The organism is Allobosea sp. LC85 (genome assembly GCF_000735605.1).
GTDB lineage: Bacteria > Pseudomonadota > Alphaproteobacteria > Rhizobiales > Beijerinckiaceae > Allobosea.
In genome coordinates this window covers 56687-161138 of record NZ_JPKG01000058.1, presented here as the reverse complement: position 1 = coordinate 161138, position 104452 = coordinate 56687, and the positions used below count along the sequence as shown (strand labels likewise).

Here is a 104452-nt window from a genome sequence, read left to right as displayed (position 1 = left end):
CCGAGTCCAGGCCCGACAGCGTATAGGCATCAGTGTGGCAGATGCCGGTCGCCATCACCTCGACAAGGACCTCACCCGCCTTCGGCCCGCCGATCTCGACCGTTTCGATCGTCAGCGGCTTCTGGGCCTCCCAGGCGACGGCTGCGCGTGTCTTCATGACCCGGGCCCTCCAAGGCGATCCCGATCAGGATTTCAGAACCCCGGACGCCTTCGCGATATGGGTGGAGATGAAATCCATCAGGGGGGGAGAGAGGCAATCATAGGGTTCGAGGCGAAGCTCGCGAAGCCGTGCACGAACTGCGCCCTGATTGGCCGGATCGGCCCCCGACTCGATGATCGAGGAGACGAAGGCGGCAAATTCCGGGGGCGACCAGCCGGTTTCCGGCGACAATTCGGTGTGAACGAAATCAAGGCCATAGAACGGGTGGCTCGCCTTCTCGATCCGCCCATACATATGGACGCCGCATCCCGTGCAGGCGTGCCGCTGGATGGTGGCGGACGGATCGACGATCTGCAGCTTGTCGCCGTTATCGAGGACCGTCACCTTGCTGCGCGGCGCCACCGCGACCATCGCAAACAACGCGCCCTTGGGCTTCCAGCATTTCGTGCAGCCGCAGGCGTGATTATGGGCCGATTGCGAGTCGACGCGGACCTTTACGGGGCGGTCCGTGCATTTGCAGACAAGCGTTCCGCCCTTGAAATCGGCTGAAGCCGGCGGGAGGCCGCGATCGATCGAGGGATGGATGGCAACGGTCTGCGTCATGATCTCGTCCTCCCTGTCGCCGGTATGAGCACGCGCCTGGAACGACTTCGATCCCGCGCCTGGAAATCCGGTGCTCGTCTACATGCGCCTGATGGCGCCTGTCCGGCGTGCAATGTGGAATTTTTCTCGCCTTGGCGCTTGCCCTGAAGGGAAGGGTCCCTTGTCTGCCCGCGAAGACGCGGCCCCTGCGGGCCCCGCCGAAAGTCGTTCCTTGCAAGGGGGCAGCGATGTAGAGTTGCATGGTCGAAGCGGAATGCGCGACAATGACCCACTCGATCGTATCCCTGAGCACCGCCACGACATCGGCTTCGCTGCGGTCCGAGTATTGGGCTCAGGCGCTGGGCACGCTATGCGGCCGGCTTCGCGTCGATCCATTCGGTGCCGGCACGATCGACGGGCATATCGATTATGCGACGATCCGGCAGCTGCGCCTCTGTCAGATCGAGGTCAGTCAACATCGGATTGCACACCCGGCGTCATGTCCCGAACCGGGCCGTCCCGTAAAGGTGCTGTTTCAGACCTGCGGGACCTCGCTGTTCGGACAGGATGGCCGACATCTCGTCATCGCTCCCGGAGACTGTCTCATCTACGACGTCTCCAGGCCCCATGTGATCACGAGCTCGGCGTTGACGAAGCATCACGTCGTCATCATTCCCAGGCAACTGGTGGAGCAACGTGGCGTCCCGCTCGACCCGCTTCTGGCCCAACAGGTTTCGGCTCGTGAAGGCGCGGGCCGCCTGGCCCATGATTTTGTCCTGTCCGCCTTCAGGGAGGCTCCGGCACTGGCGGCGGGCTGTGAATTGCAGGTGGCCGACACCTTGCTCGACCTCGTGCTGATGCCCTTCTTTTCAGAGACGCCCTTCAGGGGCTCGGGACGCGCGGCTCTTTCATCCCGGATCAAGGCCTTCATTCGCGAGAATTTGAGCGATCCGGATCTGGGCATCGAGCAACTTTCGGCGGCATTGGATTGCACAAAGCGCTATCTCCACATGTCCTTTGCCGATGAAGGGACGACGATCACCAGCTACATCTGGCAAAAGCGTCTCGAGAAATGCCTGGAGGAGCTCGAGTTTGGTCCAAGGCCGGGGATGACCCTGACCGATATCGCCTTTTCCTGGGGGTTCAGCAGCTCGTCGCATTTCACCCATCTGTTCAAGAAGCGCTACGGCATGCCGCCTTCGGCCATCCAAAGGCATGCTGGCGCTCCCGCGCGCTTCGGCCTCGCCCGGCCTGCTGACCCGGGCAGGGTCGCGAACGGCCCCGACGCTGATCGCAAGCGCGATCCGCTATCGGCGGCTTAGATCATCGGACCGTGTCCGGTCCGATGATCTAAGCTTCTTGTGCTTGCATCGGCTTTCCCGAAAACCGCAAGCCACTTTTCGGGCCGATGGCTTAGCTCATCGGTCCGGATATCGTACCCGGTCCGATGATCTAAGCTTCTGTGCTTGCATCGGCTTCCCCAGCCGATGGCTTAGGCAGATGCCCCTGGCGCTGCTTTCTCCCCTGCGGGCCGCCCCGTTGGTCTTCGCATTGCCCGGCAAAGGCCTGTAGGATGATGCCTCCAACGACGCTGGCGCGCGTTTTGCGGCGTCGTGGGACGGGCTGGACCACGGAACAGTTGGGAAGAGTGGATGCTTGCGATCGTCATTTCCGTTTGTCTCGTCACGGACCCCGCGATTTGCCGGAACGAGCGCATTCCGCTGGCCATCAATGTGTCGCCGAACCGATGCGCGATGAGCGCCGCCCCCTATGTTGCGCGTTGGACTGGCGAACATCCGGACTGGCGCGTCGTCCGCTGGCGCTGCGCTGGCGCGGATGAGAAGGACATTTGACGCAGGGATCAGGTACGGCCGCGTCAAACGCCCTGATAGCTCCGGTAGATGAAATCGCTGCGCTCGGATGCGGCTTCCGCCTCCGCCAGTGCGACAATCTCCCGGTGCAGCGGCGACAATGAGCAGGCGGGGTCTGTCGCGGACGCGTCGCCGGCCAGCGCCATGGCCTGGCAGCGGCAGCCACCGAAGTCCAGCTCCTTGCGCGCGCAACTGCGGCAGGGCTCCTGCATCCAGTCTGTGCCGCGGAAGGCATTGAACGCGGCGCCGCGATACCAGATCTCCGACAGGCTGGCGTCGCGCACATTGTCGAAGACCAGTCCGGCGATCGTCTCGGCCGCATGGCAGGGCAGGGCGCGCCCTGTCGGCGTGATGTTCATCAACCGCGCTCCCCAGCCGCCCATGCAGGCCTTCGGGTAACGGGCATAGTAGTCCGGCAGCACGCAATCGATGACGAGGCGCCCGGCCGTGCGGCTCCTTGCCGCTTCGACATCCGCCATCGCTGTTTCGACCTGCCGGCGCGTCGGCATCAGCCTGGCGCGGTTGACCAGGCCCCAGCCGTAATACTGCACATGCGCGATCTCGATGCGCGCCGCGCCCCACTCTTCCGCAAGCTCTACGAAAGCGGGAATCTGGTCGACGTTTTCCCGATGCACGACGGCATTGACGGTGAGGCGCAGCCCAAGGCGGGCGACGGCCGCGGCGGCTTCATGCTTGCGCTCCCACGCGCCTGCGTAACCGGCAACGCGATCGCAGGTCCCGGCGTCGACGGCCTGCATGGACAGCTGGATATGGTCGAGGCCGGCCTCGGTGACGGCGTCCAGCACGGCCGGCTGGAAGCCGACACCGGATGTGATCATGTTGGTATAGAGCCCGGCATCGTGGGCATGCGCCACCAGTTCGGCGATGTCGCGCCGCAGCATCGGCTCGCCGCCGGAAAAATAGATATGCAGCACGCCGAGTGCGGCGGCCTCATTGATCAACCGCTTCCAGTCGGCGGTCACGAGCTCGGCCGAGCGCCGGTCGAGTTCGAGCGGATTGGAGCAATAGGGGCAACGCAGGGAGCAGCGATGCGTCAGCTCCGCCAGCAGACCCATGGGCGGCGGCAATCCGAGCCGCGCCGGGGTGGTCTGCGAAAGCGTCTCGACATCGCTCACAGGTCGATCATCCTCTGATCGGCAAGGCCGCGCAGAAACGCCATGACGTCAGCGGCGATCTCGTCCCGGTCCGCTTCGAAGGTCATCGCCAGATCCTGGACGATGGCTTCGACGCTGCGCACGCCATCGATGCGCTGCAGGATCTCGACCGCCATCTCATCGGGCTCGAACACGCGCTCGGGACCAAGCAGGAACCATTGCCGGCGGCTTTCATCAAAGTGCAGGCGAACGCCACGGGGCAGGACGGGGACGATGCCTGCGACGTCGGTGGTCGTAATGCCAGCGGTCATGGGCCAGCGCCTCGCTCAGCTTCGTCAAGCGGATCGGCGCCAGGGCGACGATGGCGGGATCGACATCATGCCTCTAAGCCTCGCCTCAACGCCTCGCGCCGCGCCTCGACCCGTCACACTCCATGCGAACCCGCGCCACCACACCACTTGCCGTGCAACGATGGGCGCGTGGCGTGGCCGCGTCGCCTGCGAACACAAGAAGTCTCCCGCCCACGCCGTGGGCGGGACAGCAACAATCACGCTACAGTACCCATCCCACGCAGCCGAACCGGGCACGTGCACCCGCAGCTGCGCCTAGTGATAGCCTGTTTCTCAAAAACGGACGCTTCAGAACTGTGCGGGCGCGTAAGACGTCACTTCGCAGCCGACCGTCACTTCAATGATCGCGGGTTTTTTCCACTTGCGCATGATCGGTTTCTCCAGATCGTCGCCAGCCTTCTCAAGAGAAAGCGCCGGGAGCCTACACCCGCCGGCAGACTGTTGCAAACAGGGCCAGCTCCCCGGCCATGTCGGAAAATCTCATTGGCGAGGGCGCATCACGGCTGTCCATGCATGGTCAGCTGAGGGGGCGGCTGGGGCGGACCGGCTGGCAACCCGCTGATTTCCGTTATGAATTTCTGCCGGAAGGCCCGGCCGAAATCCTCGAACCCCTGGGCCGGCAGAACGAAGGCGCCGGGCCCGCCAACGGCGTTCTCGCCATACCAGCCCGCGAGCGTCGCAGCCTCGCTCCCTTCCAGGATCGGCAGCCCGTTGATGGTCAGGCCGATCGCAACCAGTTCATCGCGAAGCTCCGCCGGGGCGGCCTCGGGGTTGCAGTTCTCTCGTCCGTCACCGGACACGTCCAGGACGATGCGGGCCGCCCGCATCGGCATTTGCGCCGTGACCTTGTCAGCGACGAAGCGCATCATCTGCGCCATGCAGGTGAACTCGCCGCCCTGCCGCGCCAGCCGGCGCACTTTGCCTGCCAGTGCCATCGCATCGGCCGCGCTGGCGATCCTGACCCACGGAATCGAGAAGCGCGGCCGGTCGGCCCACAGGATGATGCCGATCGCAATCGCCTGGCGCGGCCCGCCGAGAATGGCCGCCTGCACGGAGGGGGCATCGAGTGCGTCCGCGATGCCGTCGATCTGCAGCCGATAGCGGCGCGCATCGACGGAATTCGAAACATCGATCGCTAGAATGAGCGCGGTATCGACGCTTCGCGGGGTTTGAGCGCTGCCGTCCCGGGCGCCAGGCTGCATCAGCAGCGCAGTCGCGATGGCGACAAGCAAAGGGCGAACAGATCGCTCGATCAACAGCACCGGCCTGTGCCTCGCAACGCGTTCGACCAAGTCACCTTACCGCCTTGTCGAGATTGCGCGCCAGTGCAAGGCCCCTGGCGGCCTCCAGGCCCTTCACCCCGATCAGGATCGCGCCGTCGAAATCGACGCCGGTCAGATCGGTATCCCTCAGATCCGCGCCGGTGAGGTCGGCTTTGGACAGATCGACATTGACCAGCACAGCCCCGGTCAGATCGGCATGCCGCAATTTGGCAAAGCGCAGGACGATGCCTGTCAGGTCGGCGTGATGCAGGATCGCGCCCGTCAGGTCGCAGCCGAAGAGCTCGGTGCGCAGCGTGGTCATCAGCGTTCCCCGCATATCCGCGTGGTTGAAGACGGCTGCGGTCAAATCGGCACCGCTCAAATCGGCGCCGCTCAGATGGGCCACGATGACGGCACGCGCGAGATTGGCGCGCCGGAACCGAGGCGCCTCGCTTGCATCATAGGTCAGGCTCGAAACGGCGCTCGGCAGCAGGAGGGTCGCGCCGGAGAGATCGGCGTCGCTGAAATCGGTGCCGATGATCACGGCCCGGTCGAGCCGGGCGCCGTGCAGATCGGTTCCCGAAAGATCGGCGCGAACGAGATCGGCGCCGAAGAGGTCGCTGCCGGCGAGCCGCGCCCGCCGGAAATCGAGGCCGCTCAGATCGAGGCGGCGCAAATCCTGTCCGCCGAGATCGGCGCGCGCGCCCGGCGCAAGCTGGAACAATCTCTGCGCAACCTCGCGAACGGTGAGCTTGGCATCGGCGACCGCCGGCATGCGCGTGCACAACAGGCCGAGCGCGACAAGTGCGGCTGTCCTGCTGGCCCGTCTGGCTGGGTTATCGGACTGCGTGATCAGCTTTCCTTTCCACTTTTCACCGGCCAGCTGCCGCGCAGCACGCGGCCGTCCGTATCCTTCGCGACTGCGCTGAGAACATCGCCCGGACCTGTCGACCGGAAGGTGAAGCGGATATTGGGATCCGCACTGAGCGAGATGCCGCCCTCCATGCGGAAGACGAGCGCATCGCCGCGCTTCACTTCGACATCGGTGATGAATTTCGCCGGGATGTAATATCCCGTCAGCTGGTTCATCTGCAGCCCGGAATAATTCGGGTGCCGGATCATCAGTTGCGCCTCGCGCGACGTCGAGGCCGGGAGGCCTCCCTCGAACTGCCGCAACTGCATCTTGCCGAGCTCGGCATCGGCCAGCTCGGCATCCTTCAGCGCCGGCGCCGAGCAGCCGCCGGATGCCTTTACATATTTGGTGGTCATGGACAGCGCTCCAGCGCTGGTTTCGACCACGGCGCGCACATTCGAATAGGCGTCGATCCGCACGCGCGTCGACAGCACGATCTCGCCCGAACCCTCGCCAAAGAAGAAGGTGGCGGCAACCGGAGCCGGATTCTTGTCGATCAGCAAGGTCAGGGTGAGCGGGGCCGACAGCTTGTCACGGTCGACCTTCACGGTCAGCGGAACCAGGGCCGCATCTTCGGCTCGGATGGGCGCTTCCAGCGTCACCAGTCCGTCCTCCTCGCTGATCGGCCGGTTCCTGAACACGTCCTGGTGGAGGCCGGGCCAGGGATCGTCCTCGGCCCGCGCCAGCGTAACCGGCAGGCCCGTGATTGCGGCGCCGACGAGATAAAGGACGCTGCGGCGTGCGATGAGCTCGGTCATGGCATCCTCCGGAACAGGCCGCCGAGCGCCGCGATCACTCCCATTCAAGCTCGGCAAACGCGGCTGTGACATTGCGGGCGTTGAACTCGTCGAACAGGAGCCAGGCCTCCCTTTCGGAGAGCCCGGCGGTCGCGGCAGCCTCGGCAATCGATCGTCCTTCTTTTATCATGCGCCGGACATCCGCGGAAATTCTTTGCAGGTACTGCTTCTGCGGTTGCACCGCCTCGGGCCAGGCCGCTACCGGCGGCCCGTGGCCGGGCACGACACGCTTTGCTGCGACCTGTTCGAGGCGGCTGATCAGCGCCAGCCAGCCGCGGATCGATCCATCCAGGACCGGGACATGCCGCATGAACAGCAGGTCGCCGAGAAAAAGCGTTCCCGAGGCGGTGTCATGAACGGTCAGGTCGTTGTCCGTATGCGCCGTCGGTTGCGCTTCGAGGACGAGTTCGCGCGCGCCGAGGTCGATGACCGATCGATCTTCGACGGCACGCGTCGGCGCGATCAGGCGGGTGCCGGCAAACGCGTCCGGACCGAGCAGCGCCGCGTTGATCGCCAGAAAGCGCTCGGCCCGCACGGCCAATGCGCGGGCCAGCCGGTGATGGGCGATGAATTCGGGCTGATCTTCGGCGAAGGCGGCGTTTCCGAACAGATGGTCGGGATGCATATGCGTGTTGATGACATAGCGAATGGGCCTGTCGGTCACGGCCCGGATTGCGGCACGCAGCGCCTGACCGATCGCCAGGCTGCCGCCGGTGTCGATCACCGCAACGGCATCGCGACCGATCACGAAGGACAGATTGGCGATGTCGCCCCGATTGGAGGGCGCGACGAGCGCGTCGGCGCCCTGATGCACGAAAACGCCAGGCGCGATCTCCGTGACGCTCAGAGGCAGGACCGACGGACCGGCCTGGGCCGCAGCCGGTGGCGCGAGTCCGCTTCCGCCGCCAGGCACCAACAGTGCGAGACAGAGCATCGCGCCGAACACGACCCGGATAGATCGCGGGATACATCGGCACCGCTTTGCAGATGCCTGCTCGTTCAGCACGCACAGCGACGAGCGCAGGTCCGGGCGCGATGGCAGGGTGGCGGCGGCCATCCGCCTTTGTAGCATGCGGAAGAAACCGTTGCCATTTCGCGCTCAGATCTTGCCGTCGCTCAAGTTGATTGGCTCTTCGATTGAATTGTGCGGCGCAGCAATTATTGCGATTGCCCCCAAGGAGGTCAGTAATCGGGGCGTGGGGCCACATCTGGATCGAATTCTGGCCGAATTCAGTCAAAAAATAGCGGTGGAATCTTGGCGCTATCTTGTCCGTCGTCGAAAAAAGGCCTACACATGCGCCGGTAGAAACCGGCTTCTACGACTGACGCCCGGTTGGCGTTGATGCAGTCGTAGCCTGAACACATGCCCAGGCGCGTGGACGCTTCGGCAGTGCAGCCGTGACACGCTATGGAGCGCTATCGAAACAGACAAGAAACGCCGGGAGGCACGTCATGCGCAAGCTTATACAATCGGCTGCTTTGTTGACGACCGTGGCTTTTCCAGTACAGGCGTTGGCGAATCCCGATGTGATCAAGCAAACATCGAACCCAGATCAATGGGCCATCCAGACTGGCGACTACGCGAATACACGATATTCCAAGCTGGACCAGATCAATCGTGACAACGTCAAGAACCTGAAGGTGGCGTGGACCTTCTCGACCGGTGTGCTGCGCGGCCATGAAGGCGCGCCGCTGGTAATCGGCAACACGATGTATGTCCATACGCCGTTTCCAAACATCGTCTATGCGCTCGACCTGAATCAGGACGGCAAGATCCTCTGGAAATACGAGCCCAAGCAGGACCCGTCGGTCATTCCGGTGATGTGCTGCGATACCGTCCACCGCGGCGTCGCCTATGCGGACGGCATGATCTTCCTGCATCAGGCCGACACCACCGTTGTGGCGCTCGACGCCAAGACCGGCAAGGAAATCTGGAAAGCCGTCAACGGCGATCCGAAGAAGGGCGAGACCAATACGGCCACTGTCCTGCCGGTGAAGGACAAGGTCATCGTCGGCATTTCCGGCGCGGAATTCGGTGTGCGTGGGCATGTCACCGCCTACGACATGAAGACAGGCAAGCAGCTCTGGCGCGCCTTTTCGACCGGCCCGGACAGCGAAATGATGATCGATCCGGAGAAGACCATGTCGCTCGGCAAGCCGGTCGGCAAGGATTCCTCGCTGAAGACCTGGACGGGCGATCAGTGGAAGATCGGCGGCGGCTCGAGCTGGGGCTGGTATTCCTACGATCCGGAAACCAACCTGTTCTTCTACGGCACCGCCAATCCCTCGACCTGGAACCCGGTGCAACGGGCCAGCGCCGACGGCAAGCCGATCGACCAGAAATGGACCATGTCGATCTTTGCCCGTGATGCCGACACCGGCGTCGCGAAATGGGCTTACCAGATGACGCCGTTCGATGAGTGGGATTATGACGGCGTCAACGAGATGATCCTCGCGGATATCCCGGTTGGCGGCCAGCCCCGCAAGGCGCTGGTTCATTTCGACCGCAACGGGCTTGGCTACACGCTCGATCGCGTGACCGGCGAATTGCTCGTCGCCCAGAAATACGACCCGAAGGTCAACTGGACCACCGGGGTCGTGATGGACAAGAACAGCCCGCAATATGGCCGTCCGCAGGTCGTGCCGGCGATGTCGACATTCCAGACCGGCCAGGACAAGAACACGAAGGGCGTCTGCCCGGCGGCGCTTGGCGCCAAGGACCAGCAACCGGCCGCGTATTCGCCGCGCACCGGCCTGTTTTACGTGCCGACGAACCATGTCTGCATGGATTACGAGCCGTTCCGTGTGTCCTATACGGCCGGCCAGCCCTATGTCGGCGCAACGCTCTCGATGTATCCCGCACCGGGCAGCCATGGCGGCATGGGCAATTTCATTGCCTGGGATGCCGGGCAGGGCAAGATCGCCTGGTCGGTTCCGGAGCAGTTTTCGGTCTGGTCGGGTGCGCTCGCGACGGCAGGCGGCGTGGTCTTCTATGGCACGCTGGAAGGGTATCTGAAGGCGGTTGACGAAAAGGACGGCAAGGAACTGTTCAAGTTCAAGACGCCCTCCGGCATCATCGGCAACGTCATGACCTACACCCACAATGGCAAGCAGCAGGTCGCGGTGCTGTCCGGGATCGGTGGCTGGGCCGGCATCGGTCTCGCTGCTGGCCTGACCAATCCAACCGATGGTCTCGGCGCGGTCGGCGGCTATGCCGGCTTGCGCGACTACACCGCGCTCGGTGGCGTGTTGACGGTCTTCACCCTGCCATGATCGGCGCGTGACGGCCGGCCGGCGCGGCTGAGCAAGTTGCGCCGGCCTTTTTGATGTCCGCGCCGTGATCACGAGCGGCGGCTACCGGAGAGGCTGAAAGTGAAACATTTCGGCATCGGCTTCGCACTTGCAACCTTCGCTCTGTTGGCGGCACTTCCGTTGACGACCAGTGGGTCGTCGCAGGACAAGCCGGCGAAGACCGAAGAAGACGGAAAATGGGCGGAGGCAGACGGCACGCCGACCTACAACATCACGGCTGATGGCAAGGTCGACTGGTACACATATTCTGGCTTCCGGCGTTATCATTCCGAATGCCATGTCTGTCACGGGCCGGAGGGTGAGGGCTCCACTTATGCGCCGGGCTTGATCGGGTCCATGAAGACAATGAAGTACATGGAATTCATGGAAGTTGTGGCTGGTGGACGCACGATCACGCGTCCCGACAAGACGAGCGTCATGCCGGCGCTTGGCGATAACGCCAATGTCATGTGCTATCTCGACGACATCTACGTCTATCTCAAGGCACGCACCGATGGCGCGCTGCCGCGCGGCTCGCGCCCGGAACGCGCCGTCGAAAAGCCGGAGACGGCCATCCAGCATGAGAAGACCTGCATCGGCTCCTAGAGCGAAGCCGGGACAAATGCACAGCGGCCATTTGTCCGGCCTTGCGACCACCCGGCCACCGGCGGAGCGCCCCCCGGCGGAGGCTTCGCGATCCGCCCGTGTCCTTCGCGGGCTGATCTGCGGCGCGATCATGCTCTTCGCGGCGGGTGGTGGCAGCCAGGCCGCCGAGACCGGCCGTGCCGATCTGGTCAATCACGAAGTCCTCCGGGTCTGCAGCGATCCCGCCAATCTGCCCTTCTCCAACGAGGCGGGGCAGGGCTTTGAGAACAAGATCGCTGAACTCGTCGCCGATGAGCTGAAGCTTCCGCTCGAATATACTTGGTTTCCGCAGGCGACAGGCTTCGTGCGTCAGACGCTGTTCGCCAAGCGCTGCGACCTGATCATCGGCTTCGCGCAGGGCGACGATCTCGTCCTCAACAGCAACCATTACTACCGCTCGAGCTATGTTCTGGTTCATCGGACAGGGCAGGGGCTCGATGGCGTCAACACGCTTGCCGATGACCGGTTGAAGGACAGGCGCGTCGGTATCGTCGCCGGCACACCGCCGGGAAACATCATGGCGATGCTTGGGCTGATGCAAAAGGCAAAGCCCTATCCCCTGACGGTCGATCGGCGCTTCGAGTCCCCCGCAGAGCAGATGATCGCCGATATCCGCTCCGGTGAGATCGATGCCGGGATTCTGTGGGGGCCGATCGGAGGCAATTTCGCCAAAAGCGGCGGCGAAGCACTGACCGTGACGCCGCTGCTCAGGGAAACGGTCGGGCCGCGCATGGCCTACCGGATCACGTTCGGCGTGCGCAATCAGGAAGATGACTGGAAACGAAAGCTGAACGAGGTCATCGCCAAGAGGCAGGGCGATATCGATGCGGTCCTGCTTGATTTTGGCGTACCGCTGCTGGACGAGGAGACGGCGCCGATCACATCGCCGCGGCGCTGATCATGCGGCGCGGGATTGCTGTCCTGGCTCTCTGTCTGGCGACGGGGTTTGCGGCCGACGGCGTGGCGGGGGACACCCCGGACGAACCCGCGGATTATCGCACCGAGAATTATCGCATGCCGGTTCCCGCGACGCTCCAGGGCGCCCGCGTCATCGACACACAGGCTGCAGAGGTTCTGTGGCGTGGGAAATCGGCGGTTTTCATCGATGTCCTGCCGCGCCCCGTGAAACCCGACAACCTGCCGGCGAACACGGTCTGGCGCGAGGCGTCGCATCGCAGCATTCCAGGTGCGGTCTGGCTGGCCAATGTCGGCTATGGCGTCGTTCCCGAACCGTTGCTGCAGGCTTTTCAGATGCACCTTGCGACGCTCACCGGCGGCGACAAGGCGAAAATACTGGTCTTCTTCTGCCTGAGGGATTGCTGGATGTCCTGGAACGCAGCCAGGCGCGCCGTCTCGTGGGGCTACGGCAATGTCATCTGGTTTCCGGAGGGCACGGATGGCTGGAGCGAGGCGCTGCTTCCGCTCGTCGAGATTGCGCCGGTTCTATGAAGCCCGCCCCGGACGGGAAGCGCCGCTGCCGCGGCTTAAAGCATCGGCCCGAAAAGTGGATTGTGGCTTTCGGGGCAAAGCCGATGCAGGCACAAAAAGCTTAGATCATCGGACCGGATACGATATCCGGTCCGATGATCGAGTCGCGTCAATCCTTCATCAGCGCCCGAATTTCGCGGGCGAGGTCGAAAGCGCGCTGCTCGATCTGCACGGGTATCTCGCAGGCGAGAGGCAGCGATTCCTGCCTCTCGGCGAAGAACCGCGTGTCCCAATTGTAGCGATCTTCCGCCGCCGTCAGTTCCGCCTTGGCCTTCTCGTCCAGCGCGGCCCTGGCGCGCAACCCACCCAGCGCCGCTCCCTGCCCCTGGATCCTCTCGGCGAGCTGCCTCTGCCGGTGCTGAAATCGCTCGATCCCTGCGAGGACCACGGCGCGATCGTCATTGATGGTCTTCAACACGCCGGCGAAGAGCGTCTTCAGCTTCTCGTCCCGCGCTGATTCCGGCTGGGCCCGGGCCCATTGCGCCAGGCTCTCCGTCGCGTTCTCCATCGGGTTGGCGCGGCTGACGAGCACCTTGATCAGGCGCTCCATCTCCGCGTCGTCCTGCCAGCTAGTGAGCGCCGCGACATCGGGGCCATCCCACATTTGTGCCGCCGTCAGCGTCGCGACCCTTCGCTGCACGCAGGGCCATTCCGGTTGGTCCGGGCGCGCCGGCAAGGCTGCGAACATGGCTACGCCGCAGGCGATCCAGAGCGCCGTGCGAATCAGGCGCTGGCCCGGGACAAAACCTCTCGGTAACGTCATGCCGTGCCTCCGGGAGCACCACGCCGACCCAGCAATCCCTTGGAGGGATTATAGGCGTAAATCGCGGCAGCGAGAAAGACGGCGGTAAAGGCCAGCACGGCCGCGAGCGAGGCAGGATCAAGCCGCGCATACAGGGCAAAGCGGATCAGTTCGACGGCGTGGGTGAAGGGATTGAAGCGGCAGATTTCATAGAGCAGCGGACTCGATTCCCGGATGCGCCACAGCGGATAGAGCGCAGACGAGGCAAAGAACATCGGGAAGATCACGAAGTTCATGACACCGGCGAAATTCTCCAGCTGCTTGATGACCGACGACATGAACAGGGCCAGCGCCCCGAGCATCAGGCTCGAGAGAAACAAGGCCGGCAGCACCGTGAGATAGCCGAGCAGGGGCGGCTCGATCTCCCAGGCATGGGCGATCAGCAGAAAGACATAGACCTGCAGCAGCGCCACCGTGCCGCCGCCGATCAGCTTCGATGTCAGCAGGAACCAGCGCGGAAACGGGCTGACGAGCAGGGTTCGCATCGCACCCGTTTCACGGTCATAGACCATCGAGAGCGAGGACTGCATGGCATTGAAGAGCAGGATCATGCCGATCAGGCCCGGCGTCACGAAGACCTCGTAGAGGACATAGGTTTCATAAGGCGGGATGATCGAGACGCCGAGAACCTGACGAAAGCCGGCGGCGAAGATGAAGAGCCAGACGAGCGGCCGCACCAGCGCGGAGAGGAAGCGTTCGCGCTGATGCACGAAGCGCAGCATCTCGCGCCAGACAATGCCGTTGAAGCAAGCGAGATAGCCGGAGAAGCCCGAGCGCGCCCGGGAAGCCGCCAGTGTCGATGGAGCCTGATCCAGTGGGATGATCTTCATGCCGCCACCGTGCTGGCAGGATTTGCATCGGCTCCGCCAGTCATCGTCGTGAACGCCTCGCGTATCGTTCCCGTGCCGGTCATGGCGAGCAGCGTGTCGTGGTCGCCGGCAAACAGGACCTGGCCCTTGTGTAAGATGACGATGCGATCGCTCGGCGCGATCTCGTCGATCAGATGCGTCGCCCACAGGACGCCAAGCCCCTGGCGCGCGACGAGCCCGCGCACCAGGGCAATAATGCTGTCGCGCGCTCCGATATCGAGGCCGACCGTGGCTTCGTCGAGCAGAAGGCAGCGCGGATCGTGCAGCAAGGCGCGCGCGATCTCGACACGGCGCGCCTGCCCGCCGGACAAGGCGCGCACCTTGTCGCGGGCCTTGTCGGCCAACCCGATGATCTCGAGCAGTTCGATCGCGCGCGCCCGCGCCGCTGCGCGACCGAACCCATGCAGTGCTGCATGGTAGGCGAGGTTTTGCAGCAGGCTCAGATCGGCGTCGAGCGTGCGGCTCTGGAACACCACGCCGATCTGCCGCAACGCCGCCGACGGGGCACGGCGCACATCATCGCCGAAGACACGGATTTCACCGCTCACATTGTCATAGAGCCGGGTGATCAGCGCAAACAGCGTCGATTTCCCCGCGCCGTTGAGACCGAGCAGCACGGTGAACGAGCCGGCCGGGACCTCCAGCGACACATCGACGAGCGCGCGCCTCTCGCCGAACGCATGGCTCACCCCGGCGACCGAGAGCGCCATGCAGTCCCGCCGATTGTCGAATTCCGCGTTCACGTGACGATGAACCGCGCCACGTTCACCAGCGATGAAGCAAGGATGCGGGCCTTCATGGCTCTCCTCCGAATGAAACGGCCGGCCTTCTGCGTGCCGGCGCCCGGATTGATCAAAATGGCGCGATGGCGACGCCCCAGGGATAGCGCCCGACCTTTACCGACTTGGTGACGCGCAGTTTTTCGACATCGATGATCGAGACATCGTTCGATGTGCCATTCGTCGTGAAGAGCTGCTTCTCGTCCGGCGTGAACGCAAGCTGCCAGACGCGCTGCCCGACCAGGAGATAGCGCTCCACCTTCAGGGTGGCGGTATCGACGACGGCGACGCGGTTGGCCGGCCCTAGCGCGACGAAGGCCGTCTTGCCGTCCTTCGTGATCTGCACGCCCACGGGCTGAATGGCGTCGGCGTTGACGCCATTGATCTGGAACGACACCTTGCCGACGGGCTTGCGGGTCTTGACGTCGATGACGCTGACCGTGCCGCCGATCTCCGAGCTGACCCAGACCTGCGATCCGTCCGGCGTGAACTCCGCATAGCGCGGGCGGGCGTCGACCAGGACATGATCGACCGTCTTGTTGCTCTGCGTGTCGATGAAATGCGCCATGTTCGTCGTCTCGGAGGTGTTGACGAGAATGGTCCCGTCCGGGCTGATGCCCATGCCCTCGGGCTCGACGCCGACGGGGATCTCCGTCACGACCGAGCCCTTCTCGATATCGACCACGGTGACGATATTGTCGTCCTCGTTGGCGATATAGAGCGGATTGCCCTTCGGATGCAGGACGAACAACTCCGGGTCGGGGCCGGATGGCAGGTTCTTGACGAAGTCCAGGGTCCTGGCATCGTAGACCTGCACGACATTGTCGTCGCTCGCGCAGATCAGCAGCCATTCGCCGTTCCGGGCAAGCGCAAGCCCGCGCGGACGCTGACCGACCTTGATGGTCTTGGTCACTTCCAGCGACGTGCTGTCGATGACGCTGACGGTGTTGTCCTTCTCATTGGAGACGAACACCGTGTAGGCGTCGGCGGTGGATGCGAACAGTAGAAGCGCACCCGTCGAAAGAAAGGAATTGAGCCGCATGGTGCTCCGTTTCCGATGATGATTTTCGAAAAACCAGGACGCGATTGGCTTCAGGCTCTGACGTCCGCTCCTATAACCTGCATTTCGTTTCCGGCCGGTCGATCCCGAGCGTATCCAGCACCGAGAACTGGTGCAAAAAACCCGGCTGCGGCGAAACCGAGACCGGGAGCTTCGGCGTCGCGATCAGGATCGGTTGGCGAAGCTGGCCATTCCAGTCCCTGAATGTCAGCCTCTGGCCCTTGAAGCCCGCGAGTTCGAACTCTACGGAGCGCAGATGCGCCGAGATCTCGGCGAATGCCGTCGAGCGGCGACGCGTCGCCGCCTCGCCGATACTGCGCACCGCGAGCCAGGTATCGTAGTCGAGCGGGCGCATCGTGCGGTTCGCCGATCGCCTGAAGCGGTTCTGGAATTGTGTCCCGCCCCATTGTTCCAGCGCGGGATGCCAGCTTGTCGCCGTCAGCCCCTGTGTCCCGACCACCGGTCGTGCCTCCCAGGTGCGAAACGGGAAGTACTCGCCAAACAATTCGGACTCGTCGGCGACGACCACGACATCATGCGCCGCCGCATTCTGGGTGAAAAGCGGGATCTGCTGCTGAACCTGCTCGTGACCGCCGTCAGTGCGTCGCGAACCGCTTTCGGTGGAGAAGGTCCGCTCCTCGACAATGCGGGCGCCGAAGCGTTTCGCCGCGCGTCGCATGGCCTCGGCGAAGGCTTGGTCCTCTGGCCGCGTTCCGAGAACCAGGAACCAGCGCCGCCATTGCTTCCAGGCGAGATACTGCGCCAGCGCATCGGCGAGCATCGCGCGCGACGGGCTCGTATGCAGGACATTGGCGCGGCAATCCGCCTCGCGAAGGTTCTCGTCCGGCGCGCCGGCGTTGAACAGCAGCACATCCCTTGTCTTCAGCGCGTCGGCAAGCATCAGAACGGTTTGAGGCCGAACGTCGAGCACGAGAAAATGCTGCCCGGCGGCGACTCGGGCTTGGACTTCGGCAAGCAGTTCGTCGGCCTTGGCGCTCTCGATGATGTCGAGGCGAAACTCCTGGCCGAGAAATCGCCCGGTATTGTTGTTGTCGGCGATGGCGAGCCGCGCGCCGGCGACACCGTCGTCGCCTGGCGGGATGTCGAGCAGCGACAGCGGGGCAGGGCGATCCTGGGACTCTCGCACCAGCAGGATGCGGATCGTCCTGGTCTCGGCCGGCGGCGCTGCAGATTGCGCGAGCGCCTTGATCGGTGCGCCGACAAGCAGCATCGCGGCGGAAAACAGAATGACGGCCGCAAGGCGCAGCATCCCGGCCTTCAGGCGAAGGTCATGGCGATGGGCCTCGCAATCCTCCATGCGCGGGCACTCCCCGGCGAATGAGCGCCGGCAACGGCCGTGAGCGTCGCCCATTCCCCGCAAAGCTGCGCCCAGCCGCAAATCGCGTCAACCGGGCGCGCTGCCGGCAAGCGGACGTCCGGAAGTTCCGCAACAGGCACGCTGCGATCCAATGGCCGGTACGAGCGGGAGTAACGTGAAAATGCTCCGGCTCGGGCGCCCCCTAATCGCACCCAATGTACTCTCCAAAGTAGAATGGGCCGCCGAAGGCGGCCCATTGCGTTATCAGCATCGCTATTGCGATCGTGTGTCGGCTAGTAGTCCATTCCACCCATTCCACCCATGCCACCGCCCGGCATCGCCGGCGCGTCTTTCTTCGGCGCTTCAGTAATCATGGCTTCGGTCGTGATCAGAAGGCCAGCGATCGAAGCCGCATCCTGCAGGGCAATGCGGACAACCTTGGCCGGGTCGACGATGCCGGCCTTGAGCATGTCCACATACTCTTCCGTCTGCGCGTTGAATCCGTAGGTCTGGGACTTGTTGTCCGTGATCCGGCCGACCACGATCGAGCCCTCAACACCCGAGTTTTCCGCGATCTGGCGGATGGGAGCTTCCAGCGCCCTGAGCACGATGCTGATGCCGGCTTGAACATCGGGGTTACGACCGGTCAGCTTTCCGACGGCGCCTTTCGCGCGCAGCAATGTCACGCCGCCGCCCGGCACGATACCTTCTTCGACAGCAGCGCGGGTGGCGTGCATGGCGTCGTCGACACGGTCCTTTTTCTCCTTGACCTCGACCTCAGTCGAGCCGCCGACCCGGATCACCGCGACGCCGCCGGCGAGCTTGGCCAGGCGCTCCTGGAGCTTCTCGCGGTCGTAGTCCGAAGTGGTCTCCTCGATCTGGGCCTTGATCTGGGTGATACGGGCCTCGATCGCGGTCTTGTCGCCCGCCCCGTCGATGATCGTGGTGTTCTCCTTCTCGATAAGCACCCGCTTGGCGCGGCCCAGCATGTCGAGCGTCACCTTTTCGAGTTTGATACCGAGATCTTCCGAAATCGTTTGGCCAGCGGTCAAGACGGTGATGTCCTCGAGCATGGCCTTGCGGCGATCGCCGAAGCCAGGCGCCTTGACGGCTGCCACCTTCAGGCCGCCACGGAGCTTGTTGACGACGAGCGTGGCGAGAGCCTCGCCTTCGATGTCCTCGGCGATGATGAGCAGCGGCTTGCCGGACTGGACTACCGCCTCGAGGATCGGCAGCAGCGCCTGGAGCGACGACAGCTTCTTCTCGTGGACGAGGATGTAGGGGTCTTCCAGCTCGGCGACCATCTTCTCGGCATTGGTGATGAAGTACGGGGAGAGGTAGCCGCGGTCGAACTGCATGCCCTCGACGACGTCGAGCTCGGTCTCGGCGGTCTTGGCCTCCTCGACGGTGATCACGCCCTCGTTGCCGACCTTCTGCATCGCCCGGGCGATCATGTCGCCAATGGCCTTGTCGCCGTTGGACGCAATTGTGCCGACCTGACTGACTTCCTCGGAGGAACCCACCTTCTTCGCCCTGGCCGCGATGTCTTTCACGACCGCGGCTACGGCGATATCGATGCCGCGTTTCAGGTCCATCGGGTTCATGCCGGCCGCGACCAGCTTGAGACCCTCTTTCATGATCGCGGTGGCAAGCACCGTCGCGGTCGTGGTGCCGTCTCCAGCGAGATCGTTTGTCTTCGAGGCGACTTCGCGCACCATCTGGGCGCCCATGTTCTCGAACTTGTCGGCGAGCTCGATCTCCTTGGCGACGGCGACGCCGTCCTTGGTGACGCGCGGCGCGCCGTAGGACCTGTCGATGACCACGTTGCGGCCCTTCGGACCGAGCGTGACCTTGACCGCGTTATTGAGCATTTCGACGCCCCGCAGCATCCTGTCGCGTGCATCGGTCGAGAATCTGACGTCTTTGGCAGCCATGACTTGGAACTCCGGTGGGGGGCGCGGCTCAGGCCGCCTTCTTCTTGAGTGCGGCGGCGCCCTCGATCACGCCCATGATGTCGGCCTCCTTCATGATCAGGAGGTCTTCGCCGTCGATCTTGACCTCAGTGCCCGACCATTTGCCGAACAGGACGCGATCGCCCTTCTTGACATCGAGCGGCGTCAGCTTGCCGGCTTCGTCGCGGCCGCCCGGGCCGACGGCGATGATTTCGCCCTCCTGGGGCTTTTCCTTGGCGGTATCGGGGATGATGATGCCACCCTTGGTCTTCTCTTCGCCTTCAAGGCGCCGGACCACGACGCGATCATGCAGCGGACGGAATTTCATGAGTTCCTCCATGTCGACAATTTGTACGAGGTGGCGGGCTCTCGACCGGAGCCTCTGCGGCCGACGATCCGGCGCCCCATCCGCTTCACGTCGGACGGTTCAGCATCGAACACAAAAGCATTGTTAGCACTCTTGCCGTGTGAGTGCCACGGAATTGATGGCGCGCGATTGGCCGCTACGCCGCCTCCACCACCTCGTCGTCCCGATGGGAGGCGCTTACGCATAGTGTGTCGGGCTATTTCTAATGCTGGATTGATAAATCTGGATTTCATTCCGGATTTTCGTGAATTTTATTACGTAAAGAAATATCATTCAAAAATAAAAAGATAGAGCATTTCTGCGGAATGCACGCTATACAGCCGGTTGATCAACTCGCGTGATACTCCATCAAGCGGGCTCATGATTGAGATTATTTCTCGGCCGCAGAGATTTGTTCTCATTGCGGAATCGCCATTATTCTTGCGGCGGCGCACCCAGAGCGCGCTTGCCGCTTAGGGCGACATCAGGTGCAATGCCGGGAAGGATCTGTGCGCGCCCCAGACTCTATGCTTCGGGACTTGTGTCACGGAGCGGCGTCGGTCGTGCATCTTTGCCGAATGAAGGCATGCGCCTTCGACGCGACGCGCGATGGATGACGACACCCGTCCGCGCTGCACGGTTGTGAACAGCCGAGCCGCATTGGCCGGTCCCAGCCCGAGCGTCGCGCAGGTCATCCCATGACGCGGATCACCTGATCCACGGAGGACCGCGCAACGCGCGATCATCCCGTTATCCGGGCCGCAGTCCTGCTCCAGCGATGGAGCGGTATCTGGCCCGTTCGATGCGCTCAACCAGCGCACGATGCCGCTCGCGATGGGGCCCGCCCCCTCAAGACCTGCGCCATTGAAGCCGTCGCCGACCATTGCCGCATCGATCGACAGCCGTCGATCGATCACTGGCGATGCGAACCAGGAGACCGATATGGCGCTCGAACAGGCCTGCGTGCAGGTGATGGCCAAACCCTGGGGGACGACCGATCTCCGGCCCTGGAGCGAGGTCGAGCATGACGGCGTCGCGATCGGCGAGCTCTGGTTTCAACGCCGCGACGTGCACGCGGCGGAGCCCGCGTTGCTGCTCAAATTGTTGTTCACGCAGGAGGCCTTGTCGATCCAGGTGCATCCGGACGACGCCTTCGCGCAAGCGATGGGACTGGCTCACGGCAAGACCGAAGCCTGGTACATCCTCTCCGCCACGCCGGATGCCACGATCGGCGTTGGGCTGAAATCGGCCCACACGGACGCAGAACTGCGAGCTGCCGTCACGGATGGGTCGATCACCGACCTCGTCCAATGGCGCAAGGCCTGCGAGGGCGACGTCATCTTCGTGCCCGCCGGAACGATCCACGCAATCGGCCCTGGTCTCGTCCTCGCGGAAATCCAGCAGCGAAGCGACACGACGTTCCGCCTGTTCGACCATGGCCGCCAGCGCGAGCTTCACATCGAGCGCGGCGTTGCAGCCGCCCATGCCGGGCCGGCCGCTGTCCAAGCGCCGGCGCGGCGCCTCAGCGATGCCAGGACCCTGCTCGTCGCGAGCCCGTATTTCGTCCTCGAACGGTTCGATCTGGCTTCAGGATCGGCCTGGGACCTGCGTGCAACGCGTGAAACCTGGCTGGTCGTCATCGCTGGCGCCGCCAGGCTCGGCACGTTGCAGGCGGGCGTCGGCGAGGGCTGCTTCATCGAGGCCGAGAGCATGCGCATCGAGGCAGGTCGCAACGGCCTGACCTGTCTGGTGGCCTACGACGCTGCAAGCCCCTGTCCCGACCTTCTGCATGACGTCCCCGGAAGCGATGCGAATGCGCCAGGCGACGTCGTTTCTCAGCCGCCCCTGCCGCTCCCGGCGCTGGCGGGTCCGTCCAACCCCTTCCCGGAGGCCCGCCCATGAGCCCACTCCAGCGCATTGCCTTCATCGGCAACTCACTTCCGCGTCGCTGCGGAATCGCGACCTTCACGACGGACCTGCAACAGGCGATCGCCTCGTCCGACACGGATCTGGAAACCGCGATCGTGGCCATGAACGACCATGGTCATGCCTACGATTATCCCCCCTCCGTCCGGTGCCAGATCGGCGACGACCGGCTGGAGGATTATGCAGGGGCCGCCGACTTCCTGAATGACGGCCGGTTCGACGTCGTCTCGCTCCAGCATGAATTCGGCATCTTCGGCGGTGAAGCCGGGGGGCACATCATGGCGCTGCTGTCGCGCCTGAAAATGCCGGTCGTCACCACGCTCCACACCGTCCTGTCCGAGCCCACGCCGGTGCAGCGCGACGTCATGGAGCAGATCGTCGACGCCTCGACGCGTATCGTCGTCATGGCCGAGAAGGGGCGCGAGCTGCTGCGGACAGTCTACCGACTCCCCGCCGACAAGATCGAAGTGATCCCGCACGGCATTCCAGATTTCGCTTTCCTCGCGCCCGACGACGCCAAGGCCAGGCTCGGGTTCAGCGGCCGCTCCGTCATCCTGACCTTCGGCCTGCTGTCGCCCAACAAAGGCATCGAGGTGATGATCGACGCGATGCCTGCGATCCTGAGACGCCGCTCCGATGCGGTCTATGTCATTCTGGGCGCAACCCATCCCAATCTGGTCCGCGAGCAGGGAGAGTCCTATCGCGCCGGCCTGATGCGCCGCGTGCGCGAACTCGGCGTCGAGGATCATGTGGTCTTTCTCGACCAGTTCGTCGATCAGGCGACCCTGCTCGGCTTCATCTCGATGTGCGATGTCTATGTCACGCCCTATCTCAACGAGGCGCAAATGACATCGGGCACGCTGGCCTATAGTTTCGGCCTCGGGAAAGCTGTTGTCTCGACGCCTTACTGGCATGCACAGGAGCTGCTCGCCGACGGGCGCGGCATTCTGGTGCCGTTCGGTGACGCGATTGCCATCGGCGATGAGATCGCGGGGCTGCTGACCGATGTCGAAAGGCGCCAGGCGATGCGGCTGCGCGCCTATGCCAGCAGCCGTTCGATGACCTGGGAGCGAACCGCCAAACGCTATCTCGGCGCATTCGAGACGGCACGTCGGGGCCGTGCGCTGAGCGTTATTGCCGGCCCGGCCGTGGCAATGCCTTCGCCGCAAATCTCTGCGCCGCCGGAAATGCGGACAGGCCATCTCCTGTCCATGTGCGACGACACCGGGTTGTTCCAGCATGCCGTTCATTCCGTGCCGGATCGCGCGCATGGCTACTGCGTCGATGACAATGCCCGCGCGCTGCTCCTCGCCTGCGCATTGAACAGCACCGGCGAACAGCACCTGGCGGACGCGCTGACGGCCCGCTTCGCATCCTTTGTCCAGCACGCCTGGAATCCCGATATGCGACGCTTCCGCAATTTCATGAGCTTCGACCGGCGCTGGCTGGAAGATGCCGGTTCGGAGGACAGCCATGGACGGACGCTCTGGGCGCTGGGCGAATGCGCGCGCAGCGATGTCAGCCCATCGCGTCGGCAATGGGCGGCCGCCCTGTTCGCGCAGGCCTTGCCCATCGTCGAGAGCTTCACCTCGCCTCGCGCCTGGGGCTTCACCCTGCTTGGTCTCGACGCCTACTGCGCCGTCGCCGGGGCGCCGCCGACCGCCATCTGGCTGCGCACGCTGCTTGCCGATCGCCTGCTCCGCCTGATGTCGGCGGTCGAGACACCGAACTGGGTGTGGTTCGAGGACGGGCTTTCCTATGACAACGCGCGCTTGCCCCAGGCCTTGATCGCAACCGGAGCCTCAATGAAGGTTCCAGGCTATCTCGAGGCCGGATTGCGCTCGCTGCGCTGGCTCGCGGATCTACAGACGACGCCCGCAGGCTTGTTCAGGCCTGTCGGCTCCGACAGCTTTGGCGAGAAGCGTCGCGCGCCCAGGTCCTTCGACCAGCAGCCGCTGGAGGCCACGGCGACCATCTCGGCCTGTCTCGCGGCCTGGCGCGCCGATGGCGATCCGCAATGGCGGACCGAGGCCGCACGCGCCTTCGCCTGGTTCCACGGCCATAACGACATCTCTGCGCCGCTGGTCGATCTGGAAACCGGCGCCTGTCGCGACGGCTTGCATCCCGACCGGGCAAATGAGAACCGCGGCGGCGAATCCGTGGTATCCTATCTTCTCAGTCTCGCCGAGATTCGCCAGCAAGCCCGCATCAGCGGGGATCGCCCGAAACTGGCGCCGCTTCGGGCCTTGCATGCCTGAGCCTTCGGTGATCGCGCACAAACAGACTGGGGTCGCCTTGTCCCAACCCGCCTTCCTGAATCGCCAGGCCCTGTATTTGCGCCCCGATCCCTCCAGGGTGGTGGTGCGCCGGTTCGGCCCCGCGACCGAACCGAGAGACCTCAACCCGATCGACAAGACCCGGGCGAACCATATCGTCGACCGGGTCCTGGCGCTGGATTGCGATACGGCCGAGAGCCTGCTCTCCGACGTGCTGGAGAATTTCAAAGGCCGGCACCGGAACCTGCTCGCACGGTTCGAGGAGCGCGCCGACGAGATGGAAGGCGCCTTCGCGACGCATTGCGACTTCACCAAGATCCAGCGCCAGCTGGTCGGAGCCTATTTCCTTCATGAATATTCGTTCGAGGCAGCGGCTCTCTTCAACCCGAGTATCGTTTCGCACCCTGATCAGTCCGGCGCGCCTCCAGACGGGCGCCGCTTCGTCCTGAGCGTTCGTGCGGTTGGCGAGGGACATATCTCGTCGCTGACGTTCCGCTCGGGCTCGATCGCCAGTGACGGCAGCGTCAGCGTCGATCCGACATCGCGCCTGGCCTCGATCGCCACCTTGCGCAACCGCATGGCGCGTCTCGACGGCGACGACGTCGAGGTCGTCTTTTCGCCCGATGGCGACATCAGCGAGCGGGTGATCTTTCCCATTACCGGATCCCAGTCGAACGGCATCGAGGACGCGCGGTTCGTCGCGTTCGACGACAATGGGAGGACGGTGTTTCGGGCGACCTACACCGCCTATAATGGCCGGGCGATCCGGTCCGAATTGATCGAGACCAGCGATTTCCTGTCGTTTCGAATGTCGCCGCTGCGGGGAACGGCCGCAGCGAACAAGGGCATGGCGCTGTTTCCTCGCAAGATTGGCGGTCGCTACGCCATGATCGCGCGGCAGGACAACGAGAACCTCTATCTCATCTATTCCGACGACCTTTTCACCTGGGACGGCGGGGTGGTGATCCTGAGGCCGCAATTCCCGTGGGAGTTCGTTCAGATCGGCACCTGCGGGTCCCCGATCGAGCTTGACGAGGGCTGGCTGCTGTTGACCCACGGCGTCGGGCCGGTTCGGAAGTACTCGATCGGAGCGGTTCTTCTCGACAAGCAGGATCCGTCGAAAGTCCTCGCGCGTTCCCGCGAGCCGCTGGTTCGGCCGGAGCCCTCCGAACGCGAAGGCTATGTTCCCAACGTCGTCTACACCTGCGGTGCGATACGCCATAACGACCACATCATCCTGCCCTACGCGGTCTCCGACACGTTCTGCAATTTCGCGACGATCAGGATCACTGCGCTCATGCAAGCCATGGAACACTAGGGTTCTTCCGGGCAGGGGCTTGCGAGAGAACCTCCCATCGGATGCGAGCAAGTTGAGAGAAGATCCCGCCTGCGCTTGCTCAGAGTAAGCGTCGACTTCTTTATGCGTCATGCCTTCGTTCAGTGAAGCCAAACTGAGCAGGAATGGTGAATCAAAATGACGGCAGACTTGGCCTGGTCTATGCGCGAAGATGACGCGGCCTTCGCGCTTGCTTAATTACTGAAAGAAGCGCGTAGTGAATTGTCGCCTCCCTTCAAACTGAACCGAGAGCGAGTCGCGGTGTCGATGTGGCGCCGGTCGACACTGGATTTTCATCTTGCACGGCAATGGCCAGATCATCTGGCGCAACGGCACGCGCCAGCCGGCATCGTTCAGCTTCAGACCGTCACTGAATGCGCGGGGCATATGTTCCGGGCATCTTGTCGCGAACCTGAGCCGGATAGACCCTGTGCAGTTCGCCTTTCCGATCCACCTGATCCGGGATGACGGAGACGTCCTGGACCTCGTGATCACGGGCCATCGCGACGATGGGGCGGTCTTCATCGCTCATCCAGTTGGAGCGGGCATCGAGGAACCATGTCATGACAACCGACTATAAGGCAGGCGATGTCATCAGCCTGGCCTTCGGCTTCTTCGACAGAACCGGCGTCGGAAACTACGAGATCACACGGGTATTGCCCGCGAGCGAGAATGGACAGCGGCAATACCGGGTGCGTGGGGCCGATGGTCACGAGCGCGCCATCGGAGAACTCCAGATCCGGGCGGGCGTCACGCAAATGAACCATTTCGGAAACCTGAAATAGCCGCGGCGTTCAGCAGACAGTCGAGCAAGCGGCCCTGATATCATGGCAGCGAATTGCAGGTACGGATCATGATGGACCGGACCACCGAAACAGAGGTCACGTTCAGCCATCCCTTCCGGTTGAGCGTTCTGCCGAATCCTCAGCCGGCCGGAACCTATCGCGTTGTCACCGACGAGGAAGAGATCGCGGGCCTGTCGTTCCAGGCCTTCCGCCGGACCGCCACGATGCTGCAGATCCCGGCCATCGAATTTTCACGCGGCTCCTCTCAGATCATCATTATTGATCCTGTCGAGCTAACAGCTGCCCTGGAGAAGGATAAGCAAGCCCAGTCGCGCCTATGAACCGTGAAGTGAAACGATCATGCGTTATCTTGGTGGAATCTCGGGGCGAGGCGCCCTGATGAGCAACGGCGTCAAGATCGGCCGTGCGTCCTACGATTTTGAAGGCTTCTTCCAGCATCCGATCGGGGTGACCAGTTGTGGCGAGCTTCGGCTGGCCTTTCCCGCTCTGAAGACCGTGTTCGGTCGCACGGATGTGCAGCTGCTGACCGATGATGGCCATCTGCTCGATCTCCGCTTCTCCTATTGGGAATCTCCTCCGACGAGAGGCGTCGCTCATGTTGATGTGACAGGGGATCTGCCTGCTACGCCGCAAAATTGGCACCATTGACCGTTTCGGGCGGCCACCGGTGTGGGAATTTGCCAGCCACCCTGAGAAACGACGCCAGTGCAGGCTTCACCGTTTTGCTGGAGCCTTTTCAAAGATGCACAGATTCGCCGGCGACCTTGCGCAGGGCAGCTTCGATCTGACCGCCGCAATAGGCTTCGTCGCCGTAGTCCCTGCGGGCTTTCTCGGCCAATTCGACCAAGGCGGGCAGGCTGGAGACGCGGCGCGCGAGCGCACTGGTGAGAGGCGCGGCCTCGTCGAAGATCGATGCGATGACGGGGAAGCGATCCGCCATCGTCGTCCACAACGTCGCGGTCACGACATCGGCGATCCCCGGCACCACTCCGCCCAGGAGAAAACCAGCGTCCGCGGTCAGCCCGTGCCGGCGTCCGGTCTCCTCCCAGAACGACATCCACTTCCTGAGGCGCGGCACGAACTCGCGCCACCGCTCTTGCGTCCACATCGATTGACCGCCTTGAAGCGTGATTTCATCGATGACGTCGTTGGCGTCGTTGACGACCTTCATGGTCAGCGCCCGCAACGCCGGCGTTGCCGGCATGAGGCCGAGCGTCTCGCCGAGATAGAGAATGATCGCCGGCATCTGCGCGATGGCGACGCTGTTCGTATTGTCGATCAACAGCGGCGGTCCCATGAATGGCACCGGCATTCGGCCGACCGGCTCTGCCATGAGCTTTTGAATCTGGTCGTCGCCGGCTTCGCGCCAGGCCTTCCCAGTCCACGCCAGCACCGCCCGCACGAACTGACCGCGAAACGGGACCGACCAATAATAGAGCGTATAGTCCTGCATGGGGCTGGTCTCCTTCGCTGTCCCCGTCGCATGGCGAACAACGCGTCGGACGCGGCTTCGGTTCGGCGGTGGCGCGCGCTAGCGCAGCGGGGCAGGGCCGTAGCACTCGACTGGCCCTCGCTGGTCGAGGCGCTGCGGGCCGGCGCACCACCATGGAGCTGCCGACAAGCGGCCGGGCGTTGACAAGCCCTGCCGCTCAATCCTGTCGCGCATCGAGAGCGTCGCGAAGTCCATCTCCGATGAAGTTGAAGGATGTGACCGCAAGCGTGATCGCGGCGCCGGGAATGATCGCGAGCCAGGGCGCGCTGGTCAGGTAGCTCTGGGCGCTTTCGAGCATGTTGCCCCAGCTCGGCGTCGGCGGCTGGATGCCGAAGCCGAGGAACGAGATGTAGCTTTCCGCCAGGATCGCATGCGCGACGTTGAGGGTGGCTGCGACCACGATCGGCGCAATGGCATTGGGCAGCAGGACACGGAACATGGTGCGCTTGCTGCTGGCCCCGAAGGAGATCGATGCCTGCACGAATTCTCTGGTCTTGAGCGAGCGGATCTGCGCCTCGACGACGCGGGCGACCTCCATCCAGGAGGTCATCGCGATCAGCAGCACGATCGAGGGCACGGAGGGCTGGATCAGCGCCGAGATCGCCAGCAGCAGGAAGATCGAGGGGAAGCACAGCATCGCGTCGACGAAGCGCATCAGGGCCGCGCCGAGAGCCCCTTCATAGAAGCCCGCGACCAACCCGACCACGATGCCGATCGCCATCGCGATCGCCATGGCCGAGAAGCCGACGGCGAGCGAGATCCGCCCCGCCATCAGGAGCCGCGCGAGGATGTCGCGCCCGAGCGGGTCGGTGCCCAGCACATGCGGCCCCGAGAAGGGCGCCGCGAAGCGGGAGCGGATGTCGATGAAGGTGTCGGTATAGGGCAGCAGCATCGGCCCGACGATGCAGGCAAGCGTGAGCAGGAGGATGGTCGCACCGCCGAAGACTGCGAGCCGGTGGCGCCGGAAGCGCCGCATGCCTGGGGCGTTCCAGAAGCCGGGTGCGGGCGCAAGGATCGGTTCGGCCATGCTCATGAGGTGCGCCTCTTGCTCGTCAGTGACGTCTGGCTCATCAGTGGCTTCCGGCGATGCGCGGATCGGCGACGCCGTAGAGCAGGTCGGCGACCAGGCTGCCGAGCAGCACCAGCATGGCGGAGAACATCAGGATGCCCATCACTACGGGATAGTCGCGGTAGCTGATCGAATCGAGGAAGAGCCGGCCCATGCCGGGCCAGGTGAACACGGTCTCTGTGACGAGCGCGCCCGACAGCAGCGTCGGCACATGCAGGCCGGTGATGGTGATCATCGGCAGCAGCGCGTTGCGCAGCACATGCCGCAGCAGGATGCTCCGCTCCGGCACGCCCTTGGCGCGGGCGGTGCGCACGAAATCCTGGTTGATCACGTCGAGCATCGAGGAGCGCATGTAGCGGCTCCAGACCGCGGTCGAGACCAGCGCCAGCACGATGCAGGGCCCGATCAGGTGATGCAGCTGGTTCAGGAAGGAGCCGTCGCCGACCGTGTAGCGGTTGCCGGCGGGCAGCCAGCCGAGTCCGACCGAGAAGACATAGATGATGACGAGGCCGAACCAGAATGTCGGGATCGAGAGCGCGATCATCGCGCCGATCGTCGCCAGCGAGTCGAAGATCGAATAGCGCTTGATCGCGCCGAGGATGCCGACCCAGGCGCCGAGCAGCATGGCGAGCAGCGTCGAGGTCAGCATCAGCTCCAGCGTCGCGCCGATATGGGAGCCGATGATATGCAGCACCGGCTGCTGGTCGCGATAGGAACGGCCCCAGTCGCCGCTCAGCATGCGCCAGAGCCATTCCGCATATTGCACAGGCAGGGGCCGGTTCAGGCCGAGCTGTTCCGCGATGCGGTCGAGATCGGCCTGGGTCATGTCGCCGCCGGCGGCGAATTGCGAGAGCGGCCCGCCCGGCGCCAGGTGCAGGATGGCGAAGCCGATCACCGAGACGATGAGCAGCAGCAGCAGCGCCTGGCCGAGGCGGCGCAGGAGGAATCCGATCATGGCGCCGTTCTCCCCGCCGCTGCGCGCTTCATCTCACTTCGCCCCAATCACTTGGCCCAGTACCAGCTGCCCATGTTCCAGGCGTTCTGGCGCTGGTTGATGTTGGGGCGATAGCCGATGAGGCCTTCCTTCACCCCTTCGATCGGCGCGTATTGGAAGATCGGCAGGATCGGCAGCTCCTCGCGGACGATCTCCTGCAGCTTGAAATAGATCGCCTTGCGCTTCTCCTGATCGAAGGTTTCCTGGCCTTCCTTCATCAGCGCATCGGCCTCGGCATTTTCCCACTGCATGTAGTTGCCGCCGCTGCCGCCCTTGACCGGAATCGCATCGGAGGCGAAGCGCGAGGCCGGGTCGGGATCGACGCCGGTGCGGAAGGTCGTGCCGACGAGCAGGGACTCGAATTTGGAGCGCACGTAGAACTCGCCCCAGATCACGGCGGCCGGCATGTTGTTGATCGTCATCTTCGCGCCGATCTGCTGCCAGTCCTGCTGGATCAGCTGCTGGCATTGCTCGCGCAGCTGGTTGCCCGTCGTCGTTGACACCGCGAATTCCAGCGGCACGCCGTTCTTCATGCGCGTGCCCGAGCCGGAGCGCTTCCAGCCGGCATCGTCGAGCAGCTTGTTGGCCCGGGCAAGGTCGCGCTGCTGGACGGGGAGGGCAGGGTTGAAGGCCCAGGATTCACGCGGTGCGAAGGATTCCGTCGGCTTCGGCACGCCGTAATAGATCGCGTCGATGATCGCCTGCTTGTCCATCGCCGCATAGAGCGCATGCCGCACGGCCTTCTCGGCGAAGGCCTTGTTGCCGAGATTCGGCATGATGATCTCGAGATTGCCGCTCGGCGCGACCGCCACCTTGCGGCCGGGAAGCTTGATCGCCTCCTGGTAGAAATTCGCGGGGATGCCCGAGATGATGACCAGGTCGACCTGGCCGGTGCGGAACTGGGCATAGAGCGCCGTCAGGTCAGGGATGTATTTCAGGACGGCCTTCTCAAGATAGGGGCCGTCGCCGTGATAGCTCTCATTGGCGACGAGCGTGATGTTGTCGCCGGGCTGCCTGGTGCCCCAGCGGAACGGGCCGGTGCCGACGGGGGCATTGTTGAACGGCGCCGTGTTCGGGTCCGCCGCCTTCCCGAGGATGTGCTTGGGAACGATATGCGTGTTCGCCAGCATCGCGAGATAGGGGGCGTAGGCCTTCTCCATCCGCCACGAAATCTCGTGCGGGCCCTTGATCACGATATCCCGAACGAAGGCATGGCCGACGCGCGTGCGCGCCTTGAAACCGGCCGAGTTGATCAGTTCCAGGGAGTATTTGACGTCCTCGGCGGTGAACGCCGTGCCGTCATGCCATTTCACGTTGTCGCGGAGCTTCACCGTCCAGGCGAGGCCGCCCTCCGAGATGCCGCCATTCGCCTCGCTCGGCACCGCGACCGCCAGGTCCGGGCGAAGCGTGCCGTCGGGCTCGGCGACCCAGAGCGAGTTGAAGACGCTGGTCCAGACGACCTCGTCGACCTCGACGCCCGGCATCAGCGGGTTGAAGGAAACCGGTTCCTGCGAGAGCCCGACCACGACGACGCCGGTCGGCTTTGCCGGCGGCGGAGGAACTGGCTTGCCCGCCGTCTGGGCCTGCGCGGCAAGGCCGGACGTCGCGGCCAGCGCGCCGGCGCCGAGGCCGAAGAGGTCGCGCCGGTTCAGGCTCCAGTTCGAAAAACGCCGTGGATCGTGACTGTCTCGCATCGTGCTTCCCCTCTCCCAAGGCACCTGCTTTCAGCGAGCGCGCTGAAAGGCGTCATCATAATAATGAACACAAGCGGCAGCCCATCTTCACAATGGGCGTCATTCGGCTAAAAATCTTCATCATATGATATCGTGCGTCAAGGGCCGTGGGGAAGCCGAAGCAGTGAATTGGGCTTATAATTCCAGCAAGCAATTGTATTTAAATGGTAATTTTATAAATCACCCGAATTTCATCAAAATGGTTGCGCGGGCATTTCCGTCATCATAACCTTCGCAGGCCTTCAATCGCTTGGCCTTCAATCGCTTTTGGCCTTCAATGGTTTCCTGGGACCCCATGCCGGATTCAGTGCTGCCCGCCGAGAGTTCCGACGTCGATGCCGACGAGCAGCTCGAGGCCATGAGGATCGGGCAGCGGCTGCGGGCCCTCAGGGCCGAGCGCGGGCTGACGATCCTGGAGCTGGCGGCGAAGGCAGGCGTCTCGTCCGGCAGCATCAGCCAGATCGAGCGCGGCGCCTCCAACCCGTCGGTCAGTACGCTTCAGAAGCTGCGCGCCGCGCTCGGCGTCACGCTCTGGTCGTTCCTGGAGAGCGAGGCGACGGAACCGGCCCGCGAGTCGCACTATGTCCGGCGCCAGGCCAATCGCCCGCGCATCGTCGTCGGCACCAATCAGCTGACCAAGGAGTTGTTGTCGCCGCGCGACAACAACGAGCTGCGCTTCATGATCCTCACCGTACCGCCGGGCGCCGAGAGCGGCAGCTTCCTGAGCGGGCCCGGCGACAAGGGGGGCTATGTCCTCTCGGGCCGGGTCGAGCTCAGCATCGGCGACGAGGTCTTCGAAATCGGGGAGGGGGACAGTTTCCAGTTCCCCAGCACCATTCCACACCAGGTCGTCAACCGCTCCGCGAGCGAGGCGAAGCTGATCTGGATCATCAATATCCGGGAATCGCACCTGTAGGGCGATCGTATCAGGCGGGGCCGGCAAGGCCGCCTTCGCCTGCCATTCCAGCAGACCCAGAGGAAACATGATCACGCGTCACGAAGTCACCGGCCGTCTCAGCAAGGTGCTGGTCGCCAATGGATTTGCCTTCCTGTCGGGCCTCACCGCCAAGGACCGCAGCGGCGGCGTCAAGGAGCAGACCGCCGATATCCTCGCTCAGATCGACGCCTATCTGGCGATGGCCGGCACGGACAAGACCCGCATCGTCGTTGGCAATATCTGGCTGAAGGACATCAGCACCTTCAACGAGATGAACGCGGCCTGGGAAGCCTGGGTCGACCCGAAGCAGCCGCCGGCGCGGGCGACCGTCGAGTCGCGCCTGGCCGCGGACGACATCCTCGTCGAGATCCAGGTTCAGGCCCTCGCCTGAGCCTCGGCGCCCGCCGCGAGCGATCGCGGCGGACGCTTTCCGCGTCCCAAATCCTCGCGTCCTCAAGCGCAAGCGGTCCGCCATGTCTCAGTCATCTGCCCTTCCGAGTGCCGTCCCCGGCGACCCGTCCTGGTGGTTCGCCGAGGCCATCGACGCTGAGCGAGGCCGGCCGGATTCGTCACACCTGTCGGGGAGCATCACGGTCGATGTGGCGATCGTCGGTGGCGGCTTCACCGGGCTGTGGACCGCGCTGGCCTTGAAGGAGCGGGCGCCGCAGCTCTCGATCGCCCTGATTGAGGCCTCGCGCTGCGGATCGGGGGCGAGCGGCAAGAACGGCGGAAAAGTCTCGGGCTATTGGGGCTCGCTCGCCGGGATGGAAGCGAATATCGGCGCCGCTGGCGCACTGGCGGTCGCCCGCGCCGGCGCCCGCGCCCAGGACGCGATCCGCGCCTTCGCCACGGCTCCCGGTCGCGACGTCTGGTGGCGCGACGGCGCCAGCATCCGCGTCTCGGCCTCGCCGGCGCAGGACGCCAAGATCAAGGGATATGTGGAGACCGCACGGCGTCTCGGCGTGCCGGATATGGCCCATGAGCTCACGCCCGACGAGGTCGCCGCCTATTGCCGCTCGCCGGTGTTCCGCGGCGGCGTCTACCTGGCTGAGGGTGCAACCGTTCAGCCCGCCAGGCTGGCGCGCGAACTGCGGCGGGCGGTGATCGAGGCCGGCGTTTCCGTCTTTGAGAACACCAGGATGGTCGGGCTCGATGCCGGCACGCCCAGCCGCGTGCGCACCCCCGACGGCGAGATCATTGCTCGCGAGGTCGTGCTCGCCACCAATACCGAGCTGGCGAAGCGGCCGGAGGTGAAACCCCATGTCAGCGTATTCTCCTCCTTTGCGCTGATGACCGATGCGGCCCCCGAGAAGCTCGCCGCAATGGGCTGGAACCGCGATGAAGGCCTCGCGGACCTCAGGATGTTCGTCCATTATTTCCGCAAGACGGTCGACGGCCGCATCCTGATGGGCTCCGGCTCCGGCCCGATCAGCTTCGGCGGCAATGCCCGCGATCCGCGCCTGACCACCGACCTCGCCTCGGCGGCCCGGGCCGAAAAGGGGCTTCGCAGGCTGCTGCCTGGCTTCGCCGATGTCGGCATCGCCAAGATATGGGGCGGCGGCATCGACGTCTCCTCCGACCGGCTGCCGTTCTTCCGCACCGTGCCGGGCACGCGCATCCATTATGGCTGCGGCTATTCCGGCCATGGCGTGAACCCGACCTATATCGGCGGGCAGTGCCTGGCTTCGCTCGTCCTCAATGCCAGGGACGACTGGGCGAGCCTGCCGCTCTGCACCCGCAGCCTTCCCTCGCTTCCGCCCGAGCCCTTCCGTGCCGTCGGCGGCCGGCTGGTGCGGTGGGGCATCATTGGATGCGAGGAGGCCGAGGAGAGGGGCGAGCGCGCCGGGCCGGCGATGAGCACCGCAGCGGCGATCCCAAAGCTCTTCGGCCTGCGCATCGGAACGCGCTGAGAGCCTCGCTCCGCCGCGAGCATCATCCGCGCCCTGTGCGCAAAGCCTTGCGCGCCTCATCTGCGACGAACGCGTCCCCTGGCGCATCCGGTGCGAGGAGCTTTGCCGATCCCCGGCCGGGCGTTTGATCCGTTGCGCCTCGGGCTGCCGCACCCGGACCAGGCAGCGGGCAAGCGCCCTGCAAGTCCCATCGCTCTCAGATGTGGCGCAATCCGACCTTTTCGATGAGCGGAAGCAACTCGTCGCGGGCCGAGACGCGGTGGGCACGGGCGCGACGATGGGCTTCGCCCGGCTCGCCGCTGCGGATGGCCTCGATCAGCGCACGGTGCGCCCGTGCCGATCGCGTCGGGCGAGAGCGCAGCCGCAAGGTGAGCATGCGGGCCCGGTGGGCCTGATCCGTCACGGTCTGGGCGATCCGTAGCAGCCGCCCATTGCCGCAGCGTTCGACAAGGAGGCGATGAAAGGCATCGTCGGCCTCGGCCCAGGCCGCGAGATCGTCCTGGGCGAGCCCCTGTTCCATGGCGGCGGTGGCGGCCTCGAGTTCGTCGGCGGCCGAACTCCGCTGCTCGGTCGAAAGGCCGGCCAGGAGTTCGGCTGCCATCGCTTCGACCGCGATGATCACCTCGTAGATCTCGCGCACGTCATCAAGAGCCAGAGGGCAGATCAGGACACCGCGCTTCGAGAGCACGCGGACGAGGCCTTCCACCTGCAGGCGGATGATCGCTTCGTGCACGGGCGTCCGGCTCATCCCCAGGCGGACGGCGATCTCCTGCTCCGAGCCCTGATAGCCTGGCGGGAATTCCGTGCTGCGGATCGCCGCCTTCAGCGCGGCATAAGCCTCGTCGACGAGGGAGCCGCGCCTGTTGCCGGGTTCCGCAGGCTCGGCACGTGCCAGTTCGATCATTCCAAGCTCCTTGCCGCGGATTGAGCATGGCAGCGAGCTTCCATGCAAGTGCGAATGGATGCTTGACAGCCGGCGCCTTGCTGAAGAGATTTAAGCATGGAATCTTCCATGGAAGAACGAATGGAAGAAGAGGGCGTAAGCGCCGGGAATAGGCGCCAATTTCGGGAGAGGAACGATGAAGAGGATTTGTCTCGCGCTGGCCGCGACTTTGTCCCTCGCTGCAGGCGCCTTCGCGCAAACGCCGGTCTATCCGACCAGGCAGATCACGCTTGTCGTGCCGTTCGCAGCCGGCGGGACGACCGATATCGTGGCTCGCTTCATGGCCGAGCATATGAGCCGGACGCTCGGCCAGGCCATGATCGTCGAGAACCTGGCCGGAGCAGGCGGCACGACCGGGGCGACGCGCGTCGCCAAGGCCAGCCCCGACGGTTACACGCTCTTGATGGGCAATCTCGGCACGCAGGCCGCGAGCGTCGGTCTCTATCCCAAGCTGGCCTATGATCCGCGCACCGATTTCGAGCCGATCATGAACTCGGCGTCGACGCCGATGCTGGTCGTCGCCAGGAAGGACCTGCCGGTCAGCGATTTCCGCGAGTTTGTCGCCTATCTCAAGGCCAATGCGGCCAAGCTGAATTACGGCTCGGGCGGCGTCGGCTCGACCTCGCATCTGACCTGCCTGTTCCTGGACTCGCTGCTCGGGGTCAAGCCGCAGCACGTGCCTTTCCGCGGCTCGGGCCCGGCCCTCAATGCGCTGCTCGGCAGCCAGGTCGATTATGTCTGCGACCAGACCGTCGCGATCGTCCCGACGGTTCAGGCGAAGGAGGGCAAGGGCCTGGTCGTTGCGGTGAAGAACCGCTTGTCGGTCATTCCCGACGTCCCGACCGCGGCCGAACAGGGCCTGCCGGCCTTCCAGGCAACCGGTTGGAACGCGATGTTCGCGCCCAAGGGCACGCCCAGGGAAATCGTCGACAAGCTCAACGCCTCGGCACGCGCCGCCCTCAAGGACGAAACGACGCGCAAGCGCCTCCTCGAGCTTGGGGCTGAACTGCCGGACGAGGCGGGCCAGAGTCCGGCTGCGCTTGGCGAACTCGTGCGCAGCGAGATCGAGAAATGGGTGCCGGTGATCAGGAATGCCGGCGTCACCGTCCCCTAGGGCATCGGCCCGAAAAGTGGAATGCGGTTTTCGGGAAAGCCGATGCAACCACAGAAGGTTAGATCATCGGTCCGCTCCTCGTGAAAAGACCGCTCGCCGCCGGGCGCTTTTTGCGCTCGGTCGATTGAAGCCAGCAATACCCGTTGAAACCAGGAACCATGAGAACGACCATGCGCACACACCGGATCGCTGCCATCGGAGGGGACGGGATCGGCCCCGAGGTCATTGCCGCCGGGTTGCAGGCGCTCGAGGTCTGCGCCGAACGGGACGGCGGCTTCCGCGTCGAGGTCCAGTCCTTCGACTGGGGATCGGATTATTACCGCAAGCATGGCGTGATGATGCCGGCGGACGGGGCCGACCAGCTCAGGGCCTTCGATGCGATCTATTTCGGCGCGGTCGGTGCTCCCGACATTCCAGACCATGTCACGCTCTGGGGCCTCAGGCTCGCGATCTGCCAGCCGCTCGACCAATACGCGAATGTCCGGCCGACCCGCATCCTGCCCGGCATCGTCAGTCCGCTGCGCCATGTCTCGGGGCCGGAGCTCGACTGGGTAATCGTGCGCGAGAACTCCGAGGGCGAATATGCCGGGGTCGGCGGGCGTGTGCACAAGGGCCTGCCGCAGGAGGTTGCGACCGATGTCGCGATGTTCACGCGCGCCGGCGTCAGCCGCATCATCCGCTACGCCTTCGAGATCGCGCGCTCGCGGCCGCGCAAGCTCTTGACCGTCGTCACCAAATCGAATGCCCAGCGCCACGGCATGGTGATGTGGGACGAGATCGCCGTCGAGGTCGCGCGCGAATTCCCCGACGTGACCTGGGACAAGATGCTGGTCGACGCCATGACGATGCGCATGACGCTGAAGCCCGAGACGCTCGATACCATCGTCGCGACCAATCTCCACGCCGATATCCTGTCGGATCTCGCCGCCGCTCTCGCCGGTTCGCTTGGCATCGCGCCGACCGCCAACCTCAACCCGGAGCGCAAGTCGCCCTCGATGTTCGAGCCGATCCATGGTTCGGCCTTCGACATTACCGGCAAGGGCATCGCCAACCCTGTCGCCACCTTCTGGACCGGGGCCATGATGCTGGACCATCTCGGCGAGGCGAACGCCGCGGCGCGGCTGATGCGGGCCGTCGAGCGCGTGACCGCCGATCCCGGGCTGCACACACCGGATCTCGGCGGGAATGCAACGACGAAGCAGGTGACGGAGGCGGTCTGCCAGGCCTTGCGGGGCGACAATATCTGACCGCCCAAGAGAGCGTGCATGAGAGAGAGCGTACATGAGACAGAGCGTGCATGAGAGAGAGCATGCATGGGAGCATGGCTGGCCGGATCGGTTGCGGGGCTGCCACCGCCGAACCGATCTTCGACCCGCGCAATCCAGGCCGCTCCGGTGGCGCAGGGGGCCATCCGCCCCTGACGGTCGCGAGGGCCTGGCCACGGGCCGGCCTGCGGCGTCGGAGATGCCGATCGCCGGCCGAGGACCCGCTAATCCAGCCAGACCTTGGCAGCCTTGTCCTGGTAGTCGTCCTTGGGGTTAACCCCGAGCAGCATCTTGATCCCTGCCATCAGGTTATTGGCGTTTTCCCAGATCTCGGCGCTGCTCGGGTCGAAGCGCAGCAGGGCGAGATTGGGATCGTCCTTGCCGCCTTCGAACCAGGCCGCGACGAAGCTGTTCCAAAGCCGGTCGATGACCTGACGATCCATATCGATGGAAAGATCGCCCTCGACCGAGGCGAACAGATCATGGCCCTTCGAGGCCAGGCTGAAGGCTGCAGGCTTGCTGCCCGCGAGCGCCTTGACCAACTCGGTGTCGCGGGAGGCGAAGAACCAGATCGGCCCGTGATCGGCCTCGAGCTGCGCCGTCATCGGGCGGGTATGGCCCTGCTCGGTACCGGCCAAGCCGAGCATGACGGTCATGTCGGACTTCAAGGCTTTCCAGAATTTCGCTTCCAGTTCGCTTGGCGTCGGCATGGCATCCTCCTGCTTTTGCAGGGTGAACGGCCAGGCGACGGCCATGTTCCACGATGGTGGACCAGCGGAAAATGCCCGCAGCAAGCCCGCAGGGCTCCGAACTCGGACGAGCGGCGGGCAATAGGGGGCTGGCGTTCAATGTCGGCGCCTCGCTGGCTGAGGCCATTCCGGCCCGCCCTCTTGCGCGTCGGCGATTTCCATCCATATACCATCCATATGGATGGTATATGGATGGAAAAATGAAGACGCCCGATAGCGAAAAACTCACGCTCAATCTCGGCTTCGTCGATCTCGGGCGCATCGACCTGCTCGTCAGGGACGGCTTCTATTCAAACCGGTCGGACTTCATTCGCACCGCGGTCAGAAACCAGCTTGCGACCCATGCCGATGTCGCCGCGCAGGCGACGACGCGGCTCTCTCTCGAACTTGGCCTGCGCGTCTTCACAAGACGCGATCTCGAAGCGGCCAGGGCCGCCGGCGAACGCCTGGAAATCCGCGTGCTTGGCCTTGCCGTCATTGAAGCGGACGTCTCGCCCGAGCTCGCCCGGGAGACGATCGCCTCCCTGACGGTGCTCGGCGCGCTGCATGCCTCTCCCGACATCAAGACCGCCCTGTCCGACAGGCTGGCATGAAAAGGCACATCTCCATGACCATGCACATCCGCTCCGCCATCGGCGAAGCCATGACACGCCTGAGGAATGCCGATGTTGCGGGCGCGACCGCGGCCATTCAGCAAGCGCTCGCCGGGCGCCCTGATCAAGCCCCGCAGCGTCCCGGCACCGTCGAGGGGGACAGGGCCGGGTCAAAGGCTCATGCCCGGCGGGGACTCGGCGACATCCTGCAATCGCTTCGGACCGAGCGGGCGCGCTTCGCCGAGCAGCCGGGCACGGCGCGTCACCAGCCCGCCCCCGCAGACGAGGATGGGCGCTTTCGCTCGCGCAGCTTTCGCAACGCCGCCGGCTCACTGGCTTACAAGCTCTACGTACCGGCGGATCATGCCGGGCGGGAACTCGCTTTGGTGGTGATGCTGCATGGCTGCACGCAGGACCCCGACGATTTTGCGCGGGGAACCCGGATGAACCGGCTGGCCGACGAATTCGGCATCGTCGTCGCCTATCCCCACCAGCCGGGTTCGGCCAATGCCCAGGGCTGCTGGAACTGGTTCGACCCGCGTCATCAGCGGCGCGGGGCGGGGGAGCCGGCGGTTCTGGCCGGGCTCGCCCAGGAACTGGCCGCCGAATTCGGGATCGATCGCGAGCGCGTGTTTGTCGCCGGCCTGTCTGCGGGCGGCGCGATGGCCGATGTGCTGTCCTCGACCTATCCCGAGGTCTTTTCGGCAGCCGGCATCCATTCCGGCCTTCCCCATGGCGCCGCAACCGATGTGATGTCGGCCTTCGCGGCGATGAAGGGGAACGCGAAAGCGACAGCTCCGGCGAAAGCAAACGGTACCAGGCAGATCATCTTCCACGGCACGGCCGATGCCACGGTTCACCCCTCGAACGGCGAGACGCTGTTTGCCCGGGCACGGGCTCGCGATGACGCACTGGCGGAGTTGATGACGAATGCCGTCGTCAATGGCCGGCATGTCACCCGCACGCTGGTGGGACCTGCACATGGTCCGGCCATCACGGAGTACTGGCTGGTCAAGGGGGCCGGTCACGCCTGGTCGGGCGGGGATCGGACGGGAAGCTACACGGATGCGTCGGGCCCGGATGCCTCGCGCGAGATGATCCGGTTCTTCCTGGAAAACTGATGGGCTCGTCTCACATCGCATGCTGCGGGGAGGGCGCGGCAAGGGGCGGGCTGCCTGGCGTGCCGATCCGTCGGATTGAACGTCTGCGCGCGGGGCACAGGGCGGACATCACGACTGGCCTGACCCGATCGACGAAGCGCCCTTCGGAGCACCCCGAGCGGTCGCTTGCTCCCGGCCGCGTTCAATGTCCCAACGCGGTCGCCGTTCTCCAGCATTCGAATTCGTTTCACATCGAAGCCAGAGCAGCATATATAGTCGTCGAGTAGTTGGTCGCTACATCGTTTCAATATCATTTGAGGCGATTGCCCGCCAATACTCCGGCCAGCTGCTCAGATCTACGCAGTCGAATTCAAAATCCAATGCATCATTCGGCGGTTCAGCCCTCATGCTGATCCGACGTGGTTGTTTGCCGTGTTTCGGAAAGATCTTCAATGCGCAAGATCTTATCCCAAGCAAATGTTGGAGATGAAAATGACATCCAATGGCGAGATGAGTGGACTTGCAGAGGTCAAAAATTACTTGCAGCGAGCATTCCATGGCTGGCAGGGGCGAACCCGCGCAGCCCTGCTCGGCGCCACTGCGTTGATCGGTGCTGCGGCCGTGACGCCGGCCTGCGGGCAGGCCCCGGCACAAGCGCCGTCCCCGGCGCAATCCCGCCCGAACATCCTGTTCATCATGGGCGACGACATCGGCATCATGCAGCCGAGCATCTACCACCGCGGCCTGATGGTCGGGGAGACGCCCAATATCGACCGGATCGGGCAGGAGGGTGCGCTCTTCACGCATTACTACGCCGAGCAGAGCTGCACGGCCGGCCGCAATGCCTTCTTCACCGGCATGCACCCCTTGCGGACGGGAATGATCCCGCCGCAACTGCCGGGCAGCCCGTCCTATCTGCGGCCCGGAACCCCGGCGCTTGCCAAATTCCTGCTCGACCTCGGCTACAACACCGGAGAGTTCGGCAAGAACCATCTCGGCGACCACACCGACGCGCTGCCGACCGCGCACGGCTTCCAGGAATTCTGGGGCTATCTCTATCACCTCGACGCGATGCAGGGCGTGAGCTTCCCCGACATCAACAGGAACTCGACCCAGCAGACCGTTGCTCCGCCGTGCCTGAACACGGCGATCCCGGGTCTTCCGCCGGTTCCCGGCGCGGTCGATCCAAGAACGACGACCTGCCTGACGCCGCCGCGTCCCGTGCTGTTCTGCACCTCGTCCAATGGCACCGGGGCCAATCAGACATGCCGGGACGAAGGCCCGCTGACGCTGGAACGGTCGAAGACGGTGGACGAGGAAATCTCTGCCAAGGTCGTCGACTTCCTCGAGCGCAATGACCCAAGGCGGACCAACAAGCCGTTCTTCGCCTGGTACAACCCGGCGCGCATGCATGTCACGACGGTTCTGTCGCCGAAATACGAGGCGATGATCGGCGAGCCCGGCGGCAAGGACTGGGGCCTCAACGAAGCCGGCATGAAGCAGATGGATGACAATATCGGCGTCGTGCTCAAGAAGCTGCAGGACATGGGCCAGCTCGACAACACGATCGTCGTCTTCACCACCGACAACGGCGCCGAGACGATCACCTTCCCGGATGGCGGCACCACCCCCTTCAAGGGCGGCAAGCTGAGCACCTGGGAGGGCGGCATGCGCGCGCCTGCGCTCGTGCGCTGGCCTGCCGGTGGCATCCGGCCGGGCACGATCAAGAATGACATCTTCGCGTCGCTCGACTGGCTGCCGACGCTCGTCAACCTCGCGGGCGGAGACAAGGGCAATGCGCTGAACCAGCGCATCATGGCGGGCAGCTATCCCGGCATCGTCAAGACCAAGCTCGATGGCGTCGACCAGGTCGAATACCTTCTTGGGCGTTCGGAAAAATCGGCACGCGATACGTTCTTCTACTATTCGGGCAAGGAACCGTCGGCGGTCCGCTACAAGAACTGGAAGATCTACTTCGCGATGGTGTCCGACTCGCCTGCCGGCTTCATCTCGGGCGTGCTGCCCTTCCACTGGGCCCAGGTCGTCAACATCAAGCGCGATCCCTTCGAGACCTCGATCGGGTCGCAATACAAGACGCTCATGGGCATGGGCGGTACCATCGGCTCCCCCTCCACCGCCTATATCTACGATTGGAACATGCTGCCGATCGGCCAGGCGCTGTGGATGAAGGAACTTCTCTCCTACAAGGAGTTCCCGCCGATGCAGGACCCGGCGAGCTACAACCTCGACCAGGTCATCGAGCAGATCAAGAACACGAAGGGCCGGTCGGACTGACCGCTGGCGAAAGAAAGCAACCAGGCCGGCGCCCCCGCTCGGGGGCGCCTGTTTCCCTCCATCAGGCTGGCGAGCGCCAGAAGCTCAATCAAGGCCAGAACCTCCATCAAGGGAAGATGTCATGAAGACCTGTGCCATGACCGGCATTGCGTTATCGATCGGATTGATCCTGTCGGGCTGCCAGAGCTCGCAATCACGGGCTCAGCAACTCGCCACGATCTGCGCCGACCCCAATAACCGGGCGCCCAAATCCGGCTACTGGAGTGAATGCCAGACGCTCTATCCTTCAACCCCCCAGCAGTTGCAGAGAGCTTATCGTCTCGGCGCGCCCGGCGGTAACTGATGCTTGCCTTGGGCCGGATCATGCGATCCGGCCCAAACCTAGCCGACCCAAACCTAGCCGGCTGAACCATCTCGTGAAGGGCGCAGGGACGGTGGGCGGAAACAAGCGGTTCGCTCGTCCCGGATGGAGCTGAAGACGGACCTCGATGGCTCCGTCGATCCCGATGCCGGCCCGACGGCTTCCGAAGGGCCTCGTTGCCGGGCAGGCGCGACGAACCAATCGTTGGCCCACGCGTTGTCCGACGACCTCGATCGGCAGAGACGATGAACAAGGGACAGCACGAACTCCGAGTGGCCTTCAAGCGCATCGAGCGGGAGGTTCCAAAGGGGCTTGCATCGACGTTGCGGTGGCTGCGGCATCCCGCATCGCGTTGGGCGCGAATACCCGTGGGCCTTCTCCTCATTCTCGGCGGCGTCTTCTCGCTTCTGCCCGTGCTTGGACTCTGGATGCTGCCGCTCGGCCTGTTGCTGATCTCGGCAGACATTGCGCCATTGCGAAAGCCGATGGCCCGCTTCGTCCACGCCTCCATGAACCTCTGGGGCAGGCTGCAGAGGTGGTGGCACCGCCGCAACTGAGAAGCGGCGGACATTCGAACGCGGTTATGGCACGCTACCGGCAGCGAGAGGACTTCGCTTCACATCAGGGTGCGCTGATTATTGTCAGGCTTTGACGCGAACGCGTGCGCAAGATGTGGCCTGCCCCGATCTAGCGCGTTGCCAGTCCCGCGTTCTCCAGCGGCGCGGTAATCGCGTGGCTCGTCGCTTCCGTTGCATCGCCGATCGAGTGCCCGACCTGTTCGACCTTGTCGTTGAAGTTGCGCCGGGTGTTGGGATCGATCACCGCGATCGGCGCCGAGATCGCCAGCCCGGCTGCCGTGCCCACGGCAGCGGCCGTTCCGGCTGTAACCTGCATCAGGCGTTCGCCGAGGCCCACCCGGGAATCGGTGATCGGCTGCCCTGCGACCAGGCGCGTTCCGATCAGCTTCACCACCTCGGGGCTCTCGGCGAATTTGCCGTGGTTCAGGCTGTCGCCGGTGCGCAGCTTGGTTAGGTTGAGAACGGTGATGTCGGCCGCCGCGAGCTGGCTGCGATAGGGTTCCGCGTCGGGGTCGATGGCGCCCAGCCGCGCGGTGCTGCCCCAGACACGGCGCGACACCGCGAGCGCCTTGTCATCCTGCGACACGAACACCGTGAAGCGCGGCCGCTTGCCGTCCATCTCGGCGATCTGGTTGCGGAAGACGTCGATATCGACATCGGGCGCGGCCAGCATGACATTGGCGATCTTCGGCGCGATCCGGCCGTTGCGGATCGCCATCTGGCGCAATGCCTCGAGCGTCACCCAGTTGCCCATCGAGTGGGCCAGCACCGAGACCTCGCCGACCGCCGGGTCCTTGGCCAGCGCCTGGAACAGGTTTTCGAGCGCCTGCCGCGAATAGTTGCCGCTCTCGCGGTCATAGCCATAGGCGAAGAGCGAGCCGCGCGAGGGCCAGGTGAACAGGATCGGCACGACCTCGGCGTTGGAATCGTGGACGATCTGGGCGAAGCGGTAGACCGCATCCTCGAAGCGGTTGTTGAAGCCGTGGATGAAGACCATCACGCGCCGCTTGGGCACTTTCTGTACGGCCTTGTGGAAGCGTGCGATCGCCTCGGTGCGGTCGATCTTGTCGACCTTGAGCGTCACGAACTCGGTCGCGGGGTCGCCAGGCAGTTTGCTCGGCCACTGCACCTCGCCGATCTTGCGTCGCGCATCCGGCGGCAGCGAGACGGTGATCTCCGCGAAGCCGGGCTTGCCACGCTCTCCTGAAAACAGCACGCCCGCATCCTCATCGGGCGAACGCGTCGTCGCGACCAGCATCGTGACCTTGCTGGTCCCGGGCGCGGTCGAGGCCACCGGCGCAAGCACGCCGCGGACATCCCCTGCGCAACCGCCCAGAAGCGCGCCGAGAAGGACCGCAGTGGCGGGAATCGCTGCGCGTCTCAAACGCGACGGCGTATTGGAACGGTCGTTTGCGGCAAGCGTCGTGCAGATATTCGCGTGAGGATTGTGGTCGCCCCAACTCATCTCTCAACACCCGCAACCTGTCTGCACGATCGAGCAGCCACTTAGGTTTGCCTGCCCGTCTCGGTCAAGCACAGAGCCGGCGCTCACGGACGTGGCCGGAGTATTCCGCGTACGCGTGGCTTGTTTGCCTCACCACGCAGCGCCCTGTCCGATCCTATTCGGAAGATTCCGCCGGTGATGAAGCCCATGCCGTTCGTGGTCACAGAGGTTGGAGCATCAATCCAGCGCTTGACGGGAACTGGCAATTTTTCAGACAATTATCGTTCTCGACGGCAACTTCTCGGTTTTGCCCGGGTTTGGACTCTGGATGCTGCCGCTCGGCCTGTTGCTGGTCTCGGCAGACATTGCGCCATTGCGAAAGCCGATGGCCCGCTTCGTCATGAACCTCTGGGGCAGGCTGCAGAGGGTGGTCGCAAGATCGCAACTGAGAAGGGGCGGAATGCGCTCCGGCCCGCCGGGTAAACGGTTGAACGGCTCCGGGCGACCAAGAACGGGAGGCGACGGGTGAGCACGCTGGACCGAGCAATCGAGATCGCCGCGAAAGCCCATGAAGGCCAGAAGGACAAGGCCGGCGAACCGTACATCGCGCACCCGATGCGCCTGATGGCCCGGTTCCTCTCCGCCGGCCAGGAACAACACGCGATCATCGCCGCGCTCCATGATGTCGTCGAAGATTCCGACTGGACGTTGGATGACCTGCGTCGAGAAGGCTTTCCTGATCAGGTGGTGACGGCGATAGACGCGCTCACCCGACGAGAGGGCGAGGATTACATCGCCTTCGTGCGCCGTGCCGCCAGCCACCCGCAGGCCCGTTTCGTGAAATACGCCGACCTTCTCGACAATATGGCCGAAACGCGCCTGGCGCAGGTTCCGGACCGCAGCCGATTGAGCCGGAAGTATGCCGCGGGCCTTCGCACACTCAACGAGACTCCGCCTCCAGTCTGAAGGGTTCGCAATCTGAAGGGTTCGCCTGCGAAGCCAAGGCGTCAGTCGGCCCAAACGGGGAATGGCAATCGACCACAAGCTGCCGGGGTGACCGCGTTCGCCTTGCCCAGCGGCCATGCTCATGATCGGGAAGCAAACGAGGTCACGACCAGTCGCCCCGCCGTTCCCGGGGGAGGGTAGTGCGGCGGGGCTTCGTAGATCACGCTGCGTTTGGACGAAATCGTCCAAACGCAGAAAACGTGATCGACACTAATAGTTTAGAGCAAGCTCTATGCGAAAAACCGTTGCCACTTTTTCGCAGCTTGCTCTTAGCCGTGACGGCGCCGGATGTGGGACGACGCCAACACGCCAATAGCAAACCCGTGGCGAAACCCGCGGTTCCGCGGCGAGGCTCGTTTTTTCACTCGCTCAGGAGTCTTTTGGCGCTTTTTGAATAACTGGCGCTTTCGGCAGTTTCGCCGCGGTTTCATTGAACCGTCGGACCGCCGCTGCCGCCAGATCAAGGGGGTGGTCCGCCCACAATTCAGCGACGATTGCGGCAAGACGCTCGCGTTGGCCCGGGGCGCTCAATGGGTCGATTCTTGCCTCGATGTCATTCCACGCTTCCTCGAACGCCGCGGCAATCCGGGCGAGTTCCTCTGGCGTGGCAACGATCGATCGAAACGGCATCGCCTTCCTCCTGCGAGGCTCACAATTTTATAATGGATCAAAACAAGGCAAGGCTCAAAATGCCACCCGGTCCGGAGCCGCGCTGACTGTTGTCATAATGCAACTCATTGAAAGGCGCTGAGTCGGCCGGGAACCTGCCGACGTCGCGGCTGTTTAGACTGCATGGCCCAGTATTTTTTCGACATCGAGATCAACGCCGAACTGGTCGTGGACGACGAAGGCTTAGACCTTGAGGACCACGCCGCCGCGCGGCTTTCGGCGCTTTCGAGCCTCGGTGACATCATCGCAGAGCATATCCAGGCCAATGACAACCTCGGGGTCGATATACGAATCCGCTACGCGGACGGCACTCCCATTTTCGCAGCGAAACTGACACTGAAAAGCCAGTGGATCACGCCAGTTCCCCCGTCGCAGATCCGGAATGCCGCCACTCCACGAGAGGGGTCCGCCGTCTGACCGGCCGGCCGGGATTATGGCGAGATATCAGGCGGTCGGCTCAAAAGGGGAGGGACGCGCCACCGCGTTTCACCACCGAAGCACCACAGCCCCGGGGGCAAACCCGGCAAAGTCTCCACCGCAACGGTATGATCGACGCGTCGGCACGCCCGACAAAGAGAGGCCCGCACTCCGTTCGGAACGGGCCAGTTCAGTGAGGTACGAGCTAAACCGATCGGTCCCCCGGGGCGCAACCCCTGTTCGCCGAGAGTCATGGCTCGGTTGAATCCAGTGTGGAACAAGCACGAGGCCAGGGGGTTTTGAAAGCGGCCGGGGAGGACACTCACCGACGGAGGACGTCCATGACCTACCGAATCCTGACGAGCCTATTCGCTGCCGCCCTGATGAGCTCCGCGGCATTGGCGCAGACCACGACAACAACGACAATCACGACGGAGCAGTCCGGCAAGATCAAATCCTACTTCATGAAGGAGAAGCCGAAATCCGTGAAGATCCAGGAATCTGTCACGGTCGGCGCCACTCTTCCGGCCGCCGTCGAACTGCATGCATTCCCCGCGGATGTCGGCGTGACTCAGTATCGGTATACTATGATCAATGACCGCGCCGTCCTGGTCGAACCCAGCACGCGAAGGATCATTCAGATCATCGAGTAAGGTTCGCCCCGCCGCCCTGACGATGCGCATGTCAGGGCGGCTATCCACATTTTGGGCAGACCTATCGACGCGAGAACGCGGATTCCGGGGCGGGAAACTCGAACCCGTGCCGATCAATGACTTCGCGCGCCATCATCGCTGTCGATGAAGAATCTGGTCATCACGATCGCTCGTCATACAGTCCGGGCCCGGCTGGTGCGACCAGGCAGCCATGCCGGTCAGACAGAATCTCAGGCCATTCGGCTCGACACATTAACAATGGTAAATGTCTGCGTGGCCGGATAATCTTAGCTGAGCGACTGGCTTCGCCAATGACCTTCCGGCGAGCAGCGACGAATGTTGAGCTTAGGCCACGGGAGGGGCAATCCGATGACCACGGTTACCGAACTCAGACCGGAAACACCGACCGTCTGCATCACCTGCCATGAGGACTATCGCTATGCGCTCCAGCGCATCGGGCAGCTGGAAGATGCGAAGCCCAATGCGGTGGAGATGCTCGAACTGCAAGCGCTCAAGACCGCTATCGTTACCTACGAGGCACGCAGGGTCACCACGACAGGAATGACACCGCGGCAGGTGATCTAACGGCAGGAATGAGCTCGCGGCAGGCATGACCTGGGCAGGAATAGGCGTGTCACCAGCGCACGCCGAAAAAGGGCCCGCGGCGTCCTCCCGCGGCGGGCCAAGTCAGGGGTCATGAGTGGTACGGAGACGAAACGCGTGAGCTGGCCGAAGGTTCCAGATCGTGGCGAGGTTACGCGGTGACGAGCGTTCGAGCCGCGATCACGCTGCTCGTCCAGGACGGTTGCCGTCCCAGCGCCTTCCCAGCCGATGGAAACCGTGGATCGGCGACTGCGACCTGATCGCATACCGGGTCCTGATGCTGCGCAGAACCGGGGAACCTGTCGACGTTGCGGTCGTTGAGGCCCAGTATTTCTTCGACATCGAGATCAACACCCAGCTCGTCGTGGATGATCATGGAATTGATCTTGAGGACCACGCCGCTGCGCGCCTTTAGGCGCTTTCGAGCCTGGGCGACATCATCGCTGAGCATATCGAGACCAGTGATGATCTCAGCGTCGATCTAAGAATTCGCTACGCTGATGGAACCCCCATTCTCGCTGCGAAACTGACACTGAACAGCCGGTGGCTGACACCGGCTCCTCCATTGCTGCGCCAAAGCTAGATGCCACGCGCGTCCGAAGAGTGAGGTGGCGAACCTGCTGTCGGCCAGCTGTCTGGTACGGGGCGACGTCGGCAGGATCGGCGGGGCGCATCGGGCTCGCAAGTGACCATACCCGGGCAATCTTCGCTCCGTATGCGAACCAAGGGCAGGCATTGGCGTTGCTCCTCGCAAGGCGTGGAGGTTGTCCGATGAATGCGATGCAGGAACATAGCCGCTCCGTCTGGATGGACGTGAAGGTCGCGAGCCATGCCAGGCCGCTCGAGATCGACCTCACCATCGATGTCGCGGTGATCGGTGCGGGCATCGCCGGCTTGTCGATTGGCTATGAACTGCTCCGACGCGGGCTCTCCGTTGCCGTCCTGGACCGCGGCGAGATCGCGGGCGGCATGACGGCACGGACCACCGCGCATCTTGCGCCGATCTGCGATGATTCACTGGCCAAGCTGGTTTCGAAGCGCGGCCCCGAAATCGCCCGCGGGTTTCAGGAGAGTCACAGCGCTGCCGTCGATCGGATCGAGGCCATCCAGTCCAGGGAAGGCATCGATTGTGAATTTCGCTGGCTCGACGGCATCCTGTTCCTCGATCCGTCGAGCAAGGAGAGCGTCCTCCAGGACGAAATCGAAGCCGCTGCAAAACTGGCGGTCGAGGTCACCCCTGCCAAGGGGCTCGCTCTGCGGGGTCTCGAGGAAGCCCCTTATCTCCGGTACCCCAATCAGGCGGCGTTCCATCCCTTGAAATACTTGCAGGGCCTTTGTCGCGCATTTGAAGCGAAGGGCGGACGCCTTCACCCGAACACCGCGGTCGACAAGCTCGAGGAGCAGGGCGACATGGTTCGACTGACGCTGGCGAATGGCCATCGGGTCATGGCGTCTCATGCTGTGGTCGCGACCAATTCGCCGATCCATGCATCCGCCGGCTTTCACCGCAAACAGGTGCCGTACCGCAGCTATGCGATGGCCTTCGCCCTGAAACACGGGGAACTGGAGGACCGGCTGTATTGGGATACGTTCGATCCCTATCACTATGTTCGCCTCGCCGCTGCAGCCGACGGACAGGATTTGCTGATCGTCGGCGGCGAGGACCACAAGACGGGCGAAAAGGATCATGCGATCGCAGGGTTCGCCGCTCTCGAAGCCTGGATCCGGTTGCTGGTGCCCGGGCTCGGAGAGGAAACGCATCGCTGGTCCGGACAGGTGATGGAAACACGCGACTACTCTGCGTTCATCGGCCTGGGGCCTGACTGCAAGCGCATCTACGTCACGACCGGGGATTCCGGCCAGGGCATCACCCACGGCGTCATTGCCAGCGTGATGATCCCGGAGATGATCGCCGGCGATATCAGCCCCTATGCCGGCGTCTATGACCCGGCTCGCACCCCAGGCGATGCGTCAGGGCAGGAAGCGTCAGGGCAGGAAGCGTCAGGGCAGGAGGCTGGCGGGCAAGAAACCTCGGAGAATGACCCAGCCCCTTCCGGCGCCGCGTCATCGCCCGGCTCGGTCGAGGATCTGCTTCCCGGGCAAGGGGCGATCATTCCCCGCGGCACGGCCAGGATTGCCGCCTATCGCGACGAGAGCGGGGAGCTGTTTGAACGGTCGGCGGCCTGTACGCATCTTGGCTGTGATCTGAAGTGGAACTCGTTTGAACTGTGCTGGGATTGTCCCTGCCATGGCTCCCATTTTGCGCCGGATGGCAGCGTGCTGAACGCACCGGCGGTCGCGCCGCTGCCTGAGCCGGAGAACTGAACGAGCCCGGTTCGGGGCCCAAGGCATCGGCTCGAAAAGTGGAGTGCAGTTTTCGCGGCAGCCGATGCCGACACAAAAAGTTCAAGGCATCGGCCCGAAAAGTGGAGTGCGGTTTTCGGGGCGGTCGATGCCGACACAAAAAGTTCAAGGCATCGGCCCGAAAAGTGGAGTGCGGTTTTCGGGGCGGGCGATGCAAGCGCAATAAGATTAGAGCATCGGCCTGGAAAAAATATCCGGTCTGATGATCTCATGGGCGGCGCAGATGTCTCGTGCCAAGCCGTTGCGAGTGTCGCAGGGCAGGGCCGGGCCCTGCGAGCGCTGGCGCTGCGTCGGCGTCGATCCTTCGCAGCCAATGCTCGCGCTTGCGGCCCGGCGGATTGCGGCGCAAGGGCTTGGTGATACCGTGGAGCTCCGCCTGGGAACGGTCGAGAGCCTGCCGGAAGACGCGGGTTTCGATGCGGCGGTGCTGCTCGGTGTCCTGCATCAGGGGCCGGCTTCGCGGAGAGGCCCGAGGCGCGTCCGGCGATCGGCTCGCGATCGATCCCGGGCCTCATCGCCACATGGCCGTCAACGCTGCCGGACGATCCTGGCGAGGAAAGACCAGACAGCGGTTTGCGCATTCCGGATCGCCTCGGCCCGCAGATCATGGGCGTGGTTCCTGTAGAATGCCATGAGCTCCGGTGTGACCTGCAGCGGGGGCTGGGCAGGTTCCGCTTTCCCGGTATCCGCTGTCCTGGTGAGATCGCAGCGTTCCAGAAGCGATTGCGTGACAGCCTGTGGCCATAGCGGCTCACGGACGGGATCTCCGGCGAGGGGGAGCGCATCGGCACGAGCCAGCATGACAGCCTCCAGGAATGGCGATGCGCAATTCTAGCCAATCGACCGCAGCCGCCACATCATCGGAAGCGATGAGCCTGCTGCTGTACCGCCTGCCGGTGGCCGGGCTCGGGCGCGTCGACGTCCTCGCGCCGTGACATCGCATCCCATTCCAGCTGCGCACCTGGACGCTACGCGCTGGGGCCGAGCTCCGGGGAAACCGCGACCTCCCATCCCTGCACGATCGATCTCTGCACGATCGGGCGGCGGCGCCGTGCGCCGGAATTGGTAATTGACCATACGTCATATTGCTTTGGGGAGAGCCCGGAGTTCCAGTATTTCCCGGCCAAAGATGTTGTGTCATTCTTTGTCGTCGTGCAGCATTCTTCATCTGGTCAAACTAACAGCAGGTATTAGCGGCATCCAACGGGCTGGGGACTGCACATGGCTAATCTCGACGGAGCCTCAGCCCAGGCCTTATCCGACACGATCGGCATAATCTATGATTGCGCGCTCGACCCACACCAGTGGCCGGACGCTTGCCGAAGTATTGCTGCCCTCTGCGAAAGCACGGCAGGCGGGATCTGCGTTCACGATCTCAGGCATATGCTGAACGACCAGCTTTTCGTCTTCGGGTACCGGCAGGAATTCCTGGAGCAGCTGGGAGCGCATTATGCGAAGAGCCCGATGGCCGCTGCCGATTTCGTCTCGAATCTCGGCGATGTCAGCGCGCTCTCGATGAACCACTCCGAACTGGTCGAGAGCAGGTTTTTCAGCGATGTGCGGAAGCCCTTTGGCGTGCAGGACATCATCTGGTTTCCCGCATTGCGGACCGGTGGCCGCATGGCCTCGCTGCATGCCTCCCGCAGCGAAAAGATCGCGCATTATCAGAAGCGTGAGATCGACCTCTTCAAGCTTCTCGCCCCGCATGTCTGCCGCGCGCTCGCCATCTCCGATGCGCTCGATATCAGGACGCTGAAATCGGAGATGCTGGAACGGACGCTCGATGCCCTGGTCGCGGGTGTTTACCTCACCGCACGCGATGGCCGCGTCGTCTACATGAATGCCGCCGCCGAGCGCCAGGTCAGGACCGGCGGTTCGATCCGGCTCGTGAACAACCGGCTTTCCCCCACGGATCCGGCGGCGCGTGCGGTTCTGTCCAGGGCGATCGACCAGGCCGGGCGCGACGACACCGAAATCGACACGAGCGCGCATTCGCTGGCGATCCCGGATGCCGGGGGCGCCGGCTATGTCGCAACCTTCCTTCCGGTCGCGTCCGGTCAGCGCCGCAGCACCGTTGCCCCCTTTTCTGCGTCCTGCGCCGTGTTCATGCAGGACCCCGTCCAGGCGCCGCTGATGCCGGGGGAGGCCTTTGCCCGGCTGCATGGGCTGACCGGTGGCGAACTGCGCGTGCTGCTGGCGCTGGCCGAGGGGCTGGGCGGCAAGGAGGCGGCCGACATGCTCGGCATCAGCGAGCCGACCCTTCGGACCCATCTGCAGCACATGTTCTCCAAGACCGGCACGTCGCGGCAGAGCAAGCTCCTGCAATTGCTGCACAACTCGACGCCGCCGATCCGGGCCTCGCAGCTGCCTGCCCCACGCGCTTAGATCATCGGACCGGATATCGTATCCCGTTCGATGATCTAAGCTTTTTGTGTTTGCATCGGCTTTCCCCCAAAAACCGCAATCCACGTTTCGGGCCGATGCTTTAAACTCGCCTGAACCCGCCCGAGCCTGCCTGAATGCGCGCGCCCGGCGCCGGGGCATCCGCTCTCAGACGCGATTCGGTCGGCGGCCTCATCGGTTCCGATGATGCGGATGCGAGCCGGCTGCCTAGCATGGCCCATCTGTCCGATCCTGGATCAGAGCCGGGGCCGCGTCCTGCCAAAGCTGGGCGTGGTCGCGAGCACTCGCGCGAGGAGAGAAGCGATGGCTGTTTCGAGCTTTTCCGGCCCGATCATCGGAGTTCGCCGTGCCCGTCTCGGGTTTATCCTCGGCGCCTCCCTGGGGATGGCGACGGCCGCAATGGCGCAGGACCAGTCAGGATTTTCCCGCGAATGCGCCGCGAAGGAGATCACGACCATCACCCTGATCGAGGATCATGGCGAGGCCGCGATCCTGCCTCCGGAGCGGCTGCTTGGCGCGGTTGAGACGCAGCGCAGCGCGCGCTCGGTCTGCTATGCCGGCCGCGTCGACGAGGCGCTGGCGCTCTATGACAGCATTCTTGCGCTCGGGCCGGTCACGACGGCCAAGCGCTAGACCCCCGTCCCAGCAGCGCCCCCGGGCGCAGGGGGGCGGACCCGCTGTGAGCCGAGTTGGGAATTCACGCTCGCTCCGCGCGAGCGGGGAGGCCGCCATGCTCTTCGTGATCCGGGAGCGCGTGATTGGCAGGCCGCTCGCTGGCCGGCGGAGCCAAGCCATGGTCGGAACCGTCCGTAGCTCGGTCGCGGGGTTGCCTTCGCCTTATTGTGGTTGATGAGTCATCGCGCGCAAGATCCTCAGTCGACTCGGATTTTGGCCTGACCGTCGAACACGCGAACAGGGTCTGCGGGCAAGGCGCTTGCCCTTGCGGAGGTTCTCTCGGGCCGACGGGCCTGGTGTGGGGGGCCAGACGAGGGCCAGGCGCGGATCGCCTGCCGGGAAGCGCCGTTTCGCCTGTGCCGCGATCCTCTCTGTTCCCCGGACGCCCGCCCCGGGGCTGCCTCTCAGGCCGCTGTCGTCAATGGAGCCAGCCGCCTGATGAAACCGGCCTGCGAGCGGCACCCGGTTTTCGCCAGCACCGCCTTGACCTGACCGCGAACCGTCTCCCGGCCGACCCCGCGGGACTGCGCGAGTTCCTCGACCGCGCGGTCTTCCAGGAGCCCGCTGGCAGCGCGGATCATTCCTCAATCGTCATGCCGAGATCTGTTGCGACGGCAGATGGTTGCCGGACAGATCGCTGGCCGACGGAGCGAAGCCGAGAGCATCGGACCGAGAAGTGGAATCCGCTTTTCGGAAAAATCCGATGCAATGCAAAGAGATAGATCGCCACATTGCGTCCGGTGGGGCGAGCGGCGATCTAGGCCGGGAATGCCGGCAGCGCGGTCCAGGGCGGCCTTCACCTTATTGTGGACGTTGAGTCATTGCGCCTAAGGCCTTTGGCCGACTCATGTTTTAGCCTGACCATCGGACATCCCGGCAGGATGTGCGTGCGGGGCGCTTCCGCCTCTCCCTGCGGTGGTGCTTCGCAGCTGAGCTGCGATGCAGGCCTCGCACGAGCTGTAATGAGGGACGCCAACGGAGTGCGCCTGGAAGACCTCAGCGCGCCCTCCGGAGCGATCAGGCGCTCCCGGCACCTGGCTGGAAATAGCAACTCATTGGCGTCAAGGCGCAAGTTGCCGCGCGAGGCGCCGTGTTAGCGCAGCTTCGAAAATGGGGCCTTGCGCCGCGGTCTGTCCGATTTCGCTTATCGCGGATGATCGCGTCCGCACCCGAAACGATGGACGTGACGATGTTCGATGAGTTTTCCCATCGGTCGAAGGCGGCCACGATCGCTGCCCGGCTGGACGACTTCATCGGCATGCTCAACACCGCTGCTGAAATCAGCGCCGTGTCTGGCGACAGCGATGCCGGCCGCATGTTCGACAACAGACTGGCGTTCTACGCTGCTGTCTGGGCCGCGGCGGATGCGTATGGGCAATTGCTTCGCGCATCGCCCAAGGAAACAGCGGAGGCCGTGCGGCTGCATATTGGGCAAGCCGCCGATGCCGGCGAGACATTCGAGCTGATGGAGACGGCCTTCTCGATGCCCGAGCTCGCCCCGGTGGTTCAGGCCACCGGCTTTGTCATCTTCACGAGCCCCTCCGCCAGGGTTGGCGGCCTGGTGTCGCGCCGACTGATCCCGCTCGCCGAGTTGATCGCCGATTTCAAGGGGCGCCCTCGTCTTTCCAGCTGATAGGGCGGTCGCGTGACGGCGATCACCAGAACCAACGCCAGGGCCTTGATGCAGGTGATGAGGACAATATCGCGTTAGGACGCGGTGCGTGGCTGGGGCAAGTCCTGGGCCGGGCCGAACAAAACTTTGGCTGAAAATAACATGCGCCGGGCCACGCCGCCCCCCATTTTGGTGAGGTCCGATCCGAGATTGCGCCGGTTTCGCCGCAGGGGCGACGACGCGACCTCCGCAGCGTCGATGAGCTGATCGGAAGCATCCCCGACGGCGATTGGCTCACTGTCCCGGACCGCCGCTCTTGAGCCAAATCTTCAGACGGGGTGTGAATGACATGGATTGCACTGCATCGAACTTTCAGGACGAGACTGTCGAGACTGAGCCGGACTCGGACACGGTATCGGGCTGGACCGGTGGCGTCGGCAGCGGCGACCGGCGGCAGGCCGGGCGCGAAGCCCGTGCCGAGACGGCCGCTGACCGCCTCCGCGAAGCCAGGGGGGCGATGCGGACGATGTTCCCCATCGACGCAAGGCAAGGCTCAGGCCTCCGCCCGATGCTCTGCCAGACGTCCGAAGGCTGGACGGTGTTCTGCTTGTAACAGTCCAAGGCCGCACAGATGCGGGCGGCGACCGGTTGTTGTGATCGATCAGCGACGAGGAGGCAGGATCGTCATTGCTCGGATTGCTGTCCTGGCGCTCGATCACCCTTGGCACACGATCAGCGCATCGCATAACGCGGAGCCGCGTGAGCTATTCGGTTGTCTATCGTAGCCAACTCCCCAGTTCGCCGCCGGCTCGCGTTCCTAGTTGAGCAGCATCGGGATGATGACGAGTGCGGCCAGAGCCAGCACGACCCCGATGCGCAGCCAGACAGCCCTGAGGTTATTCCTCGCAAGCATGCGACGCTCCCCACGCAACCCCGGAACTCACACGCCGAACCCGTCGCTGACCTCTCATCCCAGTGACGGAGCCAGCCAAGTCTTGCTGTCATCATGAACCTGCCTTTGCAAGGTGCAAGCGGCATCGGGCTGCCCGGCTCGCGCCCGCTGTCACGACTTCGTCAGCGAGCGACAGGGCCCTGAGGGCCGCCGCCGGGGCGGCCAGGTCTCCCGTCAGGAAACCGCCATCATCCACGAGCAAAACCTCTCGCTCCACCCGGATGCGGCTCAGCCTCATCCAAGGCAGCCTCATCCAAGACTGCAGCCGGCTGCGGTTGGGTCGTTTGCGTCGATCGGCTGCGCTGTCGTCATGGCGTCGCTTGCCGGGGTCCAGACTGGCGAGCTGGCGGGCATTCCTTCAGGGCTGCCCGTCATGAGCGCTCACAATCACAAGCCAACGGGAGACACGACCATGCATGACCTGTCGAACAGCCTGATGGAACCGTGGAAGAATTCAATGACCGTTGCCGTCGAGACGAACAGGCTCGCGCTCGACAATTTTCAGAAGCTCAGCACGCTGCAGATGAAGATGCTGCGGAGTTGCATGGACCTGGGAATCGAGCGCCTGAAGGCGGCCTCCGAGATCAAGGACGCCGAGGGGCTGCTGGCGTTCCAGGCCGGCCAGATCGAGGCCACGATGAGCCTGTCCGAAAAGCTGATCGACGAAGGCAAGGCCTTGGCCGATCTCAGCGAGGGGATCATGGCGGAATGCAGCAAGCTGACCGGGGAGGTCATCGGCCAATCATCGCAGCCGCTGCGGTCGCAGGTTCCGCGCAAGGCCGCTTGAGCAACGTTGCGTCGTCGCCCGGGGTACTGACACGCTCTCGGGCAGGGCTGTGGAGGAGCCGTAGTACGGCGCTATCATTCGCGTTTAAAAAGGCACTGACGCAGGGAATGTGCCAGTGCCGGGTGGTTGCGCGACGGCGGCGAGCCGTCGCGCAATCGGTTAGCCCTTGGTGACGATTGGCGTGGCGACCGGCGGGGGCGCCTTGCCCTTGCCCTTGCCAACACCAACGCAGCCGCCGGCGGCAAGCAAAGCGATCGACACAATAACAATAGCTGATCTGGTCATCCGAGCCCCTCGAGTATCGGCGCTGCTTTTGCAATACGCCATGGTTGCGTAGCAGTCGATTCGTTAAGAAGACGCGAATCGATCCAAGTCTTTTAGAGCATCGTAGCGCCCAGCTCTATCGATGGACAAGCACGAGCCGTTCAACCCTGGGTCATGCCGGCTTTTGGGCGGGGGGCCGGCTAACCGGGCCCATAACCGGCCTGCCATGAATGACGCGGACGGTTGTCTCACCTCGGCGCGCGTCATGGGCCTGCTTCGTCCCGGAACCAAATCGTGGGGCGGGCGTTCATCGCGTGACCCCGCAGAGCGAGCGTCGATGGCAGGCTCATTCGAATCAGGTTTCCCCCATCGGATTGGATGTGAAGTGCCCGCAACAGGCGTCGCGCTCTTTCGCGAGCTGGAAGCGCGTTGCGGCAGGCTCGATTGTGTCAGTGAACTTGCAATGCTGGAACTTGCAATGCTGTCGGGTCGCACGCGTGGCCCGGTGGAGTGGCTCCTACAACAAAGGGTTGTCGGGCCCGCCGGCCTCTTCTGCGCCGCGTCGGTCCTGAAGGCTTCGCTTGCGACGAGATTGGGCTGAGTCCGCGTGAATGCGGCGGGAACGGGTTGGCCTGGAATGCCCCGGAGCGAGCGATCGTCGCGAAGGCTTCCGTGGTTGCGGAGGTGAACAAGGAGAAGCGCCGTGCGCCGACCGTCCTCACGCGGTAATTTCCACTCTTTCAACCCACCCGGCCTGCCCGCCCAACGGGAGCAACTGGGGGCCTATCCGGACGCTCGACAGCGATACGAGCGCGCCCTGACGCTTGGTGACGCGGAGGCCCGAGCCGGCAATCACATCGAGGCTGAGCGGCACTATCAGCAGGCCGAGCATTACCTGCGTTCGATCCACAGCCGCGCGGCCTGAGACAACCTGCTCACGCGCCCGACAGGCGGGCAATGGCACCGGCACGCCCCGGGCAACCAATCCCGTCATCTCGTGGAGTGTGATCCCTCCTTTAGTGTTGGAAGATGGGTTCGGGCGCATCGTTGCGATGGGGGCGGTTTTCCAAGCGCCTCACTGCTCGCGCCTCACTCCGCGAGCATGAGTTCGGCGGCACGTTCGCCGACCATCATCGCTGGGGCGTTGGTGTTGCCCGAGGGGATCGTCGGAAAGATCGACGCATCGGCGATGCGCAGGCCGCCGAGGCCATGCACCCTGAGGCTCGCATCGACCACTGAATCCGCAGGGTCGGGCCCCATCCGGCAGGTGCCGCAGGGGTGGAAGACCGAATAGGCCTGCTGCCGGATGGCATCGAGCTGCGCCTCGTCATCGGCGCAATCCCGCCCCGGGCGGATCTCGCTCTCGATCAGGGCGGCAAAGCTCGGGGCCGATGCCAGGCGGCGCAGGAACCGTGCCCCGGCGAGGATGTCGCGGATATCCTCTGGATCGGAGAGGTAGTTCGGTTCGATCACCGGGGCGACTTGGGGATCGGGCGAGCGGATCGCGACATGCCCGCGGCTGCGCGGCCGGCAGGGCGAGACACTGGTGCTGAAGCCGGAGAACGGATCGGGCTTCATCAGCGCGCGCACGCCGGGCAGGGCGCGCTCATAGCTCAGCGGCGAGAAATAGAGCTGCATGTCCGGGCGCTCGAGCCCCGGCCGCGTCTTGAAGAAGCCGCCGCCCTGGTTGACGCTGAGCGCGAGCGGGCCGCTGCGGTGAAGCGCGTATTGCAGCGCCATGCCGATGCGGCCGGGCCAGGAGAGCAGCGCCTCGTTCAGGCTGGGCTGCCTGGACCGGTAGACATGGTCGTAGCAGAGATGGTCCTGGAGATGGGCGCCGACCGCCGGCAAGGCGTGCAAGGCGGTGATGCCGTGCTGCGCGAGAAGCGCGGGCGCGCCGATGCCGGAGAGCTGCAGCAGCTGGGGGGAATTGATCGCGCCCGCCGCGACGACGATCTCACCCGCCGTGCGGAAGCCGACCGGCTGGCCGTCGCGCCGGCCTTCGACGCAGACGGCGCGGCGTCCCTCGAACAGGATGCGCGAGGCCAGCACGCCGGTCTCGACCTTGACGCGCCCGCTCTTGCGGGCGGGATGCAGATAGGCGCGCGCTGCCGATTCACGCAGGCCGCCGCGCGTCGTGATCTGGTAGAAGCCGGAGCCCTCGCAGCTTTCGCCGTTGAGATCGGGGTTGAAGGGCAGGCCGGCTTCCCCTGCCGCCTTGACGAAGATCGGGGTGAGGGGATGGACGACCGAGGCGATGTCCTCGACATGCACGGGGCCGCCCGCGCCATGCCAGACTGACGCGCCGAGCGCATGATCCTCCATGCGGCGATAGGCGGCGAGCACTTCGCGCCAGCCCCAGCCGGGATTGCCCATCGCCTCCCAGCCGTCGAAATCCTCACGCTGGCCGCGCATATAGACCATCGCGTTGATCGCGCTCGACCCGCCCACGACCTTGCCGCGCGGCTGGTAGATCTGGCGGCCGGCGAGGCCCGGCTGGCTTTCCGTCCGGTACATCCAGTTCAGGCGCGGGTGGTAGAAGGTTTTGCCGTAGCCGATCGGCAGATGCAGCCAGGGGCTCAGGTCGCGCGGCCCGGCTTCGAGCACGAGGATGCGGCCGCGCCCGGCCAGTGCGAGCCGCCCGGCCAGCGCGCAGCCGGCCGAGCCCGCGCCGATGACGATGACATCCCATTCCTCCAAGACGGACTCCCTGCCGCTTCCGGCGTTGGCTGAGCAGGCTCTCGATGTGTTTGCATCGGTTTTCTCCGAAAACCGCCATCCACTTTTCCGGCCGATGCTTTAGGGTGAATTGGGCTTGTCGCTAAGGACCATTCTGTTCGAAGCGCCAGTCCAATCCGCAAGAAGGGATCAAGTTGGGATCAGGCCGGGGCGAGATCGTCGATCGCCTGGCGCAAGCCAAGCACGCCTGCCTGGATCTGCGCCGGGGTGAAGCCGCTGAAGCCGAGCACGAGCCCGTCGCGCTCGACCGGCTCCAGGCTGAAGCGGCTGATCGGCGCCACCGTGATGCCGCGCCGGGCGGCGGCCTGCGTCACCGCGACGGCGTCCAACCCCTCGCGCAGGAAGCCGATCGTATGCATGCCGGTATGGGTCGAGATCACGGTGAGGTCGCCCGCCAGATGCGCGTCCGCCGCCGCGATCAGCGCCTGATGACGCTCCTGGTAGAGCTTGCGCATGCGCCGGACATGGGTGGCGAAATGCCCCTCGACGATGAAATCGGCGACGATGCCCTGCAGCGCCGTCGGTACGCCCGGCGAAAAGGCGTCGAGGCAGATTCCGATCTGCTCGGCGAGCTGGGGCGGGGCGACGAGGAAGCCGAGCCGCAGCGAGGGAAACAGCGTCTTCGAGAAGGTGCCAACATAGATCACGCGGCCGGTCAGGTCGATGCTGGTCAGCGTCGCCATCGGCGCGCCCTGGAAGCAGAATTCGCCGTCCCAGTCATCCTCGATGATCCAGGCGGAACTCGCCTGCGCCGCCTCCAGCAGGGCCAGGCGCCGTTCCAGGCTCATCTTGGCGCCGAGCGGCTGCTGGTGCGAGGGCGTGACGAAGGCGAGCTTGAAATCCGGCGCACGGCGCAGGCCCGCCTCGACGATCAGGCCGGCCTCGTCGACCGGAACCGGCACGATATCGGCGCCCGACAGGATCAGGCTGTTGCGGGCCCCGATCGCGCCCGGGTTCTCGAACCAGACCTTGTCGCCCGGATTGATCAGCGTCGCCGCGAGGAGCTGGAAGGCCTGCTGGGCGCCCGCGACGATGAAGATCTGCTGCCATTCGCAGGCGATGCCGCGGTTGAGCCGCAGATGGGCCGCGATCGCCTGGCGTAGCACGGCCTCGCCATGGGGATCGGGATAGCCGAGGACCTGTTGGCGCGCCTTGCGCCAGTGCCGGCCGGAGAGTTTGGCCCATTGCGCCATCGGGAAGGCGTCAAAAGCGGGCATCGCCGTGGTGAAGGCGCGCGGCTGGTGCGGCAGGCGTGTGCCGAACAGCTTCGAGGCGGAGTCCATCGCCTGCGCCAGCCGGAGTTTTGCGGTCGGCACGGCCACAGCCGCAGTCACGGGCGCCGGCCGCTCGCTCGCCAGCGCCTGACTGACATAGGTGCCGGCGCCGACGCGGGTCTCGACCAGCCCCTCGGCGGCGAGCCGCTCGAAGCTCTCGACGATGGTGGTGCGGGCCACGCCGAACTCCTGCGCCAGCGTCCGTGTCGCCGGCAGGCGCTCGCCGACCTTGAGCGCGCCGCTCAGGATGAGTTCGCGCAAGCCCACGCAGACCTGGACGCTGAGCCCATGCGGCCCCTCTCGATCCAGCACGATCGATTGCAGCAGGACGCCTTCCTCGCGTTTGACCATGTCGCTCCCAGTGCTCTTGCCCAAGCCAGCGCTGGTCCCGATCTCTGCGATTGGACTGCTGCTTTCGCCAGAATGGACCTTGGGTTCAGACCAATTCAAGTCCCTTTCTGGGCCCACGCCGCCTCGCAATCGCGCTGGGCCACGGCGATGGATTGGCGGCGGCAGCAATGAAGATCACCCGTCTCGAAAGCTTCACGACCCCGGATGTCGGCTTCGTGCGTGCCACCTGCGAGGATGGCAGCCAGGGCTGGGGCCAGTTCTCGCCCTATAATGCCGACATCACCGCGACCGTCTTCCACCGCCAGGTCGCCCGTTGGGCGATCGGTTGGGACGCCTTCGCGGTCGACGACCTCGTCGCGACGATCGGCGAGCGCGAGCACAAGTTCCCGGGCTCCTATCTTTGCCGGGCCCTGACCGGGCTCGACACGGCGCTCTGGGACCTGCGCGGCCGGAAGGAGCGGAAAAGCGTCTGCGAATTGCTCGGCGGCACGCCGCGGCCGTTCCCGGTCTACGCCTCCAGCATGAAACGCGGCGAGATCACGCCCGAGGCCGAGGCCGAGCGGCTCGCCCGGCTGCGCGATGCCCATGGCTACCGCGCCTTCAAGTTCCGGGTCGGGCGCGAATGCGGCCGCGACCGCGATGAATGGCCCGGCCGCACCGAGGCGATCGTGCCGCAGGTCCGCGCCGCGCTCGGCGATGAGGCGACGCTGCTGGTCGATGCCAATAGCGGCTACTCGCCGGCGAGCGCCATCGCGGTCGGCCGCATGCTGCAGGACCATGGCATCGTCCATTTCGAGGAGCCCTGTCCCTATTGGGAACATGCCTGGACCCGCGAGGTCCGCGAGGCGCTCGACCTCGACGTCACCGGTGGCGAGCAGGATTGCGACCTCGCGATCTGGCGGGCGATGATCGACGGGCGCGTCGTCGACGTGGTGCAGCCGGATATCTGCTATATCGGCGGCGTCGGGCGCATGCTGACGGTGGCGCGCTGGGCGGCCGAGGCCGGCCTGCCGGTGACGCCCCATTCCGCCAACCAGTCGCTGGTGACGGTGTTCACCCTGCATGTCATGGGCGCGCTCGCCAATGCCGGCCCCTATGTCGAGTTCTCGATCGAGGGGCCTGACTATTATCCATGGGAGCAGGGGCTGCTGCGCAACCCACCAAAAGCCCGCGACGGCATGGTCGCGATCCCTTGCGAGCCCGGCTGGGGCGTCGAGATCGAGCCCGACTGGCTGGACCGGGCCGAGTATTGCGTCAGCGAGGTGTCGGCGTGACCCTCGACCAGGCGGGGCTGGTCGCGGAAGCGCAACGCACCGGCACCCTGGCTGGCCTGCCGCGCGGGCATTTCATCGGCGGCCGGCTCATTGCCTCCGTCTCCGGGCGGGAGATGGAGAGTTTCGACCCCGGCCGCGGCGTTCCTTTCGCCAGCGTCGCGGCGGGGACTGCCGAGGATGTGGCGGCGGCGGTGGCCGCAGCGCGCGCGGCGCTCACCGGCCCCTGGTCGCAGATGACGCCGGCGGCCCGCGGCGAAATTCTGATGCGCGCGAGCCATCTGCTGCGCGAGCGGGCGGCGCGGTTCGCTGTCGTCGAGACGCTCGATTCCGGCAAGCTGCTCGCCGAATCCGAGGGCGATGTCGGCGGCGTCATCCGCGCCTTCGCCTATTATGCCGGGGCCGCCGACAAGCTCCATGGCGACAGCGTGCCGCTCGGCCCGGATTATCTCGGGGTGACGATCGAGGAACCGATCGGCGTCGTCGCGCAGATCGTGCCATGGAACTATCCGCTCTCGACGGCCGCGCGCGGCATTGCGCCGGCGCTTGCCGCCGGTTGCACGCTCGTCGTCAAGCCGGCCGAGCAGACGCCCTTCACCACGCTGATGCTGGCGGAATTGCTGCATGAGGCCGGCCTGCCGGACGGCGTGCTCAATGTCGTCGCCGGCACGGGCGCGGAGGCGGGGGCAGCGCTCGTCTCCCATCCCGGCATCGACCACATCACTTTCACCGGCTCGGTCGCGACGGGCCAACGCGTGATGCGGGCGGCGGCCGAGCATGTCACGCGGCTGGCGTTCGAACTCGGCGGCAAATCCCCCGTCGCGCTCATGGCCGATTGCGAGATCGGGCCGGCGGTCGAGGGCGTGCTCGGAGCGATCTACGAGAATGCCGGCCAGATCTGCTCGGCCGGCTCGCGGCTGATCCTGGAGGAGCCGATCGCGGGCGAAGTTCTCGATTGGCTCGTCGCCCGCGTTTCAGCGATGCAACTCGGCCACGGCCTCAGCGAGGCCGGCATCGGGCCGATCAATTCGCTGCAGCAGCTCGCGCGCATCGAGGCCCATGTCGAGCGGGCGCGTGCGGCCGGAAACCGCATCCTGATCGGTGGCGGCATCGTCCCGGCAAGCGAGTGCGGCGGCGGCTGGTTCTATCGTCCGACCATCATTCTTGCCCGCGGCCCGGACGACCCACTGGTGCAGGAGGAGATTTTTGGCCCGGTCCTGACGGTGCAGATCGCCGCCGATCTGGACGAGGTCATCGCGGCCGCCAACGCGACCTCCTATGCGCTGGTCGCCGGCATCTACACCCGTGACCATGCCAAGGCCTGGCGCTTCGCGCGCGCGGTCGATGCCGGCCAGGTCTACATCAACGAGTTCTTCGCCGGCGGCATCGCCATGCCCTTCGGCGGTAACCGTAAATCCGGCTTTGGCCGGGCCAAGGGCATGGCGGGCTTGCGCAGCTACTGCAAGCTCAAGAGTGTTGTGGCGCGGCTCTGAACGGGCCCGGGGGGAAACGACGGAATGTCGAGTGAGCTGTTTACCGCCGATTTCAAGGCGGCACCCTATTGGTGGGACGGGGTCCCGCGGCCGGAACTGCCCCGCGCGGAGCCGCCGAAACAGGCCGATGTCGTGGTCGTCGGCTCCGGCTATACCGGCCTGCATGCCGCTCTGCAGACCGCCAGGGGCGGGCGCAGCACGGTGGTGCTCGATGCGGAGGCGGCCGGCTTCGGCTGCAGCACCCGCAATGGCGGCCAGATCTCGACCAGCATCAAGCCCGGCCTCGAGGCCCTGGCGCGCCGTCACGGCGAGAAACGGGCCTTCGCGATCCTGCAGGAGGGCCATCGCTCGCTGCGCTGGATCGGCGAGTTCGTGCGCGACGAGGCGATCGACTGCGATTTCGACGTGGTCGGGCGCTTTCACGCCGCGCATTCACCGGGCCAGTACGAGATGCTCGCACGCCGCGTCGACACCCAGCCCAAGGGCCTCGAAGTGCCCTGCCATGTCGTGCCACGGGCCGAGCAGCGCGACGAGATCGGCTCGGACCTCTATCATGGCGGCGTGGTCTATGCCGGCCATGCCTCGGTCAACCCGGCGCGCTATCATCAGGGTCTGCTGGAGCGCGTCATCGCGGCGGGCGCCGCGCTCGTGCCGTTCTGCCCGGCGACCGCGATCACAAGGCAGGGCAAGGACTTCCTGGTCGAGACGCCGCGCGGCACGATCCGCGCGCGCGACGTCGTTGTCGCCACAAACGGCTATACCGGGCCGGCGACCGGCTGGTTGCGCCGCCGCGTCATCCCGATCGGCAGCTACATCATCGCGACCGAGCCGCTGGAGCCGGCGCTGATGGACAAACTGATCCCGCGCAACCGCATCGTCAGCGATACCCGCAAGGTCGTCTATTACTACCGCGCCTCGCCCGACCGGCGCCGCATCCTGTTCGGCGGCCGCGTCTCGCTGAGCGAGACCGATCCGCGGCGCAGCGGGCCGAAGCTCCATGCCGACATGAGCGCGATCTTCGCCGAACTGGCGAAGACGCGGATCAGCCATTCCTGGTGCGGCTTCGTCGCCTACACCTTCGACGAGCTGATGCATGTCGGCCGCCATGACGGGCTCTACTACGCCATGGGCTATTGCGGGGCGGGCGTCGGCACGGCGAGCTATTTCGGCATGCGGCTCGGCCAGCAGGTGCTCGGCTTGGCCGTGGGCAAGACCGCGCTCGACGACCTGCCATTCCCGACGCGGCCCTTCTACAGCGGCAATCCCTGGTTCCTCGCGCCGTCGGTCTTCTATTACCGCTGGCGCGATCGCCTCGCCCGATGAGCCAGCGGGATCGATCCTGCGGATTGGCCTTCCCCAATTCTCAGAATGGACCTTCTGGCCAGACCAATTTCAACAAATTCTGCAGGCTCACAGAGGCGGGAAGCTGGGTCGCCGCGGCGACTGCGCGACTGCCGCTGGACATGCGCCCTTCAGCCCAGGAGATATGACATGCAGTGCCCGCCGATCCTGCCGTCGCGATCGACCCTCGTCCTTCTCCTGAGCCTGGCCGGCGCGCTGCCCGCCTTGGCGCAGGAGCTCACTGTCGTGTCCTTCGGCGGCTCCTATCAGGAGGCGCAGAGCAAGGCGCTGTTCGTGCCCGCCGCCAAGGCGCTGGGCATCAAGCTCAGGGAAGAGACCTATAGCAGCATCGCCGACCTGCGCCTCAAGGTGAAGGCCGGCGCCGTGACCTGGGATGTCGTCGCCAGCGGCTCCGGCAGCGCGGCGCGGGCAGGCTCCGAGGGCATCCTCGAAAAGCTCGACTACAAGGTCATCGACACCTCGAGCTTCGTGCCCGGCACGGCGCAGGATTACTGCGTCGGCGGCGATGTCTTCTCCACGGTGCTGGCCTGGAACACCAAGACCTATGGCCAGAGCGGCCCGCAGAGCTGGGCCGATTTCTGGGACGTCAAGACATTCCCGGGCAAGCGCTCCTATCGCAAGGGCGTGGCCGGCGCGCTCGAGCCCGCGCTGATGGCCGACGGCGTGCCGCCGGAGAAGGTCTACGAGGTGCTGTCGCAGCCCGGCGGCATCGAGCGCGCGATCAAGAAGATCCGCGAGCTGAAGCCGCATGTCGCGGTCTGGTGGAGCTCCGGCGCCCAGCACGCCCAGCTGATGAAGGATGGCGAGGTCGACATGATCACCGGCTGGAACGGCCGCTTCGACGTCGCCGCCAAGGACGGTGCGAAGGTCGCCTACACCTTCAACCAGGCGCTGCTCGACTATGACTGCTTCGCCATCGCCAAGGGGGCCCCTAACAAGGACCTGGCGATGAAGTTCCTGGCCGAGATCAGCAAGCCGCAATACCAGGCGGAATTCACCAAATACATCACCTACGGGCCGACCAACAAGAAAGCCTATGACCTCGGCACGATCGAGGCGGCCTATGCCAGGACGCTGCCCTCCCATCCCGACAATGCCGCGAAGCAAGTGGCGATCGACCTCGACTGGTACACCAAGTTCGAGGCCCAGGCCTCGGCAGCCTATCAGAATATGCTGACCGAATGAGGCGGGTGGCTGATTCCGGCGAGCGGGAGGCTGCCACAGCGGCAGCCCCGCTCGTCTCACCCGTAGGTAAGGCGCTGCCGATCGCGGTGCGGCGACTGAGCAAGGCCTATGGCGCCGTCTCCGTGCTCGACGCTGTCGATCTCGATGTCAGGCCGGGCGAGTTCCTGACCCTGCTCGGCCCGTCGGGTTCGGGCAAGACGACCCTGCTGATGGCGATTGCCGGCTTCCTGCGGCCCGACCAGGGCAGCATCCGCTTCGGCGAGCGCGAGGTCGTCCGGCTTGCGCCGCACAAGCGCGAGATCGGCATGGTCTTCCAGAACTATGCCTTGTTTCCGCATATGGATGTCGCCCGCAATGTCGGGTTCCCGCTTAGGCTCAGGCGCGTGCCGGCGAACGAGATCGCCCGCCGCGTCGAGGCTGCGCTCGAGATGTTCCAGCTCGGCGGCTATGGCGGGCGCAGCATCAACCAGCTCTCCGGCGGCCAGCGCCAGCGCGTCGCGCTCGCCCGCGCCATCGTCTTCGAGCCGCGCATCATCCTGATGGACGAGCCGCTCTCGGCACTCGACAAGCAGCTGCGCGAGCGCATGCAGATCGAGCTGCGCCAGCTCCATGACCGCCTCGGTACCACCACCGTCTATGTCACGCATGACCAGCGCGAGGCCCTGACCATGTCGGACCGCATCGCCGTGCTCGATCGCGGCCGGATCGCGAGGATCGACACCCCGCGCGCGATATACGACCAGCCCGGCAGCCGCTTCGTCGCCGAGTTCATCGGCGAATCCTCGTTCCTCGCAGTCGAGGTCGCCGATGGCATCTGCCGGGCGGCCGGCTCCGTCATCCGGGCGCCAAAGATCCCGGCCGGGCAGCGGCATTGCGTGATGATGCTGCGCCCGGAACGGCTGCGCATCCTCGACGGCGGCGAAGCCGAGGCGATGAACCGCTTCGAGGGCACGGTCCAGAGCGCGATCTACCAGGGCGACACGCTGCTGCTGCAGCTCGTGCTGGGCGATGGCAGCCTGGTCAGCCTGCGCATGGCGACGCGGGGCGACGATTCCGCGCCGCCGGCACGCGGCACGCCGATCGCGGTCGGCATCGCCGTCAGCGACACCGTGCTGCTGGCCGACGAGGGGAGGGAGCGCACATGAGCGCGCCCGGGCTCAGCATCGCCGGCGCCCCCGGCGACGATTTCCATGCCGCGGCGCTGCGCCGCGACCATTGGCGCGAGCGACTCGGGCTGGCGGCGCTGGCAGCGCCTGCGCTCCTGCTCGTCACCGTCACGGTGCTGCTGCCGGTCGGCTGGCTGTTCGGCCTGTCCTTCTTCGACGATGCCGGTGCACCGAGCCTGGAGCATTACCGGCGCATGCTGGCCGAGCCCTCCTATGGCCGCACCTTCCGCACCACCTTCGAGATCAGCCTGCTGACCACGGCGATCTGCATCCTGCTCGGCTATCCGCTCGCCTATTTCCTGTCGCAGCTGCCGCGGCGCGCCGCCAATCTCTGCATGATCGCGGTGCTGCTGCCGTTCTGGACCTCGCTGCTGGTGCGGACCTATGCCTGGCTGGTGCTGCTGCAGCGTCGCGGGCTGATCAACACCTGGGGCATCGAGCTCGGCCTCTGGAGCGAGCCGCTGCAGCTCGTCCATAATGTCGCGGGAACGCTGATCGGCATGGTCCATATCATGCTTCCCTTCCTCGTCCTGCCGCTCTACGGCACGATGCGGGCGATCGACCGCGACCTGCTGCGGGCGGCCTCCAGTCTCGGCTCGACCCCGGCCCATGGCTTCTGGACCGTGTTCTTTCCGCTGTCGCTGCCCGGCCTCGCCGCCGGCTCCGCGCTCGTCTTCGTGCTCTGCCTCGGCTTCTACGTGACGCCGGCCATGCTCGGCGGCGGCAAGGTGACGATGGTCTCGAACCGCATCGCCAACGATATCGAGCTGTTCTTCAACTGGGGGGCGGCGAGCGCGCTCGGTGTCGTGCTGCTGGTGATCACGCTCGTCGTGCTCGTCCTGGCGGCCCGGCTCTCGCGCGGCGCCGGCCTCTTCGGCGCGGGGCATTGAACATGAGCTGGTTCGATCGTCCCGCCAGCGACACGCAGATCACGCACCGGTCGCGGCTCTGGCTCTACGGGCTCGGCGTGCTGGTGCTGGCCTTCCTCGCCCTGCCGACGCTGATCGTGATCCCGATGTCGTTCTCGCAGTCGCAGTACCTGGAGTTTCCGCCGCGGCAATGGTCGTTGCGCTGGTACGAGGCCTTCTTCTCCTCGCCGAGCTGGATGGCGGCCACCGCGACCTCGCTCAAGGCCGGCATCTGCACGGCGCTCGTGGCGACTCCGGTCGGCACGCTCGCGGCCTATGGGCTGCATGTCTCGCGGCTGCGCTTCGGCGGGGTCGTGATCCTGGCGCTGCTGACGCCGACGATCGTTCCGGTCATCCTCGTCGGCATCGCGCTGTTCTATGCCTTCGTGCAGCTCAAGATGGTCAATTCCTTCCTCGGCATCGTGCTCGCGCATACGATGCTCGCCGTGCCGATCGTGATGATGATCGTCGGCTCGGCCCTGAAGAGTTTTGATCTCGACCAGGAGCGCGTCGCCCGCAGCCTGGGCGCGACCCGGGCGCAGGCCTTCCTCCAGGTGACGATGCCCCAGATCGGCTTCGCCATCGTCACCTCGGCTTTGCTCTCCTTCCTGACCTCCTTCGACGAGGTCGTGGTCTCGCTCTTCGTCTCCGGCGGCGACAACTCGACGCTGACGCGCGCGATGTTCATGGCGCTGCGCGACCAGATCGACCCGACCATCGCGGCGATCTCGACGATCATGATCGTGATCACCTCGCTGCTGCTCGCCGCCTCGCAACTGCTGGGCAAGGCAGAGAAATAAGGGCAATGGAGCCAGTCCCTTGTCCGTAGACTTGGCGAGGCCGTGACAAGCTGAACGGTGCGCCCTATTCATGACAGCCTGAGCTTGCGGCCGAGCAAAGCAGCGCAAAAGGCTGCCGGCCATGATCGGGGTGGGGCATGGGTGACGCACCGGATTGGGTGAAGGGCGGCGTCCTGCGCCGCGGCCTTGCCTTCCTGATCGATCTTGTCGTCGTGATGATTGTCACCCAGTCACTCGCGACCATCCTGTTTCCGCTCTCGAATGGGGCGCTGATCGACGGTTCCAGCTTCGTGACGGATTGCCGGCCGGCCCAAAGCCGCCCCGCGACGATCGAGATTCCGGCCGGCTTCCGGCCGACCGCGGAAAGCATCTGCACGAAATCGCTGATGGGGCAGCCGACCGCCCGGTTCTACACGCTGTCGCGGCAGGAGACAGGGTCAAGCGTCACGACCTCGCTCAGCTATGCGCTGAACGCGCAAGACCAGATGACGCTGGCCTTCGACCTTTCGGTCCTGCAATGGCCGCTGCTGGCGCTGATGCGGTGGCTGCTGGAGATCAGGGGCGTGCCGAGCCTCGGGCGCCATCTGTTGTCGCTGCGCGTCGTGCCGCGCTGGAACGAGCCGGTCGCAGCCGATATCCGCGCCGCGCTCGCCCGGCGCTACCTGCTGTTCGCGCTGCCCTGCGTGGCGTCGCTGGGAATGGCGGTCCTGCTGTTCGCGGCTGTTCGCTTAGGTGTACCGCTTCCGAACGATCTGGCGTCCATCCTGAGCTTCCTCGGCAATCTGCCGATCGCCATGGCGGTGATCGCCGCCTTGAGTGCGATCGCGCGAGGGCGCGATGCCTTCTACGACGAGGCTGCGGGAACCACCGTGCTCCGTCTCGTGAACGGGGTCAGGGAGGTCGCGCCTGAGCAGCAGCCTGGTGCAGAACCTGGAATTCCCGGCGACGCTTCGGGGAAAGCCTCTCCGTCCGCGGGCCTCCGGTCCCTCCCTTGGGCGACGCTCGCGCTGGCGGCTCTCCTCATCCTCGTTTTCATCGCCGAACTGGCCGAAACCTATATCCGGTCGCAGAGCTTTGGCGTCACTGGTGTGACCATCGTGCTGTTCGGCGGCGTCGCCAGCGAACTCGTGCTCCAGGCCGGGCAATGGTACCGGCTCGTCCTCGCCATGTTCCTCCACTGGAGCGTGGCGCATCTGATCGGCAATGTCGTCATCCTCGCGATCGCCGGCTGGTTCCTCCAGCCGGTCCTCGGGATGGGCTGGCTTCTCGCCATCTTCCTGCTCGGCGGGCTTGCGGGGTCTCTCGGTTCGATCCTGGTGAACCCGGCAACCCTGCTCGGTGCAGGGGCTTCCGGCGCCATCATGGCCGTGATCGCCGCGGGCCTCTTGGTGAGCTTCCGGCTTGCCGACGATGCCCGCCGTCTCTGGTTGCAGGCATTCTGCGTCGCGATCCTGCTCGCAACCTTCGTCGCTGGCGGCAGACTCGCCACTGGACAACTCGACCATGCCAGCCATGGCAGCGGGGCGCTCACCGGGGCCGTGCTCGGCGCCCTGATCCTGCTGTCCTGGGATGCCGGGACGAGGCGCCCGCGCTGGGCGCGCCCCGCGCTTGCAGCCGCACTCGGCCTCGCAGCCCTGACCTTCCTCTCGATCCCGCGCGCGGGCTTTGGGGACGTAGCTCTGGCCCGGTTGACGATTCCACCGGAGCAACTGCCGAAGACCGACGCCGAATGGCTCGCACGCTCCGCCGAGCTCGTCCGCCAGTATCCGCGCGATCCGCGCAGCCATCTCGCCCATGCCGTCGCGGCCGGCAACGACAAGCTCGCGCGTGAGAAGGCCTTGACACTTGTCAGCAGGGCCCAGGCCGCCCTGTCCCCCGGCGATCTCCCGATCATCGAGCAGAATGCCTTTGCTGTTGCGGGCGACGCGCGGCGAAAGGCGCAGGACTGGGAAAACGCGCGCGACCTCTTCACCCGCGCGATCGCCACCAAGGCTCCGCCCAAGCCCGAGATCTATGGCTGGCGCGCGCAGGCCGAGCGCGCGCTTGGCTTGCTCGATGCCGCGCTCGCGGATGCAGAAGTCCGGGTTCGCCTGCAACCGTCCAGCGCCGACGCGCTCGTCAGCATGGCCGGCATTCTCGATGCCATGGGCCGACAGCGCGACGCGATCACCAGGCTCGATCAGGCGCTCGCGCTGGAGCCGGATAATGTCAACGCGCTACGCCTGCGCGGCTGGCTTGCCTTCTTCGACGGCCGGCCCGACGAAGCGATTCAGGGCCTGGAACGGGCCCTGACGCTACGGCCGGATGACGCCTATGCCGCCCTATGGCTGCACATCGTCTCCGCGCGTTCGGGGCGAGGGGGCCGGCTCGCCTCCGCCGCAAGGGACGTCGACATGGCGGTTTGGCCGGCGCCCGTGATCCAGTTCTATCGCGGCGAGATCGATCGCAACGCCTTCCGCGCGGCGACCCAAAGCCGTGACCCGATCAAGCATGGCGAACAGACCTGCGAGGCGAATTTCTATCTTGGCGAATGGTACCTTCTGGAGAATGCCAGGGCCGAGGCCGACCCGTTCATGTTCTACGCGGCGACGAATTGCCCGAAGACCTTCGTGGAATGGGCGGCCGCGCGGACCGAGCGACGCCTGATCGAGCAATGAGGGGCGCGGGCCAACCATTCGTCGCGACGCCACCTTCGGCGGTTCAGGAGCAACGGCTGCGAACCGCTTAGACGGTCGAACGCCCCGATCGCGTCAGACCGAAACCCACTTCTCATCGAAACTCTCTGCGCGCCCTTCATCCCTGAGCTTGAGCAAATGCGCCGTCACATTGCGCTCGGCGGCGCGCCGCAGCCACGGATCGGTCTGCGAATAGAGCAGATCGACGAGATCCCAGGTTCCCAGCGGCCCGGCCTTCAGCGCATCGGCAATGGCGTTCTCGCGCCTGAGGCGAAATGCGAGCAATTCGCCGACATAGGGCTGCGGATTTGGCAGCGGCGGCCCATGCCCGGGCAGATACAGGCTGTCGTCTCGCGCCAGCATCAGCCGCAGGCTACGGACGTAATCGGCCATGTCACCGCCCGGCGGTGCGACGATGCTGCTCGACCAGGACATGACGTGGTCGGCGCTGAACAGGATGCCGTCCCGGAAGGCAAAGCAGAGATGGTCGGAGGCATGTCCCGGCGTATGGATCGCGGTCATCCCCAATGCGGTGTCGCCGTCCTTCAGCAGGATGTCCGGGATAAAGGCGTCATCGGCACTGAGATGGTAGGCGTATGTCCTGGCGCCGGTGCGCGCCTTCAGGCCGGCGGTCGCGCCGAGATGGTCGGAATGGGTGTGGCTCAGCACGATCGCCGAGACCGCGCCGCCCGTCGCGCGCATGATGTCGTCGAGATGCCCGGCATCGTCGGGGCCGGGATCGAGAACCACGAACCCGTCGCCATCCTCGATCAGATAGGTATTGGTGCCACGATAGGTCATCAGGCTTGGATTATTGGCGACGATACGGGAGATGCCGGGGACAACCTCCATCGGCCGGCCACGCGGCGGCTCCGGTTCAGTCAGAAAGGCCAATATCGTATCCTTCGCTGGGAGGCTGTTCGCAGTACCCGCCCCGAAATTCGAGCGACCACCTCGCGCAGACAGAGCCTGCCGACGCAGACTGAGCCCCGTCCTGCTTGCTTTTATGCGATGTCGAAGGCAGGTGAAATTGCGCGCAAGGCATGGCGGGGATCTACTTCCCGGCGATCGGGGCATGATCTGGCCGGTTGAGCGCGACGTCCGGATCGGCGCCAGCCACCACGGCAACCGGCGCCCGATCGGATCACCGGCTCACGCCCCATCGCAGTCAAATGAGCGCTCTACGCATTCTGCAGCATCGTCTCGGTGTGGAGCGCGCATTTCCAGGCCCGTCCATCCCTGACCCAGGTCGAGCTGTCCGCGCATTTCATGTCCATGGGCTTGCCCTTCATCTCGCCCTTCTGGTGCACCTTGTAGGCGATGACGGCGACTTCGTCGGACGGCATGATCACGTCGACATCGCTGAGCTTGAAGCTTCGCAGCGTCCACTGGCCCTCTTCCGTCAAGGATTCATACCGGTCCGGGTCGATCTTCATCGCCCCCATCGGGCCGGTGAGCAGACATTCCTCAGCGATCATCGATTTCGCGAGCTTCGCATCCTTGTCGACCATCGACTGCCAGAAGCGCGTCTCGAGATCGATGATCTGTTGCTTGTTTCCGGACATGGCTGTTCTCCTTTGCCGAAGAACGAGCATCAGTGGAGCAGGTTCCCGGGGAAGGGGGCTGCGATGTCCGCGGCCCGCCGGATTCTTCGTCTATCGCCCCGGCGTCGTATACGGCCCCGGAATCGCCCGACCGGTCCCGACATCGCCACGCGCCGTATCGGCGAGCAGGGTCGCGGCGTCCCTGAAAGCCTTCAGTGCCGTATGGATCGCCGAGTTGAGCGGCACCGTCGCTTGATACTGCCCAATTTCGCGCTGGGCGCTCTCCACCAGCGCGAGCAACTTCTCCGCGTCATAGGGCGAGAAATGCCTTTGCGTGCGCGTCACCATCATCCAATCCTCTTCCACGGCGCCCGACCGCGCACAAAGCCTTTCGAGACCAGCCGCTCGGCGTCAGTAGCCAGGACTGCGAGATCGTGCAGCAACATGCGGATCGCCTCGCGCGCGTCGCCCTTGGCCTCGCACAGCACCGCGTCGATCTCCCGATCGGTGATGACCGTGATGGCCGGCTGATCGTCTGGCATATCTCGCTCTCGCAACAAGAACAAAATAGGAACATTCTGAGATTGGGGAGTCAAGCTGCTCGGGCCCTTGCCCACGGCTAAAGCATCGCCCGAAAAATGGATCGCGGTCTTCAGGACAGCCGATACGAGATACGGTCCGATGAACTCACGCCCAGCGCGAGCGCGCCGGCGCGCGCGGCCCATCCTGCTCGTCGGAAGGGGCGAGCGTCAGATCCAGAACAGGCCCCAGTTCCGGCATGACGGAGGGACAGCGCGACGAGCACGAGGTCGCACAGATCGAGTGCCGCATCCCTTCGACGCATCCGCGCCTGCCGGCTCGATCAGGGCGGTTCCCGGGAGATTTCAGCGCTTCCGTGCCACCAGGAACGGCCGGGCATCCCGGCCGCGCGAGGCGTGGTGTTCGCGTTCGATGATCTCGAAGCCCGCTGCCGCAATCTCGCGCTCAAGCTCTTCCGTGCTGAGAAAGCTGACATAGGGCGCCTTGCCGACGCGCTGCATCAGCGGCACGGCGAGACGCAGGAAGAGGTTCATCTCGGCGAGGCATGGCGTCTTGGAGATGAAGATCCCGCCGGGCTTCAGCAGCCGATGGATGCTCGCCAAGGCGGCCTCCCGCGCCGCGATCAGGTGCAGGACATTGAACCCGAGAACGACGTCGAATGTTCCGTCAGGGCAGGGCATCTCGGCCGGTGTCGCGACTTTGAACGCGACATGGCTGCAGCCCGCGGCCTCGGCCTTGCCCCTCGCGATCGCAATCATCTCGCCCGAGATATCGGTCGCCACGATGCGCTGGACAAAGGGCGCGAGCCTGAGCGCCGTGGTGCCGGTGCCGCAGCCGAATTCGAAGACCGCATCGCCATCCTTGAGATGGTGCCGCGTGCGCTCCAGCGTGCGCTCATAGCCCGCCATGTCCGCGATCGGACCCGCGGCGTATTTCCGCGCGGACCGGTCCCAAAAACGCGCATCATTCACGATCTGTGCCATGGCAGCCTCCCCTGGTCGCGCTTTAGCACAGGCGCGGGCATTGAACATTGCCGCGGGGCGGCGGGGCGGCGCAGGCGAGGGGGCTTACGATCGAGGCTTTGCCGCGACGTCACTCCTGGCAATGCAGGCCCCACAGACGCGACCAGGCGCAGGGGAAGAACGGCCCTGCCGCGGTTCCAGGGGCGCCATGGTTTAGAGATAGTCTAAATAAATCAAAGACTAAGCCGCTTGCAGCCTGGGCTGCTCCGTGGAAGAAGCACTGGCGCTGGCTGTCCGATGCGCCGGGGTGAGAGATCAATGACGGAAGACCCGTTCCACGAAGCGACGCTGGTCGCGCGCCGCTATCTGACGCCTGGCATGATCAGGCTGACCTTTTCGGGCGAGGGCCTGAAGCGCTTTCGCTCGACCGGGATCCCGGATGAATATATCCGGCTGTTCTTCCCCGATCCCGCGACTGGCGAACTCACCCTGCCGACGATCGATGCCGAGGGGCGCTGGGCCTTCCCGGAGGAACGGCAGCGCGTCCGCTATTCCACCTATACGGTCCGGCGCTTCGATTTGGCTCGCTGCGAACTCGATGTCGACCTCGTGGTGCATGATGGCGGCCAGGCCAGCGACTGGGCGCGCGATGCGGAACTCGGCGAGCGGATCGTGATCAACAATCCGCGCGGGCTCTATGCCCGGCCCGACGAGCTGGAGCGGCAGATCCTGATCGCGGACGCCACCGGCCTGCCGGCGGTCGCACGGATCCTCGAACAGACGCCAAGCCAAGTCTCCAGCCGGGTCTTCCTCGAGATGGCGGATGAAACCCATCAGCAGCCCCTGCCTGACCATCCCCGGGCAAGCACGACCTGGTTCCATCTCGCTCATGGGGACACCGACGGCAGCCGCCTGGTCGACCTGCTGCCCCTTGAGCAGATCGATGACGGAAAGACCTATCTCTGGGCCGCGGCCGAGAAGTCCGTCGTCAGGACGCTGCGCGCCCAGTCCGAGGAGCTGAAGCAATCAGGCGCTGAGCGCCAGAAGATCGTGGCCTATTGGGCGCGCTAAAGCATCGGCCCGAAAAGTGGATTGCGGTTTTCGGGGCAAGGCCGATGCAAACACAAAGGCTTAGATCATCGAACAGGATACGATTTCCCGGTCCGATGATCTAAGCAGCCGCAGTGAAGTATCGCGACGCCATTCTCTGAACCATGGCTCTACAGGATGTCCGGCTTCACGGCAGCGGGCTTGGCGCCGACGGGAACTCGCTGTTCCAGAATGAGTTGCTCCCTCAGCAAGAGGAGGCAGCATCATGAGGCCCATGGAACCGATCGCAAACGGCCGGGAACTCGCGCTCAGGATGGCTGACCAGTACCCTCATCAGGACTGGGTCGCCATGCTCGCTGAAGGGGCGGGCAAGAGCCGCGAATTCGTCGAATGGCAGCTTCAGGAAGACACCCAGCCATCGCCCGAAATTATCTCGGTCGCGGCAGAAATGCTCGCGCCGACCGAGCTGGATGACGGCGAGCCGGAAGGCGGCCAATTGCTGACGGAGGACGATCTGCCGTTCTCGGGTCTTCCCGGAAACCTGGGGAAGCTGCGCCAGGAATAAGGGAGCCCGCTCTCACTGGCGAGCGGGCTGGTACCGAGCGGTTGGACCTCGTTCTCTTGGATCATCTCCCTGACGAGGGCGTTCGTTCCAAGCTGGCCCGCGTCGCCCCTGAGGGCAGTGAGGTGCGGAGACGGTGCCTCTCCCATTCGGTGGAGGCGCAGCGCAACCGTGCAACACGGCATTGGCCTCTTTCTGACCTTGCGAGCTGGCCCTCGAGGCAAACGGCTACAGTACCGTTTCCGACCTCAAGAAGGACGAGAACGGTGTCTGGAAGGGCACGGCGGCGCATAGCGGCCAGCAGGTCAATGTCAGCGTCGATGATTGCGGCAACATCACGCGCAACTGAGGACATCGCAGATGACCCAGATGATCACCCGTTCGTACGATACCTTTGATCAGGCTGAATCCGTCGTCCGTGAATTGAAGGAGGCCGGCGTCGAGGATGCGGATATCAGCGTCATCGGCTGCCGCAATGACGTCGATCGCGATGGCGAAAGCCACGCCGGAGAGGGCGCCGGAGTCGGGGGCCTGATCGGCGGAGCCGCCGGATTGCTGGCGGGCCTCGGCTGGATTGCAATTCCCGGGATCGGGCCGGTCGTCGCAACTGGCTGGCTTGCATCGACCGCGGCGGGGGCCGCAACGGGCGCCGTAGCCGGCGGCCTCGTCGGCGCCCTGACGCGTTCTGGGGTGGATGAGAAAGATGCCCACTGCTATGCCGAGACAGTCCGGCGAGGCGGCAGTGTCGTGTCGGTCAGGGTCGCCGAGGAACACGCCTCGACCGTGGAGGCGATCATGGACGGTGCGACGCCGATCGATATGGTCGATCGGAGAACCGCCTATGAGCGCGAAGGCTGGACGCAGTTCGATCCGGAAGCCCCGCCTTTCGTAAGGCCGTCGATGTAACCAACGCCAAGCCTCGGCCAGAAAAGTGGATTGCGGCTTTCGGAAAAGCCGATGCAAACACCGAAGGCCAGATGATCGGACCGGGTACCGGCCCGATCATCGATCTCGGTGAAATCACTGCCGTGCATATCCAGGACAGTCGCTCTCAGCGTCGATGTCGGATCCGCTACGCCGATGGACCCCATATTTGCCGCCAGCCTCGCTTTGAGCAGCCGTTGGCTCGTCCCGGCTTCCCCGCGGAGGATCAGCCAATGCCTGAGAGCGGTTTCAAGCAGGATCTGGACGGGCAGATTTCGATCGCCCGACGGACTATCGCAGAGCTGATGGAGCGCGCCACCGCGACCACCGGATCCGGGGCCGAGGAAGCCATCGCGAACAGGATCAACGAGCAACAGGACCGGCTCGACAAACTTCTGAAGCAGCGCGAGGCCATGGATAGCGACCGGGTTCTGCACCCGCAGCCCAGCCGCCGGCAGGATGACTGATCGCCGTCCGGCCTCGCCGCGGAACCGCCTTGCCATGGCGGACAAGGAGCCTGCCTGTGGCCTTGAGGTTGGCGCCTTCAGGATCACTGAACCTGGTGATGTTTCGCGTGCACAGCGGCAGCCTTGACGAGCGCGACCTCAAGAGCGGCCAAAACCTCGGGCCCAATGAGAAGTTCGAGGGCGGCCTCGGAATCCGTTTCCAGGAAAATCACCGCGCCCTCGTTCGCGTCTGCAGTGATGATCATCTGCTTCAGCTTCGCCACCGTGAGCGTTTCCTTGGTGTCCATTCCCCGATGCCCTCCCTGTTGTTTCCCGTTAATTCCTTGCGTCTAAAGATGCTGGCGAACCGGCTTGTTCCCGGCGGCAGGACTTACCGGCGGCAGGACTTCCCAGCGGCAGGACCTGGACAGAAAACCTGAAAAGGATTGTCGGGTTCCGTGATCATACGTTCAGCCGTTGAACACTTCGGGATCGCATGAAGCCTTCGCGCGACACCGTCAGCGGGTAAGGGCATCATCGAACCTCGTTAGGTTGCCGCAATCGGCTTCATCGGCCATTCCGGCCAATACATGTCCCGCGCGTCACATCCGGCCTCGCTGGAGACATGGGCGAGATACAGCTGGCGAGCCCGCGTCGTGTCCGCGAGGCAAAGCTGCTCAAGCCAGGCAAAATAGCCTTCTATGTTCAGTCGTACGATCTGCGCCGAAGAGCCGGTCTCCAATAGACGAATTGCATGCGCTGCGGCCTGAGTGCGCCAATCATTATAATCCGGTGGAAGATGATCGCCGCCTTTCATCTGGCGAAGACGGGTGTAATCTTCCTGCTCATACCATGGTAGAAACACTACACTGCTTAAGGTCGGCATGCCGGCAGCCCCCGTCTCCATCGGCGAGACGATATGTTCCCGGTGACAGGGCGGCCTTAACGAATGTTAATTTTCGGGCATGGCGCGGATCTGCGCGTTCTGCGGCGCGACGGATGAACGGCGAAATGCCAATCCAGCCAGCCGGCTGCATCGCTCGTGTGCCAATGGCGGCTTCGCCGTCGAGATGGACTGCATCGCCGCTGTGTGACGCGAATAGCTCGAACCGGGGAGAGGCCGATGTTTTCTGTGATCTTCGAAGTGCGTCCGGCGCCGGAACACTGGGATGCCTATCTCGGCGTGGCCAGGTCGCTGCGGCCCGAACTGGAGGCGGTGGACGGGTTCGTCGACAATATCCGCTACCGCAGCATGACGCGGGCGGGCTGGCTTCTCTCGCTCTCCAGCTGGCGTGACGAGAAGGCGGTGGTCCGCTGGCGCACGACGATGCGCCACCACATCGCGCAGGAAAAGGGCCGGTCCGAGATCTTCCTCGACTATCACCTGCGCGTCGGGGAGGTCACGCGGGACACGCAGATCCCCGCAGGCCACAGGCTCCAGCAGCAGCGCCTGGACGAGACCGAAGCAGGCGAGGGGACGACCGTCACGCTGGTGACGGGTTCCGGGCCGGAGAATGTCGGCGAGGAGGCAGGTGCGGCCGCGTGCGCGGCGTCTCTCGGCCTGCTCCCGCAAGCCGACGGCCTGCTGTCATGGGACGTGTTCGACGCGGTGCTGACGCCCGGCAACCTGATCCTGCTGATGTCCTGGCGAGACGAGACCGCAGCGAAGGGCTTTGAGGACGAGGCGTCGCTCGCGGGACAAAGGCTTCGCCATGTGCGCGTCATACGCGACTACGGCATGTTCGACCGGCGCGAGGCTCCGCAATATTACCTCGACGTCCCCTCTCGGCGGAGTGCCGGATAAGACGCCACGCTGACGTCCGGCACTGGAAGCCTCACGGGCGCGGCAGGCGGCTTGGTGACGACAGGCACCAGCTTCATCGCTTGCGAACCAGGCATCAGCGGCACCGTCAGGCCCGCCTCCCGCCATCTTCTGGCGGAGAGTGACGAAGGGCCGCGCTGGGCAAGGAACGGACGCTCTCTCATTGCGTTCCTTCATGAACTCCCGCGAACGCGGTGTGAGCATGACCCGTTATTTCTTCGACAGCACGGACGGCGACGTCGTCGAAATCGACGAGGAAGGACTCGAACGTCCCGACGACCGAGCGGCGCGGCGATCGGCCTTGGACGCTCTGCCCGATATGGCGCGCGCAGCAATGCCGGACGGGGACCACCGATTGTTCAGTGTCTGCGTCCGCGGGGAAGATGGTGGCGTCGTGTAGCGGGCGAGCATGCGATTGTCCGGTGAATGGGCAAAACCTCGACCACAAAGGAGGCGGACATGACGACCGGAAAACAAGACAAGCCGACGGGGCAGCCTGGACGGACAAGCGATAGCCGCCCGCGGCCGGGATCGGGCATGCCGACAGACGAACGGGCAAAGCCGGCCGGCGACGGCGCGAATGCCACGTCTGCAAGGGGCGACCCGAAGCCCTCCAGCTCGCCAAGCGCGCTCGACCCCGGGCGTCCGGTGAAGAAGAATTGACCTGACGAGACGTTCCTCAGGGTCGGCACTGGCCGGTTGGATTGCAGGACTGTCACCTGGCTCTGCTACGCTTCTCACGCAACTCGACCCAAACCGGGGCGTGGTCGCTCGCCTTGTCCCAACCGCGCACGTCACGGTCTACGCCTGCGGCCCTCAGCCGCCCCGCAAGCTCTGGGCTCAGAAGCATATGGTCGATGCGAAGACCGGCATTTCGACCCCATGCATTCCTGAAATAATCCCAGAACGTGTAGATCGGCTGGTCCGGATGCATCTTGCGCACGGCGTCCGTCCACCCCTGGCCGACGAGCGCATGGAAGTCGCTGCGGATTTCGGGCCGGAACAGGGCGTCATCCAGCCAGCGCTCCGGCTTGTAGACATCCAGCTCAGTCGGGATCACGTTGAAGTCGCCGATCAGCGCGACCGGGACCTCGTGGGCCAGGAGGGTGTCGGCATGCGCGAGCAACCGTTCCAACCACCTCAGTTTGTAGTCGAATTTCGGGCCCGGGGCCGGATTGCCGTTGGGCACGTACAGACACCCGATCAATATGCCGCTTACGGCCGCTTCGATATACCGGCTCTGCGTGTTGGCCTCGTCGCCGGGCAGGTGGCGGCGTGTTTCAATCGGTTCTGCACCCCGCGCCAGAATCGCGACCCCGTTCCAGCTCTTCTGCCCCAGCCAGATGGCACCGTAGCCGGCATCACGGATGGCACCTGCCGGAAACGTTCCCTGCGATGTCTTGAGCTCCTGAAGGCAGACGATATCGGGCTCGGCTTCTGCGAGCCAACGCAGCAGGACGGATAACCGGCCATTGATCCCGTTCACATTGAAGGTCGCGATTTTCACCGGAATGACCGCATCAGCCGCTGGTCAGCATGGAATTGGGCGCGGCATGGAATTGGGCGAGGCATGGAATTGGACAAGGGATGTGCGGCACGGCTGCGCGCTCAGCCGGAGGCCATTCGGCCGGGATGGCCGCTCGGATGGACGGGGCCTTGCAGGTCGGAGGCCCGATCGCACCAGGCCTCGACGACATCGACAGTTCCGGCAGATCATCGCGGGCGACGGTTCGCCTAAAGCATCGGCCCGAAAAGTGGATTGCGGTTTTCGGGGCAAAGCCGATGCAAACACAAAAAGGTTAGATCATCGGGCCGGATACGTTATCCGGTCCGATGATCTAAGACCCCATCAGCCGCTTTGCCTGCTTCACCGCCTCCATGCATTCGGCCTCGCGACCAGCACGATCCAGGCCCTTGGCCCGATCGAGCGCAGCAGACGCTTCAGCCTTGTTCGTCGTGCCAGGCGGGCGAGCGCCCTTTGCCTGCTCGGCGGCGGTGGATTGGCCCTGGGTCTGGCGGCGGACGTCCTCTGGCGACGCCGCCTTGCCCTGAGCTTCGCGGGCCATGATTTCGGCTGGCGGGTGCTGGGCGGGCCCGGCACCAGGCTGGGCTGTGCCCGCCCCGCCCGAGGTTGGGCCGGCCCCCGCATCCGTGGCAGCCAATGTCTTCGTCAGGGTTTCGACCTCCCCGGCGCAGGGACCGGCGATTGCTGTGCTGGCCTGAAAAGCGGAGACGATACAGGCGATAGCGAGATAGCGTGTGGAATCCATGATCGTTGCTCCCGTTGCTCAAGGCACGGACGACCGCGATCGGGAAACGCCGGGGCGATTTCGAATGTTCCACGAGCCGACCTGTATCGGCCGGCGGCGCCCCAGTCACAGGCGCAGGTTGCGAGGTCTTGATCGCTTGCGGGTCGGCGGGGAGATGGTTTTCCCCCTCGTTGGCGGGCTTCCGGCTCCCCCCGGAGAGCTCGTCCCGGTGAAGGGTGAGGATGTCGCAGCCGCGGCCTCAGTTTTTGCGAGAGCGCCTTGACGGCGGCATGGATGACCCTACGAGAGCCGACTGGTTCGATGCAGCGCTTACAAATTGTTGGCCCAATGCTGCGTTAGCGGTCCATCCTGCCCATACACGGGATCCATCGGCGGAAAGCGCAGCTGCGCAATGGCCTCGCGGATCGCGCTGGTCGGTGCGTCGCGAATGATGTTGCCGCTTTGACCGGGTGGGTAGGCTCCAACCACGAGGAAGTTGCTGGAGGCATTGCCACGGCAATGTCCGGTGCCGGCCGGGAGCAGCAAAACGTTGCCGGCGCGGACTGCTAAAATCCGCCCCTTCGGCCCACCGAGCACCACCTCTGCTGAGCCGGCCGCAATGCCGAGGACCTCGTGCCCCTGCGAGTGATAATGGTGAAAGTCGTAAATCCCATTTCGCCACTGTGCCGGCCAGCCATTCGCGCCGAAGCGCGCCTCCATGGCCGTCGCGAGATCGTCTCCCCCCTCTCCAGGGAATGCGGCGTCATAGACGATCACGGGCAAGCGTGGATTGTTGGGTATCCACGCGCGCTCCTCCAGGTGAATAGCCGTCGTCGATATCGTTGCCATTGCCGGAGCCTTCCCCGGATGAAAGAGGACCGCGGGGTAACGCGCGCGTTTCACAAAAGTTCGGCCTATGGCATCGGCCCGAAAAGTGGATTGCGGTTTTCGGGGCAAAGCCGATGCAAACACAAAAGGCTCGAGCATCGGACCGGATACCATTTCCGGTCCGGTGCTCGAGCGCACGAGAGCGGAACGTGCGGGCGTGCCGTTGCAGAAGGGCTGTGGCCGTGGGGAACGGCTCGAGATTTCTGGAACGGCCGGGAGTTTTCGCCGGCACACGGGAGGAGGACAGGGCACGCTGGGTGACGGACGGTCGGCCGCACATCCTCATCGGCCTTGACGGGCGATCGTCGAAAGGGCGGTCGAGCGGCTTCGCCGAAGATCATGACCGCATGGGAGCCGTTAATAGACGGATGAATTATCCTGCCAGCCGCGCAATCATAGGCGCGCATATTGGCCCAGTTCACCGGCCTTGGCTCTATTGGAGGAAGCTTCCATGCTCATTGGCGTGCCGTCCGAAATCAAAGACAACGAAGCGCGTACGGGCCTCGTCCCGTCATCCGTGCGGGAGCTGGTTCATCATGGGCACCACGTCATGGTCCAGTCCGGAGCAGGCTTGGGCGCTGGCATCACGGACGAGGATTACATAGCGGTCGGCGCCAAGATGGTGGACGGTCCCGATAGGATCTTCGCTGAAGCCGAGATGGTGGTGAAGGTCAAGGAGCCCTTGGCCGAGGAGCGCAAGCGTTTGCGGCCCGAACAGATCCTGTTCACCTATCTGCACCTTGCTCCCGATCCGGCGCAAACCCGGGACCTCATCGCATCCAAGGCGATCTGTATCGCTTATGAGACCGTCACCTCTCCCTCCGGCGCGCTGCCGCTTCTGGCGCCCATGTCCGAAGTGGCAGGCAGGCTTGCGCCCCAGGTGGGCGCGCACGCGCTGGAGAAGGCCCAAGGGGGGCGAGGCATCTTGCTGGGTGGGGTTCCGGGTGTTCCCGCAGCATCTGTCGTCATACTCGGCGGCGGCGTGTCGGGCACACATGCGGCGACGATCGCCATTGGCATGGGTGCAAGGGTCACGGTGGTGGACCGCTCAGGCGAGCCTCTGAAGCGCCTGTCCAACCAGTTCGGCAATGCGATTACCACGGTCTTTTCTACGCAAGCGGCGATCGAGGAACTCGTGAGGCAAGCAGACCTGGTGATTGGTGCGGTGCTCATTCCCGGAGCGTCGGCGCCCAAGCTGGTCAGCCACGATATGATCCGCACCATGAAGCGGGGCTCCGTCGTCGTGGACGTAGCGATCGACCAGGGCGGTTGCTTCGAAACATCGCGTGCCACCACGCATTCCGACCCGACCTATATCGTCGATGGGGTCGTCCATTACTGCGTGGCCAACATGCCTGGCGCAGTCGCCCGCACCTCGACCTTCGCGCTCAACAACGCGACCTTGCCTTTCGTGCTGGCCATCGCCAATCACGGCTGGCGCACGGCCTTGAAACAGGATCCTCATTTGCGCCATGGCCTCAATGTGTGCGCTGGTGAGGTCACCTGCGAGCCAGTCGCAAAGGCTCAAAGCTTGCCCTTCGTCGATCCTCTCGCGGTCATTAGCCGCCAATGAAAGCAAAGCTCCCGGGGAGCGAGGCAAAACCCGCCTCGACGCGATAAAAAGCGGTCGAGATCACGCTGCGTTTGGACGAAAACGTCCAAACGCAGAAAACGTGTTCGACTCTCATAGTTTAGAGCATGCTCGCGGCCTGGGCCAAGCAACCCGGCCGGAGCGATTGCGTCAGCCTGCTGCAGCAGAATCTTCTCCTAAGGCAGAGCCTCGATGTTGCCCTCCGCTTCGTGGAATCGCGGCGAACACGCGACCGGCTGCCCATCAGAAAATGGGAACACCCTTCGAGCCTGCGGGGTTGGTACCCATTGGAAAACACCAGGGGAGTAGATCCCATGAAACGGTTTACAGGAATTGCGGTCATCGCTTTTGCTGCCCATTCGGGGCTGGCATGGGCGCAGCCTGCTATCGTCGGTCAGTCCGATGAGATGCCGCGCAGTCGCGCCGAAAGACCGGCGCAGGGCGATATGGCCCCGCGCTCTTCCGGGAGCGACCGTGGGGCGCCGCAACAGCGCCTCGACGAGTCACCGGGCGAACGACGCGGTGCTCAGATCGAACAGCCTCGCGGCCCCGAAGCGCCGCGGGGCCAGATGCCTCGGCGTGAGCGCGAACAGGTCCAGCGCGAGCAGCCGACCCCGCCCGCGGACCCGCGTGCTCAGCAAGAGTTGCGGAGAGGGCAACCTGAAGAGCGCGGTCAGGCCCAGCGGCAAAACGAACGAAATGACCGAAGGGATACCGATCGGGCTCAGCCGAACACCCGCGGGCCCGGTTCACCTGAAACCGCGCAGCCTCAGCGGCCAGATCGACGCCCCACCGATCCGAACACGGCGCGGCCTGCGCCGACCCAGGATCCGAACACGGCGCGACGTGCGCCGACCCAGGATCCGAATACCGCGCAGCCTGCGCCGACCCAGGATCCGAGTACGGCACGACCTGCACCGACCCGGCAAGACGAAGAGCGGCCGGGCACTGCACAACGCCCCAGTCCGGCGCAGCCTGGAACGGCCGGTCCTTCGCCCGCAGAAAATCGGGCTTCTCCCGGAAGCCAGAGCGCCGAACGAGCGCGTGCCGATTCCGACAGTCAGCGGATCGCCGATACGGTGCGCGAGCGGGTCGAACGCAACGAGATCCGCCCGGTGCAGAATCTGGGGATCTCCGTATCGGTCGGCGCTGCGCTGCCATCTCGCGTGCAGCTCCAGCCGTTGCCTCGCGATATTGCCGCCATCAGGCCGCAATATCGCGATTATCGCTACACCGTCTCCGACCGGGAGATCATCATTGTCGACCCGCGCAGCCGACGCATCGTCGAGGTGATCGATCGCGGTGGCGGCCGAGCTGGGACCGTCGATATCTACGCCGCCTTCGAAACCCGGCGCGATGTGAGGCGTTGGCGCCGGCCGGCTGAGATCGTCTTTCAGCAAGGTGTCGTCCTGCCCGCGAGCGCACCTTACTATGACCTTCCGGTCGAACTGGTCGAAGCCAATCCAAATTGGCGCGGATATCAGTATATCATGACGGAGAGCGACGAAGTCGCCATCGTCGAGCCGAGGACGCATCGCATTGTCGAGGTCGTCGACAAGAGCGGGTCGCGATCGGCGTCTGCAGCTCCGCAGACCACCGGTGCGCTCTCAAGCCAGGCGCGCGCTTCCGGTGATCGACATGACCTTGCGCGGATCATCCTGGGCAACGCCAAACCCGGTGAGGTTCAGGGGATCGACGGCTTGCGGGGAGCCGTCCTGCCAAGCCAGATCGTCCTTCATCCGCTACCCCCCGAGGTGGAGGAGCGCGATCAGAGGCTTCGCGGCTACCACTATACGCTCATCGGCGACGATGTCCTGATCGTCGAGCCACAGAGCCGCCAGGTCGTCGACACCATCGAATGACCGATGATGCCATGCGGCAATCGATGCGCCGACATCGATTGCCGCATCCAATCGCCCAGACAGCGTCTGCTTCTTGAGCCAAACCGGGTGGCCCATGTCGAGTGCCGAGCGGCTGCGACTATCGTCGCGTTCCCTTCACATCTGCATCGACATGCAGCGCTTGTTTTCCACCGACGGCCCGTGGCCGACTCCGTGGATGGAGCGCGTCCTACCGACTTGCGCCGAATTGACCGCTCACGCTCGCGAGCGAACGATTTTCACCCGGTTCATCCCACCGCCAACCCCCGACAGCGCGCAGGGAGCCTGGCGCGGTTACTATCGTCACTGGCGCGAGACGACACGCGACCGATTGGATCCCCGACTTCTGGATCTGATGCCGGAACTGGCTGCTTTCGTTCCCCCGGCGCTCGTCTACGACAAGCCCGTCTACTCTGCGTTCGGCGGGCACAAGCTGGTTTCCCTGCTCCGCGAGAGGAAGGTCGACACGCTCGTTGTCTCCGGGGCCGAGACGGATGTGTGCGTCTTGTCCACCATCCTGGCAGCGATCGATCTCGGGTTCTTCATTGTGGTTGCGCGCGATGCAGTCTGCAGCTCGTCAGATGCAGGCCATGACGCTCTGATCACGATGTTCGAGCTACGGTTTGCGCACCAGCTCGCAATTGCAGAAGCGGAGGAGATCCTTCGTGCCTGGCCACGAAACACGGACTAACCCTGAGGCGCCATGAATGATGCCGGGATTGGCAGCTCCCTCCATTCAATCGCCGTGTGACCTTCCTCGGAGCGATGAAAGGTAAACGTCATGGCGGACCAACCATCGCGGCGGACCTCCTGGATCAGAGACAATGGCCTGACCCTCGCGCTCGCGCTGATGTTCGCGGTGTCTCTCATCGGCATGGCGCTGACAGGCTGGCGTTCTTCGAGCGAGGAATTGATTGCTCACGGGCGGGCCGGTCAGACCTTTTTCCAATACCTGACGAGCGGAGAGTTCATCTCAGCCCTGTTCGAGAACTGGGAGAGTGAGTTTCTTCAGATGGCCACTTACGTGATGCTGACAGCGGTCCTGGTGCAGCGAGGATCGGCTGAATCCAAAGACCCCGACAAGAGCGAAGAACCGGCGAAGCAGATCGATCCACGATCGGCACCGTGGCCAGTGGCCAAAGGGGGATGGTGGAAGCAGCTCTACGCCGTCTCGCTCGGCGTCGCACTTGTCGCGCTGTTCGTTTTCTCATTTGCGATGCATTGGTTTGGAAGCCTGAAGGCTGCGAACGAGCAAGCGCTCCTGCATGGCAAGACGACAATCTCTGCGTTTGCCTATCTTCTCGATGCGCGATTCTGGTTTGAGTCGTTCCAGAACTGGCAGTCCGAGTTCCTGTCCACCGCGGTGCTCATTGTCCTGTCGATATTCTTGCGCTTCCGCGGCTCGCCGGAGTCCAAACCGGTCGAGGCTCCCCATTCCCAAACGGGCGCTTGAGTTCAACCCATGCCGCGCCGTGCTGCCCGCTCGTCGGCGACCGAAGCCGCAGCATTCCGCGATGCCAATCTCTGACGCGCGCGGCGGAACTGGCGGCATTCATGTGCGTTGCCGCCAATGATCCGTTTCAGCGTGGGAGACGACGATGGCCGCAGATCCCGTGAAGCCCAGGCGCACTGGTGCCAAGAACCGTAAGCAGGACATGTCCGAGTCTGCAGAGGACATTGGCGGCGGGATTGGCGAATTGGCAAATTCCGCCGGCGAAGCAGTGGACGAGGCTGCGTTCGTGACAGACCGGTTCGTCGACATCGCGAGCGAACGAGCCGCCGGTTTGCAGCAGCGAATCATTGACGAAATTCGCGAAAAACCGCTTCAGGCGGTCGGTTTTGCGGCGATGATCGGCTTGTTCGTCGGCTTCAGCGTGGCTCGATAGGGATGTTCGCGGGGCCAGGCAGGGTTTTGGCGGCAGAAATCGTCGGTCGATTGAAAAGGATCGCGACCGTCTACGGGCTCTATGGGGCCGCCGGACTTCTGATCATATGTGCCGCAGGCTATGCGTTGGACGCGCTTCACGCGTGGCTTGCTTCCATGTCCGGGGCGGTGCAGGCCGGCCTCCTGGTGGCAGCGATGCTGCTGTTGCTCGCCGTTTCGGCAATGGTCGTCGCCATCCTTGTCGGCCGGCGCCGGCACGCCGCGCCGGACCTTAAAGTCGTCACTCTCGCCGCGATGCCCGAACTCGGTCACCACAAGGCCTGGATTCCGGCTGTCAGCGGAATGATCGTCGGTGGCGCAGCGGCCGCGATCGGCCGTCGGCTGGGACACCGAAAAAGTCGCCACGAGGTGTCGGGCGACGCGTGAGCCTGCATTCGACGGGCAGCCCCGTCACGTCTGAAGCATCGGCCCGAAAAGTGGATCGCGGTGTTCGGGAAAGCCGATGCAATCATGGAAGGTTAGATCATCGGACCGGATACGATATCCGCTCCGATGATCTAATTTGTGGTGGATTTCGCAGCGCGCTCGGCTTCCGCGACGTTCGGGATCAGGCCTTTCCCTGCCACGAAGGCGGCAAAGTGTTCCACCCAGCCGTCAAACCGCTCCATCGCCGTGGGCTCGGCATCGAGATCGCTGGCCTGGCTGTCGGCATAGATTTTTCCGACCCCGATATCGGCGTGCTGCCAAAGCGCGTCCGGCACTTCGATCCCGGAATAGCGGCATTGCCAGACCAGGCCCTGATAGGCATCGCGCTCGTCGCAATAGGGCTCCTCCCGGGGATCGAACCAGTCCTTGTGCCGCAGGATCTTCGGGCGCCCATCCTCGCCGAGATCGGCGGCTCCCAGGTCGCCGTAGCAGAAGAACGCGGCGGTGCGGCCTTCGAGGTGGTTCCTGCTGAGCCCGGCCCAGCAATCCGACCGTTCAAGCTGCTGGGCGAGCAGCGTGTTCTTCTTCTCGATCAGGTCCGGACGTGGATTTCCGCCGTTCATGCAGACCAGCCGATCGAACATGAGCTTGAAGTTGCTGCTCGGGCCGTACCAGTTGATCGGGCCAATAAAGGCCCAGGCATCGGCCCGGGCGAGGCGTTCATAGAGGCGCAGATCCCAGAGCAGATCCGGCTGCGTCGTGCTGTCCGGCCCGTAGCAATTGCAGGGCCAGACACAGAGCGCCATCGACGAGCTGACACAGGCGTTGCAAGCCTGGATCTTCGGCTTGCCATGCTCGTTGCCGATATCCTCGTGATCGACCTGCCAGCCGATCGGCAGATGTCCGATCATCCGGTGCATCAGCGCCCTGGCCTTGGAATCCAGCCCCGGACAGCTGTTCAGCCGCCGTTGCGAGCCGGCGACGATCAGGACGCGAAGCGGCCGGTCGCTAGGATCAACCGGCTTCGGCTCATCTCCGGCGCTCTCGTTCATGGTCGAACGTCTCCTCGCCATGTCGACAAGCTTCATGTCCAGCGATCGAACTATTCTTTCCTGCCCGGGATCAGCGAGCTGAACATGGCCTTCGCCGTGCTGGTCACCACATTCCCGGTCTCCGGATCGCCACTTGCCAGCGCACCCGCCAGTCCGCGTGCCTGCGCGAAGGTGATGTGCGGCGGCAGAGGGGGCACGTTCGGGTCGGTCACCATGTCCAGGACGAAAGGCCGGTCGGCGGCTAGCGCCTCGTCCCAGGCCGGCCCGACCTGCTCGGGATCGCTGACCCGGCGACCGCCCAGGCCCATCAGCGCCGCGATCTCGGCATAGGGCAGGTCAGGCAGGTCCTGGCTGGCCGGCCATTTTGGGTCGCCGGCCTGGAGGCGTTCCTCCCAGGTTACGAAAGCCAGTTCGCGGTTGTTCAGAACCATGATCACGAGCCGGGGATCGGCCCAGCGCTTCCAGTATTTGGCGATCGTGATGAGCTCGGTGATGCCGTTCATCTGCATCGCGCCATCGCCGACCAGAGCGATGGCCGGGCGGTCCGGATGCGCGAACTTGGCAGCGATGGCGTAGGGGATGGCACAGCCCATCGTCGCCAGCGTTCCCGAGACCGAGCCCATCATCCCGCGCCGGAACCTGAGCTGCCTGGCGTACCAGACGGTCGTGGTGCCGCTATCGGCGGTGACGATGCAGCGCTCCGGCAGTCGCTCGGACAATTCCGACGCGACGCGCTGCGGATTGATCGGCGTCGCCTCGACAAGGGCGCTTTCGCGGGCTTCCTGCCAGTCCTCGCTGACATTCGCCGCGATCGTCGCCCGCCAATCCTCGGCCCTCTTGGGCTTGAGGAGCGGCAGCAGCGCCTCCAAAGTCGCGGCCGCATCGCCGATCAGATTGACCTCCATGGGGTAGCGCAGGCCGAGCATGCCGGCATCGATGTCGATCTGGACGCCGCGCGCCTGCTCCGGCTTGGGCAGGAATTCGGAGTAGGGGAAGCCGGATCCGATCATCAGCAGCGTGTCGCAGGCCTGCATCATCTCCCAGCTCGCCCTGGTGCCAAGCAGGCCTATCGACCCCGTGCAGAACGAGACGTCGTCCGGAACGGCCGCCTTGCCGAGCAGCGCCTTGGCGATGCCTGCCTTCAGCCTCTCGGCGGTGGCGAGCACGGCGTCGGTGGCGCCGAGCGCGCCGGCGCCGACGAGGATGGCGACCTTGTCGCCGGCATTCAGGACATTGGCGGCGCGCTGGAGAGCGGCATGCGCCGGCACGACCGGCGAATATTCGGTTCCGACGCCGGAATGGGTCATGCCATGCTCGCGGCCCGGCTCCTGCATGGCCAGGAGTTGCAGATCATTGGGCAGGATCACGCAGGTGACCCGCCGTTCAGCCTCTGCGATCCGAAAGGCGCGATCGATCAGATGGGGAACCTGCGCCGGCACCGAAGCGGTTTCGACATAGGCGCCGGCAACGTCCTTGAAGAGCGATTGCAGGTCGAGATCCTGCTGGTAGTGGGAGCCCATCGCCGAGCGCGCCTGCTGGCCGACCAGGGCGACGACCGGCCGGTGATCAAGCCTGGCATCATAGAGCCCGTTGAGGAGATGGACCGCGCCCGGTCCCGAGGTCGCGATGCAGACGCTGACCTTGCCGGTGAAGCGCGTTTCGCCCGACGCCATCAGGCCGGCCATCTCCTCATGCCTGACCTGCACGAACTCGATGTCGTCCTCGCGCCGGTGCAGCGCCGCCATCAGGCCGCCGATACCGTCGCCGGGATAGCCATAGACGCGTCGCACGCCCCACTCATGCAGACGCGACCAGATGAAATCCGATACGGATTGGGCCATGACTCCCTCCCGATGGCAGAGGTGCAGAAGCGCGCGAAGACAGGCGCAGAGGATGACAGGCGCAGAGCTAGTCGTTCTCTTCGGACCATCGCTCCATCGCCTCGGCCGCAGGCACGAGCAGCGTGATCGTGTTTCCCTCGACACCGGAGACGAGCCCGAGATCGAGGTAGTGGTGGGTCCCGCCCGATGCGGGATCGTCCTTCTTCAATTTGAGCAGTTGTCCCGCCAGCGCATCGATGGTGCCGACATGGCCGCGGTCGGAGCCGACGACCTCGAGCCCTTCGCGGATTTGATCTACGAACATCATGGCCTGAGCTTCCCTCATCGCGTGCGATTGAGGCTGCAACCCATGCCCCGGCTGGTTGGTTCCCCGCCCGCTGCCCGCCTTGCACCGTCAGGCCTGGGTCGCCGCGAGCGGGCCTCATTCAGACGGTCAGGGGGCACCTGTCCCCGAAGTGGCCGCCGAACCCACGGCTTGATCGAACTGTTCCGGTTCGAAGAAACACATCTCCCTCGCGATCCGTTGTCGTCGTCATGAGGCCGCGCGTCCGCGCCAGCCTTGACCACTCACGCTCCCCGGCCTCTCCATTCCCTCCTGCGTCATGCCCTCCTGCGTCATGCCTGCCACCGCCTTTCCCATGCGCCATCGTCGGCTCCCCCATCTCCGATATGGCCCAGGCTTGGCGACCTCCGGTATCGCCCAATCCACGCTACTGTTCGGCCGCTGTCGCGGTTATGATCGGCGCTCCGGATTTCACGATGGTGGCCCATATTGGATGTGCTGACCTTCAGGGCGTCGATTGCGCAGCCACAGCCGCCCGCCGGCTTGAGCCCTGCTCTGCAGGCTCTGTGGTGGGATGCAAAGGGCGATTGGCACAAGGCCCACGAGCGCGCCCAGGCGCATGAGGACAGGGCGGGCATGCATGTGCACGCCTATCTCCACCGCAAGGAAGGCGATCAATCGAACGCGGGCTATTGGTACCGGCGCTGCGGCGCTGCGCCGTCACGCCTGACGCTCGATGAGGAATGGGAAGAGCTGGTGCAGGGCCTCCTGGAGCAAGGCTGAGCCGCGGAGAGCCGCGCCGCAGGGAGCTGGAAGCAGGACCGATGGGGGCAGGGAAGGCGCATGGTCAACGAATCCATCAGACGCCGGCTTGCTGCCATCCTGGCCGCTGACGTGGTCGGTTACAGCCGGCTCATGGAGCGCGACGAAAGCAACACCCACACGCTGTTGATGGCGCGCTGGAAAGAGGTGCTGGAGCCGCTCGTCGCGCACCATCAGGGCCGCGTCTTCAAGCGCACCGGCGATGGCGCCTTTGTCGAATTCGGCAGTGCCGTCAACGCCGTCGAATGCGCCGCGGCGCTGCAGCAGGCCATGGCGGCCGCCAATAGCGGCTTGCCGGACGACCGGGCGATCGTGCTGCGCGTCGGCGTCAATCTCGGCGACATCATGGTCGAGGACAGCGATCTCTATGGCGATGGGGTCAACGTGGCTGCCCGCCTTCAGACGCTCGCCAGTCCCGGGGGCGTCGCGATTTCCGACAGCGTCCACCACCACGTCCATGGCCGCGTCGGCATCGCTTTCGTCGACAGCGGCCAACACGAGGTCAAGAACATCGCGCGCCCGGTGCATGTCTGGAGCTGGGCGCCGTACGGCGCCGGCGATGGGCAAAGCGCAGTCGTGGAGGCTCGGCCGGGGCTTCCGGAGAAGCCTTCGATCGCGGTCCTGCCATTCGACAACATGTCCGGCGATCCGGAGCAGGGCTATTTCGCCGACGGCATCACCGAGGACATCATCACCGATCTGTCCAAGGTGTCCGGCCTCTTCGTCATCGCCCGCAATTCCTCCTTCGCCTACAAGGGCAAGGCGCCGGACATCCGCAGGGTGAGCCGGGAACTCGGCGTGCGCTACATTCTTGAGGGCAGCGTGCGCAGGGCGACAGACCGGATCCGCATCAACGCCCAGATGATCGACGGCACGACCGGCGGCCATCTCTGGGCCGAGCGTTACGATCGCGGCATCGAGGATATCTTTGCGGTTCAGGACGAAGTGACCCGCACGATCGTCAGCGCGCTCCGGGTGAAACTGACAGATCGCGAAGAAGAGCGGCGCGAGGCCCGCGGCAAGGTCGATCCGGAAGCCTACGACCTGCTCGTGCGCTCCCGTCAGACCACGCTGCAGCTCAGCGCCGTATCGTCGAGGGAAGCGCGCGCCATGCTGGAGCGGGTCATCGCGATCGATCCGGGGCTGGCGGCCGCCTATGCCCGGCTGTCGATCATCGCCTTTGTCGAATACGTCAACCAGTGGAACGGCGCGACGCCTGACAATCTCACACAGGCGTTCACGCTGGCACAAAAGGCAATCGACACGGACGATACCGAGCCGCAGGCCCATATCTCGCTGGCGCTCGCGCTTGCCTGGATGCGACACCTGGACGAGGCGGAAGCCCCGGCCGAGCGGTCTGTCGCGCTCAACCCCAATTGCGCCGACGCCCATACCGCGCTTGGCAACATAAGGGAATTCCAGGGCCGGCACGAAGACGCCGTCGCGCTCTATTCACGCGCTCACCGGATCGACCCGCAATTCGACCTGTCGCTGCATTTCCTGGGACGGGCTCTCTTGAGCCTCGGACGCTTCGACGAGGCCGAGATCGCCTTCAAGCGTCGGCTGACGCTTGCGCCGCAATCGGACATGTCGCGCTTCTATCTCGCCTGTCTCTATGGTCGCACCGGGCGCCACGACGACGCGCGGCGCTATTGGCGGGAGGTCCTGGAGGTCAATCCGGGCTTTTCCGTCGATCATCTCAGGCGGACCTTGCCCTACCGGGATCCCGATCTGCTCGACCGACTGGTGGAGGGACTCCGCGAGGCCGGAATCTTCCTCTCGATATCAACGGGATAAAGCATCGGCCCGAAAGGTGGATTGCGGTTTTCGGGGCAAGGCCGATGCAAACACAAAAAGGCTGGATCGTTGGACCGGATACGAGATCCGGTCCGACGATCCAGGCATGCGGTCCGAGCGACCGCGGGACCAACGGCAGCAATCGCGTGTCCTCGCTCCCCTCAAGCTGACATCGCCGCCGATTTATGGGACAGTTGTTCAGCGTCGGATCTCAAGCCGATCAGTCTGCTGAGCCAGGCTCGGTAGACGTGGCTGGCTGATCGGCAGGAGCAGCGATCGATGCGCCGTGACAGCGAGGCGCGAGTCCAGAAGGTCGCGCCGCGGTTGCCCTTCTATGCGGGCCTCGGCCTGATCACTGCTGCGACCCTGATGCTGCAGATCGTCGAAACCCGGATTATTTCCGTTACGTCCTGGTATCACCTCGCGTTCTTCGTCATCAGCATCGCGATGTTCGGCCTCACCGCCGGAGCTGTCTGGGTCTACCTTCGATCCGAAGCCTACCGTCCCGCGCACTTGTCCTATCATCTGAGTGTCGCTTCGCTCGGCTTCGCCCTGGCGACCGTCTTTGCACTTCTGGCGCAACTGACCATCGTCACGAGCTTGCCCGCATCGGTCATGTCGTTCGTCGCCTGGGCCGAGTTCGCCGTCGCCCTTTCCTTGCCATTCTTCTTCTCCGGCATCGTCGTCAGCCTGGCGTTGACGCGTAGCGCCTATCCGGTCGGCATCGTCTATGGCGTGGACCTGCTCGGCGCAGCTCTGGGCTGCCTCGGCGCCCTGGCGCTGCTCAACCTGGTCAGCGGTCCCTCGGCGGTGCTCTGGATTGCAGCCTTTGGCGCGGCGGGCGGCCTGTTCTTCGCAGGAGCAAGCCTCGATGGCATCCCTCCTGGCCGACCGATTGCGGCCATCTTCCGGCACCGCAGGGTCGTGCTGGGCTGCCTTGTCGCCCTCGCGGCCGGCAACAGCGTAGCGGACGGCATCCGGCCAACGATCGTAAAGGACTATGTCGAGCAACCGGCGACGATCGCCTACGAGAAATGGAACTCGTTCTCGCGCGTTACGGTCAGCCAAAGCGAGAAAGCGCTGGCGAGCCTCTGGGGGGCATCCCCCCGGTTTGCTCCGGAGCAGATCGAACAGCGCTCGATGACCATCGACGGCGGCGCCGGAACGACGGTCTATCGCTTCCTTGGCGATCTCGGCGAGCTTGCTTTCCTCCGCTACGACGTGACGAACCTCGCCTATGCGCTTCCTGGTCTGCAGACCGGAGCCGTGATCGGCGTCGGCGGCGGCAGGGACATGCTGTCGGCGCGCCTGTTCGGTCTCTCCGAGGTGGTCGGAGTCGAAATCAATCCGATCTTCATCGATCTGCTGACGCGGCGCTTCTCAAGCTACACGGCGATTGGCCGTCAGCCCGGCCTCAGCTTCGAGATCGACGAGGCGCGAAGCTGGTTCGCCCGTGCCGACCGCGCCTTCGATATCATCCAGATGAGCCTGATCGACACCTGGGCCGCCACAGGGGCCGGCGCCTTCACCTTATCGGAGAATGGTCTCTACACCGTCGAGGCCTGGCGGATCTTCCTCGAGCGCCTGACCTCCGAGGGCGTGTTTACCGTGAGCCGGTGGCATGCCCCCGGCGAGGTCAACGAGACCGGCCGCATGGTGAGCCTCGCGGTTGCGACGCTGCAAACTCTCGGGGTGGCCGAGCCGAAGCGGCATCTGTTCATGGCCTCGTCAGGCGCAGTCGCGACCATCGTGATGTCGCGCTCGCCCTTGTCGGAGCAGGCCCTGGATGCCTTGCGGGAAGCCGCAGCGACTTATGCGTTTTCCATCCTGCTGGACCCACAGGCGCCGGCCGCCTCGCCACTGCTCGCAAGCATCGTCTCGGCGCCCGACCGCGATGCCCTCCAGCGCGCCACGCGCGCCTCCTATCTGGACCTGAGCGCGCCGACCGATGCTCGCCCGTTCTTCTTCAACCAGTTGCGACTCGATCGCCTGCTTGACCAGGACCTCCTGGCAGTCGCGTCCAGGCCCGGCGTCTATGGCGGCAACCTCAGCGCGACCCTGACGCTCGCCATGCTGATCCTGATCTCGGCGGTTCTCGTCGCGGCGACGATCATCATTCCGCTTCGGTCCACCGTGAGCGCAGCGCCGTCAACGCTGACCATCGCAGGAACAACCTATTTCGCGCTGATCGGCATCGGCTTCATGATGGTCGAAATCGCGCTGCTCCAACGCATCAGCATATTTCTGGGCCATCCGGTCTATGCTCTCAGCGTCGTCCTCTTCAGCCTGATCCTGTCGACCGGCATCGGCAGCCTGGCATCCGAGCGCATGCCGCTCCACAGCAACGCCCGGCTGATTGGCTGGTCGGTGCTCACCAGCGTGTATCTCCTCGTTTTGCCTGCGTGGCTTCCCGAGGTCCTGCTCCGTCTGGAGAGCGCAAGCCTGCTGCTCCGGGCCGGGTTGGCCGTACTGGTTCTCGCTCCGGCCGGCTTCCTGATGGGTTTCGGTTTTCCCACCGGAATGCGACTGGCCTCCATGATCGACGCCAGACCGACCCCGTGGTTCTGGGGTATCAATGGCGCAGCCGGTGTGCTCGCGGCCAGCGTTGCCGTATTGACGAGCATCGAGTTCGGCATCGATACGACGCTTCGGGTCGGGGCGGTCTGCTACCTGCTGCTGCCCGGACCGGCTCTGCTGCTCGTCAGCTTCAGGCTCCGCGGCAAGACCATGCTGCAATGAGCTGAGCGGAGCCGACCGTTGCCGATGGCCGGGGCCAATCTTCTCGTGTTCTTCTCGGGTTCGCGCGCGATCGGCTTGCAGCCTGCAGCCGAGGCTCAAAACGCCAGCATCGTGTCTGCCGCGGACAGGGGCGTGGCCGCCCGCCAAAGCATCGGCCCGAAAAGTGGATTGCGGTTTTCGGGGCAAAGCCGATGCAAACACAAAAAGGTTAGATCGACCCGGTGACGAATCCATAGAGGACGCCGAGGACGGAGCACGCCGCCAGCACCGCGATCATGCCGACCTTGAAGCGAAACACCGCCAACAGCGCCCCAATCGTCAGGACCAGGGACGGGATGTTGACGGAGCTGAACACAGGCACGTCGACTGTCATGCCAAACCCACGAACCTCGCGCAGTTCTGAAAACAGCACGTTGAGCGCAAACCAGATCGCGAGATTGAGGATAACGCCGACGACTGCCGCGGTGATCGCCGACAAGGCGGCCGACAGAGCCTGGTTGCTGCGCATCGTCTCCATGAAAGGCGCGCCGAGGAAGATCCAGAGAAAGCAGGGGACGAAGGTCACCCAGGTGGTGAGCAGGCCCCCGAGCGTGCCGGCAAGCAGGGGATGCAACGAACCCGGTGCCCGGTAAGCCCCCATGAAGCCCACAAATTGAGTGACCATGATCAACGGACCGGGCGTCGTCTCGGCCATGCCGAGCCCGTCCAGCATTTCGCCTGGCTTCAGCCAGCCAAAGTGCTCGACGGCCTGCTGCGCGACATAAGCGAGCACCGCGTAGGCGCCGCCGAACGTCACCATGGCCATCTTGGAGAAGAAGACCGCAATGTCGGCGAAGACATTGCCTTGCCCAAACAGCGCCAGCAGCCCGAGGACCGGCAGAGCCCACAGAAGCAGACCCACGCCGGCGACCTTCAGCGACCAGCTGACCGGCGGGCGAGCGTGAGCCGGAACCTCCTCGCCAAGGGCCGTATCGGCGTCCGCGACCTGCGTGCCGCCGAGCTTGCCGTGCCCATTGCCCGTCAGGAACGCCGTGAAACCGGCGCGACCGCCGAGATAGCCAATCAGCCCTGCGGCCAGGATGACCAGTGGAAACGGCGCTTGAAAGAAGAAGAGCGCGACAAAGGCCGCGGCGGCGAGCCCGATCAGGACATTGTTCTTGAGAGCCCGTCGGCCGATCCGAGAGACCGCCTCGAGCACGATGGCGAGGACCGCCGCCTTCAGACCGAAGAAGAGCGCCTGGACCGCCCCGACATTGCCGAAGATGGCGTAGATCCAGCTCAGCGCCATGATGGCGATCGCACCCGGCAGCACGAACAGGCTTCCGGCGACCAGCCCGCCCTTGGTCTTGTGCAGGAGCCAGCCGATATAGATCGCCAATTGCTGCGCCTCCGGGCCGGGCAGCAGCGTGCAATAGTTGAGCGCATGCAAGAACCGGGTCTCGCCGATCCAGCGCTTCTCCTCGACGATGATCCGGTGCATCATTGAAATCTGCCCGGCCGGGCCGCCAAAACTCAAGGCGGCGACACGCGCCCAGACCCGCACCGCTTCACCAAAGGAAATACCATGGCTGGGCGTGCCGCTCTTCGAGGCCGGCGTCGCGACTATGCTGTCTGGATTGGCCATGGCCTGGTCCTTCCGATCATCCGCGCTTGGAGCGGAAATACTGGTAGAGGTTGTCGAAGACGGGCGCGCCCTGCGCGATCCGCTCCTCATCGCCCGTGTTCGCCATGGCGACACCGGCGATCAGGCTGGATATGCCCGTGGTTTCCTCGCGGCCGAACTTGCCGTCCTTGAGATCGATGTCGTGGACGATCTCGGCGATGGCCTGCAGGGCCGGATCGGTGATGCCGGCACGGGTCAGCAGCACTTCGAAGCTGCAGCGATCACCCTCATGGGTGATCTCGCCTTCGAACATGTCGAAGCGCAGCTCGCCCGGTTTCGGGGCATAGCCCTTGCCCTGTACGAAACGAATGACGGCATTGGGGTCGATGAAGCGACGGATCAGCCAGCTGCAGGCGATGCGATCGACATGGACGTCGCGCCGTGTCACCCAGGTTCGCCCCTTGAGGTCGGCGATCGGGTCGGCGCTCTGTGGTGGGTCCTTGCTCATGACCTTGTCCTCCGTGACCCGAGCTTCGAGCTCGCAGAGCAATCCTTCGACGGCTAGGCGACCGGTGGCGCCGAAGAAGTCGATCGCGACGAGTTCGGCGAGGCGCTTGCGCATGCGGCCGAGCTGCGTGCGCGCCTCCGCGCGCTTCTCCGCACTCGCTTCGGCATCGAGGCCGGCGCGGAGATCGCGGGCTTCCCCAGCGATCTCCGCGTAGTCGCTGTCACGCGCAGCGTCGAACATGGCCCTGACCTGTGCGTCCGACAGACCATCGATGAGGCGCGCCTCGCACACCATCGCTTCGCCGCTGCCGTCGATGATCTCCTTCAGGAGCCACTCGAAATCCTCCTGCGTCTCGGCATTGGCCGGCAGCGCATAGACGGTGCTCTTGACCGCGACCGCGCCGATGCCTTGCAGCCGCCGCCAGATCTTCACCCGAAAATAGGCTGGCTTGGTCGGCAGCTGATGGATCAGAAGCAGCCAACGCTGTTCTGTCCCGCGTTCATCGTCGCTCATGCATTCACCGTCAGCGCAGCCCCTGGGCTCTGCCGGACACTCCGGTTGGCGCTGGTCGATAATCGCGCAGCAACGAGGCGGGCAATCTCAGCCGGCGCCTGGTCCGGGATGGCGAAGACGGAGCTCACATTGATCTCGCAGAGCACATAGCTGTCTTCACCAGACGCAGTCCGCGGTCCATAGAGGAAGTCGGCATCCCAGATGATCGGCAAGGAATCGGGCTCGATATCGAGCACCGCCATCATCTGCGGCGTCCAGTCAACCTCCATTCTGGTTCTTAGCGTCTGGAACGGCTCTGCCGAGGCGGGATGCATGATCCGCGGACCTGGCTGCGCCGCTTCGGAATCTGGTCCTTCGGGCGGTGGCGGGATCAGCGCCTTGATGAACTGGTGGCCGAAGCCCACAACCTTGTCGCCGCCCATGTAGCAACGGATCATGCCGTCGGGCAGCCGGGGTTGGAACGGCTGATCCACGATGCAGCCACCGGGCGTGAAATAAGCCTCGCAACGCGCCATGAAGTCCGCCAACGCGAGTTCTTCCGGCACGCTGCCGCGGCGCGCATGCAGCACCCGAACCGCCGCGACGCCACTGAGAAGCGGCTCGATCCGTTCGACCTTCCACACGCCCTGGCCGCCGTTGCCGCGATTCTGCTTCAGCACCCGCGGGCCTGCCGTTTGCAACTGCTCGGGGAAGGCCGCACGAAACGCCTGGCAGGATCCGTAGAGATGCGTGTCGGTGTCCCATCCGAGATGCTTCGTGCGATGCAGGACCTGCTTCACACCCATCTTGAGGATCACGTCGGGATGCGCACTCACCCAGGGGCCGCGTGTCGCGACGTCGCGCAGCATCGGGTCGAGCACCGCGCGTGTCTTCCCATCGTGGATCGGATCGACCCAGACGAGCACGCCGTCCACGCTCAGGAGTTGAGCGCGGACCTCGTCCGCAAACGCCTCATCGAAAACCGCCGGTTCCGCGTGAATGCCAAGCGCGGCGAGTTCTTCGAACACGCGATGAAAGCGGTTGTTCTGCGGCGTCGCCGTGCGTCGCCCCTCGCGGTCACCGCGCCAGACCACTGCCACTCCAGGCATCGCCCTGTTTCCTCTCGTTTCCTCCGGGGGCACACGTCCTTTGGCTCGCTGGTCGCGCTCTGCCCCAGAGTCCTCTTTGTTGATGAGCGTACCGTATCATTGAAATTTTTAAATGCAACAGTTGTATCAAATTTGATTTGGGCGTAGCCTTCGGCCTCTCACGGACGCAAGCCGCTACCGAACGAGGACGCCATGCCGCATCAGATCATGCCGCTGCCATTCAAGCCGCCCCGGCTCGAAGGTTTGTCCGAGCGCCTGCTCGCGAGCCACTATGAGAACAACTACGGCGGCGCGGTTCGCCGCCTGAATGCGATCGAGCGCCGGCTTGATGCGCTCGATTGGGCCGCAGCGCCGGTCTTCGACATCAACGGGTTGAAGCGGGAGGAGTTGGTCGCCGCCAACTCGGCGATCCTGCACGAGATCTATTTTGACGGGCTCGGCGGTTCGGGCGATGCCGGTGGCGGGCTTGCTGCGGCGCTGGAACGCGATTTCGGCAGTATCAGTGCCTGGCGGGCCCAGTTCACGGCTTGCGCCAAGGCGCAGGCCGGCGGCTCGGGCTGGACCCTGCTCACCTGGTCGGAGCGCCATGATCGGCTGATCATCCAATGGGCGGGCGACCACACGAACTGTCTTGCCGGCGGCGTGCCCATCCTGGCGCTCGACATGTACGAGCACGCCTATCACCTCGATTTCGGCGCGAAGGCCGGCGCCTATGTCGATGCCTTCATGAAGAACATCCACTGGGAGCGGGTCGCTGCCCGTCATGGGCGCCTCATTGCCCAACAGGCGGGCTGGGCGAAACCGGCCTCCGACAGCAACGCTCATGCCGTCGCTCCGGAAGATCTGCGCGCCCGTCTCGATCGCGGCGACGATCTTGTCGTGCTCGACGTCTGCCTCGCCGAAGACCTGGCGAAGCGCAGCGACATGGTGCCGGGCGCCCTGATCCGGGCGCCGGAGACGATCGCCGACTGGGCCGGCGCGCTGCCGAAGGACAAGCCGGTCGTGGTCTACTGCGTCTACGGGTTCCAGGTCAGCGGCGACGCCGTCGCCGACCTGCGCCGGCGCGGTGTCGATGCCCGCGCTCTCTCCGGTGGCATTGCCGCCTGGCACGCCATTGGCGCGCCCACCGTCCCACTGACACTCAACCAGAAGGAGATGAGGTCATGAAATGGGTTACTCGCGAACGTCCGGTCATCGACCGTATTGCCTGCCCCTGGCTGATCGCCCGCTTCATCGACAAGGAGCCCGAGTTCTTGTTCGTGGCTCCCGATCAAGTGAAAGCTGTGGCCGCCGAGACCGGCGCCACGCCCTATGATGTGCCGGGCGTCGAGTACACGCATGTCGGCGAGGGGTGCAGCTTCGACACCTTCGTCTCGAAACACGGCCTCGACCGCGACCCGGCCATCGTGACGATCGCGGCGATCGTGCGCGGCGCCGATACCGATCGGCACGACCTGACGCCGCAATCGGCGGGATTGCTGGCGATCTCGATGGGGTTGCGGGACGTGACGCCCGACGACCACGAAGTGCTGAAGCATGGCTTCGTCATCTACGACGCGCTCTATGCCTGGGCTTCGCGCCGCAAGGCGGAAACACATAGCTGGCCGCCAGCCATGAAGCCGACGACAGCCTGACTCTCGATCGACTTTGGCACAGGAGAAGATTGATGACCCTGCGCATAGTCGTCGTATCGACCCTCGCTTTTGCTGGCCTGATCGCCCCGGCTGCTGCCGAGACGATTACGTTCGGCGGCGTGCAACCTGGTGCGCTCCCGAAGGAGTTCGTCTCGGGCCTGACTGGCAGCGGTGCGGTCGGCCGTTGGGAGGTGATTGAGGACAGTTCGGCTGACGGCAAGAAGGCCTTGGCCCAGCTCTCCGCGGATAAGACCGACTACAGGTTTCCGCTCGCGGTTTACCACAGGACCTTTCCAAGAGACGTGGATGTAAGCGTTCGCTTCAAGGCGGTCTCGGGAACCGTCGACCGCGCCGGGGGCGTGGCAGTCCGGCTTCAGGATGCCCAGAACTATTACCTCGTGCGGGCCAACGCTCTCGAAGACAATATTCGCCTCTATCGCGTGAGAAACGGCAGGCGCGAGGAGATGAAGGGAGCGAACGTCGAAGTCCTGGCGGGCGAATGGCACACTTTGGCGCTCCGGGCGCAGGGAAATCGGCTCGCCGTCTCGTTCAATGGCAAGGCGCTGTTCGAGGCCCGGGATGAGACATTTTCGACATCGGGAAAAGTCGCTCTCTGGACCAAGGCTGACAGCGTGACCCATTTCGATCGGATCGAGATCACGCCGCTGTCAGACGGTTCGAAGCCATGACTGCGAAGGCGCGCAACTCTTTGACGTGGGCCGCCCTGGAGACCGCCATCGCTGTTGTCGGGCTGACAGCTCTCGCGGGCATCAGCTCTGTCGACGCTGCCGAGACCTTTCGGCTGCTCAAGGGCTCGGAGATCCGAACCAAACTGGCAGGCATGGAGTTCACTGACGAAGTCCATTGGGCGCTGGTGTTCGGCCGCGATGGCACTCTCATAACTATTTCGATGGGAAGGAAGAGCATGGGGCGCTGGCGCGTGAAGCAGGATCGGCTTTGCCTCGAACGTTCGGCCGAGGATCAGCGCTGCTATGCCGTTTGGAGCTCGAGGAAGGCTCTTCAGCTCCGTGAGCCCGGCTTGGATGTTTACGAGGAAGGCGTCGTGCAGCGGCCAGCAGCTCGAAGCTGAAGTCGCGTTTGCGATCTGGGGGAGCATGGATCAGGGGCTATTCCAAAGCGGGGGCGATGGAAGTGGAGCACTATGATGCAAGCAAGACTCGCTCTTTGGGCCATCTTGATGCTGGCCCTCAATGCGCCTGCTCACGCGGAGCCTGATTGGGCCGCCGTTGGCAAAGCGCTCGGGAAGTCCGGTGCCCAGGTTTCGAATGAACTATACCGGGTTGGCCTCCCTCGTTCCGATTTGAAAGTGACCCTCGACGGAGTGCAGCTCAAGCCGGCATTGGCGCTCGGTTCATGGCTGGCGTTCCGGGCTATGGGCGACCGCGACGCCATGGTGATGGGCGACCTCGTTTTGACCGAGCGCGAAGTGAACCCGGTGATGTCGAAGCTGATCGAAGGCGGAATCGGGGTCACCGCTCTTCACAATCATCTGCTCCGTTCTGAGCCCGTGACCATGTACATGCATGTGACAGCGCACGGCGATCCGGTGAAGCTGGCGACCGCGCTGCATGCTGCGTTGCAGGTCAGCGGCACTCCGCTCCTGGACTCGCCGCCGGCTATTTCGTCCGCGATC

107 protein-coding genes and 1 pseudogene (1 of these 108 only partly in view) are annotated in these 104452 nt (G+C 64.6%); 61 read left to right on the top strand and 47 right to left on the bottom strand.

Annotated features, from left to right (window positions below; all coding sequences use genetic code 11):
* Both FG93_RS32075 and gfa read right to left on the bottom strand, forming a co-directional pair.
* Positions 1-157: pseudogene (locus FG93_RS32075) on the bottom strand (S-(hydroxymethyl)glutathione dehydrogenase); the annotation flags it as partial.
* Positions 158-184: 27 nt separating this feature from the next.
* The gene (gene gfa / locus FG93_RS26375; protein WP_043240560.1) at positions 185-763 is read right to left on the bottom strand and encodes an S-(hydroxymethyl)glutathione synthase; all 579 of its coding nucleotides are present in this window, start codon (positions 761-763) and stop codon (positions 185-187) included.
* Positions 764-1026: 263 nt separating this feature from the next.
* Between gfa and FG93_RS26370 the strand changes: the two genes are divergently transcribed.
* Positions 1027-2064 (top strand): helix-turn-helix domain-containing protein, encoded by a 1038-nt coding sequence (locus FG93_RS26370; protein ID WP_081881902.1) that lies wholly within the window; start codon positions 1027-1029, stop codon positions 2062-2064.
* Positions 2065-2394: 330 nt separating this feature from the next.
* Complete coding sequence (locus tag FG93_RS26365) at positions 2395-2595, top strand: hypothetical protein (protein ID WP_043240557.1); 201 nt, start codon at positions 2395-2397, stop codon at positions 2593-2595.
* A gap of 23 nt (positions 2596-2618) precedes the next feature.
* Here FG93_RS26365 and pqqE read toward each other — a convergent pair whose 3' ends face one another.
* From pqqE to FG93_RS26335, 7 genes are all read right to left on the bottom strand, one after another.
* The gene (gene pqqE / locus FG93_RS26360) at positions 2619-3689 is read right to left on the bottom strand and encodes a pyrroloquinoline quinone biosynthesis protein PqqE (RefSeq protein ID WP_052514234.1); all 1071 of its coding nucleotides are present in this window, start codon (positions 3687-3689) and stop codon (positions 2619-2621) included.
* A 56-nt stretch (positions 3690-3745) separates the two neighbouring features.
* Positions 3746-4039, bottom strand: a complete 294-nt coding sequence (gene pqqD, locus FG93_RS26355; RefSeq protein WP_081881899.1) for a pyrroloquinoline quinone biosynthesis peptide chaperone PqqD — start codon at positions 4037-4039, stop codon at positions 3746-3748.
* A 327-nt stretch (positions 4040-4366) separates the two neighbouring features.
* Positions 4367-4447: a pyrroloquinoline quinone precursor peptide PqqA gene (gene pqqA, locus FG93_RS34090; protein ID WP_113511953.1), complete on the bottom strand. Its 81-nt coding sequence runs from the start codon at positions 4445-4447 to the stop codon at positions 4367-4369.
* Between the two features lie 128 nt (positions 4448-4575).
* Positions 4576-5334, bottom strand: a complete 759-nt coding sequence (locus FG93_RS26350) for a DUF1194 domain-containing protein (protein WP_244448747.1) — start codon at positions 5332-5334, stop codon at positions 4576-4578.
* 37 nt (positions 5335-5371) lie between these two features.
* Positions 5372-6115, bottom strand: a complete 744-nt coding sequence (locus FG93_RS26345) for a pentapeptide repeat-containing protein (RefSeq protein WP_043240551.1) — start codon at positions 6113-6115, stop codon at positions 5372-5374.
* A 77-nt stretch (positions 6116-6192) separates the two neighbouring features.
* Positions 6193-7011 (bottom strand): quinoprotein dehydrogenase-associated SoxYZ-like carrier, encoded by an 819-nt coding sequence (locus FG93_RS26340; RefSeq protein WP_043240549.1) that lies wholly within the window; start codon positions 7009-7011, stop codon positions 6193-6195.
* A 34-nt stretch (positions 7012-7045) separates the two neighbouring features.
* Positions 7046-7984, bottom strand: coding sequence for a quinoprotein relay system zinc metallohydrolase 2 (locus tag FG93_RS26335; protein ID WP_043240679.1), 939 nt, complete (start codon positions 7982-7984; stop codon positions 7046-7048).
* A 518-nt stretch (positions 7985-8502) separates the two neighbouring features.
* Between FG93_RS26335 and FG93_RS26330 the strand changes: the two genes are divergently transcribed.
* The 4 genes from FG93_RS26330 (at position 8503) to FG93_RS26315 (ending at position 12435) form a co-directional block, all read left to right on the top strand.
* Positions 8503-10323: a methanol/ethanol family PQQ-dependent dehydrogenase gene (locus tag FG93_RS26330; RefSeq protein WP_043240546.1), complete on the top strand. Its 1821-nt coding sequence runs from the start codon at positions 8503-8505 to the stop codon at positions 10321-10323.
* 144 nt (positions 10324-10467) lie between these two features.
* Positions 10468-10947: a c-type cytochrome, methanol metabolism-related gene (locus FG93_RS26325; protein ID WP_052514232.1), complete on the top strand. Its 480-nt coding sequence runs from the start codon at positions 10468-10470 to the stop codon at positions 10945-10947.
* A gap of 130 nt (positions 10948-11077) precedes the next feature.
* Complete coding sequence (locus FG93_RS26320) at positions 11078-11884, top strand: substrate-binding domain-containing protein (protein WP_052514231.1); 807 nt, start codon at positions 11078-11080, stop codon at positions 11882-11884.
* Between the two features lie 2 nt (positions 11885-11886).
* Entirely contained in the window at positions 11887-12435 is a 549-nt protein-coding gene (locus tag FG93_RS26315; protein WP_043240543.1) for a PQQ-dependent catabolism-associated CXXCW motif protein, read from the top strand.
* 148 nt (positions 12436-12583) lie between these two features.
* On the opposite strand, the gene FG93_RS26310 is transcribed toward FG93_RS26315, so the two are convergent.
* From FG93_RS26310 to groES, 7 genes are all read right to left on the bottom strand, one after another.
* Positions 12584-13237, bottom strand: coding sequence for a hypothetical protein (locus FG93_RS26310; protein ID WP_052514224.1), 654 nt, complete (start codon positions 13235-13237; stop codon positions 12584-12586).
* Positions 13234-14106, bottom strand: coding sequence for an ABC transporter permease (locus FG93_RS26305; protein WP_052514223.1), 873 nt, complete (start codon positions 14104-14106; stop codon positions 13234-13236). Before FG93_RS26305 ends, FG93_RS26310 begins: the two co-directional genes overlap by 4 nt.
* Positions 14103-14855, bottom strand: coding sequence for an ABC transporter ATP-binding protein (locus FG93_RS26300; RefSeq protein WP_043240670.1), 753 nt, complete (start codon positions 14853-14855; stop codon positions 14103-14105). Before FG93_RS26300 ends, FG93_RS26305 begins: the two co-directional genes overlap by 4 nt.
* 142 nt (positions 14856-14997) lie before the next feature.
* Positions 14998-15966, bottom strand: coding sequence for a YVTN family beta-propeller repeat protein (locus FG93_RS26295; RefSeq protein WP_043240540.1), 969 nt, complete (start codon positions 15964-15966; stop codon positions 14998-15000).
* Positions 15967-16036: 70 nt separating this feature from the next.
* Positions 16037-17302 (bottom strand): ABC transporter substrate-binding protein, encoded by a 1266-nt coding sequence (locus tag FG93_RS26290; protein ID WP_244448746.1) that lies wholly within the window; start codon positions 17300-17302, stop codon positions 16037-16039.
* 293 nt (positions 17303-17595) lie between these two features.
* Complete coding sequence (groL, locus tag FG93_RS26285) at positions 17596-19236, bottom strand: chaperonin GroEL (protein WP_043240537.1); 1641 nt, start codon at positions 19234-19236, stop codon at positions 17596-17598.
* Between the two features lie 28 nt (positions 19237-19264).
* Positions 19265-19582 (bottom strand): co-chaperone GroES, encoded by a 318-nt coding sequence (gene groES, locus FG93_RS26280; RefSeq protein WP_043240668.1) that lies wholly within the window; start codon positions 19580-19582, stop codon positions 19265-19267.
* A 960-nt stretch (positions 19583-20542) separates the two neighbouring features.
* Here groES and FG93_RS26275 point away from each other — a divergent pair.
* The 3 genes from FG93_RS26275 to FG93_RS26265 are packed head-to-tail and all read left to right on the top strand — an operon-like array spanning position 20543 to position 25120.
* On the top strand, positions 20543-21502 hold the full coding sequence (locus FG93_RS26275; RefSeq protein WP_043240666.1) for a class I mannose-6-phosphate isomerase: 960 nt from the start codon (positions 20543-20545) through the stop codon (positions 21500-21502).
* On the top strand, positions 21499-23784 hold the full coding sequence (locus tag FG93_RS26270) for a glycosyltransferase family 4 protein (protein WP_043240535.1): 2286 nt from the start codon (positions 21499-21501) through the stop codon (positions 23782-23784). The genes FG93_RS26275 and FG93_RS26270 overlap by 4 nt, the downstream gene beginning before the upstream one ends.
* A gap of 37 nt (positions 23785-23821) precedes the next feature.
* Positions 23822-25120 carry a glycoside hydrolase family 130 protein gene (locus tag FG93_RS26265; protein ID WP_043240664.1) on the top strand — a complete coding sequence of 433 codons (1299 nt, stop codon included), beginning with the start codon at positions 23822-23824 and terminating at the stop codon, positions 25118-25120.
* A gap of 385 nt (positions 25121-25505) precedes the next feature.
* Here FG93_RS26265 and FG93_RS26260 read toward each other — a convergent pair whose 3' ends face one another.
* Complete coding sequence (locus FG93_RS26260; protein ID WP_043240533.1) at positions 25506-25703, bottom strand: hypothetical protein; 198 nt, start codon at positions 25701-25703, stop codon at positions 25506-25508.
* Here FG93_RS26260 and FG93_RS26255 point away from each other — a divergent pair.
* The 3 genes from FG93_RS26255 to FG93_RS26245 all read left to right on the top strand — a co-directional run bounded on the left by FG93_RS26255 (position 25702) and on the right by FG93_RS26245 (position 26592).
* Positions 25702-25923: a hypothetical protein gene (locus FG93_RS26255; RefSeq protein ID WP_043240530.1), complete on the top strand. Its 222-nt coding sequence runs from the start codon at positions 25702-25704 to the stop codon at positions 25921-25923. The two genes, FG93_RS26260 and FG93_RS26255, sit on opposite strands and share 2 nt — an antisense overlap.
* Before the next feature lie 68 nt (positions 25924-25991).
* Positions 25992-26264 (top strand): hypothetical protein, encoded by a 273-nt coding sequence (locus FG93_RS26250; protein ID WP_043240527.1) that lies wholly within the window; start codon positions 25992-25994, stop codon positions 26262-26264.
* A 58-nt stretch (positions 26265-26322) separates the two neighbouring features.
* Complete coding sequence (locus FG93_RS26245; RefSeq protein WP_244448745.1) at positions 26323-26592, top strand: hypothetical protein; 270 nt, start codon at positions 26323-26325, stop codon at positions 26590-26592.
* 88 nt (positions 26593-26680) lie between these two features.
* Here the strand turns inward: FG93_RS26245 and FG93_RS26240 are convergent, their stop codons facing one another.
* The 4 genes from FG93_RS26240 to FG93_RS26225 all read right to left on the bottom strand — a co-directional run bounded on the left by FG93_RS26240 (position 26681) and on the right by FG93_RS26225 (position 31193).
* Entirely contained in the window at positions 26681-27346 is a 666-nt protein-coding gene (locus FG93_RS26240) for a glutathione S-transferase (RefSeq protein WP_244448744.1), read from the bottom strand.
* Between the two features lie 247 nt (positions 27347-27593).
* Complete coding sequence (locus FG93_RS26235; RefSeq protein ID WP_043240517.1) at positions 27594-28463, bottom strand: ABC transporter permease; 870 nt, start codon at positions 28461-28463, stop codon at positions 27594-27596.
* Between the two features lie 43 nt (positions 28464-28506).
* Complete coding sequence (locus FG93_RS26230; protein ID WP_043240514.1) at positions 28507-29460, bottom strand: ABC transporter permease; 954 nt, start codon at positions 29458-29460, stop codon at positions 28507-28509.
* Between the two features lie 47 nt (positions 29461-29507).
* The gene (locus tag FG93_RS26225; RefSeq protein WP_043240511.1) at positions 29508-31193 is read right to left on the bottom strand and encodes a peptide ABC transporter substrate-binding protein; all 1686 of its coding nucleotides are present in this window, start codon (positions 31191-31193) and stop codon (positions 29508-29510) included.
* Between the two features lie 334 nt (positions 31194-31527).
* Here FG93_RS26225 and FG93_RS26220 point away from each other — a divergent pair, with 334 nt between their 5' ends.
* The 3 genes from FG93_RS26220 to FG93_RS26210 all read left to right on the top strand — a co-directional run bounded on the left by FG93_RS26220 (position 31528) and on the right by FG93_RS26210 (position 34079).
* Positions 31528-32148, top strand: coding sequence for a helix-turn-helix domain-containing protein (locus FG93_RS26220; protein WP_052514221.1), 621 nt, complete (start codon positions 31528-31530; stop codon positions 32146-32148).
* A 67-nt stretch (positions 32149-32215) separates the two neighbouring features.
* Entirely contained in the window at positions 32216-32560 is a 345-nt protein-coding gene (locus FG93_RS26215; protein ID WP_043240509.1) for a RidA family protein, read from the top strand.
* 82 nt (positions 32561-32642) lie between these two features.
* Complete coding sequence (locus FG93_RS26210) at positions 32643-34079, top strand: FAD-binding oxidoreductase (RefSeq protein ID WP_043240506.1); 1437 nt, start codon at positions 32643-32645, stop codon at positions 34077-34079.
* A 196-nt stretch (positions 34080-34275) separates the two neighbouring features.
* On the opposite strand, the gene FG93_RS26205 is transcribed toward FG93_RS26210, so the two are convergent.
* The gene (locus tag FG93_RS26205; protein WP_152579641.1) at positions 34276-34983 is read right to left on the bottom strand and encodes a GntR family transcriptional regulator; all 708 of its coding nucleotides are present in this window, start codon (positions 34981-34983) and stop codon (positions 34276-34278) included.
* Between the two features lie 175 nt (positions 34984-35158).
* On the opposite strand from FG93_RS26205, the gene FG93_RS26200 reads away from it, so the two are divergent.
* Positions 35159-36136 carry a tripartite tricarboxylate transporter substrate-binding protein gene (locus tag FG93_RS26200; RefSeq protein WP_043240503.1) on the top strand — a complete coding sequence of 326 codons (978 nt, stop codon included), beginning with the start codon at positions 35159-35161 and terminating at the stop codon, positions 36134-36136.
* 170 nt (positions 36137-36306) lie between these two features.
* Positions 36307-37383, top strand: coding sequence for a tartrate dehydrogenase (locus FG93_RS26195; protein ID WP_043240501.1), 1077 nt, complete (start codon positions 36307-36309; stop codon positions 37381-37383).
* A gap of 242 nt (positions 37384-37625) precedes the next feature.
* Here the strand turns inward: FG93_RS26195 and FG93_RS26190 are convergent, their stop codons facing one another.
* Entirely contained in the window at positions 37626-38111 is a 486-nt protein-coding gene (locus tag FG93_RS26190; protein ID WP_043240657.1) for a pyridoxamine 5'-phosphate oxidase family protein, read from the bottom strand.
* A 239-nt stretch (positions 38112-38350) separates the two neighbouring features.
* On the opposite strand from FG93_RS26190, the gene FG93_RS26185 reads away from it, so the two are divergent.
* From FG93_RS26185 to FG93_RS33730, 5 genes are all read left to right on the top strand, one after another.
* Positions 38351-38743, top strand: a complete 393-nt coding sequence (locus FG93_RS26185) for a CopG family transcriptional regulator (protein WP_244448743.1) — start codon at positions 38351-38353, stop codon at positions 38741-38743.
* A gap of 14 nt (positions 38744-38757) precedes the next feature.
* Positions 38758-39864, top strand: a complete 1107-nt coding sequence (locus FG93_RS26180) for a PHB depolymerase family esterase (RefSeq protein ID WP_043240655.1) — start codon at positions 38758-38760, stop codon at positions 39862-39864.
* A 489-nt stretch (positions 39865-40353) separates the two neighbouring features.
* Positions 40354-42138, top strand: coding sequence for an arylsulfatase (locus tag FG93_RS26175; protein WP_081881901.1), 1785 nt, complete (start codon positions 40354-40356; stop codon positions 42136-42138).
* Between the two features lie 121 nt (positions 42139-42259).
* On the top strand, positions 42260-42481 hold the full coding sequence (locus FG93_RS32660) for a hypothetical protein (RefSeq protein WP_152579640.1): 222 nt from the start codon (positions 42260-42262) through the stop codon (positions 42479-42481).
* Between the two features lie 386 nt (positions 42482-42867).
* Positions 42868-43056, top strand: coding sequence for a hypothetical protein (locus FG93_RS33730; RefSeq protein WP_244448742.1), 189 nt, complete (start codon positions 42868-42870; stop codon positions 43054-43056).
* A gap of 130 nt (positions 43057-43186) precedes the next feature.
* On the opposite strand, the gene FG93_RS26165 is transcribed toward FG93_RS33730, so the two are convergent.
* Positions 43187-44542, bottom strand: a complete 1356-nt coding sequence (locus tag FG93_RS26165) for an alpha/beta hydrolase (RefSeq protein WP_081881894.1) — start codon at positions 44540-44542, stop codon at positions 43187-43189.
* 504 nt (positions 44543-45046) lie between these two features.
* Here FG93_RS26165 and FG93_RS26160 point away from each other — a divergent pair.
* Positions 45047-45487 carry an HD domain-containing protein gene (locus tag FG93_RS26160; protein ID WP_043240496.1) on the top strand — a complete coding sequence of 147 codons (441 nt, stop codon included), beginning with the start codon at positions 45047-45049 and terminating at the stop codon, positions 45485-45487.
* 408 nt (positions 45488-45895) lie between these two features.
* Here FG93_RS26160 and FG93_RS26155 read toward each other — a convergent pair whose 3' ends face one another.
* Positions 45896-46156, bottom strand: a complete 261-nt coding sequence (locus FG93_RS26155; protein ID WP_043240494.1) for a hypothetical protein — start codon at positions 46154-46156, stop codon at positions 45896-45898.
* Between the two features lie 162 nt (positions 46157-46318).
* On the opposite strand from FG93_RS26155, the gene FG93_RS26150 reads away from it, so the two are divergent.
* From FG93_RS26150 to FG93_RS26140, 3 genes are all read left to right on the top strand, one after another.
* Positions 46319-46612 carry a hypothetical protein gene (locus FG93_RS26150; protein ID WP_043240491.1) on the top strand — a complete coding sequence of 98 codons (294 nt, stop codon included), beginning with the start codon at positions 46319-46321 and terminating at the stop codon, positions 46610-46612.
* Positions 46613-46953: 341 nt separating this feature from the next.
* Positions 46954-47265 (top strand): DUF1236 domain-containing protein, encoded by a 312-nt coding sequence (locus FG93_RS26145; protein WP_043240489.1) that lies wholly within the window; start codon positions 46954-46956, stop codon positions 47263-47265.
* 369 nt (positions 47266-47634) lie between these two features.
* Complete coding sequence (locus FG93_RS26140; RefSeq protein ID WP_043240487.1) at positions 47635-47850, top strand: hypothetical protein; 216 nt, start codon at positions 47635-47637, stop codon at positions 47848-47850.
* A gap of 169 nt (positions 47851-48019) precedes the next feature.
* On the opposite strand, the gene FG93_RS26135 is transcribed toward FG93_RS26140, so the two are convergent.
* Positions 48020-48319 (bottom strand): hypothetical protein, encoded by a 300-nt coding sequence (locus tag FG93_RS26135; RefSeq protein ID WP_043240485.1) that lies wholly within the window; start codon positions 48317-48319, stop codon positions 48020-48022.
* A gap of 320 nt (positions 48320-48639) precedes the next feature.
* Between FG93_RS26135 and FG93_RS26130 the strand changes: the two genes are divergently transcribed.
* Both FG93_RS26130 and FG93_RS34085 read left to right on the top strand, forming a co-directional pair.
* Positions 48640-50193, top strand: coding sequence for an FAD-dependent oxidoreductase (locus tag FG93_RS26130; RefSeq protein WP_043240482.1), 1554 nt, complete (start codon positions 48640-48642; stop codon positions 50191-50193).
* Positions 50194-50434: 241 nt separating this feature from the next.
* Positions 50435-50857: a class I SAM-dependent methyltransferase gene (locus FG93_RS34085; RefSeq protein ID WP_081881892.1), complete on the top strand. Its 423-nt coding sequence runs from the start codon at positions 50435-50437 to the stop codon at positions 50855-50857.
* Here FG93_RS34085 and FG93_RS33185 read toward each other — a convergent pair.
* Positions 50761-51033 carry a hypothetical protein gene (locus FG93_RS33185; protein WP_043240478.1) on the bottom strand — a complete coding sequence of 91 codons (273 nt, stop codon included), beginning with the start codon at positions 51031-51033 and terminating at the stop codon, positions 50761-50763. The genes FG93_RS34085 and FG93_RS33185 overlap by 97 nt on opposite strands.
* Before the next feature lie 582 nt (positions 51034-51615).
* Between FG93_RS33185 and FG93_RS26115 the strand changes: the two genes are divergently transcribed.
* Positions 51616-52617 carry a helix-turn-helix transcriptional regulator gene (locus FG93_RS26115; RefSeq protein WP_200878165.1) on the top strand — a complete coding sequence of 334 codons (1002 nt, stop codon included), beginning with the start codon at positions 51616-51618 and terminating at the stop codon, positions 52615-52617.
* Between the two features lie 321 nt (positions 52618-52938).
* Complete coding sequence (locus FG93_RS26110; RefSeq protein WP_152579639.1) at positions 52939-53268, top strand: hypothetical protein; 330 nt, start codon at positions 52939-52941, stop codon at positions 53266-53268.
* 446 nt (positions 53269-53714) lie between these two features.
* Here FG93_RS26110 and FG93_RS33040 read toward each other — a convergent pair whose 3' ends face one another.
* Positions 53715-53891: a hypothetical protein gene (locus FG93_RS33040; protein WP_161783889.1), complete on the bottom strand. Its 177-nt coding sequence runs from the start codon at positions 53889-53891 to the stop codon at positions 53715-53717.
* 572 nt (positions 53892-54463) lie between these two features.
* Between FG93_RS33040 and FG93_RS26105 the strand changes: the two genes are divergently transcribed.
* Positions 54464-54943 (top strand): hypothetical protein, encoded by a 480-nt coding sequence (locus FG93_RS26105; protein ID WP_043240469.1) that lies wholly within the window; start codon positions 54464-54466, stop codon positions 54941-54943.
* Positions 54944-56247: 1304 nt separating this feature from the next.
* The gene (locus FG93_RS26090) at positions 56248-56661 is read left to right on the top strand and encodes a phasin family protein (protein WP_161783888.1); all 414 of its coding nucleotides are present in this window, start codon (positions 56248-56250) and stop codon (positions 56659-56661) included.
* A 159-nt stretch (positions 56662-56820) separates the two neighbouring features.
* Here the strand turns inward: FG93_RS26090 and FG93_RS33720 are convergent, their stop codons facing one another.
* Positions 56821-56946 (bottom strand): ABC transporter, encoded by a 126-nt coding sequence (locus FG93_RS33720; RefSeq protein WP_152579638.1) that lies wholly within the window; start codon positions 56944-56946, stop codon positions 56821-56823.
* Positions 56947-57628: 682 nt separating this feature from the next.
* Here FG93_RS33720 and FG93_RS32650 point away from each other — a divergent pair.
* On the top strand, positions 57629-57850 hold the full coding sequence (locus tag FG93_RS32650; protein WP_152579637.1) for a hypothetical protein: 222 nt from the start codon (positions 57629-57631) through the stop codon (positions 57848-57850).
* 164 nt (positions 57851-58014) lie between these two features.
* Here FG93_RS32650 and FG93_RS26080 read toward each other — a convergent pair whose 3' ends face one another.
* Both FG93_RS26080 and FG93_RS26075 read right to left on the bottom strand, forming a co-directional pair.
* On the bottom strand, positions 58015-59625 hold the full coding sequence (locus tag FG93_RS26080) for a GMC family oxidoreductase (protein WP_043240456.1): 1611 nt from the start codon (positions 59623-59625) through the stop codon (positions 58015-58017).
* A gap of 179 nt (positions 59626-59804) precedes the next feature.
* Entirely contained in the window at positions 59805-61289 is a 1485-nt protein-coding gene (locus FG93_RS26075; protein ID WP_043240645.1) for a PLP-dependent aminotransferase family protein, read from the bottom strand.
* A 167-nt stretch (positions 61290-61456) separates the two neighbouring features.
* Between FG93_RS26075 and FG93_RS26070 the strand changes: the two genes are divergently transcribed.
* From FG93_RS26070 to FG93_RS26035, 8 genes are all read left to right on the top strand, one after another.
* Entirely contained in the window at positions 61457-62563 is a 1107-nt protein-coding gene (locus FG93_RS26070) for a mandelate racemase/muconate lactonizing enzyme family protein (protein ID WP_043240453.1), read from the top strand.
* The gene (locus tag FG93_RS26065; protein ID WP_052514229.1) at positions 62560-64053 is read left to right on the top strand and encodes an aldehyde dehydrogenase family protein; all 1494 of its coding nucleotides are present in this window, start codon (positions 62560-62562) and stop codon (positions 64051-64053) included. Before FG93_RS26070 ends, FG93_RS26065 begins: the two co-directional genes overlap by 4 nt.
* 24 nt (positions 64054-64077) lie before the next feature.
* Entirely contained in the window at positions 64078-65376 is a 1299-nt protein-coding gene (locus tag FG93_RS26060) for an FAD-binding oxidoreductase (protein ID WP_043240450.1), read from the top strand.
* A gap of 168 nt (positions 65377-65544) precedes the next feature.
* Positions 65545-66600, top strand: a complete 1056-nt coding sequence (locus tag FG93_RS26055; RefSeq protein ID WP_043240446.1) for an ABC transporter substrate-binding protein — start codon at positions 65545-65547, stop codon at positions 66598-66600.
* Positions 66601-66605: 5 nt separating this feature from the next.
* Complete coding sequence (locus FG93_RS26050) at positions 66606-67745, top strand: ABC transporter ATP-binding protein (RefSeq protein WP_244448741.1); 1140 nt, start codon at positions 66606-66608, stop codon at positions 67743-67745.
* Entirely contained in the window at positions 67742-68656 is a 915-nt protein-coding gene (locus FG93_RS26045) for an ABC transporter permease (protein WP_052514218.1), read from the top strand. Before FG93_RS26050 ends, FG93_RS26045 begins: the two co-directional genes overlap by 4 nt.
* A 2-nt stretch (positions 68657-68658) precedes the next feature.
* A complete protein-coding gene (locus FG93_RS26040; protein WP_043240443.1) occupies positions 68659-69474 on the top strand; it encodes an ABC transporter permease in 816 nt (271 codons plus the stop codon).
* A gap of 137 nt (positions 69475-69611) precedes the next feature.
* Entirely contained in the window at positions 69612-72131 is a 2520-nt protein-coding gene (locus FG93_RS26035; RefSeq protein WP_043240441.1) for a rhomboid family intramembrane serine protease, read from the top strand.
* A 93-nt stretch (positions 72132-72224) separates the two neighbouring features.
* On the opposite strand, the gene FG93_RS26030 is transcribed toward FG93_RS26035, so the two are convergent.
* The 5 genes from FG93_RS26030 to FG93_RS26010 form a co-directional block, all read right to left on the bottom strand.
* The gene (locus FG93_RS26030; RefSeq protein ID WP_043240438.1) at positions 72225-73043 is read right to left on the bottom strand and encodes an MBL fold metallo-hydrolase; all 819 of its coding nucleotides are present in this window, start codon (positions 73041-73043) and stop codon (positions 72225-72227) included.
* A gap of 287 nt (positions 73044-73330) precedes the next feature.
* Positions 73331-73714: a nuclear transport factor 2 family protein gene (locus tag FG93_RS26025; protein WP_052514217.1), complete on the bottom strand. Its 384-nt coding sequence runs from the start codon at positions 73712-73714 to the stop codon at positions 73331-73333.
* Between the two features lie 90 nt (positions 73715-73804).
* Entirely contained in the window at positions 73805-74044 is a 240-nt protein-coding gene (locus FG93_RS26020; RefSeq protein WP_043240433.1) for a hypothetical protein, read from the bottom strand.
* Complete coding sequence (locus FG93_RS26015; RefSeq protein ID WP_043240430.1) at positions 74041-74418, bottom strand: hypothetical protein; 378 nt, start codon at positions 74416-74418, stop codon at positions 74041-74043. Before FG93_RS26015 ends, FG93_RS26020 begins: the two co-directional genes overlap by 4 nt.
* Before the next feature lie 159 nt (positions 74419-74577).
* Positions 74578-75216: a class I SAM-dependent methyltransferase gene (locus FG93_RS26010; protein ID WP_043240427.1), complete on the bottom strand. Its 639-nt coding sequence runs from the start codon at positions 75214-75216 to the stop codon at positions 74578-74580.
* A 297-nt stretch (positions 75217-75513) separates the two neighbouring features.
* Here FG93_RS26010 and FG93_RS26005 point away from each other — a divergent pair, with 297 nt between their 5' ends.
* The 4 genes from FG93_RS26005 (at position 75514) to FG93_RS25990 (ending at position 78198) form a co-directional block, all read left to right on the top strand.
* Complete coding sequence (locus FG93_RS26005; RefSeq protein ID WP_052514216.1) at positions 75514-76266, top strand: siderophore-interacting protein; 753 nt, start codon at positions 75514-75516, stop codon at positions 76264-76266.
* Between the two features lie 253 nt (positions 76267-76519).
* Positions 76520-76810, top strand: a complete 291-nt coding sequence (locus FG93_RS26000; protein WP_043240424.1) for a hypothetical protein — start codon at positions 76520-76522, stop codon at positions 76808-76810.
* A gap of 357 nt (positions 76811-77167) precedes the next feature.
* Complete coding sequence (locus tag FG93_RS25995) at positions 77168-77713, top strand: hypothetical protein (RefSeq protein ID WP_043240421.1); 546 nt, start codon at positions 77168-77170, stop codon at positions 77711-77713.
* Between the two features lie 71 nt (positions 77714-77784).
* A complete protein-coding gene (locus FG93_RS25990) occupies positions 77785-78198 on the top strand; it encodes a hypothetical protein (RefSeq protein WP_043240419.1) in 414 nt (137 codons plus the stop codon).
* An 83-nt stretch (positions 78199-78281) separates the two neighbouring features.
* On the opposite strand, the gene FG93_RS25985 is transcribed toward FG93_RS25990, so the two are convergent.
* Positions 78282-78485: a hypothetical protein gene (locus FG93_RS25985; RefSeq protein ID WP_043240416.1), complete on the bottom strand. Its 204-nt coding sequence runs from the start codon at positions 78483-78485 to the stop codon at positions 78282-78284.
* A 239-nt stretch (positions 78486-78724) separates the two neighbouring features.
* On the bottom strand, positions 78725-79063 hold the full coding sequence (locus FG93_RS25980; RefSeq protein WP_152579635.1) for a hypothetical protein: 339 nt from the start codon (positions 79061-79063) through the stop codon (positions 78725-78727).
* 237 nt (positions 79064-79300) lie between these two features.
* On the opposite strand from FG93_RS25980, the gene FG93_RS25975 reads away from it, so the two are divergent.
* Entirely contained in the window at positions 79301-79981 is a 681-nt protein-coding gene (locus tag FG93_RS25975) for an antibiotic biosynthesis monooxygenase (protein ID WP_043240411.1), read from the top strand.
* A gap of 220 nt (positions 79982-80201) precedes the next feature.
* Positions 80202-80399, top strand: a complete 198-nt coding sequence (locus FG93_RS25970; protein ID WP_043240629.1) for a hypothetical protein — start codon at positions 80202-80204, stop codon at positions 80397-80399.
* Positions 80400-80714: 315 nt separating this feature from the next.
* Here the strand turns inward: FG93_RS25970 and xth are convergent, their stop codons facing one another.
* The 3 genes from xth to FG93_RS25955 form a co-directional block, all read right to left on the bottom strand.
* Positions 80715-81506, bottom strand: coding sequence for an exodeoxyribonuclease III (gene xth / locus FG93_RS25965; RefSeq protein ID WP_043240408.1), 792 nt, complete (start codon positions 81504-81506; stop codon positions 80715-80717).
* A gap of 331 nt (positions 81507-81837) precedes the next feature.
* Positions 81838-82269, bottom strand: coding sequence for a hypothetical protein (locus FG93_RS25960; protein ID WP_052514215.1), 432 nt, complete (start codon positions 82267-82269; stop codon positions 81838-81840).
* A gap of 309 nt (positions 82270-82578) precedes the next feature.
* Entirely contained in the window at positions 82579-83235 is a 657-nt protein-coding gene (locus FG93_RS25955) for a cupin (RefSeq protein ID WP_244448740.1), read from the bottom strand.
* 352 nt (positions 83236-83587) lie between these two features.
* Between FG93_RS25955 and ald the strand changes: the two genes are divergently transcribed.
* The 6 genes from ald (at position 83588) to FG93_RS25920 (ending at position 88918) form a co-directional block, all read left to right on the top strand.
* Positions 83588-84709, top strand: a complete 1122-nt coding sequence (gene ald / locus FG93_RS25950; RefSeq protein WP_043240405.1) for an alanine dehydrogenase — start codon at positions 83588-83590, stop codon at positions 84707-84709.
* A 125-nt stretch (positions 84710-84834) separates the two neighbouring features.
* Positions 84835-86589 (top strand): DUF1236 domain-containing protein, encoded by a 1755-nt coding sequence (locus tag FG93_RS32060; protein WP_081881887.1) that lies wholly within the window; start codon positions 84835-84837, stop codon positions 86587-86589.
* 94 nt (positions 86590-86683) lie between these two features.
* The gene (locus tag FG93_RS25935) at positions 86684-87298 is read left to right on the top strand and encodes a cysteine hydrolase (protein WP_043240398.1); all 615 of its coding nucleotides are present in this window, start codon (positions 86684-86686) and stop codon (positions 87296-87298) included.
* A 90-nt stretch (positions 87299-87388) separates the two neighbouring features.
* Positions 87389-88060, top strand: coding sequence for a DUF6766 family protein (locus FG93_RS25930; protein ID WP_052514213.1), 672 nt, complete (start codon positions 87389-87391; stop codon positions 88058-88060).
* A 145-nt stretch (positions 88061-88205) separates the two neighbouring features.
* Positions 88206-88493 carry a hypothetical protein gene (locus FG93_RS25925; protein WP_043240396.1) on the top strand — a complete coding sequence of 96 codons (288 nt, stop codon included), beginning with the start codon at positions 88206-88208 and terminating at the stop codon, positions 88491-88493.
* A 50-nt stretch (positions 88494-88543) separates the two neighbouring features.
* Positions 88544-88918 (top strand): hypothetical protein, encoded by a 375-nt coding sequence (locus tag FG93_RS25920; protein ID WP_152579634.1) that lies wholly within the window; start codon positions 88544-88546, stop codon positions 88916-88918.
* A 131-nt stretch (positions 88919-89049) separates the two neighbouring features.
* On the opposite strand, the gene FG93_RS25915 is transcribed toward FG93_RS25920, so the two are convergent.
* From FG93_RS25915 to FG93_RS25905, 3 genes are all read right to left on the bottom strand, one after another.
* Positions 89050-89970 carry an NAD(P)H-dependent oxidoreductase gene (locus FG93_RS25915; protein WP_052514228.1) on the bottom strand — a complete coding sequence of 307 codons (921 nt, stop codon included), beginning with the start codon at positions 89968-89970 and terminating at the stop codon, positions 89050-89052.
* A gap of 50 nt (positions 89971-90020) precedes the next feature.
* Positions 90021-91811 carry a thiamine pyrophosphate-requiring protein gene (locus FG93_RS25910; protein ID WP_043240390.1) on the bottom strand — a complete coding sequence of 597 codons (1791 nt, stop codon included), beginning with the start codon at positions 91809-91811 and terminating at the stop codon, positions 90021-90023.
* 67 nt (positions 91812-91878) lie between these two features.
* Positions 91879-92118, bottom strand: coding sequence for a DUF2171 domain-containing protein (locus FG93_RS25905; protein ID WP_043240387.1), 240 nt, complete (start codon positions 92116-92118; stop codon positions 91879-91881).
* A 465-nt stretch (positions 92119-92583) separates the two neighbouring features.
* Between FG93_RS25905 and FG93_RS25900 the strand changes: the two genes are divergently transcribed.
* The 3 genes from FG93_RS25900 to FG93_RS25890 all read left to right on the top strand — a co-directional run bounded on the left by FG93_RS25900 (position 92584) and on the right by FG93_RS25890 (position 97452).
* Positions 92584-92877: a hypothetical protein gene (locus FG93_RS25900; protein ID WP_043240384.1), complete on the top strand. Its 294-nt coding sequence runs from the start codon at positions 92584-92586 to the stop codon at positions 92875-92877.
* 60 nt (positions 92878-92937) lie between these two features.
* The gene (locus tag FG93_RS25895; protein ID WP_043240382.1) at positions 92938-94713 is read left to right on the top strand and encodes an adenylate/guanylate cyclase domain-containing protein; all 1776 of its coding nucleotides are present in this window, start codon (positions 92938-92940) and stop codon (positions 94711-94713) included.
* Between the two features lie 279 nt (positions 94714-94992).
* The gene (locus FG93_RS25890) at positions 94993-97452 is read left to right on the top strand and encodes a class I SAM-dependent methyltransferase (RefSeq protein WP_043240379.1); all 2460 of its coding nucleotides are present in this window, start codon (positions 94993-94995) and stop codon (positions 97450-97452) included.
* Positions 97453-97660: 208 nt separating this feature from the next.
* Here the strand turns inward: FG93_RS25890 and chrA are convergent, their stop codons facing one another.
* From chrA to FG93_RS25875, 3 genes are read right to left on the bottom strand one after another with little or no spacing between them, the layout of a single operon-like run.
* Complete coding sequence (gene chrA, locus FG93_RS25885; protein ID WP_043240376.1) at positions 97661-99076, bottom strand: chromate efflux transporter; 1416 nt, start codon at positions 99074-99076, stop codon at positions 97661-97663.
* A gap of 16 nt (positions 99077-99092) precedes the next feature.
* Positions 99093-100076, bottom strand: a complete 984-nt coding sequence (locus tag FG93_RS25880; RefSeq protein ID WP_200878164.1) for a chromate resistance protein ChrB domain-containing protein — start codon at positions 100074-100076, stop codon at positions 99093-99095.
* Complete coding sequence (locus FG93_RS25875; protein ID WP_052514212.1) at positions 100073-101164, bottom strand: Cj0069 family protein; 1092 nt, start codon at positions 101162-101164, stop codon at positions 100073-100075. The genes FG93_RS25880 and FG93_RS25875 overlap by 4 nt, the downstream gene beginning before the upstream one ends.
* Before the next feature lie 192 nt (positions 101165-101356).
* On the opposite strand from FG93_RS25875, the gene FG93_RS25870 reads away from it, so the two are divergent.
* From FG93_RS25870 to FG93_RS25850, 5 genes are all read left to right on the top strand, one after another.
* A complete protein-coding gene (locus FG93_RS25870; RefSeq protein ID WP_043240373.1) occupies positions 101357-102331 on the top strand; it encodes a Fe-Mn family superoxide dismutase in 975 nt (324 codons plus the stop codon).
* Complete coding sequence (locus FG93_RS25865; RefSeq protein WP_043240371.1) at positions 102328-102798, top strand: chromate resistance protein ChrB domain-containing protein; 471 nt, start codon at positions 102328-102330, stop codon at positions 102796-102798. The genes FG93_RS25870 and FG93_RS25865 overlap by 4 nt, the downstream gene beginning before the upstream one ends.
* A gap of 32 nt (positions 102799-102830) precedes the next feature.
* The gene (locus FG93_RS25860; RefSeq protein ID WP_043240369.1) at positions 102831-103487 is read left to right on the top strand and encodes a family 16 glycoside hydrolase; all 657 of its coding nucleotides are present in this window, start codon (positions 102831-102833) and stop codon (positions 103485-103487) included.
* Positions 103484-103888 carry a hypothetical protein gene (locus tag FG93_RS25855; RefSeq protein ID WP_043240366.1) on the top strand — a complete coding sequence of 135 codons (405 nt, stop codon included), beginning with the start codon at positions 103484-103486 and terminating at the stop codon, positions 103886-103888. The genes FG93_RS25860 and FG93_RS25855 overlap by 4 nt, the downstream gene beginning before the upstream one ends.
* Before the next feature lie 75 nt (positions 103889-103963).
* A protein-coding gene (locus FG93_RS25850; protein WP_043240608.1) for a DUF1259 domain-containing protein crosses the window boundary here: on the top strand, positions 103964-104452 show its 5' portion. The gene runs 393 nt beyond the window's last position; 489 of the gene's 882 nt are visible here — the first part of the coding sequence; its start codon is at positions 103964-103966; the stop codon falls past the right edge of the window.

Excerpts from the sequence above, each read along its gene's own strand:
- gfa (WP_043240560.1), bottom strand. The coding sequence starts at position 763 with ATGACGCAGACCGTTGCCATCCATCCCTCGATCGATCGCGGCCTCCCG.
- FG93_RS26370 (WP_081881902.1), top strand. The coding sequence starts at position 1,027 with ATGACCCACTCGATCGTATCCCTGAGCACCGCCACGACATCGGCTTCG.
- FG93_RS26365 (WP_043240557.1), top strand. The coding sequence starts at position 2,395 with ATGCTTGCGATCGTCATTTCCGTTTGTCTCGTCACGGACCCCGCGATT.
- pqqE (WP_052514234.1), bottom strand. The coding sequence starts at position 3,689 with ATGGGTCTGCTGGCGGAGCTGACGCATCGCTGCTCCCTGCGTTGCCCC.
- pqqD (WP_081881899.1), bottom strand. The coding sequence starts at position 4,039 with ATGACCGCTGGCATTACGACCACCGACGTCGCAGGCATCGTCCCCGTC.
- pqqA (WP_113511953.1), bottom strand. The coding sequence starts at position 4,447 with ATGCGCAAGTGGAAAAAACCCGCGATCATTGAAGTGACGGTCGGCTGC.
- FG93_RS26345 (WP_043240551.1), bottom strand. The coding sequence starts at position 6,115 with ATGCCGGCGGTCGCCGATGCCAAGCTCACCGTTCGCGAGGTTGCGCAG.
- FG93_RS26340 (WP_043240549.1), bottom strand. The coding sequence starts at position 7,011 with ATGACCGAGCTCATCGCACGCCGCAGCGTCCTTTATCTCGTCGGCGCC.
- FG93_RS26335 (WP_043240679.1), bottom strand. The coding sequence starts at position 7,984 with ATGCTCTGTCTCGCACTGTTGGTGCCTGGCGGCGGAAGCGGACTCGCG.
- FG93_RS26330 (WP_043240546.1), top strand. The coding sequence starts at position 8,503 with ATGCGCAAGCTTATACAATCGGCTGCTTTGTTGACGACCGTGGCTTTT.
- FG93_RS26320 (WP_052514231.1), top strand. The coding sequence starts at position 11,078 with ATGCTCTTCGCGGCGGGTGGTGGCAGCCAGGCCGCCGAGACCGGCCGT.
- FG93_RS26315 (WP_043240543.1), top strand. The coding sequence starts at position 11,887 with ATGCGGCGCGGGATTGCTGTCCTGGCTCTCTGTCTGGCGACGGGGTTT.
- FG93_RS26310 (WP_052514224.1), bottom strand. The coding sequence starts at position 13,237 with ATGACGTTACCGAGAGGTTTTGTCCCGGGCCAGCGCCTGATTCGCACG.
- FG93_RS26305 (WP_052514223.1), bottom strand. The coding sequence starts at position 14,106 with ATGAAGATCATCCCACTGGATCAGGCTCCATCGACACTGGCGGCTTCC.
- FG93_RS26300 (WP_043240670.1), bottom strand. The coding sequence starts at position 14,855 with ATGGCGCTCTCGGTCGCCGGGGTGAGCCATGCGTTCGGCGAGAGGCGC.
- FG93_RS26295 (WP_043240540.1), bottom strand. The coding sequence starts at position 15,966 with ATGCGGCTCAATTCCTTTCTTTCGACGGGTGCGCTTCTACTGTTCGCA.
- FG93_RS26290 (WP_244448746.1), bottom strand. The coding sequence starts at position 17,302 with ATGGAGGATTGCGAGGCCCATCGCCATGACCTTCGCCTGAAGGCCGGG.
- groL (WP_043240537.1), bottom strand. The coding sequence starts at position 19,236 with ATGGCTGCCAAAGACGTCAGATTCTCGACCGATGCACGCGACAGGATG.
- groES (WP_043240668.1), bottom strand. The coding sequence starts at position 19,582 with ATGAAATTCCGTCCGCTGCATGATCGCGTCGTGGTCCGGCGCCTTGAA.
- FG93_RS26275 (WP_043240666.1), top strand. The coding sequence starts at position 20,543 with ATGGCGCTCGAACAGGCCTGCGTGCAGGTGATGGCCAAACCCTGGGGG.
- FG93_RS26270 (WP_043240535.1), top strand. The coding sequence starts at position 21,499 with ATGAGCCCACTCCAGCGCATTGCCTTCATCGGCAACTCACTTCCGCGT.
- FG93_RS26255 (WP_043240530.1), top strand. The coding sequence starts at position 25,702 with ATGACAACCGACTATAAGGCAGGCGATGTCATCAGCCTGGCCTTCGGC.
- FG93_RS26260 (WP_043240533.1), bottom strand. The coding sequence starts at position 25,703 with ATGACATGGTTCCTCGATGCCCGCTCCAACTGGATGAGCGATGAAGAC.
- FG93_RS26250 (WP_043240527.1), top strand. The coding sequence starts at position 25,992 with ATGATGGACCGGACCACCGAAACAGAGGTCACGTTCAGCCATCCCTTC.
- FG93_RS26245 (WP_244448745.1), top strand. The coding sequence starts at position 26,323 with ATGAGCAACGGCGTCAAGATCGGCCGTGCGTCCTACGATTTTGAAGGC.
- FG93_RS26235 (WP_043240517.1), bottom strand. The coding sequence starts at position 28,463 with ATGGCCGAACCGATCCTTGCGCCCGCACCCGGCTTCTGGAACGCCCCA.
- FG93_RS26230 (WP_043240514.1), bottom strand. The coding sequence starts at position 29,460 with ATGATCGGATTCCTCCTGCGCCGCCTCGGCCAGGCGCTGCTGCTGCTG.
- FG93_RS26225 (WP_043240511.1), bottom strand. The coding sequence starts at position 31,193 with ATGCGAGACAGTCACGATCCACGGCGTTTTTCGAACTGGAGCCTGAAC.
- FG93_RS26220 (WP_052514221.1), top strand. The coding sequence starts at position 31,528 with ATGCCGGATTCAGTGCTGCCCGCCGAGAGTTCCGACGTCGATGCCGAC.
- FG93_RS26215 (WP_043240509.1), top strand. The coding sequence starts at position 32,216 with ATGATCACGCGTCACGAAGTCACCGGCCGTCTCAGCAAGGTGCTGGTC.
- FG93_RS26210 (WP_043240506.1), top strand. The coding sequence starts at position 32,643 with ATGTCTCAGTCATCTGCCCTTCCGAGTGCCGTCCCCGGCGACCCGTCC.
- FG93_RS26205 (WP_152579641.1), bottom strand. The coding sequence starts at position 34,983 with ATGATCGAACTGGCACGTGCCGAGCCTGCGGAACCCGGCAACAGGCGC.
- FG93_RS26200 (WP_043240503.1), top strand. The coding sequence starts at position 35,159 with ATGAAGAGGATTTGTCTCGCGCTGGCCGCGACTTTGTCCCTCGCTGCA.
- FG93_RS26195 (WP_043240501.1), top strand. The coding sequence starts at position 36,307 with ATGCGCACACACCGGATCGCTGCCATCGGAGGGGACGGGATCGGCCCC.
- FG93_RS26190 (WP_043240657.1), bottom strand. The coding sequence starts at position 38,111 with ATGCCGACGCCAAGCGAACTGGAAGCGAAATTCTGGAAAGCCTTGAAG.
- FG93_RS26185 (WP_244448743.1), top strand. The coding sequence starts at position 38,351 with ATGAAGACGCCCGATAGCGAAAAACTCACGCTCAATCTCGGCTTCGTC.
- FG93_RS26180 (WP_043240655.1), top strand. The coding sequence starts at position 38,758 with ATGACCATGCACATCCGCTCCGCCATCGGCGAAGCCATGACACGCCTG.
- FG93_RS26175 (WP_081881901.1), top strand. The coding sequence starts at position 40,354 with ATGAGTGGACTTGCAGAGGTCAAAAATTACTTGCAGCGAGCATTCCAT.
- FG93_RS32660 (WP_152579640.1), top strand. The coding sequence starts at position 42,260 with ATGAAGACCTGTGCCATGACCGGCATTGCGTTATCGATCGGATTGATC.
- FG93_RS26165 (WP_081881894.1), bottom strand. The coding sequence starts at position 44,542 with ATGAGTTGGGGCGACCACAATCCTCACGCGAATATCTGCACGACGCTT.
- FG93_RS26155 (WP_043240494.1), bottom strand. The coding sequence starts at position 46,156 with ATGCCGTTTCGATCGATCGTTGCCACGCCAGAGGAACTCGCCCGGATT.
- FG93_RS26150 (WP_043240491.1), top strand. The coding sequence starts at position 46,319 with ATGGCCCAGTATTTTTTCGACATCGAGATCAACGCCGAACTGGTCGTG.
- FG93_RS26145 (WP_043240489.1), top strand. The coding sequence starts at position 46,954 with ATGACCTACCGAATCCTGACGAGCCTATTCGCTGCCGCCCTGATGAGC.
- FG93_RS26140 (WP_043240487.1), top strand. The coding sequence starts at position 47,635 with ATGACCACGGTTACCGAACTCAGACCGGAAACACCGACCGTCTGCATC.
- FG93_RS26135 (WP_043240485.1), bottom strand. The coding sequence starts at position 48,319 with ATGCTCAGCGATGATGTCGCCCAGGCTCGAAAGCGCCTAAAGGCGCGC.
- FG93_RS26130 (WP_043240482.1), top strand. The coding sequence starts at position 48,640 with ATGAATGCGATGCAGGAACATAGCCGCTCCGTCTGGATGGACGTGAAG.
- FG93_RS34085 (WP_081881892.1), top strand. The coding sequence starts at position 50,435 with ATGATCTCATGGGCGGCGCAGATGTCTCGTGCCAAGCCGTTGCGAGTG.
- FG93_RS33185 (WP_043240478.1), bottom strand. The coding sequence starts at position 51,033 with ATGCTGGCTCGTGCCGATGCGCTCCCCCTCGCCGGAGATCCCGTCCGT.
- FG93_RS26115 (WP_200878165.1), top strand. The coding sequence starts at position 51,616 with ATGCTGAACGACCAGCTTTTCGTCTTCGGGTACCGGCAGGAATTCCTG.
- FG93_RS26110 (WP_152579639.1), top strand. The coding sequence starts at position 52,939 with ATGGCTGTTTCGAGCTTTTCCGGCCCGATCATCGGAGTTCGCCGTGCC.
- FG93_RS33040 (WP_161783889.1), bottom strand. The coding sequence starts at position 53,891 with ATGATCCGCGCTGCCAGCGGGCTCCTGGAAGACCGCGCGGTCGAGGAA.
- FG93_RS26105 (WP_043240469.1), top strand. The coding sequence starts at position 54,464 with ATGATCGCGTCCGCACCCGAAACGATGGACGTGACGATGTTCGATGAG.
- FG93_RS26090 (WP_161783888.1), top strand. The coding sequence starts at position 56,248 with ATGAGCGCTCACAATCACAAGCCAACGGGAGACACGACCATGCATGAC.
- FG93_RS33720 (WP_152579638.1), bottom strand. The coding sequence starts at position 56,946 with ATGACCAGATCAGCTATTGTTATTGTGTCGATCGCTTTGCTTGCCGCC.
- FG93_RS26075 (WP_043240645.1), bottom strand. The coding sequence starts at position 61,289 with ATGGTCAAACGCGAGGAAGGCGTCCTGCTGCAATCGATCGTGCTGGAT.
- FG93_RS26070 (WP_043240453.1), top strand. The coding sequence starts at position 61,457 with ATGAAGATCACCCGTCTCGAAAGCTTCACGACCCCGGATGTCGGCTTC.
- FG93_RS26060 (WP_043240450.1), top strand. The coding sequence starts at position 64,078 with ATGTCGAGTGAGCTGTTTACCGCCGATTTCAAGGCGGCACCCTATTGG.
- FG93_RS26055 (WP_043240446.1), top strand. The coding sequence starts at position 65,545 with ATGCAGTGCCCGCCGATCCTGCCGTCGCGATCGACCCTCGTCCTTCTC.
- FG93_RS26045 (WP_052514218.1), top strand. The coding sequence starts at position 67,742 with ATGAGCGCGCCCGGGCTCAGCATCGCCGGCGCCCCCGGCGACGATTTC.
- FG93_RS26040 (WP_043240443.1), top strand. The coding sequence starts at position 68,659 with ATGAGCTGGTTCGATCGTCCCGCCAGCGACACGCAGATCACGCACCGG.
- FG93_RS26035 (WP_043240441.1), top strand. The coding sequence starts at position 69,612 with ATGGGTGACGCACCGGATTGGGTGAAGGGCGGCGTCCTGCGCCGCGGC.
- FG93_RS26025 (WP_052514217.1), bottom strand. The coding sequence starts at position 73,714 with ATGTCCGGAAACAAGCAACAGATCATCGATCTCGAGACGCGCTTCTGG.
- FG93_RS26020 (WP_043240433.1), bottom strand. The coding sequence starts at position 74,044 with ATGATGGTGACGCGCACGCAAAGGCATTTCTCGCCCTATGACGCGGAG.
- FG93_RS26015 (WP_043240430.1), bottom strand. The coding sequence starts at position 74,418 with ATGGGCCGCGCGCGCCGGCGCGCTCGCGCTGGGCGTGAGTTCATCGGA.
- FG93_RS26010 (WP_043240427.1), bottom strand. The coding sequence starts at position 75,216 with ATGGCACAGATCGTGAATGATGCGCGTTTTTGGGACCGGTCCGCGCGG.
- FG93_RS26005 (WP_052514216.1), top strand. The coding sequence starts at position 75,514 with ATGACGGAAGACCCGTTCCACGAAGCGACGCTGGTCGCGCGCCGCTAT.
- FG93_RS26000 (WP_043240424.1), top strand. The coding sequence starts at position 76,520 with ATGGAACCGATCGCAAACGGCCGGGAACTCGCGCTCAGGATGGCTGAC.
- FG93_RS25995 (WP_043240421.1), top strand. The coding sequence starts at position 77,168 with ATGACCCAGATGATCACCCGTTCGTACGATACCTTTGATCAGGCTGAA.
- FG93_RS25990 (WP_043240419.1), top strand. The coding sequence starts at position 77,785 with ATGATCGGACCGGGTACCGGCCCGATCATCGATCTCGGTGAAATCACT.
- FG93_RS25985 (WP_043240416.1), bottom strand. The coding sequence starts at position 78,485 with ATGGACACCAAGGAAACGCTCACGGTGGCGAAGCTGAAGCAGATGATC.
- FG93_RS25980 (WP_152579635.1), bottom strand. The coding sequence starts at position 79,063 with ATGCCGACCTTAAGCAGTGTAGTGTTTCTACCATGGTATGAGCAGGAA.
- FG93_RS25975 (WP_043240411.1), top strand. The coding sequence starts at position 79,301 with ATGTTTTCTGTGATCTTCGAAGTGCGTCCGGCGCCGGAACACTGGGAT.
- FG93_RS25970 (WP_043240629.1), top strand. The coding sequence starts at position 80,202 with ATGACCCGTTATTTCTTCGACAGCACGGACGGCGACGTCGTCGAAATC.
- FG93_RS25960 (WP_052514215.1), bottom strand. The coding sequence starts at position 82,269 with ATGGATTCCACACGCTATCTCGCTATCGCCTGTATCGTCTCCGCTTTT.
- FG93_RS25955 (WP_244448740.1), bottom strand. The coding sequence starts at position 83,235 with ATGCTCGAGCCTTTTGTGTTTGCATCGGCTTTGCCCCGAAAACCGCAA.
- ald (WP_043240405.1), top strand. The coding sequence starts at position 83,588 with ATGCTCATTGGCGTGCCGTCCGAAATCAAAGACAACGAAGCGCGTACG.
- FG93_RS32060 (WP_081881887.1), top strand. The coding sequence starts at position 84,835 with ATGCTCGCGGCCTGGGCCAAGCAACCCGGCCGGAGCGATTGCGTCAGC.
- FG93_RS25935 (WP_043240398.1), top strand. The coding sequence starts at position 86,684 with ATGTCGAGTGCCGAGCGGCTGCGACTATCGTCGCGTTCCCTTCACATC.
- FG93_RS25930 (WP_052514213.1), top strand. The coding sequence starts at position 87,389 with ATGGCGGACCAACCATCGCGGCGGACCTCCTGGATCAGAGACAATGGC.
- FG93_RS25925 (WP_043240396.1), top strand. The coding sequence starts at position 88,206 with ATGGCCGCAGATCCCGTGAAGCCCAGGCGCACTGGTGCCAAGAACCGT.
- FG93_RS25915 (WP_052514228.1), bottom strand. The coding sequence starts at position 89,970 with ATGAACGAGAGCGCCGGAGATGAGCCGAAGCCGGTTGATCCTAGCGAC.
- FG93_RS25910 (WP_043240390.1), bottom strand. The coding sequence starts at position 91,811 with ATGGCCCAATCCGTATCGGATTTCATCTGGTCGCGTCTGCATGAGTGG.
- FG93_RS25905 (WP_043240387.1), bottom strand. The coding sequence starts at position 92,118 with ATGATGTTCGTAGATCAAATCCGCGAAGGGCTCGAGGTCGTCGGCTCC.
- FG93_RS25895 (WP_043240382.1), top strand. The coding sequence starts at position 92,938 with ATGGTCAACGAATCCATCAGACGCCGGCTTGCTGCCATCCTGGCCGCT.
- FG93_RS25890 (WP_043240379.1), top strand. The coding sequence starts at position 94,993 with ATGCGCCGTGACAGCGAGGCGCGAGTCCAGAAGGTCGCGCCGCGGTTG.
- chrA (WP_043240376.1), bottom strand. The coding sequence starts at position 99,076 with ATGGCCAATCCAGACAGCATAGTCGCGACGCCGGCCTCGAAGAGCGGC.
- FG93_RS25880 (WP_200878164.1), bottom strand. The coding sequence starts at position 100,076 with ATGAGCGACGATGAACGCGGGACAGAACAGCGTTGGCTGCTTCTGATC.
- FG93_RS25875 (WP_052514212.1), bottom strand. The coding sequence starts at position 101,164 with ATGCCTGGAGTGGCAGTGGTCTGGCGCGGTGACCGCGAGGGGCGACGC.
- FG93_RS25870 (WP_043240373.1), top strand. The coding sequence starts at position 101,357 with ATGCCGCATCAGATCATGCCGCTGCCATTCAAGCCGCCCCGGCTCGAA.
- FG93_RS25865 (WP_043240371.1), top strand. The coding sequence starts at position 102,328 with ATGAAATGGGTTACTCGCGAACGTCCGGTCATCGACCGTATTGCCTGC.
- FG93_RS25860 (WP_043240369.1), top strand. The coding sequence starts at position 102,831 with ATGACCCTGCGCATAGTCGTCGTATCGACCCTCGCTTTTGCTGGCCTG.
- FG93_RS25855 (WP_043240366.1), top strand. The coding sequence starts at position 103,484 with ATGACTGCGAAGGCGCGCAACTCTTTGACGTGGGCCGCCCTGGAGACC.